This window comes from Streptomyces sp. NPDC005181 (assembly GCF_040608395.1).
Taxonomy (GTDB): Bacteria; Actinomycetota; Actinomycetes; order Streptomycetales; family Streptomycetaceae; genus Streptomyces.
Genome location: NZ_JBEXID010000029.1, coordinates 1 through 87,799, shown reverse-complemented (window position 1 = coordinate 87,799; position 87,799 = coordinate 1). Strand labels below are relative to the sequence as shown.

General features: G+C 70.0%; 82 protein-coding genes and 2 pseudogenes. 38 read left to right on the top strand and 46 right to left on the bottom strand.

All coding sequences use genetic code 11. The annotated features are described in order from the left end of the window. Positions 1–43: 43 nt before the first annotated feature. From ilvD to ABZV38_RS20190, 4 genes are all read right to left on the bottom strand, one after another. Positions 44–1,894: a dihydroxy-acid dehydratase gene (gene ilvD / locus ABZV38_RS20205; RefSeq protein WP_356328786.1), complete on the bottom strand. Its 1,851-nt coding sequence runs from the start codon at positions 1,892–1,894 to the stop codon at positions 44–46. A gap of 166 nt (positions 1,895–2,060) precedes the next feature. Further along, a complete protein-coding gene (locus ABZV38_RS20200) occupies positions 2,061–2,702 on the bottom strand; it encodes a TetR family transcriptional regulator (protein ID WP_356328784.1) in 642 nt (213 codons plus the stop codon). Continuing rightward, on the bottom strand, positions 2,699–3,526 hold the full coding sequence (locus ABZV38_RS20195; RefSeq protein WP_356328782.1) for a sugar phosphate isomerase/epimerase: 828 nt from the start codon (positions 3,524–3,526) through the stop codon (positions 2,699–2,701). The genes ABZV38_RS20200 and ABZV38_RS20195 overlap by 4 nt, the downstream gene beginning before the upstream one ends. A 266-nt stretch (positions 3,527–3,792) precedes the next feature. Continuing rightward, positions 3,793–4,740: a Ppx/GppA phosphatase family protein gene (locus ABZV38_RS20190; RefSeq protein ID WP_356328781.1), complete on the bottom strand. Its 948-nt coding sequence runs from the start codon at positions 4,738–4,740 to the stop codon at positions 3,793–3,795. Between the two features lie 40 nt (positions 4,741–4,780). Here ABZV38_RS20190 and ABZV38_RS20185 point away from each other — a divergent pair, with 40 nt between their 5' ends. Further along, entirely contained in the window at positions 4,781–5,650 is an 870-nt protein-coding gene (locus tag ABZV38_RS20185) for a hypothetical protein (protein WP_356328779.1), read from the top strand. Positions 5,651–5,681: 31 nt separating this feature from the next. Here the strand turns inward: ABZV38_RS20185 and ABZV38_RS20180 are convergent, their stop codons facing one another. Beyond that, on the bottom strand, positions 5,682–7,571 hold the full coding sequence (locus ABZV38_RS20180; protein WP_356328777.1) for a hypothetical protein: 1,890 nt from the start codon (positions 7,569–7,571) through the stop codon (positions 5,682–5,684). Between the two features lie 190 nt (positions 7,572–7,761). Here ABZV38_RS20180 and radA point away from each other — a divergent pair, with 190 nt between their 5' ends. Continuing rightward, positions 7,762–9,174: a DNA repair protein RadA gene (radA, locus tag ABZV38_RS20175; protein WP_356328776.1), complete on the top strand. Its 1,413-nt coding sequence runs from the start codon at positions 7,762–7,764 to the stop codon at positions 9,172–9,174. A gap of 80 nt (positions 9,175–9,254) precedes the next feature. Next, positions 9,255–10,379 (top strand): DNA integrity scanning diadenylate cyclase DisA, encoded by a 1,125-nt coding sequence (gene disA / locus ABZV38_RS20170; RefSeq protein ID WP_356328775.1) that lies wholly within the window; start codon positions 9,255–9,257, stop codon positions 10,377–10,379. A 158-nt stretch (positions 10,380–10,537) separates the two neighbouring features. On the opposite strand, the gene ABZV38_RS20165 is transcribed toward disA, so the two are convergent. After that, positions 10,538–11,335 (bottom strand): hypothetical protein, encoded by a 798-nt coding sequence (locus ABZV38_RS20165; RefSeq protein WP_356328772.1) that lies wholly within the window; start codon positions 11,333–11,335, stop codon positions 10,538–10,540. 437 nt (positions 11,336–11,772) lie between these two features. On the opposite strand from ABZV38_RS20165, the gene ABZV38_RS20160 reads away from it, so the two are divergent. The 6 genes from ABZV38_RS20160 to cseC all read left to right on the top strand — a co-directional run bounded on the left by ABZV38_RS20160 (position 11,773) and on the right by cseC (position 16,851). Next, entirely contained in the window at positions 11,773–12,147 is a 375-nt protein-coding gene (locus ABZV38_RS20160) for a phosphatase PAP2 family protein (RefSeq protein ID WP_356328770.1), read from the top strand. A 124-nt stretch (positions 12,148–12,271) separates the two neighbouring features. Further along, positions 12,272–13,174 (top strand): A/G-specific adenine glycosylase, encoded by a 903-nt coding sequence (locus ABZV38_RS20155; protein WP_356328768.1) that lies wholly within the window; start codon positions 12,272–12,274, stop codon positions 13,172–13,174. 173 nt (positions 13,175–13,347) lie between these two features. After that, entirely contained in the window at positions 13,348–13,986 is a 639-nt protein-coding gene (locus tag ABZV38_RS20150) for a SigE family RNA polymerase sigma factor (RefSeq protein WP_356328765.1), read from the top strand. Positions 13,987–14,054: 68 nt separating this feature from the next. Beyond that, positions 14,055–14,666, top strand: coding sequence for a hypothetical protein (locus ABZV38_RS20145; protein WP_356328793.1), 612 nt, complete (start codon positions 14,055–14,057; stop codon positions 14,664–14,666). A gap of 80 nt (positions 14,667–14,746) precedes the next feature. Next, the gene (gene cseB, locus ABZV38_RS20140) at positions 14,747–15,451 is read left to right on the top strand and encodes a two-component system response regulator CseB (RefSeq protein ID WP_356328763.1); all 705 of its coding nucleotides are present in this window, start codon (positions 14,747–14,749) and stop codon (positions 15,449–15,451) included. Further along, positions 15,448–16,851 carry a two-component system sensor histidine kinase CseC gene (gene cseC, locus ABZV38_RS20135; protein ID WP_356328761.1) on the top strand — a complete coding sequence of 468 codons (1,404 nt, stop codon included), beginning with the start codon at positions 15,448–15,450 and terminating at the stop codon, positions 16,849–16,851. The genes cseB and cseC overlap by 4 nt, the downstream gene beginning before the upstream one ends. 96 nt (positions 16,852–16,947) lie before the next feature. Here the strand turns inward: cseC and ABZV38_RS20130 are convergent, their stop codons facing one another. Next, positions 16,948–18,570, bottom strand: coding sequence for an MDR family MFS transporter (locus ABZV38_RS20130; protein ID WP_356328759.1), 1,623 nt, complete (start codon positions 18,568–18,570; stop codon positions 16,948–16,950). 122 nt (positions 18,571–18,692) lie between these two features. Here ABZV38_RS20130 and ABZV38_RS20125 point away from each other — a divergent pair, with 122 nt between their 5' ends. After that, positions 18,693–19,277, top strand: a complete 585-nt coding sequence (locus ABZV38_RS20125) for a TetR/AcrR family transcriptional regulator (protein WP_356328757.1) — start codon at positions 18,693–18,695, stop codon at positions 19,275–19,277. Between the two features lie 36 nt (positions 19,278–19,313). On the opposite strand, the gene ABZV38_RS20120 is transcribed toward ABZV38_RS20125, so the two are convergent. After that, the gene (locus ABZV38_RS20120; protein ID WP_356328755.1) at positions 19,314–20,042 is read right to left on the bottom strand and encodes a M23 family metallopeptidase; all 729 of its coding nucleotides are present in this window, start codon (positions 20,040–20,042) and stop codon (positions 19,314–19,316) included. 978 nt (positions 20,043–21,020) lie between these two features. After that, positions 21,021–23,549, bottom strand: coding sequence for an ATP-dependent Clp protease ATP-binding subunit (locus ABZV38_RS20115; RefSeq protein ID WP_330245155.1), 2,529 nt, complete (start codon positions 23,547–23,549; stop codon positions 21,021–21,023). 430 nt (positions 23,550–23,979) lie between these two features. Between ABZV38_RS20115 and ABZV38_RS20110 the strand changes: the two genes are divergently transcribed. After that, entirely contained in the window at positions 23,980–24,582 is a 603-nt protein-coding gene (locus tag ABZV38_RS20110) for an SCO3374 family protein (protein ID WP_356328753.1), read from the top strand. Here the strand turns inward: ABZV38_RS20110 and ABZV38_RS20105 are convergent. From ABZV38_RS20105 to ABZV38_RS20060, 10 genes are all read right to left on the bottom strand, one after another. Further along, on the bottom strand, positions 24,561–24,896 hold the full coding sequence (locus ABZV38_RS20105; RefSeq protein WP_275535396.1) for an Lsr2 family protein: 336 nt from the start codon (positions 24,894–24,896) through the stop codon (positions 24,561–24,563). The two genes, ABZV38_RS20110 and ABZV38_RS20105, sit on opposite strands and share 22 nt — an antisense overlap. 144 nt (positions 24,897–25,040) lie before the next feature. After that, complete coding sequence (locus ABZV38_RS20100) at positions 25,041–25,598, bottom strand: amino-acid N-acetyltransferase (protein ID WP_356328743.1); 558 nt, start codon at positions 25,596–25,598, stop codon at positions 25,041–25,043. Between the two features lie 9 nt (positions 25,599–25,607). Beyond that, positions 25,608–26,024 carry a BlaI/MecI/CopY family transcriptional regulator gene (locus ABZV38_RS20095; protein WP_356328741.1) on the bottom strand — a complete coding sequence of 139 codons (417 nt, stop codon included), beginning with the start codon at positions 26,022–26,024 and terminating at the stop codon, positions 25,608–25,610. Positions 26,025–26,158: 134 nt separating this feature from the next. Continuing rightward, positions 26,159–26,338 carry a hypothetical protein gene (locus ABZV38_RS20090; protein ID WP_356328739.1) on the bottom strand — a complete coding sequence of 60 codons (180 nt, stop codon included), beginning with the start codon at positions 26,336–26,338 and terminating at the stop codon, positions 26,159–26,161. A 61-nt stretch (positions 26,339–26,399) separates the two neighbouring features. Continuing rightward, complete coding sequence (locus tag ABZV38_RS20085) at positions 26,400–26,990, bottom strand: hypothetical protein (protein ID WP_356328791.1); 591 nt, start codon at positions 26,988–26,990, stop codon at positions 26,400–26,402. A 138-nt stretch (positions 26,991–27,128) separates the two neighbouring features. Further along, positions 27,129–27,926, bottom strand: a complete 798-nt coding sequence (locus tag ABZV38_RS20080) for a type III pantothenate kinase (RefSeq protein ID WP_356328737.1) — start codon at positions 27,924–27,926, stop codon at positions 27,129–27,131. After that, positions 27,926–28,969 carry a carboxylating nicotinate-nucleotide diphosphorylase gene (gene nadC, locus ABZV38_RS20075; protein ID WP_356328736.1) on the bottom strand — a complete coding sequence of 348 codons (1,044 nt, stop codon included), beginning with the start codon at positions 28,967–28,969 and terminating at the stop codon, positions 27,926–27,928. The genes ABZV38_RS20080 and nadC overlap by 1 nt, the downstream gene beginning before the upstream one ends. A 2-nt stretch (positions 28,970–28,971) precedes the next feature. Beyond that, positions 28,972–30,759: an L-aspartate oxidase gene (locus ABZV38_RS20070; RefSeq protein ID WP_356328734.1), complete on the bottom strand. Its 1,788-nt coding sequence runs from the start codon at positions 30,757–30,759 to the stop codon at positions 28,972–28,974. Beyond that, entirely contained in the window at positions 30,756–31,766 is a 1,011-nt protein-coding gene (gene panC, locus ABZV38_RS20065; RefSeq protein WP_356328733.1) for a pantoate--beta-alanine ligase, read from the bottom strand. The genes ABZV38_RS20070 and panC overlap by 4 nt, the downstream gene beginning before the upstream one ends. Next, the gene (locus tag ABZV38_RS20060) at positions 31,763–32,722 is read right to left on the bottom strand and encodes a DUF2520 domain-containing protein (protein WP_356328731.1); all 960 of its coding nucleotides are present in this window, start codon (positions 32,720–32,722) and stop codon (positions 31,763–31,765) included. The genes panC and ABZV38_RS20060 overlap by 4 nt, the downstream gene beginning before the upstream one ends. A gap of 181 nt (positions 32,723–32,903) precedes the next feature. Between ABZV38_RS20060 and ABZV38_RS20055 the strand changes: the two genes are divergently transcribed. Then, complete coding sequence (locus ABZV38_RS20055) at positions 32,904–34,139, top strand: beta-eliminating lyase-related protein (RefSeq protein ID WP_356328729.1); 1,236 nt, start codon at positions 32,904–32,906, stop codon at positions 34,137–34,139. Positions 34,140–34,182: 43 nt separating this feature from the next. On the opposite strand, the gene ABZV38_RS20050 is transcribed toward ABZV38_RS20055, so the two are convergent. After that, positions 34,183–34,446 (bottom strand): hypothetical protein, encoded by a 264-nt coding sequence (locus tag ABZV38_RS20050; RefSeq protein ID WP_356328726.1) that lies wholly within the window; start codon positions 34,444–34,446, stop codon positions 34,183–34,185. A 104-nt stretch (positions 34,447–34,550) separates the two neighbouring features. On the opposite strand from ABZV38_RS20050, the gene ABZV38_RS20045 reads away from it, so the two are divergent. Then, positions 34,551–35,663, top strand: a complete 1,113-nt coding sequence (locus tag ABZV38_RS20045) for a DUF5937 family protein (RefSeq protein ID WP_356328789.1) — start codon at positions 34,551–34,553, stop codon at positions 35,661–35,663. Between the two features lie 23 nt (positions 35,664–35,686). On the opposite strand, the gene ABZV38_RS20040 is transcribed toward ABZV38_RS20045, so the two are convergent. Continuing rightward, a complete protein-coding gene (locus tag ABZV38_RS20040) occupies positions 35,687–36,364 on the bottom strand; it encodes a response regulator transcription factor (RefSeq protein ID WP_356328725.1) in 678 nt (225 codons plus the stop codon). Positions 36,365–36,408: 44 nt separating this feature from the next. Beyond that, positions 36,409–37,608, bottom strand: coding sequence for a sensor histidine kinase (locus ABZV38_RS20035; RefSeq protein WP_356328723.1), 1,200 nt, complete (start codon positions 37,606–37,608; stop codon positions 36,409–36,411). 96 nt (positions 37,609–37,704) lie between these two features. Between ABZV38_RS20035 and ABZV38_RS20030 the strand changes: the two genes are divergently transcribed. Then, positions 37,705–38,694, top strand: a complete 990-nt coding sequence (locus tag ABZV38_RS20030; RefSeq protein ID WP_356328721.1) for an SAM-dependent methyltransferase — start codon at positions 37,705–37,707, stop codon at positions 38,692–38,694. A 205-nt stretch (positions 38,695–38,899) separates the two neighbouring features. After that, positions 38,900–40,042, top strand: coding sequence for an NADH-quinone oxidoreductase subunit D (locus tag ABZV38_RS20025; RefSeq protein WP_356328720.1), 1,143 nt, complete (start codon positions 38,900–38,902; stop codon positions 40,040–40,042). Positions 40,043–40,076: 34 nt separating this feature from the next. Here ABZV38_RS20025 and ABZV38_RS20020 read toward each other — a convergent pair whose 3' ends face one another. The 4 genes from ABZV38_RS20020 to ABZV38_RS20005 form a co-directional block, all read right to left on the bottom strand. Beyond that, complete coding sequence (locus ABZV38_RS20020) at positions 40,077–41,093, bottom strand: hypothetical protein (protein ID WP_356328718.1); 1,017 nt, start codon at positions 41,091–41,093, stop codon at positions 40,077–40,079. Positions 41,094–41,199: 106 nt separating this feature from the next. Continuing rightward, positions 41,200–42,177, bottom strand: coding sequence for an ABC transporter substrate-binding protein (locus ABZV38_RS20015; protein WP_356328716.1), 978 nt, complete (start codon positions 42,175–42,177; stop codon positions 41,200–41,202). Positions 42,178–42,246: 69 nt separating this feature from the next. Beyond that, positions 42,247–42,921, bottom strand: a complete 675-nt coding sequence (locus tag ABZV38_RS20010; protein WP_356328714.1) for an ABC transporter permease — start codon at positions 42,919–42,921, stop codon at positions 42,247–42,249. Between the two features lie 2 nt (positions 42,922–42,923). Beyond that, positions 42,924–43,637: an ABC transporter permease gene (locus tag ABZV38_RS20005; RefSeq protein WP_356328712.1), complete on the bottom strand. Its 714-nt coding sequence runs from the start codon at positions 43,635–43,637 to the stop codon at positions 42,924–42,926. Positions 43,638–43,768: 131 nt separating this feature from the next. Here ABZV38_RS20005 and ABZV38_RS20000 point away from each other — a divergent pair, with 131 nt between their 5' ends. After that, entirely contained in the window at positions 43,769–44,956 is a 1,188-nt protein-coding gene (locus ABZV38_RS20000) for a betaine/proline/choline family ABC transporter ATP-binding protein (protein ID WP_356328710.1), read from the top strand. Between the two features lie 31 nt (positions 44,957–44,987). On the opposite strand, the gene ABZV38_RS19995 is transcribed toward ABZV38_RS20000, so the two are convergent. After that, complete coding sequence (locus ABZV38_RS19995; RefSeq protein WP_356328708.1) at positions 44,988–46,109, bottom strand: alpha/beta hydrolase-fold protein; 1,122 nt, start codon at positions 46,107–46,109, stop codon at positions 44,988–44,990. A 139-nt stretch (positions 46,110–46,248) separates the two neighbouring features. On the opposite strand from ABZV38_RS19995, the gene ABZV38_RS19990 reads away from it, so the two are divergent. From ABZV38_RS19990 to ABZV38_RS19965, 6 genes are all read left to right on the top strand, one after another. Then, positions 46,249–48,090 (top strand): phosphatidylglycerol lysyltransferase domain-containing protein, encoded by a 1,842-nt coding sequence (locus ABZV38_RS19990; protein ID WP_356328706.1) that lies wholly within the window; start codon positions 46,249–46,251, stop codon positions 48,088–48,090. 94 nt (positions 48,091–48,184) lie between these two features. Then, positions 48,185–48,982, top strand: a complete 798-nt coding sequence (folP, locus tag ABZV38_RS19985; protein WP_356328787.1) for a dihydropteroate synthase — start codon at positions 48,185–48,187, stop codon at positions 48,980–48,982. Then, positions 48,979–49,461, top strand: a complete 483-nt coding sequence (locus tag ABZV38_RS19980; protein ID WP_356328704.1) for a nuclear transport factor 2 family protein — start codon at positions 48,979–48,981, stop codon at positions 49,459–49,461. The genes folP and ABZV38_RS19980 overlap by 4 nt, the downstream gene beginning before the upstream one ends. Before the next feature lie 191 nt (positions 49,462–49,652). Then, complete coding sequence (gene folB, locus ABZV38_RS19975) at positions 49,653–50,012, top strand: dihydroneopterin aldolase (RefSeq protein WP_356328702.1); 360 nt, start codon at positions 49,653–49,655, stop codon at positions 50,010–50,012. Then, on the top strand, positions 50,009–50,620 hold the full coding sequence (gene folK, locus ABZV38_RS19970) for a 2-amino-4-hydroxy-6-hydroxymethyldihydropteridine diphosphokinase (protein ID WP_356328700.1): 612 nt from the start codon (positions 50,009–50,011) through the stop codon (positions 50,618–50,620). The genes folB and folK overlap by 4 nt, the downstream gene beginning before the upstream one ends. Before the next feature lie 97 nt (positions 50,621–50,717). Continuing rightward, entirely contained in the window at positions 50,718–51,200 is a 483-nt protein-coding gene (locus ABZV38_RS19965; RefSeq protein WP_356328699.1) for a DUF3180 domain-containing protein, read from the top strand. Positions 51,201–51,262: 62 nt separating this feature from the next. Here ABZV38_RS19965 and folE read toward each other — a convergent pair whose 3' ends face one another. The 6 genes from folE to dacB form a co-directional block, all read right to left on the bottom strand. Beyond that, entirely contained in the window at positions 51,263–51,868 is a 606-nt protein-coding gene (folE, locus tag ABZV38_RS19960; protein ID WP_356328698.1) for a GTP cyclohydrolase I FolE, read from the bottom strand. A gap of 145 nt (positions 51,869–52,013) precedes the next feature. Beyond that, entirely contained in the window at positions 52,014–54,050 is a 2,037-nt protein-coding gene (gene ftsH, locus ABZV38_RS19955; RefSeq protein WP_356328695.1) for an ATP-dependent zinc metalloprotease FtsH, read from the bottom strand. 227 nt (positions 54,051–54,277) lie between these two features. Further along, entirely contained in the window at positions 54,278–54,817 is a 540-nt protein-coding gene (hpt, locus tag ABZV38_RS19950) for a hypoxanthine phosphoribosyltransferase (RefSeq protein WP_030972308.1), read from the bottom strand. A 99-nt stretch (positions 54,818–54,916) separates the two neighbouring features. Next, positions 54,917–56,026, bottom strand: coding sequence for a tRNA lysidine(34) synthetase TilS (tilS, locus tag ABZV38_RS19945; protein WP_356328693.1), 1,110 nt, complete (start codon positions 56,024–56,026; stop codon positions 54,917–54,919). A gap of 198 nt (positions 56,027–56,224) precedes the next feature. Next, positions 56,225–57,358 carry a zinc-dependent metalloprotease gene (locus ABZV38_RS19940; protein ID WP_356328692.1) on the bottom strand — a complete coding sequence of 378 codons (1,134 nt, stop codon included), beginning with the start codon at positions 57,356–57,358 and terminating at the stop codon, positions 56,225–56,227. Between the two features lie 49 nt (positions 57,359–57,407). Next, on the bottom strand, positions 57,408–58,943 hold the full coding sequence (gene dacB, locus ABZV38_RS19935) for a D-alanyl-D-alanine carboxypeptidase/D-alanyl-D-alanine-endopeptidase (protein ID WP_356328690.1): 1,536 nt from the start codon (positions 58,941–58,943) through the stop codon (positions 57,408–57,410). Between the two features lie 56 nt (positions 58,944–58,999). Between dacB and ABZV38_RS19930 the strand changes: the two genes are divergently transcribed. Both ABZV38_RS19930 and ABZV38_RS19925 read left to right on the top strand, forming a co-directional pair. Next, positions 59,000–59,494: an inorganic diphosphatase gene (locus tag ABZV38_RS19930; protein ID WP_037691000.1), complete on the top strand. Its 495-nt coding sequence runs from the start codon at positions 59,000–59,002 to the stop codon at positions 59,492–59,494. Between the two features lie 205 nt (positions 59,495–59,699). Further along, positions 59,700–61,415, top strand: coding sequence for a threonine/serine exporter family protein (locus tag ABZV38_RS19925; RefSeq protein ID WP_356328688.1), 1,716 nt, complete (start codon positions 59,700–59,702; stop codon positions 61,413–61,415). A gap of 25 nt (positions 61,416–61,440) precedes the next feature. On the opposite strand, the gene ABZV38_RS19920 is transcribed toward ABZV38_RS19925, so the two are convergent. Further along, on the bottom strand, positions 61,441–62,151 hold the full coding sequence (locus ABZV38_RS19920; RefSeq protein ID WP_356328687.1) for a VTT domain-containing protein: 711 nt from the start codon (positions 62,149–62,151) through the stop codon (positions 61,441–61,443). A 146-nt stretch (positions 62,152–62,297) separates the two neighbouring features. On the opposite strand from ABZV38_RS19920, the gene ABZV38_RS19915 reads away from it, so the two are divergent. Beyond that, positions 62,298–62,663, top strand: a complete 366-nt coding sequence (locus ABZV38_RS19915; RefSeq protein WP_356328685.1) for a YbjQ family protein — start codon at positions 62,298–62,300, stop codon at positions 62,661–62,663. A 44-nt stretch (positions 62,664–62,707) separates the two neighbouring features. Here the strand turns inward: ABZV38_RS19915 and ABZV38_RS19910 are convergent, their stop codons facing one another. After that, positions 62,708–63,466, bottom strand: a complete 759-nt coding sequence (locus ABZV38_RS19910) for a MerR family transcriptional regulator (RefSeq protein ID WP_356328684.1) — start codon at positions 63,464–63,466, stop codon at positions 62,708–62,710. Between the two features lie 147 nt (positions 63,467–63,613). On the opposite strand from ABZV38_RS19910, the gene ABZV38_RS19905 reads away from it, so the two are divergent. The 3 genes from ABZV38_RS19905 to ABZV38_RS19895 all read left to right on the top strand — a co-directional run bounded on the left by ABZV38_RS19905 (position 63,614) and on the right by ABZV38_RS19895 (position 67,100). Beyond that, on the top strand, positions 63,614–64,891 hold the full coding sequence (locus ABZV38_RS19905) for an ion channel protein (RefSeq protein WP_356328683.1): 1,278 nt from the start codon (positions 63,614–63,616) through the stop codon (positions 64,889–64,891). A gap of 102 nt (positions 64,892–64,993) precedes the next feature. Continuing rightward, positions 64,994–65,617 (top strand): NAD(P)H:quinone oxidoreductase, encoded by a 624-nt coding sequence (wrbA, locus tag ABZV38_RS19900; protein ID WP_356328681.1) that lies wholly within the window; start codon positions 64,994–64,996, stop codon positions 65,615–65,617. Positions 65,618–65,675: 58 nt separating this feature from the next. After that, the gene (locus tag ABZV38_RS19895) at positions 65,676–67,100 is read left to right on the top strand and encodes a glutamate decarboxylase (protein ID WP_356328679.1); all 1,425 of its coding nucleotides are present in this window, start codon (positions 65,676–65,678) and stop codon (positions 67,098–67,100) included. 17 nt (positions 67,101–67,117) lie between these two features. On the opposite strand, the gene ABZV38_RS19890 is transcribed toward ABZV38_RS19895, so the two are convergent. From ABZV38_RS19890 to ABZV38_RS19875, 4 genes are all read right to left on the bottom strand, one after another. Beyond that, positions 67,118–67,732: a PadR family transcriptional regulator gene (locus tag ABZV38_RS19890; RefSeq protein ID WP_356328678.1), complete on the bottom strand. Its 615-nt coding sequence runs from the start codon at positions 67,730–67,732 to the stop codon at positions 67,118–67,120. 17 nt (positions 67,733–67,749) lie between these two features. Further along, entirely contained in the window at positions 67,750–68,301 is a 552-nt protein-coding gene (locus tag ABZV38_RS19885; protein ID WP_356328676.1) for a DinB family protein, read from the bottom strand. A gap of 102 nt (positions 68,302–68,403) precedes the next feature. After that, positions 68,404–69,861 carry an aldehyde dehydrogenase family protein gene (locus ABZV38_RS19880; protein ID WP_356328675.1) on the bottom strand — a complete coding sequence of 486 codons (1,458 nt, stop codon included), beginning with the start codon at positions 69,859–69,861 and terminating at the stop codon, positions 68,404–68,406. A 54-nt stretch (positions 69,862–69,915) separates the two neighbouring features. Beyond that, the gene (locus ABZV38_RS19875; RefSeq protein WP_356328673.1) at positions 69,916–70,797 is read right to left on the bottom strand and encodes a helix-turn-helix transcriptional regulator; all 882 of its coding nucleotides are present in this window, start codon (positions 70,795–70,797) and stop codon (positions 69,916–69,918) included. A 327-nt stretch (positions 70,798–71,124) separates the two neighbouring features. Here ABZV38_RS19875 and ABZV38_RS19870 point away from each other — a divergent pair, with 327 nt between their 5' ends. After that, a complete protein-coding gene (locus tag ABZV38_RS19870) occupies positions 71,125–71,628 on the top strand; it encodes an ATP-binding protein (protein WP_356328671.1) in 504 nt (167 codons plus the stop codon). A gap of 58 nt (positions 71,629–71,686) precedes the next feature. Here the strand turns inward: ABZV38_RS19870 and ABZV38_RS19865 are convergent, their stop codons facing one another. Continuing rightward, positions 71,687–71,929, bottom strand: coding sequence for a DUF397 domain-containing protein (locus ABZV38_RS19865; RefSeq protein WP_356328669.1), 243 nt, complete (start codon positions 71,927–71,929; stop codon positions 71,687–71,689). A gap of 283 nt (positions 71,930–72,212) precedes the next feature. Here ABZV38_RS19865 and ABZV38_RS19860 point away from each other — a divergent pair, with 283 nt between their 5' ends. Then, a complete protein-coding gene (locus ABZV38_RS19860) occupies positions 72,213–72,704 on the top strand; it encodes a hypothetical protein (protein ID WP_356328667.1) in 492 nt (163 codons plus the stop codon). Between the two features lie 25 nt (positions 72,705–72,729). Here ABZV38_RS19860 and ABZV38_RS19855 read toward each other — a convergent pair. Both ABZV38_RS19855 and ABZV38_RS19850 read right to left on the bottom strand, forming a co-directional pair. Next, a pseudogene (locus ABZV38_RS19855) lies at positions 72,730–74,055 on the bottom strand (FUSC family protein); the annotation flags it as partial. Between the two features lie 195 nt (positions 74,056–74,250). Continuing rightward, positions 74,251–75,414, bottom strand: coding sequence for a DUF2786 domain-containing protein (locus tag ABZV38_RS19850; RefSeq protein ID WP_356328666.1), 1,164 nt, complete (start codon positions 75,412–75,414; stop codon positions 74,251–74,253). A gap of 106 nt (positions 75,415–75,520) precedes the next feature. Between ABZV38_RS19850 and ABZV38_RS19845 the strand changes: the two genes are divergently transcribed. From ABZV38_RS19845 to ABZV38_RS19835, 3 genes and pseudogenes are all read left to right on the top strand, one after another. Next, a complete protein-coding gene (locus ABZV38_RS19845) occupies positions 75,521–76,336 on the top strand; it encodes an ABC transporter ATP-binding protein (RefSeq protein ID WP_356328664.1) in 816 nt (271 codons plus the stop codon). Beyond that, positions 76,330–78,466, top strand: a pseudogene (locus ABZV38_RS19840) (FtsX-like permease family protein). The gene ABZV38_RS19845 and the pseudogene ABZV38_RS19840 overlap by 7 nt, the downstream one beginning before the upstream one ends. Positions 78,467–78,562: 96 nt before the next feature. Next, the gene (locus ABZV38_RS19835) at positions 78,563–80,257 is read left to right on the top strand and encodes a bifunctional 3'-5' exonuclease/DNA polymerase (RefSeq protein WP_356328662.1); all 1,695 of its coding nucleotides are present in this window, start codon (positions 78,563–78,565) and stop codon (positions 80,255–80,257) included. Between the two features lie 6 nt (positions 80,258–80,263). On the opposite strand, the gene ABZV38_RS19830 is transcribed toward ABZV38_RS19835, so the two are convergent. Beyond that, positions 80,264–80,518, bottom strand: coding sequence for a hypothetical protein (locus ABZV38_RS19830; RefSeq protein ID WP_356328660.1), 255 nt, complete (start codon positions 80,516–80,518; stop codon positions 80,264–80,266). Positions 80,519–80,753: 235 nt separating this feature from the next. Here ABZV38_RS19830 and ABZV38_RS19825 point away from each other — a divergent pair, with 235 nt between their 5' ends. Further along, a complete protein-coding gene (locus ABZV38_RS19825; protein WP_356328657.1) occupies positions 80,754–81,437 on the top strand; it encodes a phosphotransferase in 684 nt (227 codons plus the stop codon). Here ABZV38_RS19825 and ABZV38_RS19820 read toward each other — a convergent pair. Beyond that, a complete protein-coding gene (locus ABZV38_RS19820; protein WP_356328656.1) occupies positions 81,418–82,089 on the bottom strand; it encodes a helix-turn-helix domain-containing protein in 672 nt (223 codons plus the stop codon). The two genes, ABZV38_RS19825 and ABZV38_RS19820, sit on opposite strands and share 20 nt — an antisense overlap. 546 nt (positions 82,090–82,635) lie before the next feature. Here ABZV38_RS19820 and ABZV38_RS19815 point away from each other — a divergent pair. The 3 genes from ABZV38_RS19815 to ABZV38_RS19805 all read left to right on the top strand — a co-directional run bounded on the left by ABZV38_RS19815 (position 82,636) and on the right by ABZV38_RS19805 (position 84,297). Next, the gene (locus ABZV38_RS19815; RefSeq protein ID WP_356328655.1) at positions 82,636–83,016 is read left to right on the top strand and encodes a SpoIIE family protein phosphatase; all 381 of its coding nucleotides are present in this window, start codon (positions 82,636–82,638) and stop codon (positions 83,014–83,016) included. 607 nt (positions 83,017–83,623) lie between these two features. Continuing rightward, complete coding sequence (locus ABZV38_RS19810; protein WP_356328653.1) at positions 83,624–83,878, top strand: type II toxin-antitoxin system VapB family antitoxin; 255 nt, start codon at positions 83,624–83,626, stop codon at positions 83,876–83,878. Further along, on the top strand, positions 83,878–84,297 hold the full coding sequence (locus ABZV38_RS19805) for a PIN domain nuclease (RefSeq protein ID WP_356328651.1): 420 nt from the start codon (positions 83,878–83,880) through the stop codon (positions 84,295–84,297). Before ABZV38_RS19810 ends, ABZV38_RS19805 begins: the two co-directional genes overlap by 1 nt. 357 nt (positions 84,298–84,654) lie before the next feature. On the opposite strand, the gene ABZV38_RS19800 is transcribed toward ABZV38_RS19805, so the two are convergent. Together ABZV38_RS19800 and ABZV38_RS19795 are read right to left on the bottom strand one after the other, a co-directional pair. Next, positions 84,655–85,077: a hypothetical protein gene (locus tag ABZV38_RS19800; protein WP_356328649.1), complete on the bottom strand. Its 423-nt coding sequence runs from the start codon at positions 85,075–85,077 to the stop codon at positions 84,655–84,657. Positions 85,078–85,601: 524 nt separating this feature from the next. Beyond that, positions 85,602–86,444, bottom strand: a complete 843-nt coding sequence (locus tag ABZV38_RS19795; RefSeq protein WP_356328648.1) for an alpha/beta hydrolase — start codon at positions 86,442–86,444, stop codon at positions 85,602–85,604. A gap of 1,096 nt (positions 86,445–87,540) precedes the next feature. Here ABZV38_RS19795 and ABZV38_RS19790 point away from each other — a divergent pair. Then, entirely contained in the window at positions 87,541–87,732 is a 192-nt protein-coding gene (locus ABZV38_RS19790; protein ID WP_356328646.1) for a CocE/NonD family hydrolase, read from the top strand. Positions 87,733–87,799: the final 67 nt, after the last annotated feature.

Here is an 87,799-nt window from a genome sequence, read left to right as displayed (position 1 = left end):
ACTGGTCGCCGGGGGCCGACAGGGGGAAGTTGCGTGTGCTGTGTCAGCCGAGCCTGGAGACGTCGCGCACCGCGCCGCGGTCCGCGCTCGTCGCCATCGCCGCGTACGCCCGCAGCGCCGCCGAGACCTTGCGCTCGCGGCTCTTCGGTGCGTACACGCCGTTCAGCGCCTCGCGGCGGGCGGTCAGCTCGGCCTCGGGGACGAGGAGCTCGATCGACCGGTTCGGGATGTCGATCCTGATCCGGTCGCCGTCCTCGACGAGCGCGATCGTGCCGCCCGATGCCGCCTCCGGCGATGCGTGGCCGATCGACAGACCCGACGTACCGCCGGAGAAGCGGCCGTCGGTCACCAGGGCGCAGCTCTTACCGAGGCCGCGGCCCTTGAGGAAGGAGGTGGGGTAGAGCATCTCCTGCATGCCGGGGCCGCCGCGCGGACCCTCGTAACGGATGACGACGACGTCGCCCTCCTTGATCTCCTTGCGGAGGATCTTGTCGACGGCCTCTTCCTGCGACTCGCAGACGACCGCCGGGCCCTCGAAGGTCCAGATCGACTCGTCGACGCCCGCCGTCTTCACGACGCAGCCGTCCTCGGCGAGATTCCCCTTGAGGACCGCGAGGCCGCCGTCCTTGGAGTACGCGTGCTCCAGGTCGCGGATGCAGCCGCCTGCCGCGTCCAGGTCGAGAGTCTCCCAGCGCTCGGACTGCGAGAAGGCAGTCGCGGAACGGACGCATCCGGGGGCCGCGTGCCACAGCTCGACGGCTTCGGGGGACGGGGAGCCACCGCGGACGTCCCAGTTCTTCAGCCACTCGGCGAGGGTGGCGGAGTGCACCGAGTGCACGTCCTCGTCGAGCAGGCCGCCGCGGTGCAGCTCGCCGAGGATGGCGGGGATGCCGCCGGCCCGGTGGATGTCCTCCATGTAGTACGTGCCGCCGGGGGCCACGTTGGGCGCGACCTTCGACAGGCAGGGGACGCGGCGCGAGACCTCGTTGATGTCGTCGAGGTCGTAGGCCAGCTCGGCCTCCTGTGCGGCGGCGAGCAGGTGCAGGATCGTGTTGGTGGAGCCGCCCATGGCAATGTCCAGCGCCATGGCGTTGTCGAACGCGGCGCGGGTGCCGATGGAGCGCGGCAGGACCGTTGCGTCGTCCTGCTCGTAGTAGCGCTTGGTGATCTCGACGACCGTACGGCCGGCCTCCTCGTACAGCGCCTTGCGGGCGGTGTGCGTGGCGAGGACGGAGCCGTTGCCGGGGAGGGAGAGGCCGAGGACCTCGGTCAGGCAGTTCATCGAGTTGGCGGTGAACATGCCGGAACAGCTGCCGCAGGTGGGACAGGCGTTCTCCTCGATACGGAGGATGTCCTCGTCCGAGACGTTCTCGTCGACCGCGTCGGTGATCGCGTTGATCAGGTCGAGCTTGCGGACCGTGCCGTCGACGAGGGTGGCCTTGCCGGCCTCCATCGGGCCACCGGAGACGAAGACCGTCGGGATATTCAGACGCATCGCGGCCATCAGCATGCCGGGCGTGATCTTGTCGCAGTTGGAGATGCAGATCAGCGCGTCCGCGCAGTGCGCCTCGACCATGTACTCGACGGAGTCGGCGATCAGGTCGCGGGAGGGGAGCGAGTAGAGCATCCCCGCGTGGCCCATCGCGATGCCGTCGTCGACGGCGATGGTGTTGAACTCGCGCGGCACCGCGCCCGCGGCCTTGATGGCGTCGGAGACGATCCTGCCCACCGGTGCGAGGTGGGTGTGGCCGGGGACGAACTCGGTGAAGGAGTTGGCGACGGCAACGATCGGCTTGCCGATGTCCTCGCTCGCTACGCCCGAGGCCCGCATAAGGGCGCGGGCGCCCGCCATGTTGCGGCCGTGGGTGACAGTGCGGGACCTCAGCTGGGGCATCGTCGCTCGCTCCTTCGACAGAAATGACTCCTTCCGAGGGTACGCCTCAGCTCCAGGATCTGGACACTCTGTCCGGAATGCGGGACGGTGTGCTCGCTCTGCGAGCGGGCCCGGCTCCCGCTCCTTGAATGCCGGACGGGGTGAGCCATGGTGACCGGAAAACCGGTCAGGCCTCTGTCAGGTAGCGCTGCAGCGTCGGCGCGACCATCGCGACGATCTTCTCCGGCTCCGCCGAGGCCAGCGGCTCCGCCTTGATCACGTACCGCAGCATCACGATCCCGATCATGTGCGAGGCGGCCAGCTCCGCGCGGAACGTCGCGTCCGGTACCTCCAGTGCCTCCGCGACCCGTTCCAGCAGTCGCCGCAGCACAAAGCCGCGCAGCACTTTCGCCGCCGCCTCGTGCGTCAGCGCGGACCGCAGGATGGCCAGCAGCGGAGCTCTGGACGCCGGGTTCTCCCATACGCCGATGAAGTAGCGGGCCAGCCGCTCCCCCAGGCCGTCCGTACCGCTGCTGAGGATGGCCGGGATCACCAGCGCGGGTTCGAAGGAGACCTCGATCGCCGCTGCGAAGACCTCGTCCTTCGTACCGAAGTAGTGGTGGACAAGCGCGGCGTCGACGCCTGCCTCCTTGGCGATGCCCCTGATCGACGTCTTGTCGTAGCCGCGTTCGGCGAACTCGGTACGGGCCGCCTCCAGGATGCGCTCGCGGGCGCCGGGGCCGGTGGCTTCGGCCGTACGGGCGGGGCGGCCACGCCGTTTGGGGCGCCCGGCGGGGCCGCTCGGGCCACTGCCCCCGTCGGTGGTCACGGGCGCGGCACCTGCGCCGTCGCGGACGCCAGGTGGAGCCGGGTGAAGGCCAGCGCCTCCGCCAGGTCGGCCTCACGTTCGGCGGCGGACATGGCGCGGCGGGTATTGACCTCGATGACTACATGGCCGTCGAAGCCGGTACGGGCCAGCCGCTCCAGCAGTTCGGCACAGGGCTGGTCACCGCGACCGGGCACCAGGTGTTCGTCCTTGTTGGAGCCCTTGCCGTCGGCCAGGTGGACGTGTGCGAGCCGGTCGCCCATCCGCTCGACCATGGCCATGCCGTCGGTACGGGCGGTCGCGGTGTGCGAGAGGTCGACGGTGAAGTGACGGTAGTCGTGGTTGGTGACGTCCCAGTCGGGGGCATACGCAAGCATCTCGCGGTCCCGGTACCGCCACGGATACATGTTCTCGACGGCGAACCGCACGTCCGTCTCGTCCGCCATGCGCCAGATACCCGTGACGAAGTCGCGCGCGTACTGCCGCTGCCAGCGGAACGGCGGATGGACGACGACCGTCGACGCTCCCAGCTTCTCCGCGGCCGCCCGGGCCCGCTGGAGCTTCACCCATGGATCGGTGGACCAGACCCGCTGCGTGATCAGGAGACAGGGCGCGTGAACGGCAAGGATCGGCACCTGGTGATAGTCCGAGAGCCGTCGCAGCGCCTCGATGTCCTGGCTGACGGGGTCGGTCCAGACCATGATCTCGACACCGTCGTAGCCCAGACGCGCGGCGATCTCGAAGGCCGTCGCCGTCGACTCCGGATAGACCGAAGCCGTCGACAGGGCGACCTTCGCATCCGGGATGCGCACCACTGGTTCTGCCACGGAGACAGGGTACGGGGCGGCTGTGCGCGCCACCGAGGGACCGAAGCGGAAAGTGAGCAGGGCCATGGTCGGCTCCGCCTGCTTCCGATCGGCCCTCGGCCGGACTTCCGGTCGGTTGCGGACGGTTTTCCGTCGGCGCCGACCTGCTGCCGACGGCTTCCGCAGCTCCGGACCGCTTCCGGATGGGCCCCGGTACGACTCCCTGCTGAGCCTTTCGCGTCGACCCGTCCGCCGGGCGGGCGGCTGGGTGAGGTGGGTGGCGCTGGTCAGTTCAAGGCCGCGGACGCCGTCGGGAGGTGGTCCAGGCGGCGCAGGATCACTCCCTCGCGCAGCGCCCACGGGCAGATCTCCAGCTCCTCCACCCCGAACAGGTCCATTGCCCCCTCCGCGACCAGCGCCCCGGCCAGCAGCTGCGCGGCCCGCCCCTCGGAGACCCCGGGCAGACGCCCGCGCTGGTCGGCGGTCATCGCCGCCAGCTTCGGCACCCACTCCTCCAGCGCCTTGCGGGTCAGGCCGCGCTGTACGTACAGGCCCTCCGTGGAGCGTGCGGCGCCCGCGATCCTGGCGAGCTGCTTGAACGTCTTGGAGGTCGCGACGACATGGTCAGGACGGCCGAAGCGGCTGAATTCGCCGACCGTACGGGCGATCTGGGCCCGCACATGGCGGCGCAGCGCCTTCACCTCCGCCGGGTCCGGCGGATCGTCCGGCAGCCAGCCGGAGGTGAGGCGTCCGGCCCCGAGCGGCAGCGACACCGCGGCGTCAGGCTCCTCGTCGATGCCGTAACCGATCTCCAGCGAGCCGCCACCGATGTCCAGGACCAGCAGCTTCCCCGCCGACCAGCCGAACCAGCGGCGGGCGGCGAGGAAGGTGAGCCGTGCCTCCTCCGCGCCGGTGAGGACGGCGAGGTCGACGCCGGTCTCTTCCCTTACCCGGGCCAGGACCTGGTCGGCGTTGCTCGCTTCCCGTACGGCGGACGTGGCAAACGGCAGCACGTCCTCGCACCCCTTGTCCTCGGCGGCCTGCAGCGCATCGGCGATCGTCGTGACAAGCCGGTCCACGCCGACAGGTCCGATCGCCCCGTCCGCGTCGAGCAGTTCGGCAAGGCGCAGCTCCGCCTTGTGCGAATGCGCGGGCAGCGGGCGGGCTCCGGGGTGCGCGTCCACCACCAGCAGATGAACCGTGTTCGACCCCACGTCGAGGACTCCGAGTCTCATACCCGGAACGCTACTGCTCCCGCGGACTTACTCTTGGCCCGTGCCAAAGACGAAAAAGGCGAAGCCGGGCAAAGCCACTAAGAAGCAGAAGATGAAGCAGGAGATGCAGCAGCCGGAAGTGAACGGGCCGGACCGGTCCGAAGACGAGAAGGGGATCGACTTCGCACGCGCCTGGGTCGAGTTCCCCGACCCCGCGGACGACGAACAGATCTTCCGCTGCGACCTGACCTGGCTGACCTCCAGGTGGACCTGCATCTTCGGCAGTGGCTGCCAGGGCATCCAGGCGGGCCGTGCGGACGACGGGTGCTGCACGCTGGGCGCGCACTTCTCGGACGAGGACGACGAGAAGCGGGTGGCGGACCATGTCTCCCGGCTGACCCCGGAGCTGTGGCAGTTCCACGACGTCGGTACGGAGACGGGCTGGGTCGAGGTCGACGACGACGGGGAACGCCAGACGCGCCGCTGGAAGGGGTCCTGCATCTTCCAGAACCGGCCCGGGTTCGCGGCGGGAGCCGGCTGTTCGCTGCACATCCTGGCGCTCCGGGAGGGCAAGGAGCCTCTGGAGACCAAGCCGGACGTGTGCTGGCAGCTGCCGATCCGGCGTACGTACGACTGGATCGACCGCCCCGACGACACGCGCGTGCTCCAGGTCTCGATCGGCGAGTACGACCGCCGGGGCTGGGGTCCGGGCGGTCACGATCTGCACTGGTGGTGCACGTCGGCGACGTCGGCGCACGGGGCGGGGGAACCGGTCTATGTGTCGTACCGGCCCGAGCTCACCGAGCTGATGGGCAAGGAGGGGTACGAGCGACTGGTCGAGCTGTGCGAGGAGCGGCTGTCCTCGCTGCTGCCCATGGCGCCGCATCCTGCGGATCCCCCGGTGCAGCCGTCGGGGCCTGCGGGGTCCTAGCGGAGCCGGGGCGACGGGCTGAAGCCGTCTGTCAGCCCGTCGGCGCCGGGTCGCTCGGGCTTGTCCCCGGGTCGGAAGGGCCGGAAGGGCCGGAAGGGGAGGACGGGTCGGCGGGAGTGGACGGGTTCGACGGGTCCGGGGACGGTGTCGGGTCCGTCGGGTCCGGGTCCGTCGGGTCCGGGTCCGTCGGTGGCGATGTGGGGTCGGTCGGGTGGGTCGGGTCCGTGGGGTCGGGCGATGTCGGCGGTGGATTCGACGGAACGGACGGATGGCTCGGGGGGGACGGCTGGGTCGGGCCGCCGGACGGTGCCGGCGTCGCTCCGTGCCCGCGGATCAGCACGGTCGAGCCCGACGGCGCGAGACGGACGCGCGCGCTCCAGGCCCCGGCCGGTTCCCGCACATGGTCCACGTAGCCGCGGATCGTGACGCTCTCCCCCGCTGCGAGGGTCCCGGAGTACCTGCTGAGGCGCAGCCAGGGCGCGTCCGCCCGCGCCGACCAGGCCACGGGTGCGCCGCCGGAAGCGGTCAGTGTGATCAGCGTGGTCCCGCCGGACGAGCGGGCCGTGACAGCGATCCGGCCGGGGCCGTGCCCCGCTCCGGAGCTGATGACTTCGGCGGAGACATCCGGCGTACGGCTGCCGTCCTTGAAACGGGAGCCGGGGTCGGGGCTGGCATTGCCCGCGTTCTGGTAGCGGTCGTACGGGTCGCCGTCGAACTCGCTCCGGTCGTCCGTCTCGGTCGCGGTGACCGAGGAGCCGTCGTGCCCCTCGCCGGTCAGCGGCGCGCCCCGGTAGGCGGACCACAGCGCGATCACGGGGGCGGCGACGACCGTCGCCACCAACGTCGTCGTCACGACTCTCGCCCGCAGCCGGTCCCGGCGCGCGGCGTGGTCCTTCGGGTCCATCGGGAAGCCCGTCCGGTCGAAGCGCGGAGTGGCGGACCGATTCCTCTGGGCATGGACCATCGCCACGTAGGCGGAGGGCCGCGGGGCCTCGACGACCGGAAGTGCGGCGCCGGGACTGACGGACACGCCCGGCCAGGGGCCTTCGGCGCCCGCCCGCTCGGCGGCGCGGCGGCAGCGGGGGCAGTCGTCCACGTGGCGGACCAGCTCGCTGCGCAGGGCGGCGGAGAGCAGGACGCGGTGGTCGCCGAAGAGTCGGGCGACGGTGGGACAGTTGCCGGTCTCGACGACGGCGAGGGCGGCCCGGGTGCGTTCCACTTCGCAGGCCGCGGCGGCCAGAAGCTCACGGGCGGTCGCGGGGTCGAGGCCGAGCACGGAGGCGACGGCGCGCGGGGCGAGGCGGTGGCGTACTGCCAGCTCGAGCGCTTCGCGCTGTTCGGGCGTGGTGCCTGCGGCCTCGGGCCAGGCGAGTTGCGCGAGCTCGCGGCGGTGCGCTTCCGCGGCCGCGGCGGTCTCGGAGGCGTTCATGGAGTCTGTGGCGAGGGCGGTGGCGGCAGGGGGCATACGGGTGTGTGAGCGCGCCCCCTCTGTGGCCGCGGTCGTACCGCCCCGCTGCTCGGCCGCCTGCCGGCGGTGCGCCTGCCGGCCCCGGTTCTGCTTCTGCTTCTGCTTCTGCTGGGCGAGCTTGCGCAGGCACGTCCACCTGGCCAGCGCGTACAGCCAGGTTTTACGTTCCTCCTCCCCCCTGGGGCACCGCCCCTCCTGCCGTTCCGCGATGGCGAGTACAGCGCCCAGTGCTTCGACGGCTCCGTCGTGATCGCAGAGCACGGAGAGGCAGTAGGTGAACAGGCCGTCGAGATACGCCTCGGAACGGGCAGCCGTGCGCTTCGGCGACGCGTGGGGGGCACGGCGCTGCGCCCGGTGTGCGCCGGTGGTGTGCCTAGGGGTCTGCAACCTGCTGCTCGTCACCTTGCGACCGTAGGCAGGGCAGAGCGTAGCCTTGGCGCCCCTTTCGCACATTTAACCCTTACGGGTGAACGTATCCCTTGAAAGGGGACAGGAATCGTCAATTCCGCCGGAGCTCCTGACCGGCCGCCCTTCCCCTCGCGCTCCCTGTGCTTCTCCTCCCCCACACACCACAGACACCACTGCGAGCTCCCGCGCACCCGCGCCGGACGGCGTTGTCACTCCTCACCTATACGGTGGCGCCATGGCTGCCCGTACAAAATCCGCGAAGGACCGGCCGTCCTACCGCTGCACCGAGTGCGGCTGGACGACCGCCAAGTGGCTCGGCCGATGCCCCGAATGCCAGGCGTGGGGGACGGTCGAGGAGTTCGGCGGCGCCCCCGCCGTGCGGACGACGGCGGCCGGCCGCGTCAGCTCGGCCGCTCTCCCCATCGGCCAGGTCGACAGCCGGCAGGCGACCGCCCGGTCGACCGGGGTCGCCGAGCTGGACCGGGTGCTCGGCGGCGGGCTGGTCCCAGGCGCCGTGGTGCTGCTCGCGGGCGAGCCGGGCGTCGGCAAGTCGACGCTCCTGCTGGATGTGGCCGCCAAGGCCGCCAGCGAGGAGCACCGCACCCTCTATGTCACCGCGGAGGAGTCCGCGAGCCAGGTGCGGCTGCGCGCCGACCGGATCCGGGCGATCAACGACCACCTCTTCCTCGCCGCCGAGACCGACCTCTCCGCGGTCCTCGGCCATCTGGACGCGGTCAAGCCGTCCCTGCTCATCCTCGACTCCGTGCAGACCGTCGCCTCGCCCGAGATCGAGGGCGCGCCCGGCGGCATGGCGCAGGTCCGGGAGGTCGCCGGCGCGCTCATCCGCGCTTCCAAGGAGCGCGGCATGTCCACGCTGCTGGTCGGCCATGTCACCAAGGACGGCGCGATCGCCGGGCCCCGGCTGCTGGAGCACCTCGTCGATGTGGTCCTGTCCTTCGAGGGCGACCGGCATGCGCGGCTCCGGCTCGTCCGGGGCGTGAAGAACCGGTACGGGGCGACCGACGAGGTCGGCTGTTTCGAACTGCACGACGAGGGCATCACGGGCCTCACCGACCCGTCCGGCCTCTTCCTCACCCGGCGCGACGAGCCCGTGCCGGGCACCTGTCTGACGGTCACGCTGGAGGGGCGGCGCCCGCTCGTCGCCGAGGTGCAGGCGCTGACGGTCGATTCGCAGATCCCTTCGCCCCGGCGCACGACCTCCGGCCTGGAGACGTCCCGGGTCTCGATGATGTTGGCTGTTCTGGAGCAGCGTGGCCGGATCAGCGCGCTCAGCAAGCGGGACATCTACAGCGCCACGGTCGGCGGCGTGAAGCTTTCCGAACCCGCCGCGGACCTCGCGATCGCGCTTGCGCTGGCCAGCGCGGCAAGCGACACACCGCTGCCCAAGAACCTGGTGGCGATCGGCGAAGTGGGCCTCGCAGGCGAGGTCAGAAGGGTTACGGGGGTGCAGCGCAGACTGGCCGAAGCACACCGTCTGGGCTTTACGCACGCGCTGGTCCCGACCGACCCGGGGAAGGTTCCGCTCGGTATGAAGGTCACGGAAGTCGCCAACATGGGCGACGCGCTGAGAGTGCTCCCGCGGCGGTCTCGTACAGAGGCCCCACGGGAGGCCGACGCACGCCGGTAGACTTTGCCCTGGTCTCGCCCGTCCGTACGAACGGTAGGAGGGACGTAAGGGCACCGCAAACCTGTGACCGGAGGAGTGCAGTGGCAGCCAGCGACCGGGCAGCATCGCCCGGAAAGTCCGGCCAAGGCACCGGCAATGAGGCGCTGATGCGCGCCTCATTGAGCGCCGTCGCGCCCGGAATGGGCCTGCGGGACGGCCTGGAGCGCATCCTCCGTGGCAACACCGGCGGGCTGATCGTGCTGGGCATGGACAAGACCGTCGAGTCGATGTGCACCGGCGGCTTCGTGCTGGACGTGGAGTTCACCGCGACGCGGCTGCGCGAGCTGGCCAAGCTCGACGGGGCACTGATCCTCGACAAGGACATGACGAAGATCCTGCGGGCCGGCGTGCAGCTGGTCCCGGATGCCTCCATCCCCACTGAGGAGACCGGAACCCGCCACCGCACGGCGGACCGGGTCTCCAAACAGTGCAACTTCCCGGTCGTCTCGGTCTCGCAGTCGATGCGTCTGATCGCGCTGTATGTGAACGGGGAGCGCCGGGTCCTGGAGGAGTCCGCCGCGATCCTCTCCCGCGCCAACCAGGCCCTCGCCACCCTTGAGCGGTACAAGCTCCGCCTCGATGAGGTCGCGGGCACGCTCTCCGCCCTGGAGATCGAGGACCTGGTGACGGTGCGGGACGTGACGGCCGTCGCGCAACGTCTGGAGATGGTCCGCCGCATCGCGACCGAGATCGCCGAGTACGTGGTGGAGCTGGGCACCGACGGCCGGCTTCTCTCCCTCCAGCTCGACGAGTTGATCGCGGGCGTCGAGCCGGAGCGCGAACTGGTCGTGCGTGATTATGTGCCGGAGCCGACCGCCAAGCGGTCGCGTACGGTCGCGGAGGCGCTGACCGAGCTGGATGGGCTCTCCCACACCGAGCTGCTCGAACTCCCGGTCGTGGCACGGGCTCTGGGGTACAGCGGCTCGCCCGAGACTCTCGACTCGGCGGTTTCGCCGCGCGGCTTCCGGCTGCTGGCGAAGGTGCCACGGCTGCCCGGGGCGATCATCGACCGGCTTGTGGAGCACTTCGGCGGACTGCAGAAGCTGCTCGCGGCGAGCGTCGACGACCTTCAGACGGTGGACGGGGTCGGCGAGGCGCGGGCGCGGAGCGTGCGCGAGGGGCTGTCGCGGCTGGCCGAGTCGTCGATTCTTGAGCGGTACGTGTAGCGGTACGCAGCAGTTGCGCGGAGCGGCACGTACAGCGGATGTGCGAAGCAGTACATGTCTCGGGGCCCGGTCGGTGGACCGGGCCCCGAAGTACGTGTCAGACCGTGATCGCGACGGTGATCGCGTCGCTGGTCCGGATCCGCTCGGGCCGTCCCTGCTCAGTCCTTCGCGAGAACGAACGAGGCGCGCTGCACCGGCTCGCCGAGAGCCTTCGCCTCGACGAGATAGGTACCGGCCCCCGCGGCCTCCGCAGGCGGCGTAGCGCACTGCGGGGCGCTCTTCTTCCGGTCCCACTCCACGGTGTGGACGATGGTCGCGCCCGCCGGAACCTCCAGCAGCACACTGCCCGCATTGCGCGGGCAGTCCTTGGAGGACCACACCTCGTTGTCGTCGCCACCGGCTTCGGTGATGGTCACCACGGCACTCTTCGGCCCGAAGTCGGCCTTGCAGGCGGTGGACGAGGTGTTCTTGGCGATCAGTTCGAACTTCGGCTTCTCGCCGGGGCTGTAGTTGAGCTTGGTACGCAGGGTCAACTTCAGTGCGGAGGATGTGCAGTCGGGGATCGAGGAGCCGGCCGGAACCGGCTGCCCGTCGCTTCCGCCGCCGGACGCGCTGCCGGCACCCGACCCGGATCCGGCGTCGGTGCCGGAGTCACCCTTGCTGCCGTCGGAACCCGCGTCCGTGCCGCTGCCGCCGCCCCCGGAGCCGTCCGATTCGTCGCGCCCGCCAGGCTGTTGACTGATGGCCGGACCGGAACTGGCGGGTCCCGGAGTGATCGAGTGCGCGGGACCCGACCCGTTGGGCCGGGAATCGTCCATGTTTCCTTTGCCGCCCCCGGAAGTGACGACCCATACGATCAGCAGCGCGAGCAGCGCAATCAGCGTCGCCGCTACGGCCCTCCGTCGCCAATAGATGCTGGAGGGAAGCGGCCCGATCGGATTGCGCAGAGATCCCACGGCCCAAACTGTACGAGAGATCCGCGCCAACTCCCGCCCCACCCGCCGCTCCGATCCCCAAGTTTTGCGGATCATCATCACGCAGTGGCCTGTTCTGGCCCCGACTTTCGTCAGGTGTGCCCCCTGGCGATCGCCCACTGTGACAACCTCGCCCTGTTGCCTACGGTCTGTCACATGAAGAGCTCAACTGCCTCCTCCTCCCTGTACAGGGACATCATCGAATTCGCACACGACACGCCATCGTGGGCGCAGCATCTCGCCGAAATCTGGACGGAGCTCTGCCTGCTGGTCTTCGTCGTCCTCTTCGTCGCTGGAGGGTGGCGTGCGCGCAGAGCGGATGCGGGAGCCCTGTACCTGTCGCTGCTCGCACCACTCGCGACGGCCGTCGCCTATGTCTCCAGTGAGGTGCTCAAGTCGATCGTGGACGAGGAACGCCCGTGCCGGTCGGTCGCTGCGGCGGCGGCTCGCTGGTGCCGTGCCCGCCGACGGGCGACTGGTCGTTTCCCAGCAACCACGCGGCGACAGCCGGCACGGCTGCCGTCGCTCTCGCATTCGTCCGGCCGCGCGTGGCCTGGACCACGGTGCCGCTGGCACTGCTGATGGCCTTCTCACGTGTCTTTGTCGGTGTGCACTATCCGCACGATGTGGTCGCGGGCCTGCTGATGGGGGCATCGGTCGCGGCGCTGGTGATCGTCCTGCTGTCCGGCCCGGCGCGGTCGCTCGCCCTGACGGTAAGGAGCAGCCGGGCACTCCGCACGGTCTGGAAATCGGGTCCGGGTGCGGACGGCCGAGTCCGCACCGAGTCCGGGTGAGGCGCCGACTGGGGCTCGCCGTGGGGACAGACGGGTGGCGTTATCACCCCATGGGCCCTCATGACGGGCGACACCCCTGTTGCCATGACCGTTGACTGCCCTTCCGTGTCAGGATCGGTTTGCGATGACTGCCATGACTGCGACACAGACGCCCCCCGCATCCCTCCACGCGCCCGTCATCGGGTGGTTCGACCAGCACGCCCGCGATCTGCCCTGGCGCCGCCCCGAAGCGGGCGCGTGGGGTGTGATGGTGAGCGAGTTCATGCTGCAGCAGACCCCCGTCAGCCGGGTCCTCCCGGTGTACGAACAGTGGCTGGCCCGCTGGCCGCGCCCCGCCGATCTGGCCGCCGAGCCGCCCGGTGAAGCGGTCCGTGCCTGGGGCCGGCTCGGCTACCCCCGGCGAGCGCTACGCCTGCACGGAGCCGCGCAGGCAATAACTGAACGACACGGCGGCGACGTACCGAGCGAGCACAGCCAGCTGCTCGCGCTGCCCGGGATCGGCGAGTACACGGCGGCGGCCGTGGCCTCGTTCGCGTACGGACAGCGGCATGCCGTACTCGATACAAACGTCCGCCGGGTGTTCGCCCGGGCCGCAACCGGCATTCAGTACCCGCCGAACGCGACCACCGCCGCCGAACGGAAGCTCGCCCGCGCACTTCTGCCCGACGAGGACGCACGGGCGGCCCGCTGGGCGGCCGCGACGATGGAGCTCGGAGCGCTGGTCTGCACCGCCAAGAACGAGGACTGCGCGCGTTGCCCGATCGCCGCGCAGTGCGCCTGGCGGCTGGCCGGGAAGCCGGAGCATCAGGGGCCCCCGCGACGCGGTCAGACCTATGCCGGTACCGACCGGCAGGTGCGTGGTCGTCTGCTCGCCGTGCTGCGTGAGGCGGTGGCCCCGGTGCCGCAGGCGGCGCTGGACGCCGTATGGGAGGAGCCGGTGCAACGGGCCCGGGCACTGGATGGCCTGGTCGCCGACGGCCTGGTCGAATCACTTCCGGGGGACCAGTACCAGCTGCCACTGAGTTAGAGGCAGGAGGGCTCCCGCCCGCTGTTACACAACCGATGGACAGCCGTGCGTCGGCGTATGGCTGCTCCGCACAGCGCCGTGACAACCGCTCCGTAACGTCTCCGACCGTCAGCTCACGCGACCAGTGGCTGGCAGAGGTCAGACGGGGATCCACGGGGACGGAGGCGGTTGGAATGGCGCATGGCGAGGTGCTCGGATTCGAAGAGTACGTACGCACCCGACAGGAGGCCCTGCTGCGCAGTGCGCGCCGCCTGGTCCCCGACCCGGTGGACGCGCAGGACCTGCTGCAGACCGCCCTGGCCCGTACATACGGGCGCTGGGACCGCATCGCCGACAAGTCCCTAGCCGACGCCTACCTGCGCCGCGTCATGATCAACACGCGTACGGAGTGGTGGCGGGCCCGCAAGCTGGAGGAGGTTCCGACCGAGCAGCTGCCCGACGCCAGTGTCGAGGACGGCACCGAGCAGCGCGCCGACCGTGCTCTGCTGATGGACGTCCTGGGCGTGCTGGCTCCCAAGCAGCGCAGCGTTGTCGTGCTGCGACACTGGGAGCAGATGAGCACGGAGGAGACCGCCGCGGCGCTCGGCATGTCCGCCGGTACGGTGAAGAGCACGCTGCACCGGGCGCTGGCGCGACTGCGCCAGGAGCTGGAGAGCCGCGAGGCGATGAGCAGGGAAGCCATGGTCCGTGAGGCCCATGGCAGCAGGGCGGGCAACCGGGCACCGGCCGCCGGCGCTCCTGGGCGTGCGCAGGTTCGCGGACCGGCGGACCGGCGTCATGAGGAACGGGGGCGGGAGCGGTGCGCGGCCTGACAGGCAGAAGCAGGGCGACCAGCAGGGGCGGTGGCGGTCTCACCGGCTGGGCGGCGGGCACCACGGCCATGGCCGGGCTCGCCGCCTTCGGGCTGCTCACCGTCAGCTGCTCCACCGGTGGCACGGGCACCCGTGACGAGGGACCGGCCGGCACGCAGCCGGTCGCCCAGGTCACACCGTCGGCCACCACCCCGCCCACGGAGAAGACCGTCCAGCGGGTCGATGCCGTCCAGCTGGTCAAGCGGGACCCCAGGGTGAGCGAGCGGGTCAGGACGGACCTGAAGCCCTGCACGGGGGACGAGTACCCGGTCGACACCTCGTACGGCACGCTGACCGGCGGCTCGTCGGCCGATGTCGTGGTGAATGTGATGACCTGCGGCGATTCGGTAGGGGTCGGCACCTACGTGTACCGCGCGCGGAGCAACGGCAGGTACGAGAACGTCTTCACCACGGAGCAGCCCGCGGTCTACGGCACCATCGACCGGGGTGACCTGGTGGTGACGACGCAGGTGTACGAGAAGAAGGACGCGGTCGCGTACCCGTCCGGCGAGGAAGTGGTCACGTACCGCTGGGCCGGCAACCGGTTCAGCGAGCACGACCGGGTGCACAACGACTTCAACAGAGCCGTCGGCAACGGAGAAGCGGAGCTCCCGGAGCCCGCCGAGCCGACGGAGCACTGAGACCGCCCCAAGAACCGGTACCGGCACGAACGAGACCGACGAAGAGCCGCCAACCGAGAAGCGAGAGCTGAGAGCAGTCGATGGCCGAGACCCACGTCCTGTTCGTCGAGGACGACGATGTCATCCGCGAGGCCACCCAGCTGGCACTGGAGCGGGACGGATTCGTGGTCACCGCGATGCCCGACGGCCTCTCCGGCCTGGAGTCGTTCCGGGCCGACCGGCCGGACATCGCGCTGCTCGACGTGATGGTGCCGGGCCTGGACGGGGTCAGTCTGTGCCGGCGTATCCGGGACGAGTCGACGGTTCCCGTGATCATGCTGTCGGCCCGCGCCGACTCGATCGACGTGGTGCTCGGCCTGGAGGCCGGCGCCGACGACTACGTCACCAAGCCCTTTGACGGCGCCGTGCTGGTCGCCAGGATCCGCGCAGTGCTGCGCCGCTTCGGTCATGCCTCGGGCGGACAGCCGGGCGGTACGGAGACGGAGCCGCAGCCCGTCGGCGGGGTGCTGGTCTTCGGTGATCTGGAGGTCGACACCGAGGGTATGGAGGTGCGCAAGGGCGGCGAGCAGGTGGCGCTGACCCCGACCGAGATGCGGCTGCTGCTGGAATTCTCCTCCGCGCCCGGCACCGTGCTCTCCCGCGACAAGCTGCTCGAACGGGTCTGGGACTACGGCTGGGGCGGCGACACCCGGGTGGTGGACGTCCATGTCCAGCGGCTGCGCACCAAGATCGGACAGGACAGGATCGACACTGTCCGCGGCTTCGGCTACAAGCTCAAGGCATGATGCGGCCGGCTCTGCGGACAGGTGTCCGCTGGAAGATCAGCATCGCGATCGCGGCGGTCGGCGCGCTGATCGCGGTCGCGCTGAGCCTCGTCGTCCACAACGCCGCCCGCGTCTCGATGCTGGAGAACGCCCGTGAGGTCCAGCTGGAGCGGCTGACGTACGCGCAGCTGCTGTACGAAGCGACGAAGACGAAGAAGGCCGACCCCAAGTTCGGCGCCAAGCTCAACGACCCGACGATGCCGCAGAGCCTGCGCGCGGAGACCCGCAGGAACCGGCGCGCCACGCATGTCGACGAATACGCGAACGGCGTGCCCGATGTGTGGGCGGCCGTGCCGCTGGCCAACGGTGATGTGCTGTCGCTGCATACCCGCTTCGCGAACCGCAGCGCCACGATCATGGGCGATCTCGACCGGGCGCTGATCATCGGCTCCGTCTCGGTGGTCTTCGGCGGCTGCGCGCTCGGCGTACTGATCGGCGGCCAGCTGTCGCGTCGGCTGCGCAAGGCGGCGGCCGCGGCCGGGAAGGTCGCACAGGGCAATACGGAGGTACGGGTCAGGGACGCCATCGGCGGCGTCATCCGGGACGAGACCGACGACCTGGCCCGTTCTGTGGACGCCCTCACGGACGCGCTGAACGAACGGATCGAGGCGGAGCGCCGGGTTACCGCGGACATCGCGCACGAGCTGCGCACACCCGTGACCGGGCTGCTGACGGCGGCCGAGCTGCTGCCGCCGGGCCGCCCCACCGAACTGGTACGGGACCGGGCACAGGCGATGCGCACGCTCGTCGAGGACGTGCTGGAGGTGGCGAGGCTGGACAGTGCGTCGGAGCGGGCCGAACTGCAGGAGATCGCGCTCGGCGAGTTCGTCAGCCGGAGGGTCGCACTGCTGGACCCGGATGTCGGGGTCCAGGTGGTGCACGAGTCGTGGGTCAACACCGATCCGCGCAGGCTGGAGCGCATTCTCGGCAATCTGCTGGGCAACGCGGCCAAGCACGGTTCCACTCCGGTGGAGGTCACGGTCGAGGGGCGGGTGGTGCGCGTCCGCGATCACGGGCCCGGATTCCCCGAGGCGCTGCTGCGTGACGGCCCGAGCAGGTTCCGTACCGGAAGCAGCGACCGCTCCGGGCGCGGACACGGTCTGGGGCTGACCATCGCCGCCGGTCAGGCCCGGGTGCTCGGCGCTCGGCTGACCTTCCGGAACGCGGCGCCGCAGGGCGCGGCGGAGGGGACCGGCGGGGCGGTTGCCGTGCTGTGGCTGCCGGAGCACGCCCCGACGAACACGGGCAGCTTCCCTGTCCTCCAGCTCGCCGAACAGCGCAAGGCAGCCAAGACCAAACCGGGCAGCACGGACCGTCCGGGGGCGAACGCAGCGTCGGACGGCACGCAGTTCGGCGGCTGAGGTGGGCTGAGCTGAGCGGTAACAGCGACAAGGCCCCGGGGGTGCGCGGTCCACGCGCACCCCCGGGGCCTTGTCGGTGTTACCGGGTCGGCCTGATCAGACGGTCTCGCTCTGCTTGGCGACGGGGCCGGCGTCCGCGGTCGTCTCCCCGTCGGCCTCCGGGCCGGCTCCCCGCAGCGGCACTTCCTTGACGAACACCGCCGCCAGCAGCGCGATCACCCCGACCGAAGCGCCGACCAGGAAGGCGATGTGTGTCCCGGACGAGACCGCGAACTGGTACGCCTCACGCACCGGGCCCGGCAGCTTCGCCAGGCTTGCCGCGTCCAGCTGCGCGGACTTCGAGGTGGCCGCTCCGCCGCCGCGGGCCATCATCTCGTCCTGCACCCGTCCGGTGAACAGCGCCCCCATGATCGCGACACCGAAGGAGCTGCCGAGCGTACGGAAGAGGGTGGTCGCGGAGGAGGCGACGCCCATGTCCTTCAGCTCGACGCTGTTCTGCGCGACGAGCATCGTGATCTGCATCAGGAAGCCCATGCCCGCGCCGAGCACCGCCATGTAGACGCCGGAGGTGAAGCGGGTGGTGGCGGTGTCCATCTGCGAGAGCAGGAACAGGCCGGCCACCATCAGGATGGAGCCGATGATGGGGAAGATCTTGTACTTGCCGGTGCTGGTGGTGACCCGTCCGGCGATCAGCGAGACGATCATCATCGACAGAAGCATCGGCAGGAGCAGGAGACCGGAGTTGGTCGCGGACGCGCCCTGGACGGACTGCTGGAACAGCGGCAGGAAGAGTACCGCGCCGAACATCACGAAGCCGGACATGAAGCCGACGAGGGACATCAGGGTGAAGTTGCGGTTGTGGAAGATGTGGAGCGGAATGATCGGTTCTGCAGCCTTCGTCTCGACGAAGAGGAAGCCGACGAGGGAGACGACACCGATCGCGGCGAGCTCCATGATCACAGCGGAGTCCCAGTCGTACTCCGAACCGCCCCAGGTGGTGACCAGCACGATCGCGGTGATGCCGAGGGTCAGCAGTCCGGCGCCGAGGTAGTCGACCTTCGCCTTGGTGCGCTCCTTGTTCGGCAGGTGCAGCACGGCGGTGACCATGGCGAGGGCAACCGCGCCCAGCGGCAGGTTGATGTAGAAGCTCCAGCGCCAGCCGAGGTGGTCGGTGATGGTGCCGCCGACCAGCGGTCCGCCGATCATGGCGATCGCCATCACACCGGCCATCAGACCTTGATACTTGCCGCGCTCACGGGGCGGCACCAGATCACCGATGATCGCCATGACGCCGACCATCAGGCCGCCCGCGCCGAGTCCCTGGATCGCCCGGAAGCCGATCAGCTGGCCCATGTCCTGGGCCATTCCACTCAGTACGGAACCGATCAGGAAGACCACGATGGACGTGAGGAAGATGCCCTTGCGTCCGTACAAGTCGCCGAGCTTGCCCCAGATGGGGGTGGAGGCCGCGGTGGCCAGGGTGTACGCGGTGACGACCCAGGACAGATGCTCCAGACCGCCGAGGTCACCGACGATGGTGGGCATGGCGGTGCCGACGATCAGGTTGTCGAGCATGGCCAGCAGCATCGTGATCATCAGGGCGAGCATCACCACCCGGACGCTGCGCTGTTGCGGCTCGGGCGGGGCGGCCGGCTCGTCAGCAGCCGCGCCGACTGCTCTGCCGCCCTTCCTGCCTGCCGCCTTCTTCAGGTCCGCCATGATCCCCAACTCCCTGATCCCCTGTTCACCGGCCACTTACTTGCCGCCCGGCTAGTTGACTACACTGGGGACAGTAGACCCCGTAACTAGCCGGGCGTCAAGTAAGTTTTTGGGAGAGCACCATGGGCAGCACACCGCAGCCACGCCGGGGCAACACGCGCCAGCGCATCCAGGACGTCGCCCTGGAGCTCTTCGCCGAGCAGGGTTACGAGAAGACCTCGCTGCGCGAGATCTCCGAGAAGCTGGACGTCACCAAGGCGGCGCTGTACTACCACTTCAAGACCAAGGAAGACATCCTCGTCAGCATCTTCGACGACCTCAACCGGCCCGTCGAGAAGCTGATCGCCTGGGGCAAGGAGCAGCCGCGCACCCTGGAGACGAAGAAGGAGCTCCTGGTCCGTTACAGCGACGCGCTGATCAGCGCCGCTCCGCTGTTCCGCTTCATGCAGGAGAACCAGGCGGCCATGCGCGACCTCAGCATCGGGCAGACCTCGAAGAACCGGTTCCTGGAGCTGCTCGATCTGCTCAAGGACCCCGACGCCGCCCTTGTCGACCAGGTCCGCTGCGTCAGCGCGCTCTTCTCGATGCACGCCGGGATGTTCGTCCTCAAAGACCTCGACGGCGACATCGAGGACAAGCGCAAGGCCATCCTCGAAGTCGCCGTCGATCTGGTCACCCAAGCCCACAGCCCGGGCCCCGCGAAGTAGCGGAGTCCCGGGCCGTGGTGGGTTCGTCCGGTCGGGTCAGACCGTGACGCCCTCCTTGTGCAGGAACATGACCGGGTTGACCGCGGAACCGTAGTTCGCGGTGTTCCGGATCTCGAAGTGCAGGTGCGGACCGCTCGAGTTACCGGTGTTGCCGGAGAGGGCGATCTTCTGCCCGGTGTGCACGGTCTGGCCGATGTGCACGTTGATCTGCGACAGGTGGGCGTACTGCGAGTACGTGCCGTTGCCGTGCTTGATCACGATGGCGTTGCCGTACGCGGGGCCGTCGCCGCCGCCGTTAGGGCCGGCCTTCACGACGACGCCGCCGTGCGCGGCCTCGACCTTGGTGCCGATCGGCACGGCGAAGTCCTGGCCGGAGTGCTTGTGGGCCCAGCGGGAGCCGTCGTTGCCGAAGCTGGCGCTCAGCTTGTAGTGGCTGACCGGCGCCTCCCAGGAGGCGGCCAGGCGAGCGGCCTTCTTCGCAGTCGCCTTCTTGACCGCGGCCGCCTTCTTCGCCTCGGCGGCCTTCTTGGCCACCGCCTGCTTGGCAGCCTGGGCCGCCTTGCTCTGCACGGTCGCCTGCCTGGCGACCGAGTCGGCCGCGGCATTGACCAGGCTCGCCGTGCCGGGGGCGCTCGCCGCGCCGGCCGCGAACGCAGCGCCCGCACCGAGAACCATCGTCGTCCCCAGCCCGGCTGCCACCACGGCGCCACGGACACGGGACACGGACGGACGGCGGGAGTGCTGGAACGTAGCGCGCTTCGACATAAGCGGAGATCCTCCGGAGGTAAGTCGTCCCGGCTTGTCCGCCGGGCTGGCTATCCCTTGGTAACCCGGACCCCCGCCAATGCCCAAACACCCCATCTACGAACAAACGCCGTAGCCGGCACCATGGGGATCCGCTGCTGCGGGCTCCGCGCCGCTCGTGCCGCACCTCGTCGGATCTCCTCCGGCGGACAGGTTTAAGCCCAGTTCCAAACTGCCCTAAACGGACATTACCCAGCGTTCCTGGCACCTCTCGCCGCCACCCAGAAGGTCCCGGTCGACCCTGGGACGAAGGCCCCCCGCACGATGACGGCCGCATCCCCTATGCCGCGTAGTAGGCCCCGGAAGGGCTGTGTGCCTTGTCACCGCCGGTGGGACCAAAGGCCGTCCGATTCGGGACCTTCGGCCTGCAACCTGCCTACGCTGACCGGCGACCGCTCAACTCCCGTGGGACAGCCATGGCCGACGACAGCGCCGTCACCAGCGACATGGACGGAATCGAGCCCGGCGACGCCATCCCGTCGATCCGCAGCCTGCTTCTCCGGGGCCGCCCAGGGCAGCGGCGCTCTGCTCAGCGACCTGCCCCGGGGTCCCGCTGCGCGGTGACGCAGGCGCCGGGAAGACCACGCTGATCCGGCGGCCTGCCGTGCACGCGGCGGCCGGCACGCTGACCGGGTAGCTGCCCGCGCTCAACGGACTGGAGCCGTTCGTCGTCCCGCTGTGCCGCCCTGCGCGCAGGGCGGCACCTTCCCCTCCCCGCGGGGCCGCCCCTGGCTGCCCGGCTGCCCGGCTGCCCATCGGCGATCCCCCGGACGGCCGGGGCGGACGATGCCCTGGCCGGCACCGATGTCCGCGTCCTCGGCGCCGGCGGCCTCCGCATCACCCGCTGATCCCGGACCCGCACAGGAAAAGGGGCTGCCCCGGAACCGTACGGAACGGTCCGGGCCAGCCCCTTCACATGCTCAGACGCTCAACGCGCCCTTATGCGTCCTTCGTCAGGTTCGGGCCGGCGCCACCTGCCGCCTGCTCGATCGGCGGGACGTCGGGCAGTGCCGACTTCTCCTCGCCACGGAAGGTGAACTTCTTGTCCTCACCCTCGCCCTCGGTGCCCACGACCACGATGTGACCGGGACGCAGCTCACCGAAGAGAATCTTCTCGGAGAGGATGTCCTCGATCTCGCGCTGGATCGTCCGGCGCAGCGGCCGGGCGCCCATCACGGGGTCGTAGCCCTTCTTCGCCAGGAGCGACTTGGCCTCCGCGCTGAGCTCAATGCCCATGTCGCGGTCCTTCAGGCGCTCGTCCACCTTGGCGATCATGAGGTCGACGATCTGGATGATGTCTTCCTCGGTGAGCTGGTGGAAGACGACCGTGTCGTCGACACGGTTGAGGAACTCGGGCCGGAAGTGCTGCTTGAGCTCTTCGTTGACCTTGTTCTTCATCCGCTCGTAGCCGGTCTTGACGTCGCCCTGGGCGGCGAAGCCCAGGTTGAAGCCCTTGGAGATGTCCCGGGTCCCGAGGTTGGTCGTCATGATGATGACCGTGTTCTTGAAGTCCACGACCCGGCCCTGGGAGTCGGTCAGGCGACCGTCTTCCAGAATCTGGAGCAGGGAATTGAAGATATCGGGGTGGGCCTTCTCGACCTCGTCGAAGAGGACGACGGAGAACGGCTTGCGGCGCACCTTCTCGGTGAGCTGGCCGCCCTCTTCGTAACCCACGTAACCGGGGGGAGAACCGAAGAGGCGGGAAACCGTGTGCTTCTCGCTGAACTCCGACATGTCGAGGGAGATCAGCGCATCCTCGTCACCGAAGAGGAATTCGGCGAGCGTCTTGGAGAGCTCGGTCTTACCGACACCGGACGGACCGGCGAAGATAAACGAGCCACCGGGGCGCTTCGGGTCCTTCAGACCGGCTCGCGTACGGCGGATCGCCTGCGAGAGGGCCCTGATGGCGTCCTTCTGGCCGATGACGCGCTTGTGGAGCTCGTCCTCCATCCGCAGCAGACGCGAGGACTCCTCCTCCGTCAGCTTGAAGACCGGGATGCCGGTGGCCGTGGCCAGGACTTCGGCGATGAGCTCGCCGTCGACCTCGGCGACGACGTCCATGTCGCCGGCCTTCCACTCCTTCTCCCGCTTGGTCTTCGCCGCCAGCAACTGCTTCTCCTTGTCGCGGAGAGACGCTGCCTTCTCGAAGTCCTGGGAGTCGATGGCCGACTCCTTGTCGCGGCGGACGCCCGCGATCTTCTCGTCGAACTCGCGGAGGTCCGGCGGCGCGGTCATCCGGCGGATGCGCATCCGGGAACCGGCCTCGTCGATCAGGTCGATCGCCTTGTCCGGCAGGAAGCGGTCCGAGATGTAGCGGTCGGCCAGCGTCGCGGCCTGTACCAGCGCCTCGTCCGTGATGGAGACGCGGTGGTGGGCCTCGTAGCGGTCGCGCAGACCCTTGAGGATCTCGATGGTGTGCGGCAGCGACGGCTCCGCGACCTGGATGGGCTGGAAGCGGCGCTCGAGGGCCGCGTCCTTCTCCAGGTGCTTGCGGTACTCGTCGAGCGTCGTCGCACCGATCGTCTGGAGCTCGCCTCGCGCCAGCATGGGCTTGAGGATGCTCGCCGCGTCGATCGCGCCCTCGGCGGCGCCCGCACCCACCAGGGTGTGGAGCTCGTCGATGAACAGGATGATGTCGCCGCGGGTGCGGATCTCCTTGAGGACCTTCTTCAGGCGCTCCTCGAAGTCACCGCGGTAGCGGGAGCCGGCGACCAGCGCGCCGAGGTCGAGGGTGTAGAGGTGCTTGTCCTTGAGGGTCTCGGGCACCTCGCCCTTGACGATGGCCTGCGCCAGGCCCTCGACGACCGCCGTCTTGCCGACGCCGGGCTCGCCGATGAGAACCGGGTTGTTCTTGGTACGCCGGGACAGCACCTGCATGACCCGCTCGATCTCCTTCTCGCGCCCGATGACCGGGTCGAGCTTGGATTCGCGAGCGGCCTGGGTGAGGTTCCGGCCGAACTGGTCGAGCACCAGGGACGTGGAGGGCGTGCCCTCCGCGGGGCCGCCCGCAGTGGCCGCCTCCTTGCCTCCCGAGTACCCGGAGAGCAGCTGGATGACCTGCTGCCGCACGCGGTTCAGGTCAGCGCCCAGCTTCACGAGGACCTGGGCGGCGACGCCCTCGCCCTCACGGATCAGGCCGAGCAGGATGTGCTCGGTACCGATGTAGTTGTGGCCGAGCTGAAGAGCCTCGCGGAGCGACAGCTCCAGGACCTTCTTGGCTCGCGGAGTGAAGGGGATGTGCCCGGACGGGGCCTGCTGGCCCTGACCGATGATCTCCTCCACCTGCTGGCGGACCGCCTCGAGCGAAATCCCGAGGCTCTCCAGGGCCTTAGCGGCGACACCCTCACCCTCGTGGATAAGGCCCAGGAGGATGTGCTCGGTGCCGATGTAGTTGTGGTTGAGCATCCGGGCTTCTTCCTGAGCCAGGACGACAACCCGCCGCGCGCGGTCGGTGAACCTCTCGAACATCGTTAATCGCTCCTCAGAGCGGTCAGGCAGTAAGGGGTCGGTCCCCTCCCTGTCCTTCCGCAGCTTAGTCCCGCAAGCGGGGACCGCTCATTCCAACTGCCGACACCCGTCCTTGGCCTCCTGCCCCGAACGCCGACAACTGCTCCAACCCGATGGTGCGAGACGATGTTCCCGCAGGCCAGGCAGATACCCCTATCGCCAGTACGCCGATGGCGAACGTGAGACGTCTCGGGCCTGCGTGTCGCCCCTCCCCACTAGGGATGTCTTACCCGCAATTACAGACAGTCCATGCGGCGCACACCGGTTCCCTCCGCTACGGGCGAACATCCTTGCGCTCCACAATGCGCTCGTACGCCCCCAACCCGGAAACGCTGTGCATGCAGTCGGAGACTCTGCGTAACTCTTGAGGCCGCTCAGCAGTTCTTCCGGCATGGCCCTCCCCGTCCCGCCTCCGCGCTCACCGCTCGCCGCCGATCGCGACCATGCGCGGTGGTACGAGCGCGAGCTCGGCTGGGCGACGACGGGGACCGCTCCGGTCCGGTTGCTGACCGGGCTGCGGTTCGACGTCCTGGAACTGCCCGCGGTCGCGGGCCACGCTGCGCTGCGGCGGGTGGGACGCACCGGGCCGGTGGCGCTGACAGGGCAGACCATGGGGCTACTGGTGGCCCCGGGAAGCGCCGACGAGCTGCCGGGGCTGCTCGACTGGCTGGAGTGGGGCGGGGTGGCCCTCACGCTGACCGCCATCGGTGCGGGCGGGCGGATCATCGCACCGGCTCCGCCCGGCCGGGCTGCCGGCTCGCCGGGGGCCGCCGTGTGGCTGCGACCCCCCGAGCTGCGGCACGAGGGGGAGTCGGAGCTCCCGGCCCTCGCCGGCCTCGGGAGCAGCGGTGGGGATGCTCCCGATCTCGTACGGCTCGTGGACGCGGTGGCAACGGAATGCCACCGGGCCCGGTTGATGCATGCCGGAACAGCACAGCCGGCAACGGGATGCACGGCCGATCAGTCGGCAGCTCAGCCGTTGGCCTTCTCGTAAGCCTCGCGGATCTCTGCCGGAACACGACCGCGGTCATTCACATTGTGACCGTTCTCGCGCGCCCACTTCCGGATCTCGGCGGTGTCCTTGTTGCCACCGGGAACGGCGCGACCCTTGCCACGACCGGTCGCGGCGCGGCCACCGGTGCGCCGGCCACCCTTGGTGTACGGCTCAAGAAGACCGCGGAGCTTGTCCGCGTTGCTCGTGGTGAGGTCAATCTCGTACGTCTTGCCATCCAGAGCGAACGTCACTGTCTCGTCCGCCTCGACACCATCGAGGTCATCGACAAGAAGGACCTGAACTTTCTGTGCCACCGGATTTCCTTTCATCGAAAATGCAGTACGCGGAAAGGAAACCGCTTTTCTCCGGAAAACACAAACCCCTGACAGAGGTTCAGGAGTGCAAGAACGCGGGAAACATGCGCGATTCGGACATAGGGTTCCGGCTTCTTCCGGCGGTCACAGGTGCAGAAGCATCCGGCTGTTGCCCAAGGTGTTCGGCTTCACTCGTTCGAGACCGAGGAACTCCGCTACGCCCTCGTCATAGGAACGCAGCAGCTCGCTGTAGACATCTGTGTCGACCGGTGTCTCTCCGATCTCCACGAAGCCGTGCTTGGCGAAGAAGTCGACTTCGAAGGTGAGACAGAAAACCCGGCGCACACCCAGCCAGCGGGCGGTCTGCAACAGCTTGTCCAGTACTTGATGCCCCACTCCGGCACCCTTGATGCTGTGATCGACCGCGAGAGTACGGACTTCGGCGAGGTCTTCCCACATCACATGGAGTGCACCGCAGCCGATGACCCGGGCATCCGTGTCGCGTTCCGCGATCCAGAACTCCTGGATGTCCTCGTAAAGCGTCACTGTCGCTTTGTCGAGCAGGATGCCTTCGCGTACGTACCCGTCGAGGAGACGGCGGACCGAGGGCACATCGCTCGTCCTGGCACGACGGACAGTGATGGCCGCGTTTATAACCGACGGTTCGGTATGGAAATCTGTATGCGGAAGCTCTGCGGACATGCCCCGACGCTATCGCTCGGTCTCCGGGCCCGCGTCATCGACCGGGCGATCACCGGCATCCGGGGCCTCCGGGGATACGATCCGCATCGCATCGCGGAGAGCGTCGCGCTGCTCGGCGGACATCATGCCGAAGAAGGCGACAAGAGCGGCGGCCGGGTTGTCGCTGTGCGACCAGGCTTCGTTCATCAGCGCGGCCGAGTAGGCGGCGCGGGTGGAGACCGCCGTATATCGATATGCGCGGCCCTCGACTTCCCTGCGCACCCAGCCCTTCTGATGGAGATTGTCCATTACCGTCATGACGGTCGTGTACGCGATGGACCGTTCCTGCTGAAGGTCCTCAAGGACTTCCCGCACGGTGACCGGACGGTTCCATTGCCAGACGCGCGTCATCACGGCGTCTTCCAGCTCTCCCAATTGGCGGGGCACAGCGTCACCATAGTGCTAGATGTCTGGAATGGCAGGTTATTTACACAGCAAAAGGGCGTGCGCCTCCTGATGAGCCGCACGCCCTTCACTCAGTGCGATGCAGTGCCGTGCTGTGGCGGTACGCGGGGTACCGGTCAGACCGCGTCGGTCCGCGGGGTCTGCTGCGCCGCCTCGGCGCGGCTGATCGCCGAGTCCACGGCCGCGTCTTCCTTGGCCTTGTTGGAGCCGCCCTGGCTCTTGACGATCGTCACGACGAGGCCGATGAAGAAGGCGGCCATCACCACGGGGGGCACGAGCGCGGATACGTAGTCCATGGCGTCCAGAGTAGCGAGCCCGGTACGGACTTCCGCGTGCCCCCTCCGCCGTCCGGCGCGGCTATCCCGCGGCGCGCTGCTGCGCCGGCGGGGCCGGGCGGCGGCGCGGCGGGAAGACCTCCGAGGGCTTCGGCGCGGGGCGCTCGGCCGGTGGCACGGGACGGGCCGGGGCGGGCGGGGCGGGCGGGGCCTTCGGCCGTTCGGGTTCGGCGGCCGCTGCCCGGCCGCCGGGCAGCGCCAGCAGCCGGCTCCGTGGGGCGGGGGTCGTCGCGGGTACAGCCCGCCCTGCGAGCCGGGCCCGCACCGACCGTTCGGCGAGCACCTGGCAGCGCTCCAGGAGCGCCGCGGCGACCGGTCTGCCGCGCTGGAGGCGCAGTGCGGCCAGATCCTCCGGCCGGGGGTCGTAACCGGCGGCCAGGGCGTCCTGGAGCAGCTCCAGATAGCCGGTGGCGGAGCCGGGGAGGGCGTCGCGGTAGCGGGCGAGGTCGGCGAGGAGGAACGCGCGCAGTCGTCCCGCCTCGCCGGCCACCTCGTCGACGGAGCCCGCGAGCCGCAGGCAGTCCTGGACATCCTCGTCGGGCAGGGGCGCGGGGTGGAGGGCGTTGGCGAGGGCGCGTCGGAGCACTCGCAGCTCGTCCGCGCTGAACGCCATACCGCCGCGTGATCCGTAAGGCGTGGGCATAACGCGACAATACGTGCTACATGGACAAAATCGGCTTAGCTGGCCGATGGCGGCGCGGCGGCGGCCGTCCCGCCGCCGCACCGTTCCCGCAGGTGCCTGGCGCTCCGCCTACATCCGGGCCACGTTGCGCTCGTACACCAGACGCAGGCCTATGAGCGTGAGCCAGGGCTCGTGCTCGTCGATCACGGAGGACTCGCCCAACACCATCGGAGCAAGGCCGCCGGTCGCGATGACGGTGACGTCGTCCGGGTCGGTCGCCAGCTCCTTCTTCATGCGGTCGACGACCCCGTCGACCTGGCCCGCGAAGCCGTACACGATGCCCGCCTGCATGGCCTCGACCGTGTTCTTCCCGATCACGCTGCGCGGCCGGGCCAGCTCGATCTTGCGGAGCTGGGCGCCCTTGACGCCGAGCGCCTCGACCGAGATCTCGATGCCGGGGGCGATGACCCCGCCCGCGTACTCGCCCCGGGCGGAGACCGCGTCGAACGTGGTGGCCGTGCCGAAGTCGACGACGATCGCCGGACCGCCGTAGAGCTCGACGGCGGCGACCGAGTTGATGATGCGGTCCGCGCCGACCTCCTTCGGGTTGTCCACCAGGATCGGCACACCCGTCTTGATGCCGGGCTCCACGAGCACGGCAGGCACGTCCCCGTAGTAGCGGCGGGTGACCTCGCGCAGCTCGTGCAGCACCGCCGGAACGGTGGCACAGATCGCGATGCCCTCGATGCCGTCGCCCAGCTCCTCGCCGAGCAGCGGGTGCATGCCCATCAGGCCGTTGAGCAGCACCGCGAGCTCGTCCGCGGTGCGCCGGGCGTCGGTGGAGATCCGCCAGTGCTCGACGATCTCCTCCCCGTCGAACAGGCCCAGGACGGTGTGCGTGTTGCCGACGTCGATGGTGAGCAGCATCAGGCGCCGACCCCGTCGGTGTCGCGGAAGTCCAGGCCGATGTCGAGGATCGGCGAGGAGTGGGTGAGCGCACCGACGGCGAGGTAGTCGACGCCCGCATCGGCGTAGGCGCGGGCCGTGTCGAGGGTGAGCCGGCCGGACGACTCCAGGACCGCGCGGCCGCCGACGACCGTTACGGCCTCCTCGGTCTCGGCCGGGGTGAAGTTGTCCAGCAGGATCAGGTCCGCGCCCGCCGCCAGGACCTCGTGGACCTGGTCCAGGGTGTCGACCTCGACCTCGATCGGTACGTCCGGGAACTCGTCCCGCACCCGCTTGAACGCCTCGGCGACACCGCCCGCCGCGATGACGTGGTTGTCCTTGACCAGCGCGGCATCGGAGAGCGACATCCGGTGGTTGACGCCACCGCCGCAGCGCACCGCGTACTTCTCCAGGGCGCGCAGTCCCGGGGTGGTCTTGCGGGTGTCACGGACCTTGGCCTTCGTGCCTTCGAGCACGTCGGCCCAGGCGCGGGTCGCGGTCGCGATGCCGGAGAGCCTGCAGAGCAGGTTGAGCGCGCTGCGCTCGCCGGTGAGCAGGTCGCGGGTACGGGTGGTGACCGTCAGCAGCTTCTGGCCGGGGGCGACCCGGTCGCCGTCCTCGACATGGCGCTCGACCTCGAACTCGGCCGTACAGACGATGGACAGGACGGCCTCGGCGACCCGCAGACCGGCGACGACACCGGCCTCGCGGGCGGTGAAGTCACCGGTGGCCATGGCCTCCTCGGAGACCGTCGCAACGGTCGTGACGTCCACGCCGTGGTCGAGATCCTCCTCGATGGCGACGTGCGCGATGTCCTCGACCTGGACGGGGTCGAGGCCCGCGTCGGCGAGGAGCTGGGCGAGGTCGGGGTCGAGGCCGCACTCCAGGGGGTCCAGCTCGTAGTCGTCGTCCCCGCCGCAGCCGCAGGCGTCCCCGCAGCCGCCCGCGGACGGTGCGGGCGCGCCGATCTGGATCAGCGGTACGTCCACGGGTGTGGGGCGCGGATTCTCTTCGGGCGTGCTCACGGTTACGGCTCCTCGGGGGTGGGGTGGGTCGGGGTTGCTGCTGCGCAGTCTGGTGCCCCCGCCGGGTGTACGGGCGGGAATGCCTCGGATTCCGTACGGCTGAGGACGAGCCGGCGGTCCGGGGTGAGCCGCACGACGAGGTGGCGGCGCCAGGTCTCGTCGTCCCGATCGGGCCGGTCCTCGCGCCAGTGGCAACCGCGGGTCTCCTCGCGCTGCCGGGCGGCGGCGACCAGGACGCGCGAGACGAGGAGCAGGTTGGTGGCCTCCCATGCCTCGACGCCGGGCTCCGCGCGCTTCGGCCCGGTCGCCCAGGCGTCGGCGGCCGCACTGTTGTGCAGGGCCTCGAGATCGTCGGCGGCGGTGACGAGACTGGCGGCGGACCGCAGCACTCCGGCGCCCCGGGTCATGATCCGCTGGATCGTGGTCCGCGCCTCGGGGGCGAGCAGCGGTGAGGGCGTGGGGCGGGCGGTGTCCCGGTCGGTATCGCGGTCCGCCACCAAGGGCGCTGCCTTCGTCACGAGGGCTGCCGCCTCCGTCGCGCGCGGCCGGTCCTCGACGATGTCCGCCGCGATGCGTTCGGCGAAGACCAGCCCCTCCAGGAGCGAGTTGGACGCCAGCCGGTTCGCGCCGTGCACGCCCGTGCAGGCAACCTCACCGCACGCGTACAGCCCCGGGACCGTTGTCCGGCCGCGCAGATCCGTACGGATGCCGCCGGAGGCGTAGTGCGCGGCGGGGGCGACCGGGATCGGTTCGGTGACCGGGTCGATGCCATGGGCACGGCAGGCCGCCAGGATTGTAGGGAAGCGCCGCTCCCACATCTCGGCGCCGAAGTGGCGGGCGTCGAGGTACATGTGCTCGGTGCCGTGCAGCTGCATCTGGCGGGTGATGGCCTTGGCGACGATGTCGCGCGGCGCCAGTTCCGCCAGTTCGTGCTGCCCGACCATGAACCGCGTGCCGGACGCGTCGACGAGATGGGCGCCCTCGCCCCGTACCGCTTCCGATACGAGGGGCTGCTGGCCCTCGGAGTCGGCGCCGAGGAAGAGCACCGTCGGGTGGAACTGGACGAATTCGAGGTCGGAGACCTCCGCGCCGGCCCGCAGGGCGAGGGCGACGCCGTCGCCGGTGGAGACCGGCGGGTTGGTGGTGGCGGAGAAGACCTGGCCCATGCCGCCGGTGGCAAGGACCACCGCGGGGGCGTGGACCGCGCCGACACCGTCGTGCTGGCCCTCGCCCATGACGTGCAGGGTGACGCCGGCGGTGCGGCCTTCGGCGTCCGTCAGCAGGTCCAGGACCAGAGCGTTCTCCACGGTGTGGAGGGCCGCGGAGCGGACCGCCTCGACCAGGGCGCGGGAGATCTCGGCGCCCGTCGCGTCCCCGCCGGCGTGCGCGATCCGGCGGCGGTGGTGGCCGCCCTCGCGGGTGAGCGCGATGTCGCCGGTGTCGGTGGTGTCGAAGTGCGCGCCGGTCTTGATCAGACGGCGTACGGCGTCGGGGCCCTCGGTGACCAGCGTCCGCACCGCCGACTCGTCGCACAGGCCCGCGCCCGCGACCAGGGTGTCGGCCAGATGCTGTTCCGGGGTGTCGCCCTCGCCGAGGGCGGCAGCGATACCGCCCTGCGCCCAGCGGGTGGAGCCGTCGTCGAGCCGGGCCTTGGTGACGACGACAGTGGCGAGGCCCGCGGCCGCGCAGCGCAGCGCGGTGGTGAGGCCGGCGACGCCGGAGCCGACCACCACGACATCCGCGTCGATGGCCCAGCCGGGGGCGGGGGCGGTCAGCCGTATTCCGGTCACGTGTCGGCTCCGAAGGTCAGCGGGATGTTGTCGATGAGGCGGGTGGCGCCCACCCTCGCGGCGACGGCGAGGATCGCGTCACCGGTGGTCCGGTCGTCGGGGATCTCGGTGAAGTCCGCCGGGTCCACGAGCGCCAGATAGTCCAGGGCGAGCGGGGGTTGTTCGGCGGCCGCGTCGTCGAGGATCATGCGCGCGGCGGCGCGCACCGCCGCGGGTCCGTCGTCCGGCCTGGCCCGGGCCACCGCCTGGGTGTCGGCGGCCGCTCGGGCCTCGCCGAGCCGGGTGAGCGCGGCGGCCCGGCCCGTCGTCGCCGCGGTGGTCTGCGCGCGTGCGTGCAGCGCCTGCTGGGCGGCGAGCCTGTCGCGGGCCGCGAACAGGGCCCGGGACAGGGCCAGCGCGGTGTGGCGCTCCTGGGCGTCGAGGAAGCGGTTGCGGCTGGAGAGCGCGAGGCCGTCCGGCTCACGGACCGTCTCCACGCCGACGATCTCCACCGGGAAGTTCAGGTCGCGCACCATGCGGCGGATCAGCGCCAGCTGCTGGGCGTCCTTCTGCCCGTAGAACGCGACATCGGGGCGGGTGAGGTGCAGGAACTTGGCGACGACGGTCAGCATTCCGTCGAAGTGGTCGGGACGAAACGCCCCTTCCAGACGCTCGCCCATGGGGCCCGCGGCGATCCTGACCTGCGGCTCACCGCCGGGGTACACCTCGTCGACGGACGGGGCGAAGACCACGTCGGCACCGGCCGCGCCCGCGACGGCGAGATCGGTGTCGAGGGTACGGGGGTAGCGGTCGAGGTCCGCGGCCTCCCCGAACTGGAGCGGGTTGACGAAGACGGTGACGACGACCTGGCCGTCCGGGCCCGCGGCGGCGCGGGCTGCGCGGATCAGGGTGGCGTGACCCTCATGCAGGGCGCCCATGGTCATGACGACGGCCCGCGGCCCCTTGCGTCCGCCGGTCGCGTCGAGTTCGGCGGACGTACGGAGCAGAGTGGTGGAGGTTTCGGTCATCGGGTCTCTCCCGGTCCGGTGCCGCCCGTGGTGCCTGCGCCCGTGGCTCCGTCGGCCAGGACGCCGAGCAGGTCCTCCGCCAGCTCCGGCTTGAGCATGCCGTGCGCCAGCGCCCGGTCGGCGGTGGCGCGGGCCATCGCGAGGTAGCCGGCCACGGTCTGCGGGGCGTGCCTGCGCAGCTCGCCGATGTGCGCGGCGACCGTGCCCGCGTCGCCGCGGGCGACCGGGCCGGTCAGCGCGCCGTCACCGGAACGCAGGGCGTTGTCGAGCGCGGCGCCGAGGAGCGGGCCGAGCATCCGGTCGGGGGCCTCGACCCCTGCCGTACGCAGCAGCTCCATCGACTGGGCGACCAGCGTGACGAGGTGGTTCGCGCCTAGGGCGAGCGCCGCGTGATAGAGCGGACGGGACTCCTCCGCGATCCATTCGGGCTCACCGCCCATCTCGATGACGAGCGCCTCGGCGGCGAGCCGCAGCTCCTCGGGCGCGGTGACGCCGAAGGAGCAGCCGGCCAGCCGCTGGACGTCGACGCTGGTGCCGGTGAACGTCATCGCCGGGTGCAGGGCGAGCGGCAGCGCGCCGGCCCGCAGGGCGGGATCCAGGACACGTGTCCCGTACCGCCCCGACGTGTGGACGATCAGCTGCCCCGGGCGGACCGCACCTGTCTCGGCAAGGCCCTCGACGAGACCGGGCAGGGCGTCGTCGGGCACGGTCAGCAGGACCAGCTCGGCACGCGCGAGCACCTCGGCGGGCGGTACGAGGGGTACGTCGGGCAGGAGCGCGGCCGCTCGGCGCACCGACGCGTCGGAGACGCCCGACACGGCGACCGGGCGGTGACCGGCGAGCTGCAGGGACGCGGCAAGGGCAGGGCCGACCCTGCCCGCGCCCACGACGCCCACAGTGAGGCGGGCGGGACGGTCCCTCGCGTCGAGGGGCTCCTTGGGTGCTGTTGCGTTCACGCGGCGATGGCCTTCCGTTCCAGTCCGCGGGGGGTACCGGACGATTTCTCTGCATGCTACGCCAGCGTTTCGCCCGGACCTCCGGCCGTCCACAGGCTGTGGACGGCCGCGTGGATGGCCACCGGGGCGGGGACCTCGCCACCGTATGGGCGGGGGCCGTCTTCTGCGTGATGATCGTCCCATGGCAGACAGGCATGAGCAGGCACGAGCGCAGGCGCAGGGCGAGATCAGCGACGAGGTCCGGGACCGGGCCGGCGACGGGATACGGGACGGTGAGACGGACCGTGAAACGGCTGAACGGTTCCGCCGGATCGCCGCCTGGCGGCAGGCCGAGCGGATCCTTTCGCGGCCGCCCGTCGACCGCACCCTCGGCGAGCAGCTGGCCGACCTGGGCGCGTACGCCGGCTCCGTGGCCGACCTGGACCGGCCCGCGGACATCTATGGCGACGGGATCGTCGACGTACTGGAGCAGCGCATCGCCGATCTGCTCGGCATGGAGGCCGCAGCCTTCTTCCCGACCGGAACGATGGCGCAGCAGGTCGCGCTGCGCTGCTGGGCGGGGCGCACCGGCAGCCCGACCGTGGCACTGCACCCGCTCGCCCACCCGGAGGTGCACGAGCGCGGTGCCCTGGGGTCGGTGAGCGGGCTGCGTACCGTCCATCCGACGTCCGAGCCGCGGCTGCCCACCGCGCAGGAGATCCGCGACTTCGCCGAACCGTTCGGCACGCTGATGCTGGAGCTGCCGCTGCGCGACGCCGGTTTCGTGCTGCCGGAGTGGGAGGAGCTGGAGGCCGTGGTGGCGGCCGCCCGCGAACGCGATGCAGTGGTGCACTTCGACGGCGCGCGGCTGTGGGAGTGCGCCCCGCGCTTCGGACGCGGGCTGCCGGAGATCGCGGCGCTCGCGGACAGCGTGTACGTGTCGTTCTACAAGACGCTCGGCGGGCTGTCCGGGGCCGCGCTCGCCGGTCCGGAGCCCCTGATCGAGGAGGCCCGCACCTGGCGTCACCGGTACGGCGGCCAGCTCTACCAGCAGTTCCCGGCGGCACTCTCCGCGCTCATCGGCCTGGACCGGGAGCTGCCGAAGCTGTCGTCGTACGTGGCGCAGGCGAAGGTGGTGGCCGGGGCGCTGGCCGAGGGCTTCGCGGAATCCGCGGTTCCGTGGTTCCGGGTGCATCCGGAACCGCCGCACACGCACCAGTTCCAGGTGTGGCTGCCGTACGGGACGGACGTCCTGGACGAGGCGGGGGTACGGCAGGCGGAGGAGACGGGCGTGGCGCTCTTCCGCAGGTGGCACCCGGCTGCGGCAGGACCTCCCGGGGTGTCGTACACGGAGGTCACGGTGTCGGAGGCAGGCCTGGAGTGGACCGCGCGGGATGTGCGGGTGGCGGTGGGCGAGTTCGTGAAGCGGTTGGGTTAGCGGGGGGGTGGGGCACCGGGTCCGCCCGGTGGCCGTTCTGTCCTCAAGCGCCGGACGGGCGGGAGTTGCCCGGCGGGCTGGAGTTGGCCGGTGGGGTGGAGTCGTGGCTGTGGGTGAACAGTTCGCGTAGCGCCGTGCGCCAGCGGCGGCGTGCCGGGCGGCCCGCCATCACCGCGTCGAAGCGGCGCCGGTCGCGTACGTCCCGTACCACCGCCCAGTCGTGCCGGCCGGGCAGCGGCGGCGGCGGCAGTTCCCCGTGCTGGGCTGCGCGGTAGCTGTCGATCATGTGCTGCTGAATGGCGTCCATGAACTCAGCGTGGGCCTGTCCCGGCGGTCCCGCGCGACGATTGACGACCACCGTCAAATGGCACGTAACGCTTTCACCTCACCCCGCACTATGGAGGGGTGAGCGTGAATATCGACATCGCGGGACTGCCGCCCGAGCACATCGTCTTCGAGACCTCGCCCCTCGCCGAGCTGGGGCTGGCTCTGCATGCGCTCTCCGAGCCGGGGCACCATCCCGGACTTCACGGCTGGGCGACGGCGACCGCCGCCTCGCTGGAGCCCGACCTGGCCGACCGGCTGCACGAGGCCGAATTCCTGTGGCGCAACACGTTCTCCGACGTCTTCATGCCGTTCGCCGGGGTGCGCGGCGGCGACGGCCGGACCGGGGCGACGCTTGCCGAGGATCTGGACATCCTCGACCGGCTGGACGACGAGCGGTTCGTCGCCTCCGCCCTGGAGTTCACCTGCGCCAGCCTGTACGGGACCGGCGCACCCTCCCCGCTCGGCGACCCGCTGATGCGCGCCCGCGCACTGGACATGGCGGCGGCGCGCGGCCCGCGGCAGCTGGAGTTCACCCGGCAACTGCTGGCCGACCCCGCCCCCGTGCGCCGCTGGGTCCGGCGTCTCTTCGAGGACTGCGACCAGGCGTTCTTCGCGGACACCTGGCGGCGCGTCCAGGTCCAGCTGGTCGCCGACGCCCGGCACAAGACGGATCTGTTGCGTCGCAAGGGAGCCGGTGAGGCGTTGGGCGCGGTGTCCGCCGCGCTCTCGCTCGACGAGGACGCGTGCAGGATCAGCGCCGACAAGATGACGGAGGGCTCGACCACCGCGACGGACCCGGCCGTCGGCGCCGGGCTCACGCTCATCCCGACCAGCTTCGGCTGGCCGCATCTGATGGTGCTGCACGCGCCGGGCTGGCGCCCGGTGATCCACTATCCGGTGCGCCGCCCCGAGCTGCCCTCCCCCGCCTCGGTCGAAATGCTCCAGCTGCGGCTGGAGGCGCTGGCCCACCCCATGCGGATGCGGCTGTGCCGCAACCTCGCCCGTTCCCCGTACACGACCGGTGAACTCGCCGACTCGCACAGCATCACGGCGCCAGAGGTCTCCCGCCATCTTTCGGTACTGAAGAAGGCCGGGCTGGTCACCACGCGGCGGCGCGGCCGGTACGTACTGCACCAGCTGGACCTGACGGTGGTGGCCCGGCTCGGCAGCGACTTCCTGGAGGGCGTGCTGCGGTGAGGTGACCGGCGCGTCCGCCCGTGTCAGCCCGCCCCGCCCCCGCCGGCCCGCACCAGCCCCGTCTCGTACGCGAGCACGACGACCTGCACCCGGTCGCGCAGGTTCAGCTTGGTGAGGATGCGGCCGACGTGCGTCTTCACCGTCGCTTCGGAGAGCACCAGCCGCGCCGCGATCTCGCCGTTCGACATGCCCTGCGCGACCAGCAGCATCACTTCGCGTTCGCGCTCGGTGAGCTTGCCGATGTCCCTGTGCTTGGGTTCGTCCGTGCTGCTCGGCAGCAGGGACGAGAAGCGGTCGAGCAGCCGTCGGGTGGTGGACGGGGCGACGACCGCGTCGCCGCTGTGCACCGAACGGATCGCGCCGAGCAGTTCGGCCGGCGGCACGTCCTTGAGCATGAAGCCGCTGGCTCCGGCCTTCAGACCGGAGAAGGCGTATTCGTCCAGGTCGAACGTGGTCAGGATGAGCACCTTGGGTGCATCGGGCCGGGCGCAGATGCGCCGGGTCGCCTCGACACCGTCCAGCCTCGGCATGCGTACGTCCATCAGCACCACGTCGACGGCGGTGGAGCGAAGGTTCTCGATCGCCTCCGCGCCGTCGCCGGCCTCGGCGACGACCGCCATGTCCGGCTGCGCCGCGAGCACCATCCGGAAGCCGGTGCGCAACAGCACCTGGTCGTCGACGAGCATCACGCGGATCGCCATGAGGGTCCTTGTCTCCTGTTTCCTGTCCAGCAAGGGGCAGTGGGCTAGTGGGCGGGCTTGAGCGGCAGCAGTGCACTGATCCGGAACCCGCCGCCGGGCCGCGGCCCGGCGTCCAGCGTGCCGCCGACCATGCCGACCCGCTCGCGCATACCGATCATCCCGTGACCTGCGCCGTCGGCGCCGCCGTCCTCGTACAGTTCGTGCGCGGCGCCCCGGCCGTCGTCCTCGACCAGCAGCCCGAGCCCGTCGTCGAAGTAGACCAGCCGGACGCTGGCCCCGGCGTCCGGGCCGCCGTGCTTGCGGGTGTTGGTCAGGGCTTCCTGCACGATGCGGTACGCGGTCAGCTCGACCCCGCTGGGAAGCGGCCGGGGCGTGCCCTCGATCTTGAAGTCCACCGCCAGACCGGTCTGGCGGACCTGCTCGATCAGGTCCTCGATCTGCTCGACATCGGGCTGCGGGACGTACTCGCCGCTCTCCTGGCTGTCGCCGGTCCGCAGCACGCCGAGCAGCCGGCGCATCTCGGCGAGGGCCTGCCTGCCGGTGCTGGAGATGGTCTCCAGGGCCTGCCGGGCCTGGTCGGGCGCCGCGTCCATCACGTACGCCGCACCGTCGGCCTGCACCACCATCACCGAGACGTTGTGCGCGACGACATCATGCAGTTCGCGGGCGATACGGGCCCGCTCGGCGGCCACCGCGACCTTCGACTGCGCCTCGCGCTCCCGCTCCAGCCGTGCGGCCCGCTCCTCCAGCTGGCTGAAGTACGCCCGCCGGGTCCGCATCGAGTCGCCGAGCACCCAGGCGAGGACGAACGGCACGGTCATGACGATGACGACGAAGACCTCCTGGGCCCAGCCGCCCCGGGTGTCGCTGGGCCAGCGCAGCTGCGAGAGACCGGCCGCGCACAGGCTGCAGATCAGTGCGAGCCGTGATGCCCATCGCTCGCCGACCGCGGCCACCGTGAAGGTGATCACCAGCATGGCGAAGTTCGCGACGTTCGGCCTGACGTCGAGCATCAGTTGCGCGACGCCCGCCGCGACGGCAAGCAGCAGCATCTTCTCCGGTGCCTTGCGGCGCAGCGCGACGGCCAGGCAGAGGCCGATGACGACCGGCACGGCGGCGAGCCTCTGCGCACTGCGGCTCTGGTCGCTCACGACGGACACGCCGGAGAGCCCGAGGAGGACGACAGCCCAGAAGATGTCGACGCCCGTCGGGTGTCTGCGGATGAAGTCGTAGAGGCGCTGCACGTAACCCAGCGTAGGGACAGCCGACAGGTGGGCGGGTCAGCCGGAGGACCGATCCAGTTCCTGGGACCGTACTCCCCAAGGTGGAGACTTGGCCCCGTGACGGATGAGTGGCGTGGGTGGCAGGAGGCGGCCGAGGCCGCTTTGTACGGGGACGGTGGGTTCTACCGGAGCTCCGAAGGACCGGCCGGGCATTTCCGCACGTCCGTGCACGCGTCCCCGCTGTTCGCCGCCGCCGTGGCCCGGCTGCTGGTCAGGACGGCGCGGGAGCTGGGGACGGACACGGTCGATCTGGTGGATCTCGGGGCCGGGCGGGGGGAGCTGGTGACGGGGGTGCTTGCGGCGCTGCCGGGCATCGCCGCAGCGGGGTTTTCGGTACGGGCGTACGCCGTGGAGATCGCCGGGCGGCCGGGCGGTCTGGACCCCCGGATCGAGTGGTGCGCCGAGCCGCCGCAGGGGGTGCGGGGGCTGTTGTTCGCCAACGAGTGGCTGGACAATGTCCCGACGCCGATCGCAGAGACCGATGCGGACGGCATCGAACGGTATGTCCTCGTCAGGACGGCGGACGGCACGGAACGGCTGGGTGAACCGGTGACCGGAGCGGACGCCACCTGGCTGCGGCGCTGGTGGCCGTCGGCCGGGCCGGGCAGCCGCGCGGAGATCGGCCGGCCTCGCGACGAGGCATGGGCGCGGGCGGTCTCCACCCTGTCCGCGGGGCTCGCAGTGGCCGTCGACTACGCCCACGTACGGCAGGCACGGCCGCCGTTCGGCACGCTGACCGGCTTCCGGGCGGGGCGCGAGGTGCGGCCGGTGCCGGACGGCAGCTGCGACCTCACCTCGCATGTGGCGCTGGACGCGTGCGCGGCGGCCGGGGCGGTGGGCGGTGCGGAGCCCGAGGTGGTGGATCAGCGGGAGGCGCTGCGGGGCCTGGGAATCAGCGGGGAGCGGCCGTCGCTCGCCCTGGCCTCGACCGATCCGGTCGGGTACGTGCGCGCGCTCGCGTCGGCGGGTGAGGCGGCGGAGCTGACCGCGCGGGGCGGGCTCGGCGACTTCGGCTGGCTGATGCAACGGGTGGGCGCGAGCACCTGAGGGCCCAGCGCACCAAGCCCCTCCAGCCCCTCCCGCTCCGGCAGCCTCCCCAGCCATGCCGACGGCCTCTCAAGCCCCTCCGGCGATCGAGGAGCGGGGTCCGGGGCAGCGTCCCGGTGGGAACACGGCTCAGGGTGCCGGGCGGACGGGCCCGAAAGCCCGGGGCCCGGAGCACGTTGTGCGACGCGCAGGGAATACTGGCCGTATGACGGAGACGACAGTCGGCATCGGCGGCGCGGCGGAGAGCACCGACATGGTGCTCAACATCGGGCCCCAGCACCCCTCGACCCACGGCGTGCTCCGTCTGCGGATCGTCCTCGACGGCGAGCGGATCCAGCACGCCGAGCCGGTCATCGGCTATATGCACCGCGGCGCGGAGAAGCTCTTCGAGGCCCGCGACTACCGGCAGATCGTGATGCTCGCCAACCGTCACGACTGGCTGTCGGCGTTCTCCAACGAGCTGGGCGTCGTGATGGCCGTCGAGCGGATGCTCGGTATGGAGGTCCCGGAGCGCGCGGTCTGGACGCGGACCCTGCTCGCCGAGCTGAACCGGGTGCTGAACCATCTGATGTTCCTCGGTTCGTACCCGCTCGAACTGGGCGGTATCACCCCGGTGTTCTACGCCTTCCGGGAGCGCGAGGAGCTCCAGGCCGTGATGGAGGAGGTCTCCGGCGGCCGGATGCACTACATGTTCAACCGGGTCGGCGGTCTCAAGGAGGACCTCCCGGCGGGCTGGCTTGGCCGTGCCCGGGACGCCGTCGCATCGGTCCGCTCGCGGATGGACGTGTACGACAGGCTGGTGCTCGGCAACGAGATCTTCCGGGGCCGTACCCGCGGTGTCGGCGTGCTGTCTGCCGAGACCGTGCACGCGTACGGGGTGTCCGGTCCGATCGCCCGCGCCTCCGGGGTCGACTTCGATCTCAGGCGCGACGAGCCGTATCTCGCGTACGGGGAGCTGCAGGACACCCTCAAGGTCGTCACCCGCACCGAGGGCGACTGCCTGGCCCGGTTCGAATGCCTGCTGGAGCAGACCCACAACGGGCTGGACCTGGCAGACGCCTGCCTGGACCGGATGGCCGGGCTGGCGCCCGGTCCGATCAACCAGCGCCTGCCCAAGGTGCTCAAGGCCCCCGAGGGCCACACCTACGCCTGGACCGAGAACCCGCTCGGCATCAACGGCTACTACCTGGTGTCCAAGGGCGAGAAGACTCCGTACCGGCTGAAGCTCCGCTCCGCCTCGTACAACAACATCCAGGCGCTCACCGAGCTGCTGCCGGGCACACTCGTCGCCGACATGGTGGCGATCCTGGGCTCGCTGTTCTTCGTCGTCGGCGACATCGACAAGTAGCCCGCAGGGCGCCGGGACCGGCGCCGCTGCGCCGCTACGAGATCGCGGTGCGCAGTTCGGCGACGTCCAGCTGCTCGGTCTCGTCGTGCGCGGTCAGGTCGATGACCTTGCCGACGGCACGGTTCGCGGCCGTGCCCGTGCGGTGCGCGGCCAGCGCCTCCTCGCCCACCACGTCCGCGAGGTCCTCGTTCTGCACGGACTCGATCGCGGCGTGCGCCTTCTGCGTACCGAAGAAGTCGAAGCTTCCCTGCGGCACCGGATGACGGCGTGACGCGGCGTACGGAGCGACCGCGCTGGCAGCCGGGACCGTGCGCGGCGCCGGGAGCGCGGTCGACGGGCGGCGGGCCGGGGGCAGGGCGGCCTGCGGGCGGTGGTGCTGCTCGGTACCCGGCGCCGCGGTCGCCGCATGCTTCCCCTGCGGCTCCTCGGCCTCCCGGGCGCGCTCCTCGAGATCACGCTTCCTGGCCTGCTCGGCGGTGCGGCGGGCCTCCTGGAGAGCGGCGTTGCGAGTGAGGTCCTGCAGGGCCTGGGCGGCGCGCAGATACGCGGCCGGCGTCGGCGTGGAACGGGCGGTGGGCAGCTCCCGGGGCGTGGCGGCCGCTTCGATCGCGAGCTGCCTGCGGCCCTCCAGCGCGCTGGCCCGCTCGGTCTCGGCGTTGGCGTACCGGCGCAGCAGTGCGGCGTGCTCACCACGCAGGCCGGCGAGCTCCACACGCTTGCGGCGCAGCTTCGTCTCCAGCCGGAGGCGCAGCGCCCGCGACTCGTCGAGGTCGGCCTCGAGCTCCGCTACGCGCTCCTCGGTCTTCCATTCGTCGCTGGCGCGGGCGCGCGTCAGCTCCGCGACGCGGCGGCCCGCTTCCCGGTCCCAGGCGCGCATCAGATACGCGCCGGTGACAGCGGTGGCCGCCGCGGCGGCAACCAGTCCGCGCAGGAGCAGGGGTTCGGAGAGCAGCCAGGCGCCCGCCGCACAGACGACTGCCGCTCCGGCGACGACCGAAGGAGGAAGGATTCTGTGCAGAGGTGGCGAATGGCGATGACGTCCACGTGGCATGGCCTGAAATTTACCGTGCGTAGGGGTCACTTGGGAGGCCGCCCGGCAATCTGTTCCCCGGCAGTTACCTGACGGGCTTACCGGCGGCCCCCTAAGTCGTCACCTGCTACTTCTTGATCAGGCCTTTCGACTGCAGATAGTCCTTGGCCACATCGGCGGGCTTGGCACGCTCGGCGTCGACCTTGCGGTTCAGTTCCGCGAGGTCCTCCGTGGTGAGCACCTTGGTGAGCTTGCCGAGTGCATCGGCAATCTCCGGTGCGCCGGCGTCCTTGGCATTGAGAACCGGAAGGACGTTGTCCGCGTTCTGGAGCTTCTTGTCGTCGTCCAGGAACACCAGGTCGTAGCTGTCCAGCACGGCGTCCGTGGTGGTGGTGAGGACCAGCTGGTCCTTGCCGTCCTTCACCGCCTGCTTGGACTGCGGGGTGCCGACTCCCTTGGGGTCGATACCGGTGACATCAATGCCGTACGTCTTCTTCAGCCCCGGCGCGCAGAAGGGCCGCACCTCGCACTCGTCACCCGCCGCGATCTTCACCTTCAGCTTGGAGGCGCCGAGGTCCGAAAGCGTCTTCAGCTTGTTCTTGTCGGCGAATTCCTTGGTCACCGCGAAGGCGTTCTGGTCGACGGCGTCACCGGCCGGAAGCACCTTCAGTCCGCGCGGAGTGGCGAGCTTCTCCAGCGCGGCGACGGTGGCCGCCGCATCACCCGAGGCAACGGGCTTCTCCCCGGCCGCCTTCGCCCCGTTCACCTTGGCGTTGAGGAATTCGGCGATCGTCGCGGCATATTCCGGTACGACGTCGATCTCGCCCTTCTCGAGGGACGGCTCGTACAGTTCCCGGTTCTTCACCGTGGTGATCGAGGTGCTGTATCCGGCGTCGCCGAGAATCTGCGCGTACAGCTCGGCGAGCACCTTGGACTCGGTGAAGGCGGCGGCGCCGACGACGAGCGAGCCCTTCTTCCCGGAATCACCGGACGCGGCGGAACCACCCTTGTCCTTCTCCAGGCTGTCGCCGCCGCAGGCTGCGAGCGAGCCCGCCAGCGCGACCATGCCGATGACCGCGCCCGCTATGCGCGAGGTCTTGCTCATGTCTGTTCTCCGTCCACAGCAACAGGGCTGTTTGCGAGGTGTGTTGGGCACATGAATGGGATCAGTGGGTCAGGCGGTCCGCCGGCGGCGGAGCGGCGACAGAGCGCGGTCCAGCCCCACCAGCACTGCCTCGACAAGCAGGGCGAGCACGGCGACGAGCAGCGCGCCCGCGACCACCTGCGCTGTGTTGTACGTGTTGAATCCGGCGGTGATGATCCGGCCGAGACCGCCCTGGCCGACCATCGCGGCGATCGTGGCCGTGGCGACGACCTGGACGGCCGCCGAGCGCAGACCGGTCATGATCATCGGATAGGCCAGAGGGAGCTCGACCCGTACGAAGAGCTGACCGCCGGACATCCCCATGCCCCGCGCCGCCTCCGCCACCGACCGGTCCACCTCGGTCATACCGACATAAGCGTTGGTCAGCAGCGGCGGCACGGCGAACAGCACCAGCGCGATGACCGTCGGCACATATCCGGTGTTGCGCAGCGGCGACACCATGAACAGGGCCAGCACCGCGAAGACCGGGATCGCGCGCCCCACATTGGAAATGTTGACGGCCAGCGCACCCCCCTTCCCGAGGTGCCCCAGATACAGGGCCAACGGCAGCGCGATCACGCAGGCCAGCGCGAGCGACACCCCGCTGACGTACAGATGCTCGCCGAGCCGGTGGCCCGCCCCGCTCTCCCCCGACCAGTTGGCGCCGGTGGTCAGCCAGGTCCAGGCCTCCCCGAGAACTCCCATGGTCAGACCGCCTTCGCCGTAGCGCCCGTGCCCACGGCGTCGCGGGCCCTCGGTATCCGGGTCCAGGGCGTCAGCAGCCGCTGCACCCCGAGCAGCAGCAGGTCGGCGACTACCGCGAGCAGCACGCAGAGCACCGACGCGGTCAGCACCTGCGCCTTGAAGAAGCTCGGCAGGGCATCCTCGATGAGGTTGCCGAGGCCGCCTCTGCCGACGATCGAGCCGACGGTCGTCAGCGCGATCGTGGAGACCGTGGCGATCCGGACCCCGGCCATCAACGCGGGCAGTGCCAGCGGGAGTTCAACCTCCCACAGGAGCCTCGCCGCCCCGTACCCCATGCCCTTCGCGGCGTCCTTCGCCTCCTGCGGCACCGCTTCGAGCCCGGCCAGGATGTTCCGTACGAGAATGGTCAGCGAATACAGCACGAGGCCGGTGACGACCAGCGCGGCGGAAAGCCCGAACAACGGCAGCAGCAGCGAGAACATCGCCAGCGAAGGCACGGTGTAGAGCACCGTCGTCAGTCCGAGCACCGGTCCCGCCAGCCGCCGGCTGCGACGCGCGAGCAGCGCCAGCGGAAATGCCACCAGAAGCCCGATCACCACCGAGACCGCGGTGATCCAGATGTGCTGGACGGTCGCATCGGTCAACTCCTGGCTGCGGGAACGGAGATACTCCCCACAGATCCAGTCGTTCGCCTCCAGGCAGTTCTGTCCGGCCATCCGTCCCCCCACCTCCCGTTTACCGTGTCGGCCCGATGCCTGGCGACCCTATCCCCGACCACTGACAATCGCGGCAGCCGTTGTATTCCAGCAACATGTCCTTCACAGAACACGCGCCACAATGGGGAACCATGATCCGATTCGAGCACGTCACCAAGCGGTACGCGGACGGCACGACCGCCGTCGACGATCTCTCCTTCGACGTGGCCGAGGGTGAACTGGTCACGCTCGTGGGGCCGTCGGGCTGCGGCAAGACCACCACCATGAAGATGGTGAACCGGCTGATCGAACCGACCGAGGGCCGGATATTCCTCGACGGGGACGACATATCCGCCATCGACCCCGTCCGGCTGCGCCGCCGTATCGGCTATGTGATCCAGCAGGTCGGTCTCTTCCCGCACAAGACGGTGCTGGAAAACACGGCGACCGTTCCCCATCTCCTGGGCTGGAAACGGGGAAAGGGTCGGGAGCGCGCCGCCGAACTCCTCGACCTCGTGGGGCTCGATCCGTCCGTTTATGGCGACCGATATCCGGACCAGCTCTCCGGCGGTCAGCGCCAACGCGTCGGAGTGGCGAGGGCGCTGGCCGCGGATCCGCCGGTACTGCTGATGGACGAACCGTTCGGCGCGGTCGACCCGGTCGTCCGTGAACGCCTGCAGAACGAATTTCTCAGGCTCCAGGCGCAGGTCCGCAAAACCGTGCTCTTCGTCACCCACGACATCGAGGAAGCCGTCCGGCTCGGTGACCGTATCGCCGTCTACGGGCAGGGCTCCATCGAGCAGTTCGACTCCCCGGCGACCGTACTCGGCGCACCCGCCACCCCGTACGTCGCGGACTTCGTCGGCGCGGACCGCGGTCTCAAGCGGCTCTCCGTCACCCCCATCGAGGAGAGCGATCTCGACCAGCCTCCCGTCGTGCATCTGGACGATCCGCTCTCCCGGGCGACCGAGCGGCTGCGCGCCGAAGGGGCGCGCTGGGCCGTCGTCCTGGACCGCGACGACCATCTGCACGGCTGGATCCCGGCAGGCGCCGCCTCCACCGAGGCCGGGAGCACGGTCCGTGAACACGCGCGCCGCATGGAGGCCTGGCTCCCCGTCGGTGCCCCGCTCAAGCAGGCGTTCGCCACCATGCTCCAGCACGACGCGGGCTGGATAGCGGTCATCGACAAGGAGAGCACCGGCCGGTTCCTCGGGGTACTCACCCCGGCCCGCCTCCATGAAGCGCTGCGCCGTTCGATCGACGCGGACGCCCAGGACCTGCCGCGCGCCGAGGTGGTTGTGGAGACCGTGGCGGCCATTGCCAGGACCGCCTTTCGCTGAGACCGGCACGTACCGAGTCGGCGACGAGTGCTCAGCCCTCACTCAGCCGGCTGCTCATCCACTCCAGCGCCGAAGGGATCTCCCGCCGCCACGTGTTGAAGTTGTGCCCGCCGCTGTCCAGCACGATCGACGACACCTGTGCGGGCGCCTTCACCTTCGCCATGAAGTACCGCGTACTCCGGTAGTTCCCTTCGCCCTGCCGCGACGTGGTCACCAGGAAGGACGCGTCGGGCTGCGGCAGATGGTCCAGGCACCACAGCAGATCGGCATGCGCGCGGGCCCGCCGGTTCCCATGGAAGAGATCGCCGGTCGTCGGGTCCTCGGCCGCCCTGTAGTACGCGGACAGACCGGCACTGGCCGCAAACCTGCCCGGGTGGTGCAGGCCGATCTTCAGCGCGCAGTAGCCACCGGTCGAGTTGCCGATGATGCCCCAGTTCCGCGCCCGCTTCCCGATCCGGTACGCGTCCGAGACCGCCTGCGGCAGGTCCTTCGCAAAGAACGTCTCGGTCTGGGGACCACCCTTTATGTTCACGCACTCGGTGTCTCTCGGCGGCGCGACCGTTGGCCTCAGCATCACCAGAACTACCGGCTGCGCCCGGCCGGCTCTCACCCGATCGAGCGCTGTCCGCGGGTACTGAAGACCCTTCAGGAGGTTCTCCGCGGTGCCCGGGTAGCCGGTGAGGACGACGACCGCGGGGAACTTCCGGCGGGCGTACTCGGACTGGAAGTACTCCGGCGGCAGATACACATACGCCGGGCTCCGGATCCCCGACAGCCGTCCCGCAATGACGACCTTGTCGATCCGGCCGACCGCCGTGGGCCGCGATTCGCCCGGGACATCGGGCCGTTCCATCCCGACCCGGACAATGTTCTTCGATGTCAACGCCCCGGTGGCACGGTCCGCCACCACGCCCAGTTCCTGCTGCCGGCCGAAAAAGTCGGCCCAGGAGCCGTAGAACTGAAACGAGTTGTTTGCCAGCAGTCCAACCGAGGCGAAGAGCATCACCTGGGTGGCCAGCAACAGGCCGACCCGGCCGAACACCGCGGACACGCTGCGGCGGGCGAGCCGCGGCCAGAGACAGACCGTGGCGGCGAACAGAACGACAGCCAGCCCCATGGTCAGGGCCAGAACTGCCTTGCTGGTGAGCCCCATAGTGGGTGAGCTTTCTTGTCAGGAAATTTCCGGGATGCGGGTGAACCCGCTGCCCGGAAGCCTCGTCCTAGAGGTCGCACATCGTCCGGGGCGCTTCGGCCGACGGACTCAAGAATCTCTCGCGGAACCACGGGAAGCGATGTCTGTCACGCTAGATGGGGATAAATCGGGTTCGGTTCCGCGTGCTGCACGCAAGCTCGTACGCGGACCGCGCCCGGAGGCCGTTCCGGCGCTCGTCGGCACCGCCTGCACGTTCGTCGGTCTCATCGATGTCGCCGCAGGCGTGTTCCCGCGCTTCAGGCACAGCCGGATGCACACCCTTGCCGAAGTGCTCCCCGGAGCCCTCGGCCCCTTCGCCGCCGCGCTGTCGCTGAGCGCGGGGGTCCTGCTGCTGCTCCTCGCCCACGGCCTCAAGCGGCACAAACGGCGGGCCTGGCGCGCCGCCGTGGTCCTGCTGCCGGCCGGTGCGGCGGCGCAGTTCGTCTACCGCCACTCGGTCATCGGCGCCCTCGTCTCGCTGACGCTGTGCTGTCTGCTGGTCCGCCACCGAAGTGAATTCACCGCGCTCCCCGATCCGCGGAGCCGTTGGAGGGCACTGGCCAACTTCGTTCTCCTCGGGGCGGGTTCGCTCGGTCTGGGGCTGGTCATCGTCTCCGTCCACCCCGGCCGGGTCGTCGGGAACCCCTCCATCGCCGACCGGCTCCAGCACGTCCTGTACGGAATGTTCGGCTTCGAGGGCCCCGTCGAGTACGCCGGAGTGACCTCCTGGACCGTGGCGTGCTCGCTCGGCGCGCTCGGTCTGCTGACCGCCGTCACCACCATCTACCTCGCGTTCCGCCCCGAACATCCGGCCGCCCGCCTCACCGAGGAGGACGAGGTCCGGCTGCGCGCCCTCCTCGCCAAGCACGGCGGCCGCGATTCGCTCGGCCACTTCGCACTCCGCCGCGACAAGGGCGTCGTCTTCTCCCCCAGCGGCAAGGCCGCCGTCTGCTACCGCGTCGTGTCCGGCGTGATGCTGGCCAGCGGCGACCCGATCGGTGACGTGGAGGCCTGGCCGGGCGCCATCGAACGGTTCATGGACGAAGCCAAGGCGCACTCCTGGACACCCGCGGTGATGGGCTGCAGCGAGACCGGCGGCGAGGTCTGGACCCGCGAGACCGGGCTCGACGCGCTGGAGCTCGGCGACGAGGCGGTGGTGGATGTCGCGGATTTCTCGCTCGCCGGGCGCACGATGCGCAACGTGCGCCAGATGGTGAAGCGCATTGAGCGGGGTGGATACGAGACCCGCGTCCGTCGCGTCCGCGACATCGGCGAGACCGAGCTGGCCCGCATCCGGCGGGCCGCCGCCGACTGGCGCGGCACCGACACCGAGCGCGGCTTCTCCATGGCGCTCGGCCGGATCGGCGACCCGGCCGACGGCGACTGCATCATCGCCACCGCCCACAAGTCCGACGAGCGCACCGCCGACTCCCCGTACGGCGACCTGAAGGCCGTGATCCACTTCGTCCCATGGGGTACGGACGGTATGTCCCTGGAGCTCATGCGCCGCGACCGCTCCGCCGACCCCGGCATGAACGAGCTGCTGATCGTCGCCTCCCTCCAGGACGCGCCCCGGCTCGGCATAGAGCGCGTCTCGCTGAACTTCGCGATGTTCCGCTCGGCGCTCGCCCGTGGCGAGCGACTGGGCGCGGGCCCGGTGCTCCGGTGCTGGCGCGGCCTGCTGCTCTTCCTGTCGCGCTGGTTCCAGATCGAGTCGCTGTACAAGTTCAACGCCAAGTTCCGGCCCCGCTGGGAACCCCGCTTCGTCGTCTACCGCACCGGCCGCGACCTCCCCCGGATCTCGTTCGCCGCCATGCAGGCCGAGGGCTTCGTCAACGTCGGCCTGCCCCGTCCGTTCGCCCGCCGCTTCCCGTCCGCCCGGCCCCTCCCCTGCGCCCACGCACGGGTTGCCGGCCAGGAGCACGGTGCCCGCACGGCGTAACACTGCTCGGTACGGGGCCTAGGCTGGTCGCATGAGTACGTTGCGTGGACGAGGCACGATCCAAGGCCTGCCGGAGTGGGACCGCTGCGCGGTCATGGGCGTCGTCAATGTGACCCCCGACTCCTTCTCCGACGGGGGCCGCTGGTTCGACACCACGGCTGCGATCAAGCACGGCCTCGACCTGGTCGCCGAGGGAGCCGACCTGATCGATGTCGGCGGCGAGTCGACCCGCCCCGGCGCCAGCCGGGTGGACGAGTCCGAGGAGCTGCGGCGTGTGCTGCCGGTCGTCCGGGGGCTGGCCCGGGAAGGCGTCACGATCTCCGTGGACACCATGCGGGCCCGCGTCGCCGACCAGGCCGTCGCCGCCGGCGCGACCCTGGTCAACGATGTGAGCGGCGGGCTCGCCGACCCGGACATGATCCCGGTCGTCGCCGCGTCCGGCACACCGTTCGTCGTCATGCACTGGCGCGGCTTCAGCGAGTCGATGAACAGCCGCGCGGTGTACGAGGACGTCGTCGCCGAGGTCGTCGCGGAGCTCCGGATGCGGATGGACGCCGTGGTCGCAGGCGGTGTCGACCCCGAACGGATCGTGGTCGACCCCGGCCTCGGCTTCGCCAAGGACGCCGCCCACGACCTCACCCTCGTCGCCCACCTCGACAAGCTGCGCGCCCTCGGCCGTCCGCTGCTGGTCGCCGCCTCCCGCAAGCGGTTCCTCGGCCATGTACTGGCCCGTGAGGGCGCCGCCCCGCCGCCCGCCCGCGAACGCGATGCGGCCACCGCCGCGATCTCCGCCCTGTCCGCCCAGGCGGGTGCCTGGGCGGTCAGGGTCCACGAGGTCCGGGCCACCGCCGACGCCGTACGGGTCGCCCGCGCCGTCGAGGGAGCCGCGTGAGCGAGCGCCACGACGACCAGGCGGAGGCCGCCGCCGACATCGCGGCGGTCGAACAGGCCAACACCGCCTTCTACGAGGCGATGGAACGCGGCGATCTCGACGAGCTCTCCGGGCTCTGGCTGCCCGGAGAGGACCTCACCGTCTCCTGCGTCCATCCCGGCTGGCCGGTGCTCAGCGGCCGCGGCGAAGTGCTGCGCAGCTATGCGCTGATCATGGCAAACACCGAGTACATCCAGTTTTTCCTGACCGATGTCGGGGTCTCGATGATCGGTGACACCGCCCTGGTGACCTGCACCGAGAACATCCTCAGCGGAGGCCCGGCGGAGGACGGCGGCGAGCTCGGGCCGCTGGTCGGCCAACTCGTCGTCGCCACCAATGTGTTCCGCCGCACCGCGGACGGCTGGAAGCTCTGGTCCCATCACGGATCGCCGGTGCTGGCCGACTCCGATGACGACGAGGACGAGGACACGCCCTCCTGAGCGGGTATGTCTCCGAAGGGAATGGAATCCGGAACCGCGGGTAGGGGAGGCGGCTACCAGCCCAGCACGATCCTGTCCATAGCCCCGCGGGCGAGCACTGTCGGTGCTCGCAGGTAGATTCGGAAGAGGGCACCTCGCCGCCCGCACGCGGCCCCGTGCCTCTACGACCAACGACAGCAGGAGTGATTCGCGTGGATCGTGTCGCGCTGCGCGGCCTCAAGGCCCGTGGGAACCATGGCGTCTTTCCCCGGGAGCGGGAAGAGGGCCAGACCTTCATCGTGGACCTGGTTCTCAGCCTCGACACCCGCCCCGCGGCAGCCTCCGACGACCTGACGAAGACCGTGCACTACGGCGTGGTCGCGGAGGAAGTCGTCGAAATCGTGCAGGGAGACCCGGTCGATCTGATCGAAACACTCGCGGAGCGCATCGCCCAGAAGTGCCTGGGGCACGAAGGCGTCGAGGAAGTGGAGGTCGTCGTCCACAAGCCGGATGCGCCGATCACCGTTCCGTTCGACGATGTGACCATCACCATCACCCGGAGCCGAGCATGACTGCATTTTCTACCGAGGGGCAGAGCGACCCGACCGTACAGCCGGTTCCCGCCTCCGTGGTCGAGCAGGTGGACGCCGCGGACATCACTCTCTCGAACCCCAAACGAGCCGTGCTCTCCCTCGGCTCGAACCTCGGCAACCGGCTGGAGACCCTGCAGGGTGCCATCGACGCGCTGGAGGACACCCCCGGCCTCCGGGTCAAGGCGGTCTCCCCGGTGTACGAGACGGAGCCCTGGGGCGTCGCCCCCGGCTCCCAGCCGTCGTACTTCAACGCGGTGATCGTCGTGAAGACGACGCTTCCCCCGTCCTCTCTCCTGGAGCGCGGCCAGGCCATCGAAGAGGCCTTCGAGCGGGTCCGTGAGGAGCGCTGGGGCCCGCGCACCATCGACGTCGACATCGTGGCGTACGCGGACGTCGTGTCCGACGACCCGGTCCTCACTCTCCCCCACCCCCGGGCCCATGAGCGCGCCTTCGTCCTCGCCCCGTGGCACGACATCGACCCCGAGGCCCAGCTGCCCGGCCGCGGCCCGGTCGCCGACCTGCTCAGCGGCGTCGGACGCGACGGCATACGGCCCCGGGCCGATCTGGAACTCCGCCTGCCCGAGTAGTCGTTAGGCTCAGAGCAGGCCGACAACGGCACAGAAGAGACAGACGGACACACAGACCGACGGTCGGATCGGCCGGCGGCGAAGGGCGGCTCTCGCGGTGAGGCAACTACGGCTCGGGGTACTGGCCGGAATCTTCGTCGCAGCAGGCGTGCTGTCCTGGGGCGGCGCCCGCCTCTGGGACTCGCTCGACACCCTGCCGAGCGTGCCCCTCGCCGCACCCATCGTGCTCGCGGTGATCGCCGTCATCCTGCTCGCGACGGCGCTCTCCATCCGCTCCCGGCTGCGCGCCCAGCGCGAGCGCAGCCCGGGCGCGAAGGGCGTCGAGCCGCTGATGGCGGCCCGCGCCGTGGTGTTCGGCCAGGCCAGTGCCCTGGTCGTCTCGCTGGTCGCCGGCATGTACGGCGGTGCGGGAGTCTTCCTGCTCGGCTCGCTCGACGTCCCGGCCCGCCGCGACCAGGCGATCTACGCCGGCTTCGCAGTGCTGGCCGGCATCGGGGTGGTCGCCGCCGCCCTGTTCCTGGAGCGCGTCTGCAAGCTCCCGGACGACAAGGACGACGACAAGAGCGCTGCTTCCGCCTGACGCGCCGCACCCGTCCGGCACATCAGCACCGCCCCGGGCCCCGGCAGCACCGCCACCGGCCCTCAGCGCGCCATGATCAGACTCATCGCCTCGGCGCGCGTCGCGGGGTCACGGAGCTGGCCGCGCACCGCCGACGTCAACGTCTTCGCCCCCGGCTTACGGATCCCGCGCATCGACATGCACATGTGCTCGCACTCGACGACGACAATGGCTCCGCGCGGCTCCAGGATCCTCATCAGCGAGTCGGCGATCTGCGTGGTGAGCCGCTCCTGGACCTGCGGGCGCCGGGCGTAGACGTCGACCAGCCGGGCCAGCTTCGACAGACCGGTGATCTTTCCGGTGGTCGCCGGGATGTACCCGACGTGTGCAACCCCCCGGAACGGCACCAGGTGGTGCTCACAGGTCGAGAACACCTCGATGTCCTTGACCAGCACCATCTCGTCGTGACCGAGGTCGAACGTGGTCGTCAGGACGTCCTCCGGCTGCTGGTGCAGGCCCGCGAATATCTCCTGGTACGCCCGCGCAACCCGTCCCGGCGTCTCCCGCAGCCCCTCCCGGTCCGGGTCCTCCCCGACGGCGATGAGGAGCTCGCGCACCGCGGCCTGTGCCCGCTTCTCGTCGAACTCACCGATCGAACCCTGGCCGTCCAGCGTCACCGGGTCGGTCATCTGTGCCTCGTTCCTTCAGCTGTCACCTGCGCGGACATCGCGCAGACATACCAAAAAGCCGCGCCCCCACAGGCTAAAACCTGGGGGGCACGGCATCCATTCCGGGTCGGTGGACCCCCGTGACGGGGGCCACACCGGTTCCGTCCTAGCTCTCCGGACGCTCCTCCGGGATCGCCTCGGTGGCCGGGGCGGCCGGGGCGGTGTCCGTAGGCGTCGAGCCATTGGCCGTGGTGACACCGTTGGTGAGGGCGAGCTCCTTCGGCGAGAGCACCGGAGGCCGCGTCGACGGCGTACGCCGTGCGGAGCCGGTCCACGCCGGGCGGGCCGGACGCTTCACGATTCCGGCGAAGATCTCGGCGATCTGCTCCTTGCCGAGGGTCTCCTTCTCCAGCAGCTGGAGGACCAGGTTGTCGAGAACGTCGCGGTTCTCGACGAGGATCTCCCAGGCCTCGTTGTGCGCGGTCTCGATGAGCTTCTTGACCTCTTCGTCGACGAGCGCCGCGACCTCTTCCGAGTAGTCGCGCTGGTGGCCCATCTCCCGGCCCAGGAAGGGCTCGGTGTTGTCGCCACCGAACTTGATCGCGCCGAGCCGCTCCGTCATGCCGTACTGCGTGACCATCGCGCGGGCCGTGGCACTGGCCTTCTCGATGTCGTTCGCAGCGCCGGTGGTCGGGTCGTGGAAGACCAGCTCCTCGGCCGCGCGCCCGCCCAGCATGTAGGCCAGCTGGTCGAGCATCTCGTTGCGCGTCGTGGAGTACTTGTCCTCCTCGGGCAGCACCATCGTGTAACCGAGGGCGCGGCCGCGGGAGAGGATCGTGATCTTGTGCACCGGGTCCGAGTTCGGCGAGGCCGCCGCGACCAGGGCGTGTCCGCCCTCGTGGTACGCGGTGATCTTCTTCTCCTTGTCGGACATGATCCGGGTCCGCTTCTGCGGCCCGGCCACGACGCGGTCGATCGCCTCGTCCAGCATCTCGTTGTCGATCAGCTTCAGGTTGCTGCGCGCCGTGAGGAGCGCCGCTTCGTTCAGCACGTTCGACAGGTCGGCACCGGTGAAACCGGGCGTACGACGGGCCACGGCGCCGAGATCGACGTCCGGGGCGACCGGCTTGCCCTTCTGGTGCACCTTGAGGATCTCGAGACGGCCCTGCATGTCCGGCCGGTCGACCGCGATCTGCCGGTCGAAGCGGCCCGGACGCAGCAGCGCCGGGTCGAGGATGTCCGGCCGGTTCGTGGCGGCGATCAGAATGACGCCGCCCTTCACGTCGAAGCCGTCCATCTCGACGAGCAGCTGGTTCAGGGTCTGCTCGCGCTCGTCGTGACCACCGCCGAGACCCGCACCGCGGTGCCGGCCGACGGCGTCGATCTCGTCGACGAAGACGATCGCCGGGGCGTTCGCCTTGGCCTGCTCGAACAGGTCACGGACCCGGGAGGCACCGACACCGACGAACATCTCGACGAAGTCGGAACCGGAGATCGAGTAGAACGGGACGCCCGCCTCGCCGGCGACGGCGCGTGCGAGCAGCGTCTTGCCCGTACCGGGAGGCCCGTACAGCAGGACGCCCTTGGGGATCTTGGCGCCGACGGCCTGGAACTTCGCCGGCTCCTGGAGGAACTCCTTGATCTCGTAGAGTTCCTCGACTGCTTCGTCGGACCCCGCCACATCGGCGAACGTCGTCTTCGGGGTGTCCTTGGTGATCAACTTGGCCTTGGACTTGCCGAACTGCATGACCTTGGAGCCGCCACCCTGCATCTGATTCATCAGGAACAGGAAGACGACCACGATCAGGACGAAGGGCAGCAGTGAGAGAAGGATCGAGATGAACGGCGACTGCTTCGACGGCGAGACGGTGTAACCCTTCTCGATGTCGCCGCTCTCGAACTTCTTCTGCAGCGTGTCGGCAAGCTGGACACCCTGGTCACCGATGTAGCTCGCCTGGAACTTGCTGCCGGACTCGCCCGAGAGTTTCTGGCCGTCCTTCAGCTCAATCTTGAGGATTTGTTCGTCACCGGTGGTCAGCTTGGCCTGCTCCACCTGGTCCTTGCTGATCGCCTGGATCACCTTGCCGGTGTCCACCGTCTTGTAGCCGCCCGACGAGCCGACGACCTGCATCAACACGACCACGGCGAGGACGGCCAGCACGATCCACATGACCGGCCCACGGAAGTATCGCTTCACGTCCATCCATACGGAGCGAAGTCGCCCCGTCCCTCCTGCCCGTAGGTAAATGCTGCTGAATGCTGCTGTGAGAAAAGACTGTTCTTCGGACGGTACCCCAGCATTGTCACCCGTGACCGCCGGGGACGTCTGTCAAACGCGCCTTCGAAGGCTTCAACGCCGAGCGGCCGTAAAGGGTTCCCCGGCAGCCCGCCCACGTCGGGTGCGGACCCGGGAGGGAGGGGCTGCGCCGGTCAGCCTCCGTAGACGTGCGGGGCGAGCGTCCCGACGAACGGCAGGTTGCGGTACTTCTCCGCGTAGTCCAGGCCGTAACCGACGACGAACTCGTTGGGGATGTCGAAGCCGACCCATTTGCAGTCGAGCGCGACCTTCGCCGCGTCCGGCTTGCGCAGCAGGGTGCAGATCTCCAGGCTGGCAGGCTCGCGCGAGCCCAGGTTCGACATCAGCCAGGACAGCGTCAGGCCCGAGTCGATGATGTCCTCGACGATGAGAACGTGCTTGCCCTTGATGTCGGTGTCCAGGTCCTTGAGGATCCGGACGACACCGGAGGACTGAGTGCCCGCGCCGTACGACGAGACGGCCATCCAGTCCATGGTGACGGGGGTGGACAGCGCGCGCGCCAGGTCCGCCATCACCATCACTGCGCCCTTGAGGACGCCGACGATGAGCAGGTCCTTGCCCGCGTACTCCGCGTCGATCTTCGCGGCCAGCTCGACGAGCTTCGCGTCGATCTCTTCCTTGGTGAGGAGCACCGCCTGAAGGTCGGTGCCCATGTCCTTCTCGTTCACCCGCGTCTCTTTCTCTGCCTGCCCGGTCCGGGGAGGTGCCCCGGGCCTGCGCGGCCGCTTGCCTGCATGTCAGCCGCTTGTGCGTCAGCTCTGCCGAATCACCAGTCTGCCACCCTGGCGCCGGGCTTCGACCCGGCCGGGGAGGTTGATGGCCTGCTGGCCTCGCCAGCCGGTGATCAGCCGGTCGACTTCTTCGATGTGCCGGGCGAACAGCGAACCGGCCGGAGCGCCCGCCTCCACGGCCGCACGGCGCAGCACCCGGCGGCGGACGGCGGGCGGCAGCGCGTACAGCTTGGCGCACTCCAGCTGTCCGGCGTCGTCGCGTACGGCGGAGTCGGCCTCGGCGGCCCAGGTGTCCAGGGCGTCCGCGTCGTCGCGGGAGAGCTGCGCGGTACGGGCCAGGGCCCCGACGACGCCTTTGCCGAGGGCCTTCTCCAGGGCGGGCAGGCCCTCGTGGCGCAGCCGGGAGCGGGTGTAGGCGGGGTCGACGTTGTGCGGGTCGTCCCAGACGGGCAGGGACTGGACGAGGCAGGCCTTGCGGGCGGTCTGCCGGTCGAGCTGGAGGAAGGGGCGGCGGTAGCGGCCGGACGCGGCGGCCATGCCGGAGAGCGAGCGGATACCGGAGCCGCGGGCAAGGCCGAGCAGGACCGTCTCCGCCTGGTCGTCGCGGGTGTGGCCGAGCAGGACGGCGGCGGCGCCGTGCCGCTCGGCCGCCGCATCCAGGGCGGCGTAACGGGCGTCGCGGGCGGCGGCCTCGGGTCCGCCGTCGCGGCCGACATGCACGGCGACGGCCTCGACCGGGTCGAGGTGCATGGCCCTGAGCCGGGCGACGACCTCGGCGGCGCGGACGTCGGACCCGTCCTGGAGGTTGTGGTCGACGGTGATGCCGCCGGCCCGGACGGCCAGCTTGCGGGCCTCGAAGGCGAGGGCGGAGGCGAGCGCCATGGAGTCGGCGCCGCCGGAGCAGGCGACCAGCACCAGCGGGGTGCCGGGTCGTTCGAGAAGCGCGGGGCGGTCGGGAAGTGCGGCGCAACGCCTGCCCGAGCCGGCTTCGGCGAGCTCGGGGCGCGCGGCGCGCTCGGTATGTGCGGTGTGTTCGTTGTGATCGGTGCGTTCGGCGAATTCGTTGAGTACGTCGTGGAGTACGCGGCGGACCGCCAGGCGTATCGCCGCGACCGCAGGATGGGGACCCATGTCCGGTGCCCTTCGTGAAGTTTTGGGGGGTGCTTCGGAGCATCGGCACGGAAGCGTGCCGTCACTCAGAGTGCGTCGATGGTGACAGAGCCGGGCCGCCCATCGAGCATTGCACGCCTTTCCATGCCCCTACGGTCCCTCGGATGGGTGATTACCGACGCGTACTTCCGCTGTCTTCCTCCGTCGGCCGCCTCATGATCACGACTCTGCCTTACGGTGCACCCTCGCGATCCAGTCGGCCGGAGTGGAGATCTCGGCCTTGGTGGGGAGGGTGTTCGGGGACGTCCAGACCCGGTTGAAGCCGTCCATGCCGACCTCGTCGACCACGGCGCGTACGAACCGTTCGCCGTCCCGGTACTGGCGCAGTTTGGCGTCGAGGCCAAGGAGCTTGCGCAGCGCCTGGTCCAGGCGGGAGGCGCCGCGCGCCCGGCGCTGCTGGAACTTCTCCCGGATCTCTCCGACGGAGGACACGACCTCGGGGCCGACGCCGTCCATCACATAGTCGGCGTGCCCTTCGAGCAGGGACATCACGGCGGTGAGCCGGCCGAGGATCTCGCGCTGGGCGGGGGTCTGGACGATCTCGACGAGGCCGCGGCCGCCGTCCTCGCCCTCCTCGCCCTCTGGCCGGCCGCCGGCGAGCGACTGGGCGGCCTCGCGGAGCCGTTCCAGCACGGTCATCGGGTCGACGTCGGTCTCGTCGAGGAAGGACTGGATCTCACCCTGCAGGTGGTCGCGGAGCCACGGCACACCGGTGAACTGGGTGCGGTGGGTCTCCTCGTGGAGTGCGACCCAGAGCCGGAAGTCGTGCGGGTCGACCTCCAGTTCACGCTCGACGTGGACGATGTTCGGGGCGACGAGCAGCAGCCTGCCGCCACCGTTGGCCGAGGACGGGAGGCCGCGGACGGCCGGGGCGAACGTCTCGTACTGGCCGAGCACCCGGGAAGCCAGGAACGACAGCAGCATGCCCAGCTCGACGCCGGTGACCTTGCCGCCGACCGCGCCGAGCACGGCGCCGCCCGGGCTGTTGCCGCGCCGGTCCTGCATCTTCTCCAGGAGGGGGCGGAGCAGTTCGCGGAAGCCCGCGACGTTCGCCCTGATCCAGCCGGCCCGGTCGACGACCAGGACCGGGGTGTCCTCCGGTTCGGTCCCCTCGGGGATCATCCGGGTGAAGGAGCGGACGTGCTCCTCCGCGGACTTGGCATGCCGGCGGAGCTCCGCGACGACTTCGCGGGCCTCCTCGCGGCTGATCTCGGGGCCCGGCCGTACAAGCCGGGTCGCGGTCGCGACCGCCAGATTCCAGTCGACCATCTCGGCACCACCGATGCTCGTCATGCGTCAACCGTACGTGCTCGGGTCGCTCCGCGGTGAGCTGTTGACCGGCTCACGGGGTGCGGGCGGCGAGGCTCGTCGCGAGGGCGTCGAGGGAGGACTGGGCCTCGGACGGCGAGGTCGTGCCGGATGCCAGGAAGGCAAAGGCGAGCAGCCGCCCCTGCCCGTCGACGACCGTTCCGGCCAGGGTGTTCACCCCGGTGAGCGTGCCCGTCTTGGCGCGGATCAGGCCGGTGCCGCGCGATGTCGCGGTGTACCGCTTGCTGAGGGTGCCGCTGAAGCCGGCCACCGGGAGGCCGGTGAGGACGGGGCGCAGTTCGGGGTGGTCCGGGTCGGCGGCGCGGGCCAGCAGCCCTGCCAGCAGCCCTGCGGTGACCTTGTCCTGCCGGTTCAGCCCGCTTCCGTCGGCGAACTTCGCGCCGGACAGCGGCAGATGCAGCTTCTTCAGCTGAGCGGTGACGGCCCGTCGGCCGCCGTCGAAGTCGGCCGGTTCGCCCGCGGCCAGGGCGGTCTGCCGGGCCAGCGCCTCGGCGATGTCGTTGTCGCTGTTGGTCAGGGCGCGTTCGACGAGGGCGGACAGCGGGGCGGAGAGGTGCTTGGCGACGGGCCGGGACTTGGCGGCGGGGCGGCCGGACACCGGACCGGACCCGGTGTCGACGCCCGCGTCGTTCAGCAGTCCGGCGAAGGCGCGGGCGGCGTCACCGGCCGGGTCGCCACTGCGCGGGGCCGGTCCGCTGTCCGTACCGTCGAGCCGCCCCTCGTCCACCATCAGGGCGCTGACCGGGGCGATGTTCTCGTTGGGGCCGATCGGGTGCAGTGCGGGTCCGGAGTACCGGGACGTGTCGTACGCGAGCCGGACGGAGTCGATACCGCGGTCGCGCAGCGCGTGCACGGTGTCGGCCGCCAGCTCGCGCAGCGCCGCCTTGTCGAGCGTGGGATCGCCGCCGCCGACGAGGGTGAGGCTGCGGGAGTCCGGGGACGCCTGGACCGTCGTGGCGATGCGGTGTCCGGGGCCGAGGGCGTGGAGCGCGGCGACAGTGGTGGCGATCTTGATGGTGGAGGCGGGCGTCATGGCCGTGTCGGCGCCCTTCCCGTACAGCCGCTTGCCGGTGGCGGTGTCGATGACGACGGCGGTACGGACCGTGCCGAGCGCATAGGCGTTCAGCAACGGGGTGAGGGTGTCCCGGAGACCGGCCGTTGCGCCGTCCGGGGTGTCCGGGGCGTCCGGGGCGGACTTGTTGACCCCGGTGCTCAGACCCGCGAGAACCGCCGCGGCACTGGGAGCCGGGGCCGGTCCGGACGGTGCGGCGGCCTCGTGATGTGCGCCACCTGTACGGCTCCGGGCGGCTGCCCACTCCCGCTCGGCCTTACGCTGACCCGAGTCCCAGGGACCGGCGGCGAGGACGGCGCCGGCTGCGAGCGCCAGGCCGAGGACGGCGGAGCCTGCCGTGAACTGCCAGTTGCTCAGTCCGTTCAACTTGTTCGGGCGGCCCGCTCCGGTCGGTCCGCGGAACGCTTTCAACGGATTGATCGACGGTCTTTTCACCGGCTCGGCCACCGTTGACCAGCCCCTTTCGCGAGCACACATCTCCGTGGGGGACACTTAATCACCAGTCGCATGTGTTGATCATGGAGGAGCCACCCGTGGAGTTCGACGTCACCATCGAGATCCCGAAGGGTTCGCGGAACAAGTACGAGGTGGACCACGAGACCGGTCGGATCCGTCTGGACCGTCGACTCTTCACCTCGACCAGCTACCCGGCGGACTACGGTTTCGTCGAGAACACCCTCGGCGAGGACGGCGACCCGCTGGACGCGCTGGTCATCCTGGACGAGCCGACCTTCCCCGGCTGCCTCATCAAGTGCCGCGCCATCGGCATGTTCCGCATGACGGACGAGGCCGGCGGCGACGACAAGCTGCTGTGCGTCCCGGCCTCCGACCCCCGGGTGGAGCACCTGCGCGACATCCACCACGTGTCGGAGTTCGACCGCCTGGAGATCCAGCACTTCTTCGAGGTCTACAAGGACCTGGAGCCGGGCAAGTCCGTCGAGGGCGCCGACTGGGTCGGCCGCGCCGAGGCGGAGGCCGAGATCGAGGCCTCCTACAAGCGCCTTGAGGCCCAGGGCGGCAAGCACTGACACCTGCGGTGTCCGTGATCGCCGCGCAGGCGTGACCACGGTTCCGCTTACGGTTCCCGCTGCGGTTCCGTAAGGAGTTCGGCGCAAGGAACGGGCGGCACACCTCTCACCGGTGTGCCGCCCGTTTCGCATGCGCCCCCATGACCGTGCCCATACTGGGCAGGAGCGCAACCCAAGACGCGCAGCCAAGAAGGAGCGAGGTCCAGTGGTGGCGGAACCGGGCGGTCCCGAGGATCAGAAGCCCCAGTCCGACGAGGCGCGCAGCGCCTTCGTCCCGCCGGCCGGGGTGGGGCGCCCCGCAGCGCCGTCCGAGGACGACCACCCCACATCGGAGTTCGCCCTCCCGGCCGGTCTGACGACGGAACCACATGAGTCCGGATCCGGTCCGGGTTCAGGTTCCGCTTCGGGCCCCGGACAGGGTTCCGGTTCGGACACGATCGGTTCCGCGTTCGTCCCGCCGCGCACGTACAGCGCCAAGGAGTCGCCGCCCGCCTTCACCCCGGCTCACGGCATTCCGATGGTCCGGCTGACCAAGGAGGCCCCTTGGCAGGACCGGATGCGCACGATGCTCCGGATGCCGGTCGCCGAGCGGCCGGCGCCCGAGCCGGTGCAGAAGCCGGACGAAGCGGGCCCCGCGGTGCCGCGCGTGCTCGACCTGACCTTGCGTATCGGGGAGTTGCTGCTCGCGGGCGGCGAGGGCGCGGAGGACGTCGAGGCCGCGATGTTCGCGGTGACCCGCAGTTACGGTCTCGACCGCTGCGAGCCGACGGTCACCTTCACTCTGCTGTCGATCTCGCACCAGCCCTCGCTGGTCGACGATCCGGTGACGGCGAGCCGCACCGTACGCCGCCGCGGCACCGACTACACCCGGCTGGCGGCCGTCTTCCGGCTCGTCGACGACATCACCACCGAGGACGTCGAGGTCTCCCTGGAGGAGGCGTACCGGCGGCTCGCCGAGATCCGGCGCAACCGGCATCCGTACCCCGGCTGGGTGCTGACGCTGGCCGGCGGCGGGCTGGCCGGTGCGGCGTCGGTGCTGGTCGGCGGCAACGCCCTGGTCTTCGTGGTGGCGGCGGTGGGCGCGATGCTCGGCGACCGGCTCGCCTGGCTCTTCGCGGGGCGCGGAATGCCGGAGTTCTACCAGTTCGTCGTGGCGGCGATGCCCCCGGCCGCCATAGGAGTCGCGCTGACCCTGACCCACTCCACGGACATCCGGCCGTCCGCCGTCATCACCGGTGGACTGTTCGCGCTGCTGCCCGGGCGGGCGCTGGTGGCGGGCGTCCAGGACGGTCTGACCGGCTACTACATCACCGCGGCGGCCCGGCTCCTCGAGGTCATGTACTTCTTCATCGCCATCGTCACCGGCGTGCTGCTGGTCCTGTATCTGGGGCTGCAGCTGGGCGCCCAGCTCAATCCGGAGGCGCGGTTCGTGTCCCACGACCGGCCGGTGGTGCAGATCCTCGCGTCGATGGCACTCTGTTTCGCCTTCGCGATCCTGCTTCAGCAGGATCGGTCCACGGTGCTTGCGGTGACCCTCAACGGCGGTGTGGCCTGGGTGATCTACGGGGCGATGGCTCGTACCGCCGGCATCTCGCCGGTGGCGGCCACGGCGGTGGCGGCGGGCCTGGTGGGGCTGTTCGGGCAGCTGCTCTCGCGGTACCGCTACACCTCGTCGCTGCCGTTCATCACGGCGGCGATCGGTCCGCTGCTGCCGGGTTCGGCCACGTACTTCGGTCTGCTCGGTGTCGCGCAGAACGAGCTGGACCGCGGGCTCGCCTCCCTGTCGACCGCGGTGGCAACTGCGCTGGCGATCGCGATCGGGGTGAACCTGGGGAGCGAGATCTCGCGGCTGTTCATGCGGGTGCCGGGGGCGGTCGGCGGGGCGAACCGCCGCGCGGCCAAACGGACGCGCGGCTTCTGACGCCCTCTGCCCGTACGGAGGCGGGTCAGCGCTTGGCGTGGCGGCCGCGCTGGCCCGGGGTCGGGCCGCCACCGGCGATCGGACCCCGGTCCTCGCCCTGGGCGGCCGCTTCCTTCTTCGCCTTGCTGCGGGCGCGCAGGAACTCGATCGCGATCGGCACCACCGAGATCAGCACGATCAGGATGAGCATCGCCTCGATGTTCTTGCGGACGAACGCGATCTGGCCGAGACCGGCGCCGAGCAGTGTGACGCCGACGCCCCAGAGCACGCCGCCGATGATGTTGAACGTGATGAACGAGCGGTAGTTCATCCGGCTCACACCGGCGATGATCGGCGTGAACGTACGCACGACGGGCACGAAGCGGGCCAGGATCAGCGACTTCGGACCGTACTTCTCGAAGAATTCATGGGCCTTCTCGACGTTCTCCTGCTTGAAGAGGCGGGAGTCCGGCCGTCTGAAGAGCGACGGGCCGACCTTGCGGCCGAAGAGATAGCCCACCTGGTCGCCGATGACCGCCGCCAGCGCCACCAGGGCGCAGACCAGCCACAGCGGGGTGTGCAGCTTGTCCGTCGTCACCAGCAGACCCGTGGTGAACAGCAGGGAGTCGCCGGGCAGGAAGAAGCCGATCAACAGCCCGGACTCGGCGAAGACGATAACCAGAACACCGAGCAGCCCGAACTGCCCGATGAGATGGTCCGGGTCCAGCCAGCTCGGTCCGAGCGCAAGCGTATTCAAGGGTCCGGGCTCCAGGATCGGTCGATGGCAGCTGCGTGGCCGCCCAAAGCTATCAACGCCGCGAGGCGCCTCCAGGTTCCAGTGGCCCACGCGGGGATGCACAGGGGGTGAACCGGGACAAAGCTGTCCGCAGGAGGTGCCACACAATGGGCATTGAAGATTACGGCGGCGGTCAGACCGCACGGTCCGAGGTTCTGGTCGTCACCACCAATGACATACCCGGCTACCAGGTGACCCAGGTGATCGGCGAGGTGTTCGGCCTGACGGTGCGCTCGCGTCACCTCGGCAGCCAGATCGGCGCCGGGCTGAAGTCGATGATCGGCGGCGAGCTGAAAGGGCTGACCAAGACCCTCGTCGCAACCCGTAACCAGGCCATGGAGCGGCTCGTCGAGCAAGCCATGGCCCGCGGCGCCAACGCGGTGCTGATGATGCGTTTCGATGTGACGGAGGCGGCCGATGTGGGCACGGAGGTCTGCGCGTACGGCACGGCGGCCGTGATCAGCAAGGTCTGACCGCCCGACGGGGACCGAGGCGCCGTCGGCCCCCGTACGAGGAGTCAGGCCCGGCGCTCCGCGTTGGCGTCGATCGCGTCCCGGAGGTGCTCGGCCAGGCCGGGCCTGATCGATTCGTAGTACGCGTGGAACTGCGGGTCGCAGACGTACATCTCGCCGAGCCCGCGGTGGATCTCGTAGGTGCACTCGTAGAACCACGTGGAGATGTGGAGCCGGTGCGCCTCGGCGAGCCCCATCGCGGCCTCCGAGCCGGCCGGTTCGCCCGCCTCCATCACGGCGCCGTAGGCCTCGCCCCATGCGGCGACCTCGGCCTTCATCCGCTTCCAGTCGTCCTTGGTGCAGCGGGCCACCCGGCGCTGCGACTCCGCGTACGTGGCCGTTCCGCCCCAGCGGCGCTCGGCCTCCTCCGCGTGCTCCTCCGGATCCTTGGCCCCGAAGACCTCGAACTTCTCCTCGGGCGTGAGATTGATGCCCATCTTCCGTGCCTCCATGGCTGTTTCGACGGCGGCGGCCATCTTCTGGAGCTCGGCGATCCGGCCGGACAGCAAGTCGTGCTGGCGGCGCAGGTGGTCCTGCGGATCCGCGTCCGGGTCGTCGAGCAGCACCGCGATCTCTTCGAGCGGGAAGCCGAGCTCCCGGTAGAACAGGATCTGCTGCAGCCGGTCGAGGTCGCCGTCGTCGTAGCGCCGGTGGCCCGCGTGGCTGCGCCCGCTGGGCGAGAGCAGTCCGATGCCGTCGTAGTGGTGCAGCGTGCGCACCGTGACCCCGGCGAAACCGGCGACCTGCCCCACGGAGTGATCCACGGCTCCCGTTCCCTTCTTCTCTTCGCTCTGTGCGTCGGTACGTGTCCGAGCCTGAGTCCTGACGTGACGTGAGGTGCAAGCCCGATTGCCGTCACCGCTGAATCCGATTGGCGCATTATGTGGCTTTTGCGTCGCTATGGTGAGCCGATGGTCTCCGACTCCCCCGCGCTCGCCGAGTTCGCCTCCGCACGCAGGCTGTTGCTCCTCCTCGCTCCCGCCCTGGTCGTGGGTGTGGCCTCGGCGCTCGTCCTGCTCGGCATCAGTCTCCTCGCGGAGCAGCTCCGGGACGTGCTCTGGGAGACGCTCCCCGGCGCGCTCTCCATCGGGGGGTACTCCTCGCTGTGGATGATCGTGATGCTCACTGCCACCGGCCTCGCGATCGGCCTGGTGCTCCACACGGTGCACGGTCATGCGGGGCCCGATCCGGCCACCACCGGGCTGGTCGATCCGCCTCTGCCGCCGGACGTCATCCCCGGACTGCTGGTCGTGACGGTCCTGGCGCTGGCGGGCGGGGTCAGTCTGGGGCCCGAGAACCCGATCACTGCCGCCAATATCGCGCTCGCCTTCTGGCTGGGCCGCCGGGCCGCCCCGCGGACTCCGGCCGCCCTGTGGATCGCGCTCGCCTCGGCCGGCACCATCGGCGCACTCTTCGGCACCCCGGTCGCCGCGGCCCTGATCCTCTCCGAGTCGCTCGCGGCCGGCGGGGGCGAGCCGGGCGCACTCTGGGACCGGCTCTTCGGCCCGCTCGCGGCGGGCGCCGCGGGGGCGCTCACCATGACGCTGCTGGCCCACCCCAGCTTCGACCTGTCGCTGCCGCCGTATCCCGGCCCGAACTGGGTCGATCTGCTCTCCTCGGTCGTGATCACGTCGGCGGCGGCACTGCTCGGACTGGCGGCGGTGTACGCGTTCCCGTACGCGCACCGAGCCTTCCGTGCTCTGCGTCATCCGGTCCTGATGCTGACCTGCGGCGGCCTGGTGCTCGGCCTGCTGGGCGCGCTCGGCGGGCATCTCACACTCTTCAAGGGGCTGGACGAGGTGAAAGCACTCAGCGCCGATCCGAACGGCTGGTCGGCCGGGCAGTTCGCCGTCATGGCAGTGGTGAAGACCGCCGCGCTGGTGACCGCCGCGACCTGCGGCTTCCGGGGCGGCCGGATCTTCCCCGCCGTGTTCATCGGCGTCGCGCTCGGGATGTGCGCCCATGCCACGGTCGACGCGGTGCCGCCGGCGCTCGCGGTGGCGTGCGCCGTGCTGGGGGTTCTGCTGGCCGTCACCCGGCAGGGCTGGTTGAGCCTGTTCACGGCGGCGGTGCTGGTCAGCGACGCGGCCGTACTGCCGCTGCTGTGTGTCGCCTCACTGCCGGGCTGGCTGCTGGTGACCGGGCGGCCGCAGATGCAGCTCCACCAGGACGGCACACCACTGAGGTGAACCGGACCCGCACCGCGCCTGTCCGACGCGCCGGTTGCGGCAGTTGTCCGTATCGTCACATCCGTATGGCCACGTCCCGGTCTGCCCGTCGGAGGTTCCCGTATGCCCACGCCTGTCAACGTCGCCGTCATCTACTACTCCGCCACCGGCACCGTCGCGACCATTGCCAAGGCCATCGCGGAGAACGCCGAGAAGGCCGGCGCGGAGGTACGGCTGCGCAAGACGGTTGAGCTCGCGCCGCAGGCGGCCATCGACTCCAACCCGGCCTGGGCCGCCAACGCGAAGGCGACCGCCGGCATCGCCGAGGCCTCGAAGGACGACGTGATCTGGGCGGATGCCGTGATCTTCGGGTCGCCGACCCGGTTCGGCAATGTCGCCGCCCAGCTCAAGGAGTTCCTGGACCGGCTGGGCGCCCTCTGGCAGGCGGGTCAGCTCGCGGACAAGGTCTACAGCGGCTTCACCTCCACCAGCACCCCGCACGGCGGTCAGGAGTCCACGCTGCTGGCGCTCTACAACTCGATCCATCACTTCGGCGGCATCCTCGTCGCCCCCGGTTACACGGACCCGACGAAGTTCGTCGACGGCAATCCCTACGGCACCTCGCACGTCGCCGGGCAGGGCGACATCCCGGTCGGTGAGCAGACCCTGACCGCGGCCCGGGTGCAGGCCGAGCGGGTCGTGAAGTTCACCCGCGCCATCAAGTCCGGCCTCGCGGCCGGGAGCTGACCCGAGCAGGCCACCGCCACCGTCATCGCCGCCACGAGCTGAGAAGGGCTGTCCGCCGATGCCTCTCCACAAAGGTTCGAACCACGACAAGGAACCGTCCGAAGAGCGGCGCAGGCGCGCCTTCAACCCGTTCTTCGGGGAGGCCGATCCGACGGCCGGGATGACGTCCGCGCCGCCGCGGCACCGGCTGCCCGACGGGCCGCTGCCCCCCTCGACCGCGTACGGACTGGTCCGTGACGAGCTGATGCTCGACGGGAACTCCCGGCTCAATCTCGCCACCTTCGTCACCACCTGGATGGAACCCGAGGCCGGGGTGCTGATGGGCGAGTGCCGTGACAAGAACATGATCGACAAGGACGAGTACCCGCGCACCGCCGAGCTGGAGCGGCGCTGCGTGGCGATGCTCGCCGACCTGTGGAACGCCCCCGACCCCTCGACGACCGTGGGCTGTTCGACCACCGGCTCCAGCGAGGCCTGCATGCTCGCCGGCCTGGCGCTCAAACGCCGCTGGGCGTCCAGAAACGCCGACCGCTACCCGGCGAGCGCCCGGCCCAATCTGGTCATGGGCATCAATGTGCAGGTCTGCTGGGACAAGTTCTGCAATTTCTGGGAGGTCGAGGCCCGGCAGGTCCCGATGGAGGGCGGCCGATTCCATCTCGACCCGCAGGCCGCCGCCGAGCTCTGCGACGAGAACACCATCGGCGTGGTCGGGATCCTCGGCTCCACCTTTGACGGTTCGTACGAGCCCATCGCCGACCTCTGCGCGGCCCTGGACACCCTGCAGGAGCGCACCGGCCTCGACATCCCCGTCCATGTCGACGGCGCGTCCGGCGCGATGGTGGCGCCATTCCTGGACGAGGACCTGGTGTGGGATTTCCGGCTCCCCCGGGTGTCGTCCATCAACACCTCCGGCCACAAGTACGGACTGGTCTACCCGGGCGTCGGCTGGGCGCTGTGGCGCTCGCCCGCGGATCTCCCCGAGGAGCTCGTCTTCCGGGTCAACTACCTGGGCGGCGACATGCCGACCTTCGCGCTGAACTTCTCCAGGCCCGGTGCGCAAGTGGTGGCGCAGTACTACACCTTCCTGCGGCTGGGGCGGGACGGCTACCGCGCCGTTCAGCAGGCCGCCCGCGACGTGGCGAACGGGCTCGCCGCAGAGATCGAGAAGCTGGGCGACTTCCAACTCCTCACCAGGGGGGAAGAGTTGCCCGTCTTCGCCCTGACGACCGCCCCCGATGTGCAGGCGTACGACGTCTTCGACGTGTCACGGCGGCTGCGCGAGCACGGCTGGCTGGTGCCCGCGTACACCTTCCCCGCCAACCGGCAGGACCTGTCGGTGCTCCGGGTGGTGTGCCGCAACGGCTTCTCCTCGGACCTCGCGGAACTGCTCCTGGAGGACCTTCGCCTGTTGCTGCCCGAATTGCGCAGCCAGCGCCACCCGTTGAGCCATGACCGGGAGGTCGCGACGGCCTTCCACCACTGAGGGGGCACGTCGGCGGCCTACCGGCCGTACGGGTTCTCCTCGCCCTCGGCGAGTACGCCGACGAACGGATCGCCCTCTCCGGCGAAGGTGTACGCGCCCCCCTCGATCCGCGCGATCAGCCCCCGCGTCCACTCGGCCCCCGCGTCCGCGGAGTGGACCCACATGTTCATGATCTCGCCGATGTGGCCCAGCGATTCGGGCCCGTCCTCCGGTGTGTAGTACTCGGTGACTGAGGCCCGCCAGGCCGCCAGCCCCGCCACCCGCTCCTTCAGCAGCGCGACCGCCTCGGACCGCTCCAGGTCGACGATGAAGCCGATGCCCGCCGACAGCACGTCCATCTTCTGGTCGTACGCGGTCAGCGCCGCGCGCAGCAGTGCGAGGTACTCCTCGGTGCCCCGCCCGGTGATCTCGTACTCGGTGCGGGGCGGGCCGCCCGCGGTGCTCGGCGCGGTCTCATGGGCGACCAGCAGTCCTTGTTTCGCCATCTGCTTCAGGGCGTGGTAGATCGACCCGGGCTTGGCGTTGGACCACTCGTGGGCGCCCCAGTACTCCAGGTCGTTGCGGACCTGATAGCCGTGCGCCCGGCCGTGCTGTCGCACGGCGCCGAGGACCAGCAGCCGGATCGCGGACATCCACTCACCCTTCCTATTCAACTTTGACTAGGGTAGCCCGCCTCCTGCGCGATCAGCTCGAACGCGGTACGGCCGTCCAGGGACTCCCGGATGATGTCCGCATGCCCGGCGTGCCGGGCGATCTCCTCGACGAGATGGGCCAGCAGCCAGCGCATCGAGCACTTCTCGTCCTTCGGGAACCAGGGCGCCTCAGGCAACGGGAACGTGTCGTTCATGCTCTCCACCGAGTGGATGAACTCCTCGGTCTCCGCCGCGACCTTCGCCCAGAACTCCAGCATCTGAGGGACGGTCTCGTCCCCGACCAGCCGGAAGCTGTCCGCCCACGTCTCCTCGGTGCGGGCCTTCTCGTTGGGGCGCTGCTGGGCGAGGCGCAGCCAGTTCAGCTCGGTCTCGGCGACATGCTTGAGCAGCCCGGAGAGGGAGAGTTCACTGGCGCTGGGCCGGCTCGCCGCCTGCTCCTCGGTCAGCCCGATCAGCGAGCGCCGGATTGCGCAGCGCTGCGCCTCGACGAAGGAGAGGAGCGCGCCGCGCTCGTCGCCGTGGGTCTCTGCGGGAACGTGAGTGACCATGGTGTCCGCCCTTCGGAACCGTTCGAGCTTGCGCCCGGTGTCTTCCTGACACCGACCAAGCTACGGATCCTTGCGGACAGCTTCGGTCCTCAACAGACGGAATCAGAGCGGGAATTCGCTCCGGCCGTGCTGGATCGAGATCCATTTCTGAGTGGTGAACGCCTCCACGGCGGCATCGCCGTTCAGCCGCCCGGACCCGGAGAACTTCTCGCCGCCGAAGGCCACCAGCGGGTCGTCCTGAATGGTGGAGTCGTTCACGTGGAACATCCCGGTGACAATGCGCTGCGCGAACCGCACCCCGCGTTCCGCGTCCGCCGTGTGCACGGCACCGCTCAGCCCGTACGGGGAGTCGTTGGTGATCCGTACGGCGTCCTCCTCACCGTCGAACGTCACCAGCAGCGCCACCGGACCGAAGATCTCCTGGGCCAGCAGCGGGGAGTCGTCCGGCAGCCCGGCGAGAACGGTGGGCTCGACGAGATTGCCGTGGGTACGGCCCCGTACGAGCGCCGTGGCGCCTTCCCCGATCGCCTGGTCGACCAGGGCCGTCAGCGCGTCGGCCTGGAAGGTGTTGATGACGGGGCCGATCTGGGTGGCCGGATCCCGCGGGTCACCGGTCCTGAGCCCGGCCACCTTGGCGATGAACTTCTCGGTGAACTCCGGCGCGACGGAGCGGTCCACCAGGATGCGGTTGGCGGCCATGCAGACCTGCCCCTGGTAGACGAAGCGGCTGAAGACCGCCGCGTCGACCGCGTAGTCGATGTCCGCGTCGTCCAGTACCACCAGGGCGCTGTTGCCGCTGAGTTCGAGGACGGCCCGCTTGAAGAGTCCGCCGGCGGTCGCGCCGACATGGCGGCCGACCCGGTCCGAGCCCGCGAAGGAGATCACCTTGGGCACGGGGTGCGCTATGAGCGCGTCGCCGATCTCCGCGATATCGGTGACCAGGACGTTGAGCAGTCCGGCGGGCAGCCCCGCCTCTTCGAAGATCTTTGCGATCAGTCCGCCCCCGACGACGGGGGCGTTCTGGTTGGGCTTGATGACGACCGCGTTGCCGAGCGCCAGGGCCGGCGCGACCGACTTCATCGTCACCAGGAAGGGGAAGTTGAAGGGGCTGATCACGCCTATGACGCCGACGGGCAGCCGGTAGACGCGATTCTCCTTGCCGTTCACCGGGGACGGCAGGATCCGGCCCTCGGGGCGCACCGCCTGCTGGATCGCCTCACGCAGGAAGTCCTTGGCACAGCGGATCTCGTACTCCGCCTTGAGCCGGGTGCCGCCCAGCTCGTCGATGATCGCTCCGATGATGTCCTCGGTGAGTTCATCGGTGATGCGCAGGGCACGCTCGAGGACGAGGCGGCGTTCATACGGATTGGTGCCGGCCCAGATCCGCTGGGCGCGCTCAGCGGCGCGATAGGCCTCGTCGACCTCCTGTGCGGTGGCGACGGTGATCGCGGCGAGCTTTTCGCCGTTGTACGGATTGAAATCGATGATGTCCCAGGAGCCGGTACCGGTCCGCCACTCACCGTCGATGTACTGGTTGGCCAGCTCATTGAAGAAGGACATGCGATCCCTTACTGCAGGTGCAGACTCCTGTTGAGGCGCCATCGTACTGATGTATCAGGACAGTTGGAGCAGGCCGCGGAGCAGATCACGGCTCTCTTCGGGACCCGGACTGTCCTGATGGAGCCGCGCCATGGCCTTTTCGTACTGAGCGACTTCTTCGCGCTTGTCCAGATAGAGCGCACTTGTCAGCTGCTCCAAATAGACAATGTCCGACAGATCGGATTCCGGGAAACTCAGCATCGTAAAGGAACCGCTCTCGCCGGCATGCCCACCAAAACTGAAGGGCATCACCTGAAGCGTGATGTTCGGCTGTTCCGACATTTCGATCAGATGCCGCAATTGCGCCCGCATCACTTCGCGTTCGCCGTACGGGCGGCGCAGTGCGGCCTCGTCCAGCACGGCATGGAAGCGCGGCGCCCGTTCGGAGACGAGGGCCTTCTGCCGCTCCAGCCGGAGCGCGACCCGGCGGTCGATCTCGGCGACGGGGGCACCACGCATGCCGCGGGAGACGACGGCATGGGCGTAGGCCTCGGTCTGCAAGAGACCGTGGACGAACTGGACTTCGTAGATCCGGATGAGCGAGGCCGCTCCCTCCAGACCGATGTATGTCTGGAACCAGCCGGGCAGCACATCTCCGTAACTGTGCCACCAGCCCGCAACATTGGCCTCGCGGGCCAGGCCGAGCAGGGAGTCGCGCTCCGCCTCGTCCGTGACGCCGTAGAGCGTGAGCAGGTCCTCGACGTCCCTGGCCTTGAAGCTCACCCGTCCCAACTCCATGCGGCTGATCTTCGATTCGGAAGCCCGGATGGAGTAGCCGGCCGCCTCGCGGGTGATACCGCGCGTGTCGCGCAGCCGCCTGAGCTGTGAGCCCAGCAGGATGCGCCGCACCACAGATCCACTCGACTCGCCTGCCGCCACTGGTCCAACCCTCCCCATCGCTTCCTGGGCATCGGGGCTCCCCCTGAACCCCAAGAGCCGGATTCTGCCATCAAAACGCTTCAGCCCGTACTCATTCGATTACGGAAATGAGAAGACTTCCAGAAAGCCATGAAACTGCCCGTAGGAAGAAATGAGCAAGAACCGGCACGGGGTCGGACAGGTCAGGCGCGTGCACGTGCATCTGCCCTTGCATCTGCCCAGCGCATTCGGAACCATGGACCCCGCGCACCTGCGTGCTCGTTCGTGTTGTGCCGCTGTACCACCGCAGTACTGCTACAGCCGCGAATCCCGGGAGTGCCTCGCATGGGGACGAATGGATCGACGATGCTCGAGCCGTTACGGCAGGGGCTTCCCCCCATCGATCCCTCAGCCGTCTCCGGATCAGCCACCTGCACCCTTCCGGCCCGCTACGAAGCCGTGGGCGGGGCCAGGCAGTTCACCAGGGCAACGCTGGACCGGTGGGAGCTGAGCGACCGCTTCGACGATGTCGCGCTCGTCGTCTCCGAACTCGTCACCAACGCCCTGCGGCACGCGCTGTCGGCGGACGCCCCGAGGGACTCCCAGGACCCTCCCGTACGGCTGCACTTGATGCGCTGGACCTCGCGGCTGGTGTGCGCGGTCCGCGACCCCAGCCAGGAAAGCCCTGTCGCGGCCGAGGCCGCGGACTCCGCGGAGTCGGGCCGGGGACTGTTCCTGGTGGAGTCGTTCAGCGACAGCTGGGGCTGGCACCCGTCCCCCGCACTGGGCGCGGAGAACCCGTCGGCGGGGGCGCCGGCGCTGCGCGGCAAGGTGGTCTGGGCGCTGTTCCGGCTGTCCGACGACGCGTGACGCGCACGGGCCCCCGGCTCGTACGCAGGGCGCAGCAGTGGCTGCGCGGGCGTGAGGATCAGTTTCCCGCTACCAGGTGGTCGAACTCCCCGTCCTTCACCCCGAGCAGCAACGCCTCTATCTCGGCCGGCGTATAGACCAGGGCGGGCCCGTCGGGATGGCGTGAATTCCGCATCGCCACACCCCCGTCGGGCAGTTTTGCGAACTCCACGCAAGATCCCTGGGAGTTGCTGTGCCTGCTCTTCTGCCAGACGACTCCGCGAAGCTCTGTGGCCGCCATGCCGTTGTACACGTGGTGCACAGGACGCTCCCCGAGTTGCAAGGTGCAAGTGTCAACTGTCTCGGATCATAGCTGTGTTCATATGCGCATGCATGAGCAGATGCACGTGCACGCGGGGTGGTCCTTTGATTACAGCTTTACCTTCCCCCGCCTGCCCGCCCTCACTGGAGATAGACGAACAGACCGTCTATTTGGCTCCCGCTCCGCACAGTTGCCCTGGATCCGCCCCATGGGCTGTCCCGTGAGCCGCTCCGTGCTTCCTGGTAGTTTTGCGCGGTCTTTCGTCAACAAGGGGGAATTTCACGTGCAGAATCTCGTACGCACCGGCGCTGTCGTCGTCGCGGGTCTGGTGGCCGCAGTCACTCTGACCGGTTGCGGTAGTGACAGCGGGAAGAGCGACTCGGGCAAGGGCGCCGCCGACGGGCAGGCATCCGCGACCGGGGGCGGCAACGACTCCGGGGACAGTGGCGACAGCGGTTCCGCGGCCGATGCCGCGGCGCTGGAGGGCACCTGGGCGGGGATGACCGACGGCAAGGCCGTCGCCCTGTCCGTCGCATCCGGGAAGGCCGCGCTCGTCGCCGACGCCCATGTCTGCTCGGGCGAGGTGAAGGACATGGGCAAGGTGATGCTGACGCTGAAGTGCACCGACGGCAACACCGACCGCACCATGGGATCCATCGAGTCCAACAACGGCAAGGCGATCACCGTCTCGTGGGACGCCGGCGGCAAGGACACCCTGGCCAAGACGGATGCGGGTGCGCTGCCGACGGGGCTGCCGGGCCTGCCCACTCCCTGAGCGCCCGTCCGGCGAAGAGGCCCACGCCCGGGTGGGCGGCCTGGACGATGACTCCGGCGAGGAAGACCCCGACGACGGTGCCGCCGAACCGGGCCACGGAACGCGCGTACGTCTGGGAGAACTCGGGCCGCATCACCATGACGGCGGCCATCGGCGCCCAGTATCCGTGCCCGAACGGCAGCGCGGCGCCAAGGAGATAGCCGACGGCGACGACGACGGCGTGCCGGAGGACCGGCGAACCGGGGCGCAGCTCGGCGCGCATCGACCTCAGGACGACGGGGACCAGCCGCAGCAGGGTGGGCCGGCTGCGGTGCGGGGCGATCGCGTCGGCGGTTTCGGTGGCCTCGGCCTGCTCCTCCTTCGTTCCCTCGCCCTCGGCCGTCTCGATGACATCGGCGAGCAGCGCGCCGAGACGGTCGGCGGCCCGGCGGGCCGGGCCGCCGAGGAGCTCCCTCGTGTCGGGGGTCTTCAGGGTCGCCACAGCGGGGGCGGCGAGACGCACCGGGTCGCCGTGGCGGATCGCGCGGGCCGCCGCATCCAGTACGGAGCCGGCGGCGGCCAGGAGTTCGCGGATCCGGTCCCGTTCGGGACCTTCGTCCGGGACGCCCGTCGCCGGGTCGGCGAGTGAGGCGAGCACCGGCCTGATCCGTTCGGCGACGCCGCGGGAGCCACGCAGTTCGGCCGGCCGGTGACGGGCCTGGCGCGGGGTGACGGCGGCGGCGCTGCGGGCCGTCATCAGCGGGACCGGGTCGAATGCGGCCACCGGGTCGTGGCGCAGCCTGCGGGCGTAGTCGGCCTCGGCCGCCAGCGCGTCGGCGAGGGCGTCGCGCTGGGCACCCCATCTGTGTACCGGGAAGAGGACGATCAGCGCCGCCTGGACCACACCGCCGAACGCGATCATCGCGCCTTGCAGGGCAGCCTCGGCGACGGAGGTGGGGAGAGTGATTGTGACGAGCATGATCGCGATGTTGGACGACGCGATGATGCCGGCCGTCGGCCCCGCCGCCCAGGCCAGCCCGGCCACGAACGTCCAGAGCACCAGCAGGGCCAGGAACAGCAGGAGGTGGGAGCCGGTGAGATAGCCGAGGAACGTCGATACGGCGAGACTCGCACCGGAGACCAGGGCGAGGACCGGCCTTGGGCGCCAGCTGCGCTGGAACGTGGCGATGGCCGCCTGGAACGCGCCGAACGCGGAGCTGGCGGCGACCACCGGCCCGAAGGAGGCGAGGGCGACCCCGATGACGAGGGCGAGCCCGGCCGCACCGCGGATCGCGATGAGCGGTTCGAGGCGCTGCCGCTCGATCTTCAGCCCCGAGCGGGCGGTCTCCTTCAGCGCCCGGAGCCAGCTCATGCCCCGAGCCTAGCCGGAATGCCCCTCATCGGAACTTTTCGGTCATCGATCCGGTCCGGACGTCACCCCGGGGCAGGTGCACCCCCGCTCACGGACCGCTCACGGACGTGCACCCCGGGGCAGGTGCACCCCCGCTCACGGACCGCTCACGGACGTGACACCCGACCGCGAGGGGTCACGTTCCCGCGCATCCCTCTACCGGGAACCGTCGATGCCCGGCCTCCGCTCACCCATCCGGGCCCGGTCGGCGGCAGCCGTACCGTGCGCCCAGCCCTCGCCGTCCGACACTCCGCGCACCCGGGTGCTCGTCGTCTCCGGGAACATCCGGTCCGCGGCGTCCGTGACCGCCACGCCCCGCGCCGCCAGAACCGGGAGCAGATCGCCGGCGGCAGCCCGCTCCTCCGAGACCGAGGCCGCGGTCACCCGGGCGGTGTCGGCCGCGAGGCGAGCGCCCAGCCGCTGAACGTACGCCATCAGGAAGGACTGACGGAATGTCTTGGTCCGCTTGCGTCCGCCGGCCCGCTGCCCCGCCTCGGCCTTCGCCATCGCCGCCGTGCCCTGGACCAGCAGGGAGGTGTAGAGCAGTTCCACGGCCTCCAGGTCCGGCTCGAAGCCGACGACCGTCGAGAAGCCGAGGTCGCTGTTCCACACGGCGCGGCAGCGGTTGGCCGAGGCGACGGCGTCGAGCAGGATCGCCTTCGCCGTCTCGTACGGGGCATCGACCCCGATCCGGCAGGCGCCCGGCGCGTCCTTGCTGTGCGTACGGGCGGCGAGGAGGGCCTCGTCGATGGAGTGCCGGGCCATCAGTTCCTGCGCCTTGGTGGTGAGAGCCTCCGCCTCCTCCGGGAAACCGGTCGCCTCCGCCTTCGCGAGCAGGGCGCGGATCCGGGTCAGCATGCGGGGTTCGTCGTGGGCGGGCAGAGAGAGCCGGTGGCCGGGGGCCCCGGGCGGCGGGCCGACCGGTTCGATCGCGGGGAGCCGGAGCAGCAGCCGGTAGAGACCGAGGAGGGCGGAGGCGTACGAGAACCGGTCGGGCCGGTTCCGGGGCGGAGGCGCGGGAAGCTCGGCGAGCTGGGACCGCCAGCGGTACGGCAGCTGCTCGTACCGTCCGGTCTCCGCGGCGATCAGGTCGGCGACGAGGCCTGCCCCCGTCTCGTCGAGTTCGCGGCGGACGATCCGTACGACGTCGGCGGGCTGCCAGCCGCGCTCCCAGGCGCGCCGGACGAACTCCTCGCCGCGCCGGAACAGTTCCGCATCCGCCGTCGGATCGGCGGCGAGAAGGGAGGCACCGGCGTCGAGACCGGCGTCGCCGTCCGAGTAGAGCGCTGCCGCGAATGCCTGGTCGATCACCGGTTCCATGACGTCAGGGTAGGCAGGGCCGGAAGGCGGGGTATGCCTGGCCCTACCCCGGAGACGGGTTCTGGTGGTCGTGTCCGGCGGGCCCTGCCACGGTTCGATCGACATCATGACTTCCGCCCCTGCGACCGACTTCACCGATGCCGCCGATGCCGTGCGGCTCCGCTCCGTGCGACGCTCCTACGCGGACGTCGACGCCCTCCGCGGCATCGACCTCACCGTCCCACCCGGCACCTTCACCGCCGTCATGGGACCGTCCGGCTCCGGCAAATCGACGCTCCTGCACTGCGCGGCCGGACTCGACCGGCCGACATCCGGCTCGGTCGAGGTGGGCGGCACGGAGCTGACCGGGCTGAGCGAGCGCCGGCTGACCCTGCTGCGCCGCGACCGGATCGGTTTCGTCTTCCAGTCGTTCAACCTGGTCCCTTCGCTGACCGCCGCCCAGAACGTCGCGCTGCCGCTGCGGCTGGCCGGCCGCCGCCCGTCCCGCACCGACGTACACGCCTCGCTCGCCCGGGTCGGTCTCGCCGACCGGACGGACCACCGGCCCACCGAACTCTCCGGCGGCCAGCAGCAACGGGTGGCGCTGGCGCGGGCCCTGATCACCCGGCCCGCGGTGCTCTTCGGCGACGAACCCACCGGGGCACTGGACACCGCGACGATCCGGCAGGTGCTGATGATGCTGCGGGAGCTGGTGGACCGGGAGCGGCAGACGATCGTGATGGTCACGCACGATCCGGTGGCGGCGGCATATGCGGACCGGGTGGTCTTTCTGGTCGACGGGCAGGTGGCGGACGACGTGACCGGCCTCACCGCGGAACGGATCGCGACCTGGACGGCGGCGGGACGAACAGGCACCCGGCAGGAGATCTCCGGCCGGACGGCCCCAGTCCTCCCCGCTCACGCGGCGGCGTCGTCGTGCTGACCGTCGCCCTGGCCGCGTTGCGGACCCGCTGGACCACTCTCATCGGCACCTTTGTCGCCCTTGCGCTCGGCGTCGGGCTCATCGCGACGATGGGACTGGGACTGGCCTCGACGTTCGACGCCCCGGGCCGTGAGCCGCAACGGCTCGCCGCCTCCCGGGTGGTGGTGCTGGGCAATGACACGCTGACCGTGCCGGTGCGGCGCGGACCGTCCACCGCGCAGGTCGCGCAGCGGCTGGCTCATCCACACCCTGTGGATATCAAACTCCTGAGCGAACTGCGGGCGCTCGGCCCAGTGACCCTGGACGGACGGACAGCCGGCAGCGGCGGCCCGGACGCCGTCGGCGTGGATGCCCCCGTCGCCGACGTACGCCGCGTCGTCGGCGACCGCGCCCAGGTCCTCACCGGCGACGCCCGTCGCCGCGCCGACCCGGCGACGGAGCGGGACGCCGAGGCGCTGCTGACCGTGAACGCCCTGCTCGGCACGGCAGGCGGTATCACCGCATTCGTCTCGGTCTTCGTCGTCGCATCGACGTTCGCGTTCGCGGTGGCGCTGCGCCGCCGCGAGTTCGGCCTGCTGCGCACGGCGGGCGCCACCCCCGGCCAGCTGCGGCGGCTGCTGCTGACGGAGGCGGCCGTGGTCGGCACGCTCGCCTCGGCGGCCGGGTGCGCACTCGGCCACTGGGCCGCGCCGCACCTCGCGCACCTGCTGGCCGACGGCGAGGTGGCACCTTCCTGGTTCACCATCCGTCCCGCGGCCTGGCCGCTGCACGCGGCCTTCTGGACCGGCCCGGCCGTGGCACTCACGGGCGTATGGGCGGCCTCGCGGCGAGCGGGCAGGACCGGCCCGTCCGAGGCGTTGCGCGAGGCCGACGTCGATACGGGCGTCCTGCCGCCCGTACGCCGGCTGCTGGGCTTCGCGCTGCTCGCCGGGGCCGTGTTCCTGATGACGAAGTCGCTGGTCACGGACGCGTCCGGGCTGCTGAAGCGGAAGACGTACACCACCCAGCCGATGGTGCTGATCACAGCCGTGGCCCTGCTCGCACCGCTGCTCGTACGCCCGTTGACCCGGCTGCTCCCTCTTCCCGGGGCGACAGGGATGCTGGTACGGGCGAATACGGCCGCGTCCCTGCGCCGCACGGCCGCGGTGGCTGCTCCTGTACTGATCACGGTGGCGCTGGCCGGTTCGGTACTGGGTTCCGCGATGACGGTGTCGCAGGCGAAGGCCGCCGAAGCGCGCGAACACACCCGGGCCGATCTGGTCGTCACGGGCGAGGACCTGAAGCTGCGGCCGACCCCCGGGGCGGAGCTGTCCGCTTCGGCGTCGACCGCGGTCTTCGTACGGGACGAGGGCACCGCCCTCATCAGATCGCAGGCGCGGGCGGTCGATGCCGCGAAGACTCTGGCGGCCGTCGAACAACTGCCGGTCGTGGCGGGCGACCTGCGCGATCTCGACGACCGCTCGATCGTCGTGAACGAGGAGTGGGAACAGCACACGGTCGGCGCGACAGTACGGGTGTGGCTCGGCGACGGGCGGCCGGTGTCGCTGCGGATCGCGGCGGTACTGGCCATCGGGACGGGGAACAACGGGGCGTACGTCACGGCGGCGAACGCGCCGACGGCTCCGGTCGACCGGATCGACGTACGCCTCGCGCCCGGCGCGGACAGGGCGGCGGTCGCGGCCGCCCTGCGCGACACCGGGGGGGAAGGTGCAGTCGACGGATCAGTGGCTGGCCGCGACTCATCCGCGTACCAGCCCGCAGACGCGGCTCGGCCTGATCGTGGTGCTGGGCATCGCGCTCGTGTACACGGCGCTCACGCTCGCCAACACCATGCTGATGGCCGGGTCCGTACGGTCCGCGGAGCTGAGCGCACTGCGGCTGGCCGGGGCCACCCGGCCGCAGGTGCTCGGGGTCGTCGCCGGGGAGACGCTGTTCGCCGTAGGACTCGGCGCGGCGCTCGGCGCGGCCGTGACCGCGGTGAATCTGGCCGGACTCGGCGCCGCGCTCGCCACGCTGTCCGCGCCGGTCACGGTGGCCGTCCCGTGGCCCGTGGTGGGGGGTGCGGCCGGGGCGTGTGCGGTGGTCGCGGTAGCGGCGGCCCTGGCGCCGAAGGCCGTTCGGCGCGGGTGAATCTCCGCTCGGGGTGGCGGTGAGGCCCCGCCCCGCGGCCCCGCCCCGCACGGCCGCCCCACCCCACTGTCAGTCCCACCTGCCAGACTCACACGCATGACCGAGCGCTGGGCTCTGACCGCCACGGAGACCGGCGGAGCCCATCTCGCCCCGCTGGCCCCCAACGGCCTGCCCGCAGCCCCGTTCCGCACCGAGCCCGACCTGGTGGAGGCCGTCCGCTCCCGCCCGGACGTCACCCGTTGGGTGTGGCGGTCGACCGCCGAGATCTATCCCCGTCTGCTCGCAGCGGGCGTACGGGTCAGCCGCTGCTACGACATCGAGGTAGCCGAGTCCCTCCTCCTCGCTCACGAGGGCCGGCTGGGCGAGCCCCGCTCCGCCGCGGCCGCCTACGCCCGCCTCCATCACGCCCCCGTGCCCCCGGATCCCCCGTCCCGATCCGCGGAGCCCGGCTCGCAGTCCTCCCTTTTCGAGCCGCCGTCCGGCACGGACATCCCGTTCGACGCCCTCCTCGAGGTGTACGCGGAACAGCTGCGCCGACACGACGCAACCGCGCACCCCGGCAGAATGCGGCTGCTGACGGCCGCCGAGTCGGCCGGCCTGCTGGTCGCCGCGGAGATGAACCGGTCCGGCCTGCCCTGGCGGGCCGATGTACACCGGGATGTGCTGCACGACCTGCTGGGCGAGCGCTACGCCGGCGGCGGCGAACCCCGCAGACTGGCCGAGCTGGCCGACGAGGTGTCCGCGGCGTTCGGCCGCCGCGTCCGCCCGGACCTCCCCGCCGACGTGGTGAAGGCGTTCGCGCAGGCCGGCATCAAGGTGAAGTCGACCCGCCGCTGGGAGCTGGAGGAGCTGGACCACCCGGCGGTGGAGCCACTGATCCAGTACAAGAAGCTGTACCGGATCTGGACGGCGCACGGCTGGAGCTGGCTCCAGGACTGGGTGCGGGACGGCCGCTTCCGCCCCGAGTACCAGCCGGGCGGCACGGTCAGCGGCCGGTGGACGACCAACGGCGGCGGGGCACTGCAGATCCCCAAGGTGATCCGGCAGGCCGTCGTCGCCGACGACGGCTGGCGGCTGGTCGTCGCGGACGCCGATCAGATGGAGCCGAGGGTCCTGGCCGCGATCTCCCGCGACCGCGGCCTGATGGAGGTGGCGGGCCACGACGGCGACCTCTATACGGCGCTGTCGGACCGTGCGTTCCACGGCGACCGCGACCACGCCAAGCTCGCGCTGCTGGGCGCGATCTACGGCCAGACGTCGGGCGACGGTCTGAAGAATCTGGCGGCTCTGCGGCGGCGGTTCCCACTGGCCGTGGCGTATGTCGACGACGCGGCGAAGGCGGGCGAGGAAGGCCGTCTCGTACGGACGTGGCTGGGCAGGACCAGCCCGCCGGCCGCCGGAAGCGGGGAGGACGACGAGGCGGGTATCCCGCAGGAGAGCGACGAGCAGTCGTCCGGCGACGGCGATTTCACCCCGGGCTATGCCTCGTCGAACGCCCGCGCGCGGGGCCGCTTCACCCGTAACTTCGTGGTGCAGGGCAGCGCCGCGGACTGGGCGCTGCTGTTGCTGGCCGCGCTACGCCAGTCCCTGACGGCCGCCGGTCTCCGGGCCGAGCTGGTCTTCTTCCAGCACGACGAGGTGATGGTGCACTGCCCCCACGAGGAGGCGGAGGCAGTGGTGGAGGCGATCCGGACGGCCGGTGAACGGGCCGGGCGGACCGCCTTCGGCGAGACGCCGGTGCGTTTCCCTTTCACGACGGCGATCGTGGAACGCTACTCCGACGCCAAGTAGAAGAGGTCACTCACCGGAACCGGACCCACCGGGCCGTTCGGCCGCCTGGGGCTCGCCCTCTCGCAAGAGCTGCGTGGGCTGCACGGTCTCCACCGGCGGAACGACACGCTTGGCACCCGCGCCCGACCCCCCGAACCCGCCGAACCCGGCCAGACCGTGGTCGTAATGCACTGCGCGCAGATGCTGATGCCGGTGCCGCCCGTTGAGCAGATGGATCAAGAACGCAGTCAGCGCGATCATCGCCAGGACAACCAACACCATGATCAAAATGTCCATAAGAGACGGCCCCCTTCGAACGCGCAGGCCGAAAGAACAACAATTGCCGGGAACGACACCGGTCGAGGAACCGGCGTACGGAACGTTCTCGACGTTTTCAGGCTACTCCGCGGAAAGGGCCCGAACCGGGCACACACATGCGGCGTCGGCCGAGGTGGCGGTACCCGCGAGATGCGTGGGTGATCTCCCCGGCCGAGGGCCGCACCAGTAGGTTCCCCTCATGCGAATAGGCCAACTGCTGGGTACGGGACGATCTGCCGACGTGTACGCGATCGACGAGGCCTGGGTCCTGCGCCGGTACCGCGACAGCAGCGATGCCACACCGGAACTCGCCGTCATGTCCTACCTCTCGGCGTGCGGCTACCCGGTCCCCCGCCTCGGCCCGAGCCCGGCCATCGCCACCCCCTCCGACCTGGTCCTGCAGCGTCTGACCGGCCCGACGATGCTGGAGTCGCTGCTCTCCGGTGCGCTCACCGAGGACGAGGGCGGCGCCATGCTCGCGGGCCTCCTCACCGACCTGCACACGATCCCGGCCAGGGTCTCCCAGGTCCCGGAGGACCGGATCCTCCACCTCGACCTGCACCCGGACAACGTGATGCTGACGCCCGACGGCCCGGTGGTGATCGACTGGTGGACCACCGCGGAAGGCCCGCCGGCCCTGGACCGGGCCATGTCGTCGCTGATCCTGGCCCAGGTGGCGGTGGACCCCGCGTCCCCGACGGCAGCGGGCGCCCGCTCCCTGCTCACGGCCCTGCTCCTGCACCTCACCCGACCAGGGAGGCGTCCCCGCCCCCCCCACCTCGCCCAGGCCAAGCGGTGCCGCGCGACGGACCCGAACCTGAGCCCGGGCGAGCTGGCCCTCATCGACGAAGCCGCGGACCTGATCAGCGAACTGACCGGGTGAGCCCCGCGCCGTCCGACCCGGTCGGCGGTGGCCACGGGAGCCGATGCCCCGTCAGGTCCGCACTCCCACGGCGCGGGCGACCAGCTCGACCACCGTGTCCACCAGGCGGGCGTCCGGCAGTTACTGCTCTCCGACCAGGCGGAACACCAGCGGTGCGGCCACCACAGTGGCCGTGGCCCCGACGTCGATGTCGGGCCGCACGTCCCCGCGGTCGATGCCGTTCCAGAATGCGCCTGGTCTCGGCCATGCCCCGGGCGGTGTATGCCCCGTACGCACTGCGCCCGGCTCCCGCCTCGGCGGCGGCGCCGATCACGCCCGCAAGCAGGCGGTCGGCCCCGGGCCGGCCGTACGCCTCCACGCGCGACATGAGCACTGCCCGCAACTCGGCGCGGAAGTCTCCCAGGTCGGGGACGGACAGGGGGCCGACACGTGACTCGGCAGCCGCGATGATCAGGTCCTGCTTGGTGTGCCAGCGCCGGTAGATGGCCGGCTTGCTCACCTCGGCCCGCACGGCCACCGCGTCCATCGTGACCGCGCTCATCCCTTGCTCCACGACCAGCGCGACGACCGCGTCGAGCACCGCGCGGGTGACCCGCTCCTCCCGCGGGCGTCCCGGTCCCCGTGCCGCGCCGCGAGCCTGCTTTTCGACCATGCCCCGACCCTATGAGCACCCAGCCCCGACCAGACCGGGTTCCCGGCCACCGACGTGGAGATCATCGTCTTCCCGGGGGCGGCCGACCCCGGGAAAAGAAAAGGCCCCAGATCACGGTGCGTGAGTTCTGGGGTTACCCGAATTCTGGGGCTGCTACGGAGCATGACCGCACAAACGGTGGCCCCCGGTGCCCCATATCGATCCGTAAGCGTCGGTCGTCGCTGACGACTCCGATGTCGATACGTTGCTCTACCGGGAGCCTAGCCAGTCGCCGAGATGGGTGTCACGCGGGTCGATGAACGTCTTCATCGGCGGTGCGGCTCTCACCGGTTGGCTGGTGTATTAGCTAGCTTCCTCCTTATTTGTCCGTAGTCAAGAGAGGAAGCGAGAAGGATCAGTAGTTCTCGTTCCCACGAGTTGTCCGATCTCGGTCCGCCGTCGTCCGCCGCGTTGCCCGCACAGCTGGTCAGGGGGTGATTCGTACCGAAACCCGGCTCGAGGCGGGCTGGCTCCGGCATCCTGCGCATCGCCTCCGATGCCTGCACCATGCTGTACATCGATCCACGCGAAGGACAGGTCACCGGCGCAGGTGCAGGCCATGTGCCGTTGCTGTGCGCACGCGAGAACGGCAGCAGTGACATCCGCGAGCTACCGGGCGGTCCGGTGCTGGGAGTCCTGCCAGGCACCGACTACCTCGAGGAGTCCTTCAGGCTGGGGGAGGGCACCGCGCCGGTCATGGTCACCGACGGCGTGGTCGAAGGGCCGGGCCTGAGGCTGGACGCCGGCCTGGAGCGGGCCGGAACACAGGCCGCCCAAGCCCTCCACGACGGACTGAACGCCGAGGCGATCGCGGACCGAATCCTCGACGCCGCGGTCGCGGTCGACCTCCTCGACAACGTGGCCGTGCTGGTCATCAAGCGAACATGACCGCGCCCTTCGCTTCGCGCTGCGGGACGCAAGTGAGGACGAGGCTTCCCTCATCCGGCACTTGCCCGGGAGCCCAGTGCCTGCTGCGACGGGACCCCCTGTGCACGACGTCCTGATGCGGGGTGCGGAGTGCCTGCGACAAAAGCAAAAGCCCCAGGTCACGGCGAGTGAGTCCTGAGGCTTCTACAGAGCCGCCTTCGGGATTCGAACCCGAGACCTACGCATTACGAGACCATGAGCGTTCGTGTTGCCTGGTGCCTCGCCATGCTGTCCGGTGACGTTTTTCCTGATCAGGGCACGTACGACAGGTTGACCCGTGCCACCCCGTGATGCGCTGTCCAAAGCCGTCTGTCCACCGGCTGTCCACCGACGGGGCCGCTTGGTCGGCCGCCTCCCGCCGCCCCATCGCTTCTGGCGAAACCCCCGACAGTGGCGGAGCCTGACATGAGGCAACTGTCCATTTCCCACAAGGAGCGACCGCGCGGCACGTCACCATGAACGCCACAACCTCCATCCACGAAGGGGGCCTCCGATCGAAACGATATCTTCCACACTCAATAAATGATATCGTTTCAATGGTGGAAGCATCTCCGAAAGGATCAACCACATGGCCAGAACCGTCATCGACCTCGATGAAGACATGGTCGCCGAGGCCATGCGCATCTTCGGGACCAGAACGAAGGCCAAAGCCGTCCGCCTCGCCATGGAAGACGCCGTCAAGAGGCACCTGCGGCAGGAGGGCTTCGACGCCATGGAGGCCGGCGAGCTCGACTTCAGTGAGATCGTCGAGAACACCGGGCCCCGCAACGCAGACGGCTCCCTCAAGCACAACGGCGACCGCGACGGAGGCCGGGCCGCCTGATGCAGGATCGCTACCTGATCGACAAGTCCGCCCTCGCCCGCTGGACGAAGCCGAGCGTCAAGGAGGCGCTCAAGCCCCTGCACGAGCGTTACCTCCTCGCCGTGTGCCAGCCCACCGAGTTCGAAATGATCCACTCCGCACGGGACAGCTCAGAAGCAACACGGATCAGCACCTGGCTCCACGCCTTCGACTACCTCCGCGCCGACGACCAAACCTTCGCCCGCGCCCTGGAAGTCCAGCGCCACGCCCTCAACGCAGGCTTCCACCGTGCCCTGTCCCTCCCCGACCTACTGATCGCCGCCACGGCAGAACTGCACCGGCGGACGGTCCTCCACTACGACGGCGACTTCGACATGGTCGCCTCCCTCACCGGCCAACCCACCGAATGGGTCGTCCCGCCCGGCAGCGCCGACCGTTGAGCAGGTCGAGCCTCCCAGCCGCTCTCGGGGGTGGGCACATCCATTGCGGCAGCGCCGTACCCGGACGGGGCGAGGACCTGGTGGGCGTATGCGGTCGGCAGGCGGCGGGCAAGCTCGGGGCGACTGCCTGGATGACGGCCACGAGTTCCTGGGGGCGTGTGTCCTTGAGCAGGGAGGCGCCGACACCGACGAGTAGGCCATCGTAGTCCTGCTCGTCCAGGTCGAAGGTGGTGTCACCGATGAGGACGCGGGTGTGGCCGCCGGTGGCGACGATCTGGCGGATTGCCCCGGCCGATGACCCGGTTCTCCGGCCCGGGGCGTACCTGCCCGACGGGGCTACCGAGCCGGAAGCCGCCGTCATCCGTTCCGCAGCGACCTCAGCCATGCGAGGTCCGCCGTGGCCTGGCTGCGGACCGTGTGTTCACGGGTGAACAGCTCCTGGGTCTTCGTCAGCACCAGCGTGTACGGGCGCCCCTGGCGGACGAAGTACCTGAGGGTCGTCTCCGGGCGGTAGACCGGGTGGGAGACGATCGCGGCCGGCTCGATCGGAGTCTGGTGGCCGGCCTGGCGGGCCCGGTCGATGAACTCGAGATCCTCGTAGTCGCCCATCCACCGTCCCCGGCGTCCGAGATCGGTGCGGAACAGGCCGATGTCCAGCGCGGTCTGACGGTGGAAGAGCAGATTGCAGCCGGTGACACAGTACGGCCACACGGCCAGTTCCCGGCCTTCGGGCCAGTCCACCGCACCGTGGCACTCCCGCAGCGCCTTCGTCAGGGCCACGGCCTGACCGCCCGGATACTGCACGGTAGTTCGGCCGCCGACGGCGAAGACGTTTTCCTGCTCGATGGCGTCGAGGAGGGTCTGCAGCCAGGCGGGTTCGGGGGTGATGTCGGGGTCGGTGATGTCGGGGTCGGTGATGTCGGGGTCGGTGATGGCGATGTACTGGCCGCGGGCCGCGCAGCAGGACGGTCCGGTCTCCCCGGAAGCGGTGCCGGTCTTGGTCTGGCAGGCCGGGACCGGCAGGAGGTGCAGATGAATGGGGTGCCCTGCACTCCTTGGGGGTCAAGAGGTCGCAGGTTCAAATCCTGTCGTTCCAACGGAGACGTTGGAAAGTTTCCGCAGGTGAGGGGCCCTTGCTTAGAGGGCCCCTCACGCATGTTCGGGAATGGTTTGGGAGGGCCGACGTCCACCTGTGTCGACCAGTTATCGCCCCATCCGGCCGAGACTGGCCCGTTCCCGGTCAGGCTGGCCTGCCGCTCCCGTGGGGCGGTAGGCCGGGCCGCCCCACCCGTGGAGTACGCCGGTCAGCGGACCGTCCGCGCCGCCTTCTCGATGATGCGGGTGACGGCGTCCGGGTGGGACACGGTCACAGCGTGGGAGGACTGGATCTCCTCGATGTGGGCATTGGCGCGCTTGGCCATGTAGACCTGAGCCTCCCGGGGGATGATCTGGTCATTGGTGCCCACCAGGGCCCAGGAGGGGATGGTCTTCCAGGCAGGCTCACCAGAAGGTTCGTTAAGGGCAGTGCCGGTCCCGGGACGCTGGGTGACCGCCATCAAGTCAGCGGTGTGCGCGGGGACATCCGCAGCGAACGCCTGGTGGAACTTGGACTGGTCGATGTAGAGGTCGACGTCCTTGGAACCGTCGGGGTTGGTGATCGGGACGGGACGCAGAACCTCGCCGATAACGCTGCCCTCGAACTTGCTCGCCAGCTCATTGGCGTTCTCGCCCTTGTCGGGGAGGAGGGCGTTGGCGTACACCAGCGCCTTGACGTTGTCGGAGCCGTAGGCGGCGTTGCTGATCACCGCTCCGCCGTAGGAGTGCCCGACAAGAACCACCGGCCCGTCGATGCTGGCCAGCAGGTCCTTGACGGCGGCGGCGTCGATGCTCACACCCCGCAACGGGTTGGCCGCGGCCACCACCCGGTAGCCGTCCTCCTTCAGCTCCTTGATGACGCCGTTCCAGCTGGAGGAGTCGGCGAACGCGCCGTGGACGAGTACGACGGTCGGCTTGCCGGCCTTTGAGGCAGTGCTCTTGGTGGCGCTCGCCGGACCGACCGACGTAGCGAAAAGGCCGGCGGCGACAGCCGCCGTGGCCGTGAGGATGAGCGGAGTGCGGGCACGCCGATAACGCGAATGACGGTTCATGAAGAGCCCTTTCGAGGCAGAGGTTTCAGTCATGTCCAGACAGATGGACATGGCCGCATTACGGCAGGGTGCTGCCGCAAGTCATGGAGAGGTAGACCGTGGGCGGCAAGCGGGAACATGTCCGGGCTTGCCAGGAGCGGGCTACGGCCGAGGATCTTGCGTGCACTTACTAAGACCATGAAACACATGGATGTGTGACACATCCAGTAGAGATCTTTTTTTGACTTACCGGCTGGGCCCACAAGTTGCTGCCTTGATTGGTGATTCGGCAAAGGCTCGCGTCAGGCCTGCGGTTGCAACAAGAAACGTTACGGCGGCTCTCGCGTTGGAACCCAAAGGGACGGGCTGTTATAAGCATGGGTAGTTCATTAATTTCCATCTTTACCGGAAGATCACTCCTAGCCCGAACATCTCGTGACGTAATTGTCCTGAGTGGCTGGATGCCTCCGCATCTGCCACGGCATTACCCACACCATGCAGGATGAGCCGACAGCGAGGCGCCGGCCCGGTGACCGGATCATGATTATCGCCTCCACGGACCCCGCTGTTACCTGAAACAAACGCGGGACCAGCCGCCACTCGCGTCCCGAGCCCGAACATCGGTCATCTGACTGCGCGCCGTGCACGAGGGCATGGCCAGGGGTGGCAGCAGGCCGTGAGCAAGCCCTTCGTACGCCTTCCGGACAGACCCGCGGCACGGAGCCGCGCGCGGTCCGCAGCGGGTAGGGCCCGGGCCAATCGTGTCTGCTCATAGTCACTTTACTGACGCTTGAGATCTCAAACGGCCCCAGACTCGAAATAGCCTGATCCAGCGGAGCAGGTGACGAAGTACCGAACCAACCGTTGCGCAATTCACGGCGCTGTGCGGGTACCGATCAGTACCCGCACAGGGCGGGAAGACGGGAGGGGACGAATCGATGGCTCGGCCTGGCGCGCGGTCTCGACGGTCGGTTCCTCGGACCGGTTACACAACGCCGAATACCACCAGGACACCCTGCCGGGCTTTCAGGATCAGGCGGCTTCGTCTTGATGTCTACGTCTGTGTCTGAACCGAGAACAAAGATGCAACACCAATAGCAATGAGGAGTAAGTAATTATGGTACAGCCTGTCACGGGCTTTCCCGGGGTAACCGTGGAGACCGACGTACGGTGCCGGTTGAGTGACGGCGTCGAACTGCTCGCGGACGTCTACCGCCCGGACGCGGCAGGAGGCCCCTATCCCGTTCTGCTGCAGCGCACCCCGTACGGGAAGCAGGGCGCCCAGTACTACAGCCGGTTGTTCACGTGACGTGATGGTGATCGGACTCGTTGGCGGTGCATGGGGCTGATGCTGCCGCCGGGTCTGGTCCGGCGCG

Bases quoted from the DNA above. Each gene is read 5' to 3' on its own strand.
- ABZV38_RS19810 (WP_356328653.1), top strand. From the start codon at position 83,624: ATGGCCAGAACCGTCATCGACCTCGATGAAGACATGGTCGCCGAGGCC.
- ABZV38_RS19895 (WP_356328679.1), top strand. From the start codon at position 65,676: ATGCCTCTCCACAAAGGTTCGAACCACGACAAGGAACCGTCCGAAGAG.
- ABZV38_RS20120 (WP_356328755.1), bottom strand. From the start codon at position 20,042: ATGTCGAAGCGCGCTACGTTCCAGCACTCCCGCCGTCCGTCCGTGTCC.
- ABZV38_RS20130 (WP_356328759.1), bottom strand. From the start codon at position 18,570: ATGGCGGACCTGAAGAAGGCGGCAGGCAGGAAGGGCGGCAGAGCAGTC.
- ABZV38_RS20055 (WP_356328729.1), top strand. From the start codon at position 32,904: ATGGCAGACAGGCATGAGCAGGCACGAGCGCAGGCGCAGGGCGAGATC.
- ilvD (WP_356328786.1), bottom strand. From the start codon at position 1,894: ATGCCCCAGCTGAGGTCCCGCACTGTCACCCACGGCCGCAACATGGCG.
- wrbA (WP_356328681.1), top strand. From the start codon at position 64,994: ATGCCCACGCCTGTCAACGTCGCCGTCATCTACTACTCCGCCACCGGC.
- ABZV38_RS19830 (WP_356328660.1), bottom strand. From the start codon at position 80,518: ATGGTGTTGGTTGTCCTGGCGATGATCGCGCTGACTGCGTTCTTGATC.
- ABZV38_RS20155 (WP_356328768.1), top strand. From the start codon at position 12,272: ATGACTGCCATGACTGCGACACAGACGCCCCCCGCATCCCTCCACGCG.
- ABZV38_RS19790 (WP_356328646.1), top strand. From the start codon at position 87,541: ATGGTACAGCCTGTCACGGGCTTTCCCGGGGTAACCGTGGAGACCGAC.
- ABZV38_RS19835 (WP_356328662.1), top strand. From the start codon at position 78,563: ATGACCGAGCGCTGGGCTCTGACCGCCACGGAGACCGGCGGAGCCCAT.
- ABZV38_RS20110 (WP_356328753.1), top strand. From the start codon at position 23,980: ATGGCCCTCCCCGTCCCGCCTCCGCGCTCACCGCTCGCCGCCGATCGC.
- hpt (WP_030972308.1), bottom strand. From the start codon at position 54,817: ATGGGCACCGACCTTCAGGCGGTGCTCCTCACCAAGGAAGAGATCGAC.
- ABZV38_RS19880 (WP_356328675.1), bottom strand. From the start codon at position 69,861: ATGTCCTTCTTCAATGAGCTGGCCAACCAGTACATCGACGGTGAGTGG.
- tilS (WP_356328693.1), bottom strand. From the start codon at position 56,026: ATGGGTCCCCATCCTGCGGTCGCGGCGATACGCCTGGCGGTCCGCCGC.
- ABZV38_RS20080 (WP_356328737.1), bottom strand. From the start codon at position 27,926: ATGCTGCTCACCATCGACGTCGGCAACACGCACACCGTCCTGGGCCTG.
- ABZV38_RS20010 (WP_356328714.1), bottom strand. From the start codon at position 42,921: ATGGGAGTTCTCGGGGAGGCCTGGACCTGGCTGACCACCGGCGCCAAC.
- ABZV38_RS19850 (WP_356328666.1), bottom strand. From the start codon at position 75,414: ATGGAACCGGTGATCGACCAGGCATTCGCGGCAGCGCTCTACTCGGAC.
- ABZV38_RS20085 (WP_356328791.1), bottom strand. From the start codon at position 26,990: ATGGCGTTCAGCGCGGACGAGCTGCGAGTGCTCCGACGCGCCCTCGCC.
- folK (WP_356328700.1), top strand. From the start codon at position 50,009: ATGACTGCATTTTCTACCGAGGGGCAGAGCGACCCGACCGTACAGCCG.
- ABZV38_RS20115 (WP_330245155.1), bottom strand. From the start codon at position 23,549: ATGTTCGAGAGGTTCACCGACCGCGCGCGGCGGGTTGTCGTCCTGGCT.
- ABZV38_RS19815 (WP_356328655.1), top strand. From the start codon at position 82,636: ATGCTGTACATCGATCCACGCGAAGGACAGGTCACCGGCGCAGGTGCA.
- ABZV38_RS20190 (WP_356328781.1), bottom strand. From the start codon at position 4,740: ATGAGACTCGGAGTCCTCGACGTGGGGTCGAACACGGTTCATCTGCTG.
- ABZV38_RS20125 (WP_356328757.1), top strand. From the start codon at position 18,693: ATGGGCAGCACACCGCAGCCACGCCGGGGCAACACGCGCCAGCGCATC.
- ABZV38_RS19825 (WP_356328657.1), top strand. From the start codon at position 80,754: ATGCGAATAGGCCAACTGCTGGGTACGGGACGATCTGCCGACGTGTAC.
- panC (WP_356328733.1), bottom strand. From the start codon at position 31,766: ATGACCGAAACCTCCACCACTCTGCTCCGTACGTCCGCCGAACTCGAC.
- ABZV38_RS19915 (WP_356328685.1), top strand. From the start codon at position 62,298: ATGGGCATTGAAGATTACGGCGGCGGTCAGACCGCACGGTCCGAGGTT.
- cseB (WP_356328763.1), top strand. From the start codon at position 14,747: ATGGCCGAGACCCACGTCCTGTTCGTCGAGGACGACGATGTCATCCGC.
- ABZV38_RS19845 (WP_356328664.1), top strand. From the start codon at position 75,521: ATGACTTCCGCCCCTGCGACCGACTTCACCGATGCCGCCGATGCCGTG.
- ABZV38_RS20050 (WP_356328726.1), bottom strand. From the start codon at position 34,446: ATGGACGCCATTCAGCAGCACATGATCGACAGCTACCGCGCAGCCCAG.
- ABZV38_RS20100 (WP_356328743.1), bottom strand. From the start codon at position 25,598: ATGTCCGCAGAGCTTCCGCATACAGATTTCCATACCGAACCGTCGGTT.
- ABZV38_RS19820 (WP_356328656.1), bottom strand. From the start codon at position 82,089: ATGGTCGAAAAGCAGGCTCGCGGCGCGGCACGGGGACCGGGACGCCCG.
- ABZV38_RS20040 (WP_356328725.1), bottom strand. From the start codon at position 36,364: ATGGCGATCCGCGTGATGCTCGTCGACGACCAGGTGCTGTTGCGCACC.
- ABZV38_RS19795 (WP_356328648.1), bottom strand. From the start codon at position 86,444: ATGAACCGTCATTCGCGTTATCGGCGTGCCCGCACTCCGCTCATCCTC.
- ABZV38_RS19990 (WP_356328706.1), top strand. From the start codon at position 46,249: ATGTCTGTCACGCTAGATGGGGATAAATCGGGTTCGGTTCCGCGTGCT.
- ABZV38_RS20180 (WP_356328777.1), bottom strand. From the start codon at position 7,571: ATGTGCGAAAGGGGCGCCAAGGCTACGCTCTGCCCTGCCTACGGTCGC.
- ABZV38_RS19995 (WP_356328708.1), bottom strand. From the start codon at position 46,109: ATGGGGCTCACCAGCAAGGCAGTTCTGGCCCTGACCATGGGGCTGGCT.
- ABZV38_RS19805 (WP_356328651.1), top strand. From the start codon at position 83,878: ATGCAGGATCGCTACCTGATCGACAAGTCCGCCCTCGCCCGCTGGACG.
- radA (WP_356328776.1), top strand. From the start codon at position 7,762: ATGGCTGCCCGTACAAAATCCGCGAAGGACCGGCCGTCCTACCGCTGC.
- ABZV38_RS20150 (WP_356328765.1), top strand. From the start codon at position 13,348: ATGGCGCATGGCGAGGTGCTCGGATTCGAAGAGTACGTACGCACCCGA.
- ABZV38_RS19875 (WP_356328673.1), bottom strand. From the start codon at position 70,797: ATGGGGAGGGTTGGACCAGTGGCGGCAGGCGAGTCGAGTGGATCTGTG.
- folP (WP_356328787.1), top strand. From the start codon at position 48,185: ATGGGCGTCGTCAATGTGACCCCCGACTCCTTCTCCGACGGGGGCCGC.
- ABZV38_RS20145 (WP_356328793.1), top strand. From the start codon at position 14,055: ATGGCCGGGCTCGCCGCCTTCGGGCTGCTCACCGTCAGCTGCTCCACC.
- ABZV38_RS19870 (WP_356328671.1), top strand. From the start codon at position 71,125: ATGCTCGAGCCGTTACGGCAGGGGCTTCCCCCCATCGATCCCTCAGCC.
- ftsH (WP_356328695.1), bottom strand. From the start codon at position 54,050: ATGGACGTGAAGCGATACTTCCGTGGGCCGGTCATGTGGATCGTGCTG.
- ABZV38_RS20020 (WP_356328718.1), bottom strand. From the start codon at position 41,093: ATGCCACGTGGACGTCATCGCCATTCGCCACCTCTGCACAGAATCCTT.
- dacB (WP_356328690.1), bottom strand. From the start codon at position 58,943: ATGTGTGCTCGCGAAAGGGGCTGGTCAACGGTGGCCGAGCCGGTGAAA.
- ABZV38_RS19905 (WP_356328683.1), top strand. From the start codon at position 63,614: ATGGTCTCCGACTCCCCCGCGCTCGCCGAGTTCGCCTCCGCACGCAGG.
- ABZV38_RS19890 (WP_356328678.1), bottom strand. From the start codon at position 67,732: ATGTCCGCGATCCGGCTGCTGGTCCTCGGCGCCGTGCGACAGCACGGC.
- ABZV38_RS20025 (WP_356328720.1), top strand. From the start codon at position 38,900: ATGACGGAGACGACAGTCGGCATCGGCGGCGCGGCGGAGAGCACCGAC.
- ABZV38_RS19885 (WP_356328676.1), bottom strand. From the start codon at position 68,301: ATGGTCACTCACGTTCCCGCAGAGACCCACGGCGACGAGCGCGGCGCG.
- cseC (WP_356328761.1), top strand. From the start codon at position 15,448: ATGATGCGGCCGGCTCTGCGGACAGGTGTCCGCTGGAAGATCAGCATC.
- ABZV38_RS20015 (WP_356328716.1), bottom strand. From the start codon at position 42,177: ATGAGCAAGACCTCGCGCATAGCGGGCGCGGTCATCGGCATGGTCGCG.
- folE (WP_356328698.1), bottom strand. From the start codon at position 51,868: ATGACCGACCCGGTGACGCTGGACGGCCAGGGTTCGATCGGTGAGTTC.
- ABZV38_RS19940 (WP_356328692.1), bottom strand. From the start codon at position 57,358: ATGACGAGCATCGGTGGTGCCGAGATGGTCGACTGGAATCTGGCGGTC.
- ABZV38_RS20005 (WP_356328712.1), bottom strand. From the start codon at position 43,637: ATGGCCGGACAGAACTGCCTGGAGGCGAACGACTGGATCTGTGGGGAG.
- ABZV38_RS20090 (WP_356328739.1), bottom strand. From the start codon at position 26,338: ATGGACTACGTATCCGCGCTCGTGCCCCCCGTGGTGATGGCCGCCTTC.
- ABZV38_RS20000 (WP_356328710.1), top strand. From the start codon at position 43,769: ATGATCCGATTCGAGCACGTCACCAAGCGGTACGCGGACGGCACGACC.